105 protein-coding genes and 2 tRNA genes (2 of these 107 cut by a window edge) are annotated in these 115343 nt (G+C 49.8%); 66 read left to right on the forward strand and 41 right to left on the reverse strand.

The genetic code is table 11. The features are described from left to right. From SIC18_RS08495 to SIC18_RS08510, 4 genes are all read left to right on the forward strand, one after another. On the forward strand, positions 1-362 hold the final stretch of the coding sequence (locus tag SIC18_RS08495; protein ID WP_413429325.1) for a lytic transglycosylase domain-containing protein. It extends 631 nt beyond the left edge of the window; only the last 362 of its 993 coding nucleotides appear in the window; its start codon lies beyond the left edge, outside the window; its stop codon occupies positions 360-362. A 64-nt stretch (positions 363-426) separates the two neighbouring features. Continuing rightward, positions 427-1131: a hypothetical protein gene (locus tag SIC18_RS08500; protein WP_413429327.1), complete on the forward strand. Its 705-nt coding sequence runs from the start codon at positions 427-429 to the stop codon at positions 1129-1131. 24 nt (positions 1132-1155) lie between these two features. Next, entirely contained in the window at positions 1156-2478 is a 1323-nt protein-coding gene (locus SIC18_RS08505; RefSeq protein WP_413429328.1) for an O-acetylhomoserine aminocarboxypropyltransferase/cysteine synthase family protein, read from the forward strand. 213 nt (positions 2479-2691) lie between these two features. Further along, positions 2692-3585 carry a homoserine O-succinyltransferase gene (locus SIC18_RS08510; RefSeq protein ID WP_413429329.1) on the forward strand — a complete coding sequence of 298 codons (894 nt, stop codon included), beginning with the start codon at positions 2692-2694 and terminating at the stop codon, positions 3583-3585. Here SIC18_RS08510 and SIC18_RS08515 read toward each other — a convergent pair. After that, positions 3547-3879, reverse strand: coding sequence for a hypothetical protein (locus SIC18_RS08515; RefSeq protein ID WP_048346337.1), 333 nt, complete (start codon positions 3877-3879; stop codon positions 3547-3549). The two genes, SIC18_RS08510 and SIC18_RS08515, sit on opposite strands and share 39 nt — an antisense overlap. An 85-nt stretch (positions 3880-3964) precedes the next feature. On the opposite strand from SIC18_RS08515, the gene SIC18_RS08520 reads away from it, so the two are divergent. Beyond that, on the forward strand, positions 3965-4552 hold the full coding sequence (locus tag SIC18_RS08520; protein ID WP_250395237.1) for an alpha-ketoglutarate-dependent dioxygenase AlkB family protein: 588 nt from the start codon (positions 3965-3967) through the stop codon (positions 4550-4552). On the opposite strand, the gene SIC18_RS08525 is transcribed toward SIC18_RS08520, so the two are convergent. Then, positions 4494-5441, reverse strand: a complete 948-nt coding sequence (locus SIC18_RS08525) for an AEC family transporter (protein ID WP_413429330.1) — start codon at positions 5439-5441, stop codon at positions 4494-4496. The genes SIC18_RS08520 and SIC18_RS08525 overlap by 59 nt on opposite strands. 547 nt (positions 5442-5988) lie before the next feature. Between SIC18_RS08525 and SIC18_RS08530 the strand changes: the two genes are divergently transcribed. Further along, complete coding sequence (locus SIC18_RS08530; protein WP_048348105.1) at positions 5989-6204, forward strand: hypothetical protein; 216 nt, start codon at positions 5989-5991, stop codon at positions 6202-6204. Here the strand turns inward: SIC18_RS08530 and SIC18_RS08535 are convergent. Genes SIC18_RS08535 through SIC18_RS08555 form a run of 5 tightly spaced genes read right to left on the reverse strand, consistent with a single transcriptional unit; the run spans position 6189 to position 10463 of the window. Next, entirely contained in the window at positions 6189-6932 is a 744-nt protein-coding gene (locus SIC18_RS08535; RefSeq protein WP_413429331.1) for an amino acid ABC transporter ATP-binding protein, read from the reverse strand. The two genes, SIC18_RS08530 and SIC18_RS08535, sit on opposite strands and share 16 nt — an antisense overlap. Positions 6933-6957: 25 nt before the next feature. Further along, a complete protein-coding gene (locus tag SIC18_RS08540; protein WP_048346341.1) occupies positions 6958-7986 on the reverse strand; it encodes an amino acid ABC transporter permease in 1029 nt (342 codons plus the stop codon). Then, a complete protein-coding gene (locus SIC18_RS08545) occupies positions 7986-8489 on the reverse strand; it encodes an HdeD family acid-resistance protein (protein WP_048346342.1) in 504 nt (167 codons plus the stop codon). The genes SIC18_RS08540 and SIC18_RS08545 overlap by 1 nt, the downstream gene beginning before the upstream one ends. 25 nt (positions 8490-8514) lie before the next feature. Then, positions 8515-9414 (reverse strand): ABC transporter permease subunit, encoded by a 900-nt coding sequence (locus SIC18_RS08550; RefSeq protein ID WP_048346343.1) that lies wholly within the window; start codon positions 9412-9414, stop codon positions 8515-8517. Continuing rightward, positions 9411-10463 (reverse strand): amino acid ABC transporter substrate-binding protein, encoded by a 1053-nt coding sequence (locus tag SIC18_RS08555; protein ID WP_048346344.1) that lies wholly within the window; start codon positions 10461-10463, stop codon positions 9411-9413. The genes SIC18_RS08550 and SIC18_RS08555 overlap by 4 nt, the downstream gene beginning before the upstream one ends. On the opposite strand from SIC18_RS08555, the gene SIC18_RS08560 reads away from it, so the two are divergent. Further along, positions 10452-10898 carry a hypothetical protein gene (locus tag SIC18_RS08560; protein WP_245407292.1) on the forward strand — a complete coding sequence of 149 codons (447 nt, stop codon included), beginning with the start codon at positions 10452-10454 and terminating at the stop codon, positions 10896-10898. The two genes, SIC18_RS08555 and SIC18_RS08560, sit on opposite strands and share 12 nt — an antisense overlap. A 19-nt stretch (positions 10899-10917) precedes the next feature. On the opposite strand, the gene SIC18_RS08565 is transcribed toward SIC18_RS08560, so the two are convergent. From SIC18_RS08565 to SIC18_RS08580, 4 genes are all read right to left on the reverse strand, one after another. Further along, complete coding sequence (locus tag SIC18_RS08565; protein WP_413429333.1) at positions 10918-12489, reverse strand: SulP family inorganic anion transporter; 1572 nt, start codon at positions 12487-12489, stop codon at positions 10918-10920. A 373-nt stretch (positions 12490-12862) separates the two neighbouring features. Next, on the reverse strand, positions 12863-13354 hold the full coding sequence (locus SIC18_RS08570) for a hypothetical protein (RefSeq protein WP_245407293.1): 492 nt from the start codon (positions 13352-13354) through the stop codon (positions 12863-12865). A gap of 150 nt (positions 13355-13504) precedes the next feature. Beyond that, positions 13505-13765: a hypothetical protein gene (locus SIC18_RS08575; RefSeq protein ID WP_048346348.1), complete on the reverse strand. Its 261-nt coding sequence runs from the start codon at positions 13763-13765 to the stop codon at positions 13505-13507. 399 nt (positions 13766-14164) lie between these two features. Further along, positions 14165-15403 (reverse strand): FAD-binding protein, encoded by a 1239-nt coding sequence (locus tag SIC18_RS08580; protein ID WP_413429334.1) that lies wholly within the window; start codon positions 15401-15403, stop codon positions 14165-14167. A gap of 157 nt (positions 15404-15560) precedes the next feature. On the opposite strand from SIC18_RS08580, the gene SIC18_RS08585 reads away from it, so the two are divergent. Next, a complete protein-coding gene (locus SIC18_RS08585) occupies positions 15561-16688 on the forward strand; it encodes a sirohydrochlorin chelatase (RefSeq protein WP_413429335.1) in 1128 nt (375 codons plus the stop codon). A 392-nt stretch (positions 16689-17080) separates the two neighbouring features. Then, the gene (locus SIC18_RS08590) at positions 17081-17344 is read left to right on the forward strand and encodes a DUF2811 domain-containing protein (RefSeq protein WP_048348108.1); all 264 of its coding nucleotides are present in this window, start codon (positions 17081-17083) and stop codon (positions 17342-17344) included. Here the strand turns inward: SIC18_RS08590 and SIC18_RS08595 are convergent. The 6 genes from SIC18_RS08595 to SIC18_RS08620 all read right to left on the reverse strand — a co-directional run bounded on the left by SIC18_RS08595 (position 17325) and on the right by SIC18_RS08620 (position 22114). Beyond that, complete coding sequence (locus tag SIC18_RS08595; protein WP_048346351.1) at positions 17325-18983, reverse strand: GMC oxidoreductase; 1659 nt, start codon at positions 18981-18983, stop codon at positions 17325-17327. The two genes, SIC18_RS08590 and SIC18_RS08595, sit on opposite strands and share 20 nt — an antisense overlap. Before the next feature lie 493 nt (positions 18984-19476). Next, positions 19477-19553: transfer RNA gene (locus SIC18_RS08600), tRNA-Met, on the reverse strand. A gap of 53 nt (positions 19554-19606) precedes the next feature. Next, positions 19607-20578 (reverse strand): asparaginase, encoded by a 972-nt coding sequence (locus SIC18_RS08605; protein WP_048346352.1) that lies wholly within the window; start codon positions 20576-20578, stop codon positions 19607-19609. A gap of 33 nt (positions 20579-20611) precedes the next feature. Next, positions 20612-21106 carry a CGLD27 family protein gene (locus tag SIC18_RS08610; protein WP_048346353.1) on the reverse strand — a complete coding sequence of 165 codons (495 nt, stop codon included), beginning with the start codon at positions 21104-21106 and terminating at the stop codon, positions 20612-20614. An 11-nt stretch (positions 21107-21117) separates the two neighbouring features. Further along, entirely contained in the window at positions 21118-21486 is a 369-nt protein-coding gene (rsfS, locus tag SIC18_RS08615; RefSeq protein WP_048346354.1) for a ribosome silencing factor, read from the reverse strand. Further along, positions 21479-22114, reverse strand: coding sequence for a DUF3318 domain-containing protein (locus SIC18_RS08620; protein ID WP_048346355.1), 636 nt, complete (start codon positions 22112-22114; stop codon positions 21479-21481). Before SIC18_RS08620 ends, rsfS begins: the two co-directional genes overlap by 8 nt. Before the next feature lie 119 nt (positions 22115-22233). Here SIC18_RS08620 and carB point away from each other — a divergent pair, with 119 nt between their 5' ends. From carB to SIC18_RS08635, 3 genes are read left to right on the forward strand one after another with little or no spacing between them, the layout of a single operon-like run. Beyond that, positions 22234-25557: a carbamoyl-phosphate synthase large subunit gene (gene carB / locus SIC18_RS08625; protein ID WP_048346356.1), complete on the forward strand. Its 3324-nt coding sequence runs from the start codon at positions 22234-22236 to the stop codon at positions 25555-25557. Positions 25558-25583: 26 nt separating this feature from the next. Continuing rightward, the gene (locus SIC18_RS08630; RefSeq protein WP_413429337.1) at positions 25584-26258 is read left to right on the forward strand and encodes a DUF3386 domain-containing protein; all 675 of its coding nucleotides are present in this window, start codon (positions 25584-25586) and stop codon (positions 26256-26258) included. A gap of 43 nt (positions 26259-26301) precedes the next feature. After that, entirely contained in the window at positions 26302-27657 is a 1356-nt protein-coding gene (locus SIC18_RS08635; protein ID WP_048346358.1) for an alanine/glycine:cation symporter family protein, read from the forward strand. Positions 27658-27808: 151 nt separating this feature from the next. On the opposite strand, the gene SIC18_RS08640 is transcribed toward SIC18_RS08635, so the two are convergent. After that, the gene (locus SIC18_RS08640; RefSeq protein WP_157028564.1) at positions 27809-28048 is read right to left on the reverse strand and encodes a DUF6447 family protein; all 240 of its coding nucleotides are present in this window, start codon (positions 28046-28048) and stop codon (positions 27809-27811) included. 53 nt (positions 28049-28101) lie between these two features. After that, positions 28102-29841: an ABC transporter ATP-binding protein gene (locus SIC18_RS08645; protein WP_048346360.1), complete on the reverse strand. Its 1740-nt coding sequence runs from the start codon at positions 29839-29841 to the stop codon at positions 28102-28104. 15 nt (positions 29842-29856) lie between these two features. On the opposite strand from SIC18_RS08645, the gene SIC18_RS08650 reads away from it, so the two are divergent. From SIC18_RS08650 to SIC18_RS08665, 4 genes are read left to right on the forward strand one after another with little or no spacing between them, the layout of a single operon-like run. After that, positions 29857-30081: an RNA-binding S4 domain-containing protein gene (locus tag SIC18_RS08650; RefSeq protein ID WP_048346361.1), complete on the forward strand. Its 225-nt coding sequence runs from the start codon at positions 29857-29859 to the stop codon at positions 30079-30081. 33 nt (positions 30082-30114) lie between these two features. Further along, positions 30115-30846 (forward strand): triose-phosphate isomerase, encoded by a 732-nt coding sequence (gene tpiA / locus SIC18_RS08655; RefSeq protein WP_048346362.1) that lies wholly within the window; start codon positions 30115-30117, stop codon positions 30844-30846. 6 nt (positions 30847-30852) lie between these two features. Further along, positions 30853-31686, forward strand: a complete 834-nt coding sequence (folP, locus tag SIC18_RS08660) for a dihydropteroate synthase (protein WP_048346363.1) — start codon at positions 30853-30855, stop codon at positions 31684-31686. Positions 31687-31714: 28 nt separating this feature from the next. Then, complete coding sequence (locus tag SIC18_RS08665; RefSeq protein ID WP_413429339.1) at positions 31715-32113, forward strand: thiol-disulfide oxidoreductase DCC family protein; 399 nt, start codon at positions 31715-31717, stop codon at positions 32111-32113. A gap of 156 nt (positions 32114-32269) precedes the next feature. Here SIC18_RS08665 and SIC18_RS08670 read toward each other — a convergent pair whose 3' ends face one another. After that, positions 32270-32938 carry a hypothetical protein gene (locus SIC18_RS08670; protein ID WP_048346365.1) on the reverse strand — a complete coding sequence of 223 codons (669 nt, stop codon included), beginning with the start codon at positions 32936-32938 and terminating at the stop codon, positions 32270-32272. Positions 32939-33171: 233 nt separating this feature from the next. On the opposite strand from SIC18_RS08670, the gene SIC18_RS08675 reads away from it, so the two are divergent. From SIC18_RS08675 to SIC18_RS08700, 6 genes are all read left to right on the forward strand, one after another. Further along, positions 33172-34881: an ABC transporter transmembrane domain-containing protein gene (locus tag SIC18_RS08675; RefSeq protein ID WP_413429340.1), complete on the forward strand. Its 1710-nt coding sequence runs from the start codon at positions 33172-33174 to the stop codon at positions 34879-34881. Next, a complete protein-coding gene (locus SIC18_RS08680) occupies positions 34878-37037 on the forward strand; it encodes an ATP-binding cassette domain-containing protein (RefSeq protein WP_413429341.1) in 2160 nt (719 codons plus the stop codon). The genes SIC18_RS08675 and SIC18_RS08680 overlap by 4 nt, the downstream gene beginning before the upstream one ends. A gap of 49 nt (positions 37038-37086) precedes the next feature. Then, positions 37087-38469, forward strand: coding sequence for an HlyD family type I secretion periplasmic adaptor subunit (locus tag SIC18_RS08685; RefSeq protein WP_413429342.1), 1383 nt, complete (start codon positions 37087-37089; stop codon positions 38467-38469). A 169-nt stretch (positions 38470-38638) separates the two neighbouring features. Beyond that, positions 38639-45274 (forward strand): beta strand repeat-containing protein, encoded by a 6636-nt coding sequence (locus tag SIC18_RS08690; RefSeq protein WP_413429343.1) that lies wholly within the window; start codon positions 38639-38641, stop codon positions 45272-45274. Positions 45275-45276: 2 nt separating this feature from the next. Further along, positions 45277-45681 (forward strand): hypothetical protein, encoded by a 405-nt coding sequence (locus SIC18_RS08695; RefSeq protein ID WP_413429344.1) that lies wholly within the window; start codon positions 45277-45279, stop codon positions 45679-45681. 39 nt (positions 45682-45720) lie between these two features. Beyond that, positions 45721-46419, forward strand: a complete 699-nt coding sequence (locus SIC18_RS08700) for a winged helix-turn-helix domain-containing protein (protein WP_413429345.1) — start codon at positions 45721-45723, stop codon at positions 46417-46419. A 68-nt stretch (positions 46420-46487) separates the two neighbouring features. Here the strand turns inward: SIC18_RS08700 and SIC18_RS08705 are convergent, their stop codons facing one another. Beyond that, positions 46488-50498 (reverse strand): magnesium chelatase subunit H, encoded by a 4011-nt coding sequence (locus SIC18_RS08705; protein WP_413429346.1) that lies wholly within the window; start codon positions 50496-50498, stop codon positions 46488-46490. Positions 50499-50616: 118 nt separating this feature from the next. Here SIC18_RS08705 and dapB point away from each other — a divergent pair, with 118 nt between their 5' ends. Genes dapB through SIC18_RS08730 form a run of 5 tightly spaced genes read left to right on the forward strand, consistent with a single transcriptional unit; the run spans position 50617 to position 53833 of the window. Next, positions 50617-51468 carry a 4-hydroxy-tetrahydrodipicolinate reductase gene (gene dapB, locus SIC18_RS08710; RefSeq protein WP_250395771.1) on the forward strand — a complete coding sequence of 284 codons (852 nt, stop codon included), beginning with the start codon at positions 50617-50619 and terminating at the stop codon, positions 51466-51468. Positions 51469-51479: 11 nt separating this feature from the next. Then, positions 51480-52154, forward strand: a complete 675-nt coding sequence (locus tag SIC18_RS08715; protein WP_048346374.1) for a hypothetical protein — start codon at positions 51480-51482, stop codon at positions 52152-52154. A gap of 17 nt (positions 52155-52171) precedes the next feature. Beyond that, on the forward strand, positions 52172-52423 hold the full coding sequence (locus tag SIC18_RS08720; RefSeq protein ID WP_048346375.1) for a hypothetical protein: 252 nt from the start codon (positions 52172-52174) through the stop codon (positions 52421-52423). 8 nt (positions 52424-52431) lie between these two features. Then, entirely contained in the window at positions 52432-53601 is a 1170-nt protein-coding gene (locus tag SIC18_RS08725) for an FAD-dependent monooxygenase (RefSeq protein WP_413429347.1), read from the forward strand. A gap of 19 nt (positions 53602-53620) precedes the next feature. Continuing rightward, positions 53621-53833: a DUF2949 domain-containing protein gene (locus tag SIC18_RS08730; protein ID WP_048346377.1), complete on the forward strand. Its 213-nt coding sequence runs from the start codon at positions 53621-53623 to the stop codon at positions 53831-53833. Here SIC18_RS08730 and SIC18_RS08735 read toward each other — a convergent pair. Continuing rightward, positions 53824-54342 carry an adenine phosphoribosyltransferase gene (locus SIC18_RS08735; protein ID WP_413429348.1) on the reverse strand — a complete coding sequence of 173 codons (519 nt, stop codon included), beginning with the start codon at positions 54340-54342 and terminating at the stop codon, positions 53824-53826. The two genes, SIC18_RS08730 and SIC18_RS08735, sit on opposite strands and share 10 nt — an antisense overlap. A 572-nt stretch (positions 54343-54914) precedes the next feature. On the opposite strand from SIC18_RS08735, the gene SIC18_RS08740 reads away from it, so the two are divergent. Genes SIC18_RS08740 through SIC18_RS08755 form a run of 4 tightly spaced genes read left to right on the forward strand, consistent with a single transcriptional unit; the run spans position 54915 to position 56856 of the window. Next, positions 54915-55472 (forward strand): DUF3038 domain-containing protein, encoded by a 558-nt coding sequence (locus SIC18_RS08740; protein ID WP_048346380.1) that lies wholly within the window; start codon positions 54915-54917, stop codon positions 55470-55472. 8 nt (positions 55473-55480) lie between these two features. Continuing rightward, on the forward strand, positions 55481-56116 hold the full coding sequence (locus SIC18_RS08745; RefSeq protein WP_048348109.1) for a DUF4335 domain-containing protein: 636 nt from the start codon (positions 55481-55483) through the stop codon (positions 56114-56116). A 48-nt stretch (positions 56117-56164) separates the two neighbouring features. Then, entirely contained in the window at positions 56165-56410 is a 246-nt protein-coding gene (locus SIC18_RS08750; protein WP_048346381.1) for a hypothetical protein, read from the forward strand. Then, on the forward strand, positions 56407-56856 hold the full coding sequence (locus SIC18_RS08755; RefSeq protein WP_048346382.1) for a hypothetical protein: 450 nt from the start codon (positions 56407-56409) through the stop codon (positions 56854-56856). The genes SIC18_RS08750 and SIC18_RS08755 overlap by 4 nt, the downstream gene beginning before the upstream one ends. A 12-nt stretch (positions 56857-56868) precedes the next feature. Here SIC18_RS08755 and SIC18_RS08760 read toward each other — a convergent pair whose 3' ends face one another. Beyond that, entirely contained in the window at positions 56869-57324 is a 456-nt protein-coding gene (locus tag SIC18_RS08760) for a hypothetical protein (RefSeq protein WP_048346383.1), read from the reverse strand. A gap of 229 nt (positions 57325-57553) precedes the next feature. Here SIC18_RS08760 and SIC18_RS08765 point away from each other — a divergent pair, with 229 nt between their 5' ends. The 5 genes from SIC18_RS08765 to SIC18_RS08785 all read left to right on the forward strand — a co-directional run bounded on the left by SIC18_RS08765 (position 57554) and on the right by SIC18_RS08785 (position 62034). Further along, positions 57554-58264 carry a response regulator gene (locus SIC18_RS08765; protein WP_048348110.1) on the forward strand — a complete coding sequence of 237 codons (711 nt, stop codon included), beginning with the start codon at positions 57554-57556 and terminating at the stop codon, positions 58262-58264. 9 nt (positions 58265-58273) lie between these two features. Further along, positions 58274-59617 (forward strand): ATP-binding protein, encoded by a 1344-nt coding sequence (locus SIC18_RS08770; RefSeq protein WP_048346384.1) that lies wholly within the window; start codon positions 58274-58276, stop codon positions 59615-59617. A 152-nt stretch (positions 59618-59769) separates the two neighbouring features. Next, a complete protein-coding gene (ppk2, locus tag SIC18_RS08775; protein ID WP_371190322.1) occupies positions 59770-60642 on the forward strand; it encodes a polyphosphate kinase 2 in 873 nt (290 codons plus the stop codon). Between the two features lie 454 nt (positions 60643-61096). Next, on the forward strand, positions 61097-61681 hold the full coding sequence (locus tag SIC18_RS08780) for a hypothetical protein (RefSeq protein ID WP_413429350.1): 585 nt from the start codon (positions 61097-61099) through the stop codon (positions 61679-61681). Positions 61682-61878: 197 nt separating this feature from the next. Continuing rightward, positions 61879-62034 (forward strand): hypothetical protein, encoded by a 156-nt coding sequence (locus tag SIC18_RS08785; RefSeq protein WP_157028565.1) that lies wholly within the window; start codon positions 61879-61881, stop codon positions 62032-62034. Positions 62035-62496: 462 nt separating this feature from the next. Here SIC18_RS08785 and SIC18_RS08790 read toward each other — a convergent pair whose 3' ends face one another. The 4 genes from SIC18_RS08790 to SIC18_RS08805 all read right to left on the reverse strand — a co-directional run bounded on the left by SIC18_RS08790 (position 62497) and on the right by SIC18_RS08805 (position 66782). Beyond that, the gene (locus SIC18_RS08790; RefSeq protein WP_413429351.1) at positions 62497-63228 is read right to left on the reverse strand and encodes a phycobilisome rod-core linker polypeptide; all 732 of its coding nucleotides are present in this window, start codon (positions 63226-63228) and stop codon (positions 62497-62499) included. 524 nt (positions 63229-63752) lie between these two features. Continuing rightward, on the reverse strand, positions 63753-63980 hold the full coding sequence (locus SIC18_RS08795; RefSeq protein WP_048346387.1) for a hypothetical protein: 228 nt from the start codon (positions 63978-63980) through the stop codon (positions 63753-63755). Between the two features lie 79 nt (positions 63981-64059). After that, the gene (locus SIC18_RS08800) at positions 64060-64596 is read right to left on the reverse strand and encodes a thermonuclease family protein (RefSeq protein ID WP_048346388.1); all 537 of its coding nucleotides are present in this window, start codon (positions 64594-64596) and stop codon (positions 64060-64062) included. A gap of 14 nt (positions 64597-64610) precedes the next feature. Continuing rightward, complete coding sequence (locus tag SIC18_RS08805) at positions 64611-66782, reverse strand: glutamine synthetase III (RefSeq protein WP_413429353.1); 2172 nt, start codon at positions 66780-66782, stop codon at positions 64611-64613. 465 nt (positions 66783-67247) lie between these two features. Here SIC18_RS08805 and SIC18_RS08810 point away from each other — a divergent pair, with 465 nt between their 5' ends. Further along, positions 67248-67883, forward strand: a complete 636-nt coding sequence (locus tag SIC18_RS08810) for a DUF938 domain-containing protein (protein ID WP_048346390.1) — start codon at positions 67248-67250, stop codon at positions 67881-67883. 1386 nt (positions 67884-69269) lie between these two features. On the opposite strand, the gene SIC18_RS08815 is transcribed toward SIC18_RS08810, so the two are convergent. Both SIC18_RS08815 and SIC18_RS08820 read right to left on the reverse strand, forming a co-directional pair. Then, entirely contained in the window at positions 69270-69503 is a 234-nt protein-coding gene (locus tag SIC18_RS08815; protein WP_048346392.1) for a hypothetical protein, read from the reverse strand. A 518-nt stretch (positions 69504-70021) separates the two neighbouring features. After that, the gene (locus SIC18_RS08820; protein ID WP_048346394.1) at positions 70022-70228 is read right to left on the reverse strand and encodes a hypothetical protein; all 207 of its coding nucleotides are present in this window, start codon (positions 70226-70228) and stop codon (positions 70022-70024) included. A gap of 546 nt (positions 70229-70774) precedes the next feature. On the opposite strand from SIC18_RS08820, the gene SIC18_RS08825 reads away from it, so the two are divergent. Further along, positions 70775-71362: a thermonuclease family protein gene (locus SIC18_RS08825; RefSeq protein ID WP_413429354.1), complete on the forward strand. Its 588-nt coding sequence runs from the start codon at positions 70775-70777 to the stop codon at positions 71360-71362. A 465-nt stretch (positions 71363-71827) separates the two neighbouring features. Continuing rightward, positions 71828-72100 (forward strand): hypothetical protein, encoded by a 273-nt coding sequence (locus SIC18_RS08830; RefSeq protein ID WP_048346395.1) that lies wholly within the window; start codon positions 71828-71830, stop codon positions 72098-72100. A 218-nt stretch (positions 72101-72318) separates the two neighbouring features. Here SIC18_RS08830 and SIC18_RS08835 read toward each other — a convergent pair whose 3' ends face one another. Continuing rightward, positions 72319-72633 carry a hypothetical protein gene (locus SIC18_RS08835; protein ID WP_413429355.1) on the reverse strand — a complete coding sequence of 105 codons (315 nt, stop codon included), beginning with the start codon at positions 72631-72633 and terminating at the stop codon, positions 72319-72321. A gap of 35 nt (positions 72634-72668) precedes the next feature. On the opposite strand from SIC18_RS08835, the gene SIC18_RS08840 reads away from it, so the two are divergent. After that, positions 72669-73517: a sigma-70 family RNA polymerase sigma factor gene (locus SIC18_RS08840; RefSeq protein WP_048346397.1), complete on the forward strand. Its 849-nt coding sequence runs from the start codon at positions 72669-72671 to the stop codon at positions 73515-73517. A 346-nt stretch (positions 73518-73863) separates the two neighbouring features. Here SIC18_RS08840 and SIC18_RS08845 read toward each other — a convergent pair whose 3' ends face one another. After that, positions 73864-74136 (reverse strand): hypothetical protein, encoded by a 273-nt coding sequence (locus SIC18_RS08845; protein WP_413429357.1) that lies wholly within the window; start codon positions 74134-74136, stop codon positions 73864-73866. Positions 74137-74705: 569 nt separating this feature from the next. Here SIC18_RS08845 and SIC18_RS08850 point away from each other — a divergent pair. Next, on the forward strand, positions 74706-76001 hold the full coding sequence (locus tag SIC18_RS08850) for an esterase/lipase family protein (protein ID WP_413429358.1): 1296 nt from the start codon (positions 74706-74708) through the stop codon (positions 75999-76001). A 596-nt stretch (positions 76002-76597) separates the two neighbouring features. Here SIC18_RS08850 and SIC18_RS08855 read toward each other — a convergent pair. After that, a tRNA-Ser gene (locus tag SIC18_RS08855) sits at positions 76598-76684 on the reverse strand. A gap of 193 nt (positions 76685-76877) precedes the next feature. Beyond that, complete coding sequence (gene nrdJ / locus SIC18_RS08860; RefSeq protein ID WP_413429359.1) at positions 76878-79220, reverse strand: ribonucleoside-triphosphate reductase, adenosylcobalamin-dependent; 2343 nt, start codon at positions 79218-79220, stop codon at positions 76878-76880. 601 nt (positions 79221-79821) lie between these two features. On the opposite strand from nrdJ, the gene SIC18_RS08865 reads away from it, so the two are divergent. The 4 genes from SIC18_RS08865 (at position 79822) to SIC18_RS08880 (ending at position 83255) form a co-directional block, all read left to right on the forward strand. Further along, a complete protein-coding gene (locus SIC18_RS08865; protein ID WP_413429360.1) occupies positions 79822-80484 on the forward strand; it encodes a class I SAM-dependent methyltransferase in 663 nt (220 codons plus the stop codon). Between the two features lie 55 nt (positions 80485-80539). Then, positions 80540-82204, forward strand: coding sequence for a peptide chain release factor 3 (locus tag SIC18_RS08870; RefSeq protein ID WP_413429361.1), 1665 nt, complete (start codon positions 80540-80542; stop codon positions 82202-82204). A 60-nt stretch (positions 82205-82264) separates the two neighbouring features. Further along, positions 82265-82501, forward strand: a complete 237-nt coding sequence (locus tag SIC18_RS08875) for a hypothetical protein (protein ID WP_048346404.1) — start codon at positions 82265-82267, stop codon at positions 82499-82501. Positions 82502-82565: 64 nt separating this feature from the next. Then, positions 82566-83255, forward strand: a complete 690-nt coding sequence (locus SIC18_RS08880) for a CPP1-like family protein (protein WP_048346405.1) — start codon at positions 82566-82568, stop codon at positions 83253-83255. A 9-nt stretch (positions 83256-83264) separates the two neighbouring features. Here the strand turns inward: SIC18_RS08880 and hslO are convergent, their stop codons facing one another. Both hslO and SIC18_RS08890 read right to left on the reverse strand, forming a co-directional pair. Continuing rightward, a complete protein-coding gene (gene hslO, locus SIC18_RS08885; protein WP_048346406.1) occupies positions 83265-84170 on the reverse strand; it encodes an Hsp33 family molecular chaperone HslO in 906 nt (301 codons plus the stop codon). A 12-nt stretch (positions 84171-84182) separates the two neighbouring features. After that, entirely contained in the window at positions 84183-84824 is a 642-nt protein-coding gene (locus SIC18_RS08890; protein ID WP_048346407.1) for an ABC transporter ATP-binding protein, read from the reverse strand. A 107-nt stretch (positions 84825-84931) separates the two neighbouring features. On the opposite strand from SIC18_RS08890, the gene SIC18_RS08895 reads away from it, so the two are divergent. The 6 genes from SIC18_RS08895 to SIC18_RS08920 all read left to right on the forward strand — a co-directional run bounded on the left by SIC18_RS08895 (position 84932) and on the right by SIC18_RS08920 (position 91486). Further along, complete coding sequence (locus SIC18_RS08895) at positions 84932-85381, forward strand: DUF3531 family protein (protein ID WP_413429363.1); 450 nt, start codon at positions 84932-84934, stop codon at positions 85379-85381. A 134-nt stretch (positions 85382-85515) separates the two neighbouring features. Continuing rightward, complete coding sequence (gene rpsB / locus SIC18_RS08900) at positions 85516-86226, forward strand: 30S ribosomal protein S2 (RefSeq protein WP_048346409.1); 711 nt, start codon at positions 85516-85518, stop codon at positions 86224-86226. A gap of 99 nt (positions 86227-86325) precedes the next feature. Continuing rightward, positions 86326-86982, forward strand: a complete 657-nt coding sequence (tsf, locus tag SIC18_RS08905; protein WP_048346410.1) for a translation elongation factor Ts — start codon at positions 86326-86328, stop codon at positions 86980-86982. Positions 86983-86984: 2 nt separating this feature from the next. After that, positions 86985-88157 (forward strand): hypothetical protein, encoded by a 1173-nt coding sequence (locus SIC18_RS08910; protein WP_413429365.1) that lies wholly within the window; start codon positions 86985-86987, stop codon positions 88155-88157. Continuing rightward, positions 88121-90655 carry an ATP-dependent DNA helicase RecG gene (gene recG, locus SIC18_RS08915; RefSeq protein WP_048346411.1) on the forward strand — a complete coding sequence of 845 codons (2535 nt, stop codon included), beginning with the start codon at positions 88121-88123 and terminating at the stop codon, positions 90653-90655. The genes SIC18_RS08910 and recG overlap by 37 nt, the downstream gene beginning before the upstream one ends. Before the next feature lie 87 nt (positions 90656-90742). Next, positions 90743-91486 carry a M15 family metallopeptidase gene (locus SIC18_RS08920; RefSeq protein WP_048346412.1) on the forward strand — a complete coding sequence of 248 codons (744 nt, stop codon included), beginning with the start codon at positions 90743-90745 and terminating at the stop codon, positions 91484-91486. Here SIC18_RS08920 and SIC18_RS08925 read toward each other — a convergent pair. Beyond that, on the reverse strand, positions 91470-93194 hold the full coding sequence (locus SIC18_RS08925; RefSeq protein ID WP_048348115.1) for an NADPH-dependent assimilatory sulfite reductase hemoprotein subunit: 1725 nt from the start codon (positions 93192-93194) through the stop codon (positions 91470-91472). The genes SIC18_RS08920 and SIC18_RS08925 overlap by 17 nt on opposite strands. A 161-nt stretch (positions 93195-93355) precedes the next feature. Here SIC18_RS08925 and glyS point away from each other — a divergent pair, with 161 nt between their 5' ends. After that, positions 93356-95515 carry a glycine--tRNA ligase subunit beta gene (gene glyS, locus SIC18_RS08930; protein ID WP_048346413.1) on the forward strand — a complete coding sequence of 720 codons (2160 nt, stop codon included), beginning with the start codon at positions 93356-93358 and terminating at the stop codon, positions 95513-95515. 21 nt (positions 95516-95536) lie between these two features. On the opposite strand, the gene chlP is transcribed toward glyS, so the two are convergent. Beyond that, positions 95537-96925 (reverse strand): geranylgeranyl reductase, encoded by a 1389-nt coding sequence (gene chlP / locus SIC18_RS08935; RefSeq protein WP_413429366.1) that lies wholly within the window; start codon positions 96923-96925, stop codon positions 95537-95539. 100 nt (positions 96926-97025) lie between these two features. Between chlP and SIC18_RS08940 the strand changes: the two genes are divergently transcribed. From SIC18_RS08940 to SIC18_RS08985, 10 genes are all read left to right on the forward strand, one after another. Continuing rightward, the gene (locus SIC18_RS08940) at positions 97026-97793 is read left to right on the forward strand and encodes a M15 family metallopeptidase (RefSeq protein WP_048346415.1); all 768 of its coding nucleotides are present in this window, start codon (positions 97026-97028) and stop codon (positions 97791-97793) included. Next, positions 97790-100357, forward strand: a complete 2568-nt coding sequence (locus SIC18_RS08945) for a DUF3656 domain-containing U32 family peptidase (protein ID WP_413429368.1) — start codon at positions 97790-97792, stop codon at positions 100355-100357. Before SIC18_RS08940 ends, SIC18_RS08945 begins: the two co-directional genes overlap by 4 nt. Positions 100358-100421: 64 nt before the next feature. Continuing rightward, positions 100422-102224 carry a translational GTPase TypA gene (gene typA, locus SIC18_RS08950; RefSeq protein WP_048346417.1) on the forward strand — a complete coding sequence of 601 codons (1803 nt, stop codon included), beginning with the start codon at positions 100422-100424 and terminating at the stop codon, positions 102222-102224. Then, entirely contained in the window at positions 102221-102580 is a 360-nt protein-coding gene (locus SIC18_RS08955) for a DUF309 domain-containing protein (RefSeq protein WP_413429370.1), read from the forward strand. The genes typA and SIC18_RS08955 overlap by 4 nt, the downstream gene beginning before the upstream one ends. 39 nt (positions 102581-102619) lie before the next feature. After that, positions 102620-103072, forward strand: coding sequence for an LptA/OstA family protein (locus SIC18_RS08960; RefSeq protein WP_048346419.1), 453 nt, complete (start codon positions 102620-102622; stop codon positions 103070-103072). After that, positions 103069-103797 (forward strand): LPS export ABC transporter ATP-binding protein, encoded by a 729-nt coding sequence (lptB, locus tag SIC18_RS08965; RefSeq protein ID WP_048346420.1) that lies wholly within the window; start codon positions 103069-103071, stop codon positions 103795-103797. The genes SIC18_RS08960 and lptB overlap by 4 nt, the downstream gene beginning before the upstream one ends. Beyond that, the gene (locus SIC18_RS08970; RefSeq protein ID WP_250394883.1) at positions 103794-104972 is read left to right on the forward strand and encodes an LptF/LptG family permease; all 1179 of its coding nucleotides are present in this window, start codon (positions 103794-103796) and stop codon (positions 104970-104972) included. Before lptB ends, SIC18_RS08970 begins: the two co-directional genes overlap by 4 nt. 43 nt (positions 104973-105015) lie before the next feature. After that, on the forward strand, positions 105016-105948 hold the full coding sequence (gene ccsB / locus SIC18_RS08975) for a c-type cytochrome biogenesis protein CcsB (RefSeq protein ID WP_048346422.1): 933 nt from the start codon (positions 105016-105018) through the stop codon (positions 105946-105948). Positions 105949-106908: 960 nt separating this feature from the next. After that, the gene (locus SIC18_RS08980; RefSeq protein ID WP_048346423.1) at positions 106909-107103 is read left to right on the forward strand and encodes a hypothetical protein; all 195 of its coding nucleotides are present in this window, start codon (positions 106909-106911) and stop codon (positions 107101-107103) included. Positions 107104-107561: 458 nt separating this feature from the next. Then, complete coding sequence (locus SIC18_RS08985; RefSeq protein ID WP_413429371.1) at positions 107562-107858, forward strand: DUF3104 domain-containing protein; 297 nt, start codon at positions 107562-107564, stop codon at positions 107856-107858. Between the two features lie 579 nt (positions 107859-108437). On the opposite strand, the gene SIC18_RS08990 is transcribed toward SIC18_RS08985, so the two are convergent. The 3 genes from SIC18_RS08990 to SIC18_RS09000 all read right to left on the reverse strand — a co-directional run bounded on the left by SIC18_RS08990 (position 108438) and on the right by SIC18_RS09000 (position 111721). Further along, positions 108438-108641 (reverse strand): hypothetical protein, encoded by a 204-nt coding sequence (locus SIC18_RS08990; RefSeq protein ID WP_048348117.1) that lies wholly within the window; start codon positions 108639-108641, stop codon positions 108438-108440. Positions 108642-108853: 212 nt separating this feature from the next. Continuing rightward, the gene (dnaK, locus tag SIC18_RS08995; protein WP_413429372.1) at positions 108854-110734 is read right to left on the reverse strand and encodes a molecular chaperone DnaK; all 1881 of its coding nucleotides are present in this window, start codon (positions 110732-110734) and stop codon (positions 108854-108856) included. Between the two features lie 210 nt (positions 110735-110944). After that, positions 110945-111721 (reverse strand): hypothetical protein, encoded by a 777-nt coding sequence (locus SIC18_RS09000; RefSeq protein ID WP_413429373.1) that lies wholly within the window; start codon positions 111719-111721, stop codon positions 110945-110947. A gap of 37 nt (positions 111722-111758) precedes the next feature. Between SIC18_RS09000 and SIC18_RS09005 the strand changes: the two genes are divergently transcribed. The 4 genes from SIC18_RS09005 to SIC18_RS09020 all read left to right on the forward strand — a co-directional run bounded on the left by SIC18_RS09005 (position 111759) and on the right by SIC18_RS09020 (position 114972). Next, positions 111759-112481: a TerC family protein gene (locus tag SIC18_RS09005; RefSeq protein WP_413429374.1), complete on the forward strand. Its 723-nt coding sequence runs from the start codon at positions 111759-111761 to the stop codon at positions 112479-112481. 4 nt (positions 112482-112485) lie between these two features. Further along, on the forward strand, positions 112486-112827 hold the full coding sequence (locus tag SIC18_RS09010; protein WP_413429376.1) for a DUF6464 family protein: 342 nt from the start codon (positions 112486-112488) through the stop codon (positions 112825-112827). Positions 112828-113446: 619 nt separating this feature from the next. Next, a complete protein-coding gene (locus tag SIC18_RS09015; RefSeq protein ID WP_413429377.1) occupies positions 113447-113659 on the forward strand; it encodes a hypothetical protein in 213 nt (70 codons plus the stop codon). Between the two features lie 32 nt (positions 113660-113691). Further along, complete coding sequence (locus SIC18_RS09020; RefSeq protein ID WP_413429379.1) at positions 113692-114972, forward strand: DEAD/DEAH box helicase; 1281 nt, start codon at positions 113692-113694, stop codon at positions 114970-114972. A 10-nt stretch (positions 114973-114982) separates the two neighbouring features. Here SIC18_RS09020 and fmt read toward each other — a convergent pair whose 3' ends face one another. Further along, positions 114983-115343: the 3' portion of a methionyl-tRNA formyltransferase gene (gene fmt / locus SIC18_RS09025; protein ID WP_413429381.1), read on the reverse strand. It continues 668 nt past the right edge of the window; only the last 361 of its 1029 coding nucleotides appear in the window; the start codon falls outside the window, past its right edge; it ends in the stop codon at positions 114983-114985.

Raw genomic sequence — 115343 nt, forward strand, 5'->3', positions numbered from 1 at the left:
GTCCGATGCAATTTTTACCCACGACCTGGATGGAACCTGGAATTGGCCGTGGTGGTGACATTCGCGATCCTTGGGATGCCATCCATGCGGCAGCGCGTTACTTGGTTCGTCGTGGCGGCCTTCAGGACATCCGAAAAGGACTCTGGGGCTACAACAACAGCAATCACTACGGCAGGGCTGTTGTTCATTACGCCGACCTGCTGAAACGGGATCCTCTTGCTTATCGGGGTTTGTATCACTGGCAAATTCACTACGCCTCTTCGGCCGGGGATCTCTGGCTCCATGAGGGGTACAACCAGCAACGGCCCATCGATGTCTTGTTGTATTTGCGTCAGAATCCGCACAGCCGTCCTTCAGGTTGACGTTGAGTGACTGGCGTGATCGCCTTTGACCTCTACGATTCCAATGAGATGAAGGCTGAGCTCTTTGGCGAAGGAACTGACGCATCGGGCCGATGAGCTCAAGACCCTGGGTTGGTCTACGGATGAAGTGGCGAGATACGCCGAGCTTTGGGACTATCGCCAGCGTTGGGGAGCCATGAACCTCGAACGTGAAGATCGATTGTTTCTGCGTAAGGCTGAAGCTGCTCTCCCTGCGATTGTTTCGGGCAAGGCCGCAGCGAAAAAGGCGATTAACGAGAAGTCCTACTACCGCTGGCTCTGTTTTCACTTGGCGGCGATGGATGCGGCCGAAGCTGGGTATTCCTTACCCCAAGGATCCCGTGGCGCTTGGCCGATTGTGCTTGAGGAGGAACGACGTTTGCTCGATTACTACCAGCCAGTTCTTGGCCTTCCCGACACGATCAAAGCCAAAGCCTTTGATGCGGTTCGGGAGGAATTAGCAGCCCAGGCTGGTCCTCTCGCAGCTGCAGATGGCCAGACGAAGACGTACGACTTCATGTCGGCCTTAAAAGAGCTGAAGGCCCAAGAGAACAGCAAGTGGCGTCATCTGCGCGAGCAAGAGGGTGATCAGCCCTATCCAGTCCTCAGTGCGGAAGCGGCCAGTTCTTTCCGATCTGAAGTGCGCAGTCGCCTGGGTCCTCTGATGCGTGACACGCTTCCATCCCTTGCTGAGACTGAAAAACCGGCACCTGACCACAATTGGAACCCTGCAACGGAAGTTGCGAGCTAGAAAGGAGTTATCCGTATTTCGGCCTTGACATCACAACGTTTCGAGACCCTTCAGTTGCATGCTGGTCAGGTCCCTGACCCCACGACAAATTCTCGGGCGGTCCCGATCTACCAGACCAGTTCTTACGTTTTCAACAACGCTGAACACGGTGCAAATCTATTTGGGTTGAAGGAATTCGGGAACATCTACACCCGTTTGATGAACCCCACAACGGATGTTTTTGAAAAGCGCGTTGCAGCTTTGGAGGGAGGCGTGGCCGCCGTCGCGACAGCCTCCGGTCAGTCAGCTCAGTTTTTAGCGATTACAAACTGCATGCAGGCAGGAGACAACTTTGTTTCCACATCCTTTTTGTACGGCGGAACTTATAACCAGTTCAAGGTGCAATTTCCGCGCCTAGGGATTCAGGTCAAGTTTGCTGATGGCGACGATGTTGCCAGCTTCGCTGCACAGATTGATGACAACACCAAGGCGATCTATGTCGAAGCGATGGGTAACCCCCGTTTCAACATTCCCGACTTTGATGGCCTCTCCGCACTCGCTAAGGAACGTGGCATCCCTCTCATTGTCGATAACACACTCGGTGCCGCAGGAGCCTTGATTCGACCGATTGAGCATGGCGCTGATGTGGTGGTGGAGAGCGCTACGAAATGGATTGGTGGACACGGCACCAGTCTTGGTGGTGTGATCGTTGATGCCGGAACTTTCAACTGGGGCAATGGCAAGTTCCCGTTGATGAGTCAGCCGAGCGCTGCTTATCACGGCCTTGTTCACTGGGATGCCTTCGGTTTCGGAAGTGACGTTTGCAAAATGCTGGGGTTACCCGATGAACGTAATATCGCTTTTGCTCTTAGGGCAAGGGTGGAATGTCTTCGCGATTGGGGACCGGCTATCAGTCCCTTTAACAGCTTTTTGTTGCTTCAAGGCTTAGAAACATTGAGCTTGCGCGTGGAAAGGCATGCACAAAATGCGATGGCGTTGGCGACCTGGTTACAGCAGCATTCCAGTGTTGCGCATGTGAGCTATCCCGGATTACCCAGCGACCCTTATCACGCAACTGCCAAGCGCTATCTCACAAACCGTGGAATGGGCTGCATGCTGATGTTCTCCCTGAAGGGTGGCTACGACGATGCGGTGCGTTTCATCGACAGCCTCAAGCTGGCAAGCCATCTCGCCAATGTTGGCGACTCCAAGACGCTGGTGATTCATCCAGCCTCCACGACCCATCAGCAGCTCAGTGCCGATGAGCAAACCTCAGCCGGTGTCACTCCGACCATGGTGCGGGTGTCAGTGGGCTTGGAACACATCGACGACATCACGGCTGATTTTGAGCAGGCTCTGGCGACCTGATTTTGGGAGTGGCGGTTGGTCACTTGGAGTCCAAGTCCGAGGTGATCAATCGCTTTGAGGATGGTTAGAACTTCCCATCATTTGACGCACGCTGACTGAAGTCAGGGGCATGAGCCCTGGCTACGTTGAACAGAGACAACCTTGCATAAAAAAGGCCGCTCGTCATTGCATACATGATGAATCAAACTCAGTCATTGGAAGGGATCTGAGCTGATGGCACTGATACTTCCTCGGAACTATCACAAGATCACCGCTGTTGAACGGAACCGGATCTCTTGGATTGAACCGGAGCAAGCCGAGCGTCAGGACATACGACCTCTGCGCATTGGCATTCTCAACATCATGCCTTTAGGGAAGCAGTACGAATTCAACCTGCTGCATCCTCTGGGTCTTTCGGTTCTTCAGATTGAACCGATCTGGATTCGCCTTCAATCCCATGCTTACCGAAGCTGGGATCAAGCCCATCTCAACCAGCACTACGTGAGCTGGGATGAGGCACAGTCACAGCGCTCATTGGATGGATTAATCATCACCGGTGCTCCAGTGGAGCACTTGGCGTTTGAAGACGTCACCTACTGGCCAGAACTGGTTGAACTGATCAACGAGGCTCGTCAATCTTGTGCCAGCACCCTCGGACTTTGCTGGGCTGGATTTGCTCTGGCTTATCTCGCTGGAGTGAACAAGGTCACCTTTGATCGGAAATTGTTCGGGGTGTTTCCGATGCGCAGTCTGGTGCCTGGTCATCCCCTGATGGGGACCCAGGATGATCAATTTCTATGTCCCCAAAGCCGTCATGCGGGATTACAGGATGCGGCGATGGAATCGGCTCAACGCCAGGGTCGACTGAGGCTTCTCGCCTATGGAGAAAAGGTGGGCTACACCATCTTTGAAACGCCAGACCAGCGTCAGCTCATGCATCTCGGCCATCCCGAATACAACGTTGGGAGGCTGCAGGGGGAAATGGAACGCGATCGAGCCCGCGGCGATGTTCCTCCACCTGAAAATTTCAACTCCGACCACCCCAGAACCCTGTGGCGTTCCCATCGCAATTTGCTTTTCCAGCAATGGTTATGGTTCTGTTACCAACGCGTCAGCCTTCAGTCCTGAAGCGGATAGTGGCTTCTTTTTTGCTGTTGTTTTGATTGGCCGCTGAGCGGCATCGCGATTGAGTTCCCGCTCCAAGGCGGCAATTCGTCGCTCCCTCAAGCAGTGACGACAGCCTCCTGTGGTTTGGAGATGCTTCTCCGGAGTGATGCTGATGAGTTGTACCGGATGCTTGTTACAGCGGATTTTGACCGGGCTCTTGTAGCTGCGGTATTTGATCTCCGAATAATCGAAGTGATCACCGAAGCGCTCACGCGCCCGTTTCAGAAATTCCGCTTCCGTGATGCGAGCTGCCATGGGAAGAATGTATGGGGAGTTGCCTTGAAGTTTTCGTCTCTGTTATGGCTCGTTACTGGTTTATTTCAGGCAAGACCAACGATCGATGAGCTGGAACCATCGTGTGGGCTGGCTTGAACCGCAGGCGTCTGCTTACTGGTTTGGCCTTTGTCAAAAACAGATTGTCTGGGAGCAGCCCCTAGTTCGGGTCTACGGCAAATATCACCGTGTGCCGAGATTGTCCGCTTTTCTCGCCGATGCTTCGGTGTCTTACCGCTATAGCGGTGTGATTCATCAAGGCCAGGGCTGGCCTGACTGGTTTGCACCCTTGCTCAAGCAGGTGAATGAGAGTTGCTCTGCCCAATTCAATGGTTGTCTGTTCAATCTCTATCGGGATGGAGATGACCGCATGGGCTGGCATGCCGATGACGAACCGGAGATTGATGCCAGATGTCCAATCGCGTCCCTTTCTTTTGGTGCCACCAGGGCGTTGCAGTTTCGTCATCGTCAGAGTCGCAGTCGAGAGGAACTCGCACTTGCTGATGGCGACCTGCTGGTGATGGAACCTGACTGCCAACGGTTATGGATGCACGCTCTTCCGGTCCGCAAGAAGGTACGCACGGCAAGGTTGAACCTCACGTTCCGAGTCTTTCTCCCAATGTCTTCAGCAGCACAGCCCAAATTGGCACCGTGACGATCGCTAGGAGGGTGCTGCGCCAAATAAGTTGAGCGGCTGCCGAGCTGTCTGCCTCCTCGGTTTCTGCCATGAGGAGCACCGAAATGGCTGTGGGGGCTGCAGCTTGTAGGACAAGGGCCTGCCGCGCGAAAGCACCGAGAGGAAGGACCAGGCTGAGTCCCAAGACGAGTGCAGGAAACAGCAAAAGTTTGCACCCCAGAGCAGCATTCAATGCTTTGCTGGCCGCGCTCGGCGCTGCTGTGTTGTGAGTTGCTTCGGATCTTTCCTCTGAAAGGCCGGCAAGTCGCATGCCTACAACGATCAAGGCCAACACGATCACAACCCTTGAAGGCATCCAGAGTGCGGTCGTAATCGTTGTTTGCCATGGCGTTGCCATCACAAGCAAGGCGCCCAGTAGTCCTCGTGACGCAGGACTTGAACTGAGGTGGTGGATCAACACACGCCAACGGTGCGGATGAGCCTCCTGACCTGATCCAGCCAGCCAGATCGGGCCTAGCCCCCAAGACAGGAGGGTTGCACCGAAGTCGTAACCGATGCTCACCGATAGGGCTTCCGGGGGAAGCAAGGCCAGAGCCACCGGAATTCCGAAATAAGCCGTGTTGCCGACACAACTCCCCAGTTGCAGTGTCGGCGACAGCCGCTGATCGCTCTCTCGGCGCCAACGTCTAAGCACGAGCAGCATGCCCATGATGGCGGCCGCGGCTGTGGCCGCCGTGCTGAGGAGTGAGCTGTTTAATCCACCTTTCAACAGCAATCCCATCAGGCTGATCGGAACGCCGTAGCGCACGAGCGGCGTTGCTAGGGGCTTGACCCACCCTGGTTTGAAGCGTCCCAGCAGATATCCGCCAAGAAGGCCTGGAATGAGTTCAACCAGGAGGCGAAGCATGATTAACCCAGATCCAAGTCAGTGACAGCAAAGTGTCGTGGTTGGTGAAAAGACGCCAACCTGTATTTCTGTCGGCTCTATTGATGAGAGCGGTCTATCTGTAGGTGGTCCATTCGGTTCCTCTAACTCTTGTTCCACCTGTTCCCGTAGGGATGGTGCGGAATTGCCTAGAGCCTCTGGCTCTTCCTCTAACTGCCTGTAAGTAGCTCCACACCTCACCCATGCTTCTGCATGTTGAGTGGTCTTCTGAGACCAAAATGAGAGTGCTTTGCCAACTGCCTTGCGGTTTTTCTCTGGAACCCACAGACGGACGTACCAAGTAGCACCTCCATTGAGTTGTATTGGACCTTTACGTCTCCTGACCACGGATACCTAAAACGATAGCTAACACGATGCCGAAGGATTTTCAGTGATCACAAGCATTTTCGGCGAATCAATCGGTTCCAGCCAGGAGGCGAAGCATCGAGCTGCTTGCCAGATTTCAGTCAAGGTTAGGAACATTCGTGGCGATGTGCCAAAGTCTCATCTGTCCCACGACCGGTGTTCAGTGGCTGTTTCGGCTCCTTTCTGTTCCATTCCCCAGAGAGTTGTACGGCTCAGTGAAGCCTTGCAAGCGCGACGTGAGCGTTTACAGGAGCGTTTGGCTGAACAAATTAATAGCCTTCCCGTAGGCAATGAAAGCTGGCTGCAGACTGAAAGGGAGCTCGTGGCTGCAGAGCGCGCCCTGCACGAGTTGGATGGACGTTGTCAGTTAGTCATTTGATTGAGGAAGCGCCTGCTGCGCTCTTCTTTGGCATGACTGAAAAATGTCGTTGCATTTGACAGTTCCACCACTTTTCCTGCATCCATAAACAGCACCCTGTCAGCGACCTCACGGGCAAATCCCAGCTCATGCGTGACGACCACCATGGTCATTCCTGCTGAGGCAAGCGTGCGCATGGCATCGAGAACTTCTTTCACGCGTTCTGGATCGAGTGCACTGGTTGGTTCGTCGAAGAGCATGACCTCTGGATCCATCGCCAAGGCTCTGGCGATCGCCACGCGTTGTTGCTGCCCGCCACTGAGTTGGGCAGGGCGTTTCATGGCCTGATCAGCAATCCCCATTTGGGTCAGCAACGACATCGCCCGGAGTTCGGCCTCTTTCTTCTTTGCCTTTTTGACGCGGATTGGCGCCAGTGTGATGTTCTCCAGGATGGAGAGATGGGGAAATAAATTGAACTGTTGAAAAACCATTCCAACTCTGCGCCGGATGCGTTTGATCTGTCGCTCGTCATGGTTGGAATCCAGATGAATCCCTACGATTTCCAACTGGCCTTCATCAATGCTTTCCAAGCCATTGAAGGTGCGGATCAAGGTGCTTTTCCCTGAACCAGAGGGGCCCATGACAACGAGAACTTCGCCAAGGTTGACGCTGAGATTCACCTCATCAAGAGCTCGATGATCGTCGGAGTAAGACTTACTAATGGATTGCGCTTGGATAGCGATAGTCATAACTGTTGTGTGGGTACGAGCGGTTTTAAGAGCCAGTTGATAAGTGGCCTTGACGTTCAATTCGCTTCGCTAAGAGGGCCATCCCTGAACAGAGCAACCAATACACACCGGCAAGCCAGATATAAGCTTCAAGATGACGTCCGATGTAGTCAGGATTTGCGAGCAAGCTTCGACTAATGCCTAGCAGCTCTATCAATCCGAGAATGGCCATCAAGCTGGTGTTTTGCAGCAATCCGATCGCTTGGTTGGTTAGAGCCGGAACAGCGATCCTTAATGCCTGGGGAAGAATGATCACTCTCATGGTGAGAGACCCATTGAGACCGAGTGCCGCTGCCGCTTCCGCTTGCGTGGGTGGGATGGATTGGAGTCCTCCGCGGACATCTTCTGCGACATAAGCAGCTGCAAACAGTGCAAAAGCCATCACAGCTCTCAACACTCTGTTGATTTCGATCTCAACTGGGAGGAACAGAGGTAGGAGCAGTTGTCCGAAAAACAGCACCGCAATGAGAGGAACGGCACGCATGAGGTCGATATAGATCCGGCAGAGCATCGCGACCAAACCCAAATTGGACGTTCTGCCAATCGCAAGTCCTATGCCTAAGGGCAGAGCTAAAAACCCACTTGCTGTTGTCAACAGCAATGTGAGGGTGAGACCTCCCCAAGCGCGAGATGGCACTTCTTGAAGGTTTGCGGATCCAGCAAGCAGAACGACTCCCGTGGGCACCATCAGGATCCATGCCCAGGGAAGGAACGGTTGGAAGCGTTGTAGGGGTTTGGGTAAGTGATCACTGCCCAAGGTGGTGATCGTTAGCAACAGGAGAATGGCCATCCAAACCAAAGGCCTCCAGCGTTGATCAGCGGGGTAGCTGCCAAAAGCAAACAGCGGAAGGTTGTGAGTGACCACACGCCAATCAGCACCTGTGATCAGCCACGACCCCGTTGACCAAAGAGCCCAAACAATTAAGCCGAGAATGAGGAGGCTGAATGCGGCCTCAATCGGTTTTTGGCGCCAACGCCGAAAGCGCTGCTGCCGAGGTTGGAATTTGCTCGCCATTAGCTGGCGGCTGGTGGCGCATCCGTGGGCTTGAGCAAGTTCAAGGCGGATAGGAAAAGCGACACTCCAAAGATGGTTCCCAAAGCCCAGAGACTGTCAGAGGGCCATTCGATCACCAGCAGCAATCCGAGCACGGCGGTGACAATTCCATCCACTACCACAAGACCGCTTGCTGGTGCATGGGAACTGGCTCCCGTTGCTAATTCCATCAACCCTTCAACAAGCAAAAGGACGCCTGCAAATAGCGTGAGGCTGATTTCACTATCGATAGGGTCGATCAAAATGAAGACAGAACCGCCGATGTACAGCAGACCTGACAACGCTTTAAAAAGTTTCCCTTGATTGCTTGGAATATCTCCAATCCGAAGCAGTTGATTCAGACCAGCCACGAACACAATCCCTCCCAATCCAATGGTTAGAAGGGTTGCTGAAGCAAAGGGCAGCAAAATCGCTGCAACAGACGCCACAATTAAAAGGACTGCAGCGATACGGCGAGTATTCATGAAAGTGGGCTGTTACAACTTCAGTTTAGTGATGGTGTTGGCTTTTTAAAACAGCTCGGTTCAGCAGCTGCATTCCTCCATTGATCAGCAAGTTCAGCAGTAGAAAACTCAGCAAAAGCAGCAAAAATCCTTCGATCGCTCGACCCGTTTGCGTGATGGTGGTGTCACTCACTGCGTAGAGATCGGCGTAGCCAACGGCAATTGCCAGGGTGCTGTTTTTGGCCAGATTCAAATATTGACTGCTGAGTGCCGGCAGAATTGCAGGAAGGGCCTGGGGAAGGACAATGCGGCGTAACCCAAGCCCCTCAGTCATGCCAAGACTGCGGAAGGCTTCCCACTGGCCGCGTGGGACGGCATCAAGACCTCCGCGAACCACTTCTGCAATCGATGCTCCCGTAAACACGCTGAGTCCGATCAGGACAGCTGCAAACTCCACACTGAGAGTCACTCCAAGCAAGCTGATGCCTTGATTGGACAGGTGGATCACGGCGCCAAGGGGGGCGAATGGCTCTGATGGAAGTCCCAGAAAGGCAACGAAGTACCAGAACAGAAGCTGCAATAGGAGAGGAATCTGACGAATGGATCCCACATAGAGAGCTGCTAACTGCCTTAACAACGGATTCAGGCTGCGGCGAGCAGCACCCGTGCTGACGCCAAGCAGGGTTGCTAACACAATTCCTGCCGCGATCACTCTCAAGCTGTTCAGCCATCCCATGAGCAGTGCCCATGCTGTGCTGTCTGAAGGTTGATAAGGAAGTGGGTGCTCACTCAGTGCGAAACCTGCGGGACGCCATAACCAATCAAAACTGAGCCCTAGCCCTGTTCTTATCAGATTGACGGCGAGGTTGTTGATCAGAATCCCCATCACTGTGAGGAGAACAAGCACGATGACGAGTTGCCACCACAAGCGTTTTGAACGATTCATTGGAATGGGGGTGAGGTCAAGACTCCTCCATTCCTGTACAGATTATTGAGGCCCCTTGGAATAGGAACGGCACTCTCCGGGCCGAGATGTCGATTATAGATTTCACCGTAATTACCTACTGCTTGAATCACCTTCACAATAAAATCGTTGTTTAAACCTAGCTTTTCGCCTAAATCACCTTCAACGCCAAGAAAGCGCCTCAATTGTGTGAGTTCAGGTCGACGTTCGGCTTCTTCAAGTTTGTCTCCGATGTTTTGTTGTGTAATGCCTAACTCTTCTGCAGCGATCAACGCATAGATCACCCAGCGCATGGCGTCCGTCAGGCGCTGATCACCACCTGCTGCAAGGGGTGCGAGGGGTTCTTTGCTCAAAACTTCAGGGAGAATGACGTGTTGCTCAGGGTTGTTGAATCCGGATCGGGCCGCGGCGAGCTGAGAGCGATCGGACGTCATTGCACTGCAGCGACCTTGGAGGTAGCCAGCAATCACTTGGTTGAGATCCTGATACTTGATGGGCTTGTAGTCGATCCCTCTGGCCTGAAAAGCATCGTTGAGGTTTTGTTCTGTCGTGGTTCCTGAGCCCACGCAGATGGTTTTGCCTTTGAGGTTGTTGAGATTGGAGACCCCACTGCTGCGCTTCACTAAGAGGCCTTGCCCGTCATGGAAGACAACAGGAGCGAAGCTGACACCATTGCCTCCAGCGGCATCTCTGCTGAGGTTGAACGTGGTGTTACGCGATAGGAGATCAATTTCCCCAGTTCTAAGCGCTGTGAATCGCTCGGGAGCGGTTAGGGACCTGTATTGCACCTGATCAGGGCTGCCAGTAATTGCCGCAGCAAAGGCACGACAGATGTCGACATCAAGTCCAGCGAAGGAACCATCCCTTTGCAGAAAACTAAAACCGGGGATCTTGCCGCTCACTCCACACCGAAGCTCAGTTCTTCGTTTGATGAGATCGAGTCTTGACGCACCGCCTTCTCCAAGCGTGGCACATCCATTCAAAATGAATAGGAAAGAAACCAGCGGCAGCGCAAGAAGATGGATTCTCATCTGTTTGTTTCTGGTAGAGAACAAGTGTGTCAGAGCTCGTTCATCTGGACTGATCGTTCTTGCCAATCAAAAGAACTGGTTTATTTTTCGGCAATGTCCGTTAGCAGTTCGATGTTGCGAACCCTTGCGGGATCCGCCCTGTTTTCGGCAATGTTTTTATTTGGGATAGTTTCCCCATCGATGGCTTGGGAGGAGACTGATCAACAAGCTTATTACAATAAAATGTCTCTTTTAAAAGTCATGCTTGAAGGGGCTCGGATGAGGGCTGTTGAAACAAATGATTTGGAAACACTGTGTCTCATTATGAGCATCGGCAATGACGTGACTGTTCGCTATGTCGAGTTAAATCCGAATGATGTTGAGATCAGTAAACGTCTTGATGGCATGCGGAATGATATGACGGCTTGTTTGGCACTCCTCTATAACAAGAAATAGTCATCAAGTTGCTTCTTGATCATCCATGACTTCCCTCGGGTTGGCTGCCAATCCTTTCAAACAGATTCAAGCTTTCTTTGTTTAACCCCTCAACGTTTACGACGGATCCACCAAGTCTGAGCTTACGGATGAGTTGGTTAAGTGCTCCCACGCCGCTTTGGTCCCAAATATGTGCCTGGCTCATATCAATGGTGATTCGTGCTGGATGTTCGTGAACATCAAATCCCTGCAGAAAATAAACTTTACTCACAAAGAACAATTGACCCCTTACGACATAGCGACATTCATCGTTGTTGATTTTAATCGCTTCAACGCGAATGACTTTTGCGACTTTGCGACTGAATAAAATACCTGCAAGGGCAACGCCGGCAAGGACGCCAAGTGCAAGATTGTGGGGAGTCGTGAGCATGGTGACTCCAAAAGTCATCACCATCACGGCAGTATCACTTTTAGGGATATTTCGGATATTCCGCAAGCCAGCCATGTCAGCGGTACTCACCGCAATCCCAATCATGACAGCGACCAGAGCTGCCATGGGGATCTGCTTAAGCCAAGTACTAGCCAGTAAAATCATTGCCAAAAGGCTGATCCCAGACGACAGGGTGGAGAGGCGGGTGCGCCCACCGTTATCGATGTTCATAACTGATTGGCCCACTAACGCGCAGCCAGCCATCCCTCCAAAAAGCGAGGACACGATGTTTGCAATTCCCTGGCCCTTTGCTTCAGTATTTTTATTTGAATTGGAATCAGTTTTCTCGTCAAGAATGTCTTGAGTGAGGAATGTCTCCATCAAGCCAACCAGTGAGATCGATAACGCTGTTGGTAAGACAATCCCAAACGTTTCTAAACTAAAGGGAACTCTTTGATTGCTGACATCGCCAAAGGGAAGATTGAAAAAAGGTAGACCATTAGGAAGTTCTCCAAGGTCCATAACCTTAGGAATGTCTAGTTTTAGCCCCATACTGATAGCTGTAATCACAATGATTGCTACCAGCTGGGAAGGAAGAACGCGTGTAATGCGTGGTAGGCCATAAATAATGAGAAGTCCAAGCAAGACGAGTGCCCACACAACGGGGATTTGACTTCCGCTTAGGGCGTGCATGGCATGGTCATTTCCAGCTTCCCCAAAGTGAAGATTGATCCCCAATTGAGGAAGTTGAGCCTGAAAGATCAATAAAGCAAGAGCATTCACAAACCCGCTTAAGACGCCCAGAGGCACGAATCTCATCTGATAGGCCAGACGTAAGTAACCCCAGAGAATTTGCAAGACACCGGTGAGAATGCCTGCCGCCATCAAGTAGGCCAGCCCTAGTCCTTCTCCTCTTGCATTCCCTGTCGCCACCAAACCAGTCATCAACAGGGCTGTTGATCCTGTGGCGGAGGTGATCATCGCTGTTCGTCCACCGACGAAGGCAATCGTTATGGAGAGACAAAAGGCCCCAAACAGTCCAACCCTGGGATCCACGCCTGCAATCCCAGAGAATGCGATCGCTTCTGGAATCATCGCAAAGGCCACCACTAGGCCTGAGAGAACATCACGTCTCGGATTGCTGAACCAGTTCTGAAGTCCCATTGCGGGAGAGGAAGCCATGGGCGTCTGTGCCACTTTCTTGTCAAGGAACGCGTTAATGCTGAATATCCTGGTCAGAGGACATGCAGGCGCCGAAGGTTACCGCGGCTCTGCCTGGGTCATGCCAGACATGGCTCTGAGGCCATGGGAACGCACCAGTTGCGTTTCGACCCAAATGTCTGCTTCGCACTCTGAGCGTCGCGTTGGCTTCCCCAGGGGGCTTGAAGCGCGAATCAGTGATCAATGGGTCGCCATCACTACTGGGAGTTTTTGCCTGATCGCGTGGCTGAGACGAAAGAGCTTTTGCGGGCAGAAACGGATGACGCCGCAAAAGAGGATGCAGACGAGGAGAGATGGAAGACAAGGGCACCCTCTTAAGCCCATTGCAATACTTTCAGCCCAGCCACCTCAAGAGCACTTGCCTCAATGACGGCATGCTCCATTCTTGAAGTTCTTCATCAGCTGCCCACTGAATAGCTCGAACGCGTTCCGCTGGGCACTGAACTGCATCAGTGATTGTTTGAAAAAGATCGAGCTCCTTGGCATTCATGTCTGTTAAATCATCACGTTCTCGTGAAACCATGGCGGTGAGATACGCAAGTTTGACTGCAAGATCACGTTCTTCATTTGACTTAAGCGCGCTCAAGCGGTTTAAAAGCTCGCTCCGCTCAACTCTGTTGGCGCTTCCTCTTGCCACACTCGTATTAGTTGACAGTGACGAATAACCTTCAACCAGCCTGTTTTTCAAGGCATTACGATCTTCTTGAAGACCATAGCTATCAATAAGTGACATGATCAAATCCTCTTCTTCCTGCGACATTGAGCCATCGCAGTAGGCAACCTCCTGGATAAGTTGAAGCAGGGTTATGGAGCTGCTTTCGTTCATACTCCTGTCAGCTTCTTCTGGGCTGTATAGCATCTATTTGCCCTAGGCATCACGCAGCCGCTTATTCATTGTTACTCAGACGAGGTCCATCTGTTCTTGGTTGAGGGCAATGCTGTCAGAAGGTTTTCAGCTATTACCACTCCTCCTGTTTCAGACGTTTGTCATCTTCTTAAGAGACCGATACGTGAGCGGTTTTTCAATCTTCACGACTCCATAACCGAGAGAAACAAGCTCCTGAACGGCCTCAGCAAACCTCTTAGATCCCATTCCTCTGATGGCTCTTGTCCCCTGCTGTTTTGCCACTTGCCATGTACAGCCATCAGCTTGGAAGCCGTGCTGATGCACATGGCGCATCAGCAGCATTCTCTCTGTGGCTTCCCCCCAAAGCTCGTCAGTCTTGACTTGAGTCATCTGTCCTCCTGTTCGTTATAGATAAGCATTTCGTCCTTGTTTTCTAAGTCTATTTCCATGGTGTAGCCATTTCAGGAGCGACCTAAGGCACTCTGTGCGCATGTCGTTGATGGCTACAAAGCTAGGCTAGCGGCTGGCATAAATGTGCTCATCAGGGATCTACCTCTTGTTCAGTCAGAAGTACTTGCATTTAATCTCCGGCGCTGCAGCGGTTTCGGTTTTGGATCCATGTAAGCAAAATCACAGCACTTTTGATGGTGGTCATCACCTCATCCATTGATTCGGGAGAGACTGTGTTCATCAAGGGGGGGGTAAGCCTTGCTTCTCACTTACACATTGACAATTAATGACTACTTTATTGATGACTCAAATAATTGACTAAGAGCTGCAATTTATTGATTATGCAATGGTGAGCGGTGGAAGTAATCCAAGGGGGTCCTGGTGGGACTTCAATTGAGTGAGGCCTGGAAGCCAGTCTTGAAAGGCGTCATTGAGTTCTTTTTGGTGGCAAGACAGATGTGGATGGATCTGAGCGAGGTGAACGCCAGGGCAATAGTCGGAGAGCAGGTTGTTGGTGCGCATCAACCATTCGAGTGCACGTTCTCGCCCCTTTGCATCACCAGCAGTCCAGGCTGCGCTGATCCATGGTTTCCAGATGGCATCGCGATGGATGAAAGATGTGCGTGAAACGGGAATCTGAGCACTCACTCCACCAAGTTGTTGAGCATTGATTTGGCATCCGAGATGGGGACGGTGGCGCATGAGTTCATTGAGGTCTGCGATGAGTGATGGCAATCGCTGACTCCAGGCAGGCCCGAGCCTGCTGATCACTTCGTGATGGAGGTGTCCTTGTGCAGTAGTCGACCTTGCCAACGTTCCAAATGGGGGCTGAGCATGTTGCCCGGCAACGATCGTCATGCTGGATTCAGCGCAGAAGCCGAGACGCGTTTTCAGCGACTCCACCGCTTGCATCGCGGCAGAATCGTCAGCGCAGTAAGTGATGAATAGCTCAATGTTTTCGTTCCAGGCCCATTGCAAGCTGCCACTGTGGTGCCATTGTTCTGCCTCCTCGATGGCGACGGCGAGTTGCTGAATGCTGCCTACGCTTCGCCAAATCACTAATGGTGTGATCTCCTGAGTGCGTAGTCGAATCGCAGTGACAACCGCCAGGAATGGAGCGGCACCGAGCAGTCCTCTCCACTGCTGATGCACTTCGTTGTCACTCTCTGTTTCAACGCTTGCTCGGTTGGCCGGGGCTGAAAGGTCGAAGGTGTCTCCGTTTCCCCAGACACCTCGCAGTCCCACGATGTGATCCATGGCAAGGCCTTGGGACCGGGTTAGGGGACCGATGCCCCCCGTTAAAACAAAGCCGCACCCTGGAATGGTGGATAGGCCAACCGGGATGGAGCGTCCACGGGTTTGAAGACCTTCTAAAACCTCAGCCATGCTGAGCCCGGTGCCAATCTCCACCTCATCTGTTTCTTCGCTGATGATCAGCTGGCGATGGCCCGCTCTTAAGTCGAGTGTCCAGAGCCCATCGGCAGCACAGCGACTGCTGGTGCCCCCTGCGCAAACCAACAAGGGGGTTGGCTGGATTCCTTGGCGTATCAGGTTGGACAGGGTGATTGCATCAGACATGATCCAACCAGTTGGATGTGAATCCTCCGCCAATGGATTCCAAAGCGCAGCATGCTTTGTCACCTTGTGGATCCCCTGCAAGCCCTTGGTCGTGGCAAGACCATCAAGCGCGATTCAACAACGCCGAGGATAGTGTCGTGGGAGTGGAACGAACCGCGTGAGTTCAGAGCCGATTGCGTCGCAACCATCGCCCTACGGCGTTTTGATTTGTGGTCATGGGAGCAGGAATCGCTTAGCGGTTGAGGAATTTGAACGTCTTGCGATCGGCCTGCGCAGGCGCATGAGTCCTATTTCTGTTGAACACGGGTTTTTGGAATTCGCCAATCCAATCCTTAGGGATGGTTTGGATCGCTTAAGAGAGCAAGGGGTGGAGCGGGTCTTGGCGATTCCGGCCATGTTGTTTGCAGCAGGCCACGCCAAAAATGACATCCCTTCTGTGCTGAACACCTATAGCGCTGAAACGGGATTGGAGATCGAGTACGGAAGAGAACTAGGTGTTGATCGATTGATGATTGCAGCCGCAGGAGCTCGGATCCAAGAGGCGTTGGATGCCAATCCAGACGTTCCTTTGTCCGACACCATGTTGGTGGTTGTAGGACGAGGGTCATCGGACCCCGATGCCAATTCCAACGTCGCCAAGGTCGCGCGGATGTTGGTGGAAGGGTTTGGCTTTGGCTGGGGCGAAACCTTGTACTCCGGAGTGACGTTCCCGTTGGTGGAACCAGGGCTGCGACATGTGGTGCGCCTTGGTTTTAAGCGCATCATCGTGTTTCCCTATTTCCTGTTTTCTGGTGTTCTTGTGACCAGGATCCGCCAGCACAGTGAACGCGTCGCTAACGATCACCCCGAGGTGGAATTTGTGCATGCCTCCTATCTCGGAGACCACGCAAGGGTGCAAGACACGTTTGTAGAGCGTGTCGATGAGGTTCTTGGTGGTGAGACAGCGATGAATTGCTCACTCTGTAAATACAGAGCACAAGTGCTGGGTTTTGAGACTGAGGTGGGCCTAGCGCAGGCCAGCCACCATCACCACGTGGAGGGATTGACCGATGGCTGCGATCTGTGTGAGCTCGAGTGCACCGGTGCTTGTCAGCCCGATGGTGTCCCGATTCCGCTGGGGGGTGGGCATCACTCTCATACGCATGGAGACCACTCCAATGACCATGACCATGACCACTCCCATGACCATGGGCATCACCCCTACCCCCATGCAGAGCATCCCTTAGGTCCCAACACCCTTCGTGGTCGCCTTGCGGATTCAAAGACGGACGCCTCTGAACCATGAAGATCTGCTCAGATCACCCTCTTTTTGACGAATTCGTCTCAGGCAAGTCCAATGAGACTTGTGAATATAAGCGAGGCTAATCAATCAAGTTTTGAGCTTATTGTTCCTCTTTTTTCCACAGATATTGCTTCGTTTTCCACCGGCTTTTGACTTGAACGTGGCTCGTTGCTGAGGGCCTGTGGGTTTTCCAATTTTGATTCAATTGAACTTGACACGAACTTGGAAGGCAGTTTGCGGTTTGAAAAACTGCTCCATGATTGTCGAAAACCATTGGGCTGGAACGATTCTCAGAAGTGCCTCTCATGAGACCACTTGATTGCTTCGACTTTGACGGTTACCCACATCGTGTGTCTTCCTAGGTGGAGTTCACCGCTGAGGATTTCCCCCACTCCATGGATCGATATCACCTTGAGCATTGCGATACCTCTTTGGCTGAATCACTCAGTGACGTAGGACTTTCATTGGTGAGCATGGAAGCAGAAATCCCCGAAGTGCTTTATCGCGGAATGAAAGATTTCATTGGGTTAAATCCCCGTTGGGATCAATATCGTCTGCTTAGTTCTGCAATTGCTCAATTTTTAGTTCAAAACGGTTGTACTGATCGTGCAGTCACAGAACGCTATCTCGACGATCTTTTCATGCGTTCTCAGGTCTGAGCGCCTGCTGGCAAGCTCTTCTCGTAATGGCCATCATCGTCAATGTTGGGCTTTGCCACGCTGAAGTGGTCCAACACGAGCCATCAACCACTAAGACGTTCGGACAGCGCCACAGGCGATTCCAGGCATCCACAACACTGTGATTTTCATCATTGCCCATCGGAGCTCCCCCGAGCTCATGCACGTAATAACCAGGTGGAGGAGCGCCTGCTTTCATGGCTTCCATGTTGCCGACTATGGGTTCGATCAGCGGCATCATGACCAGATCGGTTAGGGGTTGAATCTCCCCTCCCCCGAGGGCAACAGCCTCATTCATCAAGGCGTGCATATGAGCCACCATTGCTGTCTCGTTCGTTCCCCATCGGCAGCTGATATGTGGGATGGGAACTCCCCAGCGATCTACTGTTTCCGACAACGTGACCCTGTTCTGATCGGAAGGAAGCACTTCCCCATGACCAATCAGAAAACCCAAACGGCAGTCAGGATTTCTTTTTAACCACGAGGGTGGATCGAAGCGATTGATCGCTCCCCAAAGTCCATACCCCCTGGAAAATGGCAGTAAGCCATCGCGTTGTGGTGGAAGACTTCCAAAGGGAAGGAAAAAACTTCCGGCCCCCGACAACTGGCTTGAGGGATCAAGCTCTTGAAGGGATTGACGGCCACTCCTGCTTGGAACTTGAAAGAAGCGGCACGTTGAGACGTGATCCATTAAGTGCCGCCCCAGGCTTGCTGAGGGATCTTGAAAGCCTCCATGCGTCGTTGAGTGTTCTGAGAGCAATAGAAACCGCAGTGAGGCAATGGTGGAAGCACAGAGAACGACTAAAGGTGCCTCCAGCTCAATGCGCTCCCCGTTGCTTTGATCGATGACAACCACTCCGCGGGCACGATTTTGATCCCTATTCATCACGAGGCGTTCTGCCAGGTGCCCTGACAGCATCTCTACGCGTCCAGTGGAAAGGGCCGCTTTGAGGCTGCTGCCAGGACTGCTTGATGGCGGCCATGGGCACTCTGCCGATGGTTGATGGGCGGAAAAACCGCGTGAGTGAATCATCTGGATATCAGCCGAGTTCTGGAGGGCAGCAGCCAGCTGTTGTTCTTCTGGGGTGAAACTCAGGGGTGGTGTGGTGCAACCATCTGGGAGCTGCGTCAGTCCGTCTCTGTTGCCATGCACAGCAAATTGCTTCTCCAGAGCGGAATAGTGCGGATCTAGATCTTGATGGGAAATAGGCCAGGAGTGCCCATAGCCATCCCGATCTGCAGCCTTGAATTCCAGATCCGAAAGTCGCAGGGTGATTCCACCCCAGGTCAAACTTCTCCCGCCAACTTGGCGCCCTTGGGTCCAGAGAAACGGTTGCCCTTTTGGGGTGGAGTAGGGGTAGCGCCGTTCATCGGCATAAAGAAGTGGATTGTGTTTCCAGTAGCCGGGATGTTGTGCTTGTTGTCGATGCTGACCGCTGAGAAGACCACGGACGCGCCTCAGGCTGTTGGTCGGTTCGCCCCCCAGGGCTTCTTGGGCGCTCAGGTCGGGGCCTGTTTCCACCACCAAGACGCGAACCCCAGCTTCCGCCAGCGTTTGTGCTGCCACACCTCCTGTCGCACCTGAACCGATCACAATGGCTTCGAAGGGTTTCAGTGGCACAGCTCAAGCGATGACCTGTTCTTAGTGTCCCTCTTCGTCAGCTGATCGTTTGAGCGGCGTGGATGTCAATAGTTCGATGATTTAATCAGCTGATTGAATTGACATGGTTTGAGGGCCCTGATATGCCTAAGTAGCTATAAGTCTGATGAGTCAGGAGTGGTTCAAACTGTTAGTCATGATGGGGTTCTTGATGTAATAGATGAAGGCTTTCTCGGTCTTGATTGCTGATGATCATTGAGGATTTAAGAGAAATTTTTGTTGGATTAATTGGATTATTTGGGATTAAGTATTGAGTAAATGATAGTCTGACCCCAATGTTTTTAGTCTGCTTTGTTTTGTGGCTGTGTTTGTCAAATGAACTTTTGTTCGGAATTCCTTTTAGGTTTTGTGAAATCCTCTTTCTAAGGATGCCAGTTTTGGCACGATTCTTTAATTCTAAAAGTATTGAGAGATTCAGGCATCAAAAAACCCCTCATAAAGAGGGGTTTTGATTTGGTGGCGGGGGGGAGATTTGAACTCCCGACCTTCGGGTTATGAGCCCGACGAGCTACCAGACTGCTCTACCCCGCGTTGACTCCAAAACTATACAACTTGGGGTTCGCAACTCCAGCGATTGTGGTGGTTTACGCGCGTAGTTCTCCCTTCACTTCAAGTCTCACTCCTGGACCCATGATCAACATCTTGTCCTCCAGATCGTCCAGGCTCCCCTGCGTGATCCAATCAAGTTGGCGCAGGAGGTGGAGTGCTACAGCCTGTTTGGCACGGCGAGAGCCGTCTTCCACTTTGATCGCCACTCCTAGGCCATCGCCTGTTCTGCTCAGACACTGAACGCCTTCAGCGCCTCCTTTGCTGATCACTTGCTGATGCGAGCGAGACATGAGCTCAGTGTCGAAGCGGCCTTCTCCGGCAACAAGCTTGGGGTTCGCGAGCATGGCTCGGCTGATTTGCTCAAGCTCGGCATGGCTTGAAGCGCCGAGATGGGCATAGAGCAAGGCCATTTGCGAAAGTTGCAACAGCAGGGTGGGAGCACCGCAGTCGTCGCGCTCTGCGACGAGTTCCTCTGCAGGCAGTCCAAGGAATTCCCCAACGCGTCGATTGATCTCTTGTTGCAGAGGATGGTCACCTTGCAGATAACTCTCCAATGGCCAGCCCATTTTTCTCGATGTGGCAAGGAATGCAGCATGCTTCCCTGAGCAGTTGTGCTCCAAGGGACTATGACCCCATCCAGGTATGGGGCACTGGAGAGAGTCTGTTTCTAATTGGGCGTTCCAAAGCAGTCGGAACGCTTCCCTGGCATGTTCAGCAGTTCCGGCATGAGAGGCGCAACTAATCGCCAAGCCTCGATCGCCAAAGTCATAGTGTCCAGAGGCCCCGCTGCTGATAGCAGGCAAGGCTTGAAAGGGTTTAAGGGCTGATCTCACGAAGGTTTCATGATCAGCGTGTCCAGCTTTCATCAGGATTCTTCCCTTTGAATCACAGACAACGGCATGAACTCGATGGACAGATTCCACCGATGAACCTCTTTTCAGCACGACCTCAAAAGCAGGACAGCCTGAATGTCTGGAGGATCTGCCGTAGCCAGGAGGAAGTGTCATACAGGGAGTTTTAGAGAAGGAAGGTCAGCAAAGTCACAGGACCTGACAGAGGCTGGCTCCACCAAGAATGAGCCCCGTTGTTGTGGCCATGGCTCTGCCTAGCCGTCCTAGGATTGGGCGAACTTCATGTTGAGCAAGCAGCAGATCTCGCTCGCGCCAAGACAAGGGTTTTTCCCAAACTTGACCGTCATACCAACCCGATTCTTCGTATTCAACGCGTTCAGAAAGAAGCCGCTTGTGGACGTAACTCCAACCCAACCATTGGCGTACCAATAACAACATTGGCAAAACGAGCCCAGAAACAGCACCTGCGAGGACGAGACGGATTGGATCGTGTCTCAAACTCAAACTACCGCTTGCAATCAGAACCGTGAGAGGAACGACCAGGAGCCAACTGAAGAGCAAAGCTTTGTCTAAATCAATTTGTCGATGACGCGGCCAGCCAAAAAACCACGATTGGCTCAACTGGGTGAACTCTTCCTGAGGACGTTGGTCGGGAGGTACAGGACAGGAGATAGTCGCAGCCATACGAACAGGTCTCAGTGGCCTACCGATGTTTCAGGCGCTAGATGGGGACGGCGTTCACCGTGACTCCAGAACGCTTCCAAGTCGTAGTAGCTGCGTTCGTGTGATTGCAGGATGTGCACAATCAATTCGCCGTAATCGAGCAGTGCCCAGCGGCCTTCGTTCATCCCTTCTTTGCGTAAAGGGAGTCGTTTGGCTTCTTCTTCAAGACGGTCTTCCACGGATCGGGCCATTGCCTTGACTTGAACGTCGCTCTGACCGCCTGCAATCACCAGCCAATCGGCAAGGCTCGAAACCTCATCAACCCGAATGAGCTGGATATCGACACCCTTGCGATCGTCGCAAGCATCAGCTGCAAGCTCTGCCAGCTGTTCACTATCCATAGACGTTCTCGCTGGTCACAGATTGTTTGGAGCCCTGTTGCTGAGCCATTTCTGCCCTGGCTTTGCCTGCACTTTTGCGAAGTGCCTCAAGACGATCCTCGTAAAAGCTCCTCTTTTTCTTTTTGCGTGTTTGTTCCACCAAATCCTTCAGTGCTCCACCCAAGCTTTTGTAGGCATTCGGAACGCTGTAGCCGAATCGGCAAGCCAGATCAATCGCCCGCTCGTCTGCCGAGATCGCATCACGAAGGCGTTTTTCGGCATTATTTTTTAAATAAAGGCGATAGCCAGCAAACCCAGACAAGCCAAGGGCCATCAACAACAGCAGACCGTCTTGGACCCAAAGCTCACCAATCGCACCGCCAAGGCCGATGGCTAGAGCAGCCATTTCCCAACCATCTCTAGGAATGGTGTCGTTTTGGATCCGACCCACCTCGTGCCAAAACAGCAGGTTTCTGTGATCAAGCGCAAAGCTGTCCCAAAGATCAAGATCCACCTGAATCTCGACCTCATCTCTGCCGATCTCTTCAAGAGTGATCAAAGCAGGTTCCACTGCAGCAGCAGCTTCCACGAACACCCAGCTCTGCATCTCTGGTGGCAGCAACCCTTTCAGTCGCTGGAGCTCACTCATGGTGGATTAAGCACTCCTTTCCCCCAACGCTAGCGACCAACCGACCCAAAAGGTTGCTGATGAAATCTTTCAAGGGCGCCACATGGGAGTATTGGCTGGTTTGGCTGTATTGAAGGCCCATGCCCCGGCGGAACGATCTTCGTCGCATCCTCCTGTTGGGTTCCGGACCGATTGTGATCGGACAGGCCTGCGAGTTCGACTATTCAGGAACTCAGGCTTGTAAAGCCCTGAGGGCAGAAGGCTATGAGGTGATCTTGATCAACTCAAATCCGGCCTCGATCATGACGGATCCGGAAATGGCGGACCGCACCTACGTCGAGCCGCTCACCCCGGACGTTGTCACTCGTGTGATTGAACTCGAGCGTCCCGATGCGTTGCTCCCCACAATGGGAGGGCAGACCGCCCTCAATTTGGCGGTAACGCTTTCCAAAAATGGAACTCTGGATCGGTTTGGTGTTGAACTGATTGGTGCTGATCTCAAAGCGATTCAAAAAGCGGAAGACCGGCAGCTGTTCAAGCAGGCGATGGAGCGCATCGGTGTAAACGTTTGCCCCTCAGGAATCGCATCTAATTTGGAAGAAGCGGAAGCGGTTGGTGCTTCGATTAGCAGCTATCCGCGCATTATTCGACCTGCCTTTACGCTCGGCGGAAGCGGCGGAGGAATCGCTTACAACCCCGAGGAATTCAGCGCTATTTGCAAGACCGGTCTTGATGCCAGTCCTGTTTCTCAGATCTTGATTGAGAAATCTCTGCTCGGTTGGAAGGAGTTCGAGCTTGAGGTGATGCGTGATCTGGCAGACAACGTTGTGATTGTTTGCAGCATTGAGAATTTGGATCCAATGGGGGTCCATACCGGTGATTCGATCACCGTTGCACCGGCCCAAACGCTCACTGATCGCGAATATCAAAGGCTAAGAGATCAATCGATCGCGATTATTCGTGAGATTGGTGTGGCCACTGGGGGAAGCAATATCCAGTTCGCCATCAATCCTGCTGACGGCGAAGTGGTGGTGATTGAAATGAATCCAAGGGTGAGTCGCTCTTCTGCGCTAGCGAGTAAGGCCACTGGATTTCCGATTGCCAAGATCGCTGCAAGGTTGGCAGTGGGGTACACCCTTGATGAGATTCTCAACGACATCACTGGTAAGACACCAGCCTGTTTCGAGCCCACCATTGACTACGTGGTCACGAAAGTTCCGCGTTTTGCATTCGAAAAGTTCCGTGGATCTCCCGCTGTTCTTACAACAGCGATGAAGTCGGTTGGTGAGGCGATGGCCATTGGTCGTTGTTTCGAAGAGTCGTTCCAGAAAGCCTTGCGATCACTTGAGACTGGCCTGTCCGGATGGGGAGGTGACCGACCTGAGCCAGTGTGCTCTAAAACGGATCTTGAACGCTCATTAAGGACACCATCCCCCGATCGGATTTTGGCTGTCCGTAGCGCAATGTTGTCAGGTATGACCGATGTTCACATTCATGAACTAAGCCATATTGATCCTTGGTTTCTTGCAAAATTAAGAGGATTGATTGTTGCTGAGTCTGATCTGTTGATGGGTAAAAGCCTTGAAGATCTTGATGAGACAGCGTTGTTTAAGCTCAAGGTGTTGGGGTATTCCGATCGGCAAATTGCCTGGTTTGTTGATAGTAAAGAGCTGGATGTGCGCGAACGTAGGGATCAGTTGGGTGTGACGCCTGTGTTTAAAACAGTCGATACCTGTGCCGCTGAATTTTCGTCTTCCACTCCTTATCACTACTCAACCTATGAACGTCCCCTTCTTCGTTTGAAGCCAGATGGACAACTACAGCCTATGGCTCCATCCACTGAGGTTGTTCCTGAAACGAGACCCAAATTGATGATTTTGGGTGGTGGGCCTAATCGAATTGGGCAGGGTATTGAATTCGATTATTGTTGTTGTCATGCTTCTTTTTCTGCTCAGGATCAGAATTTTGCGACGGTGATGTTAAACAGTAATCCCGAGACGGTCTCGACGGATTACGACAGTAGTGACCGTCTTTATTTTGAGCCTCTAACGCTCGAAGACGTCTTGAATGTGATCGAGGCAGAGCGGCCCAATGGAGTGATTGTTCAATTCGGTGGGCAGACACCTCTCAAGCTCGCGTTGCCTCTCTTGAATTGGCTCACCACGCAGAAGGGGCTGTCGACCGGTACCCAGATTTGGGGAACCTCGCCAGAATCCATCGATCTTGCGGAAGATCGGGAGCAGTTTGAGGCCATTCTTCGGACACTTGAGATCCGTCAACCCCGCAATGGACTAGCCCGAAGCGAAGTGGAGGCACGGTCGATTGCTGAGAACGTTGGCTATCCCGTTGTCGTTCGCCCTTCTTATGTCTTGGGTGGGCGCGCTATGGAGGTCGTGTACGACGAGGCCGAGCTCAATCGCTACATGAAGGAAGCTGTTCAAGTTGAGCCAGATCATCCTGTGCTCATTGATCAGTACTTAGAAAATGCGGTTGAAGTTGATGTTGATGCCCTTTGCGATAAGGAGGGAACGGTTGTGATCGGTGGGTTGATGGAACACATCGAGCCTGCAGGAATTCACTCCGGAGATTCAGCGTGTTGCTTGCCTGCCATCTCCCTTAGTGAAGAGGCCTTATCTCTGATTCGCCGTTGGAGTGAGGCATTGGCGGTCACATTGAAAGTTCAAGGACTGATTAACTTGCAATTTGCGGTTCAAAGAGCTGCAGATGGGGGCGAAAAAGTATTCATTATCGAAGCTAATCCTCGTGCCTCTCGCACTGTTCCCTTTGTGGCCAAAGCCACAGGTGTGCCTTTGGCACGCCTTGCAACACGTTTGATGGCTGGTGAAACGTTGAGCCAGGTTGGTTTGCTGAAGGAGCCTGCCCCTCCTTTGCAGACCGTGAAGGAAGCGGTGCTTCCTTTTCGACGTTTTCCTGGGTCTGATTCTCTTCTTGGCCCCGAGATGCGTTCGACTGGAGAAGTGATGGGTTCTGCCTCCGATTTCGGTATGGCTTTCGCCAAGGCAGAACTAGCGGCAGGTGAAGCGCTTCCAACAACGGGAACTGTGTTTCTTTCTACCCACGATCGCGATAAGCCAGCTTTGGTGCCTGTGGCGCGCCAGCTCATCGGATTGGGTTTCCAATTGATCGCAACCTCTGGAACCGCTCAAGCGCTTCGTAAGGAAGGGTTGCAGGTGGAGTCCGTTCTCAAAGTGCATGAGGGACGGCCCAATATTGAGGACCTCATTCGTTCTGGCGGTGTGCAGTTGGTGATCAATACACCCATTGGACGCCAGGCTGCGCACGATGATCGCTACTTACGCAGGGCTGCTCTCGATTATTCCGTTCCGACCCTCACTACCTTGGCTGGTGCGCGTGCTGCTGTAGAGGCCATTGAGGCCTTACAAACTCGAACAATCGTGATTCATGCTTTGCAAGACGTGCACGCATCGCTTTCTGGCCAGTAGGGTTTTAAAAGCTTGCTGTTGATCCCTTGACTACGACCTCCGCGACAGTGATTGCTCCAGGCAGCGATTGCCGGGATGCTTTTCGTGCTGCTTATCAAAACCGTTACACCTGGGATTCAGGATTTTCTGGATATTCAGGTCGCTGCATTTGGCTACAGGGCGATCGATCTGTTGAAGGAACCTTCCGTGTTGGCGCTGATTTAAAAGCCAAGGTTGAGGGGGTCTCTGACCCTGAAGTTGAAAAGGCGTTTGCCTCGCAATTGTGGGAAGTTTGTATTCATCGTGTGCGTCGTACATTTGAACAGACCCATTCTGAAAATACATTTACCGCTGGCGATTGCACCGATGAAGGTCTCGAAGTCATCATTGGCGGAAAAGGTCAAGGTGATAAATATCGAATTAAAGATGATGTTGTGACGATGGTTCACCGTCACATTCATGGAACCGTGGTCACGATCCACACCATGAGTACAACTGATACTGGGGAGGGTTATCTAAGCCATACCTACACCAGCGAATATGCAGATCCCAAAACGGGTGAGCCAAAAGGTGGAAAAAGCACGTTCGAGGATCAGTTCGCTCCCCTTCCAGGAAATGGGCCTTGGACCCTTGCCTCACGTCGCATCACTACGGCTGCCGGCGCTGGCTCAGAGGCCTCTGAGCAGATGTTTTTGTTTGAAGACTTGCAGCCTCTGGCGTAACACGCCAAAAGCTGGGCATACTGCCCATAGCTTTTGATATTTAGTGAATTCTCTGCTTTCTGCAATTAATGGCTTCGTTTGGGGGCCGTTTACCCTTTGGTTAATCGGCCTCACTGGCTTGTATTTAATGTTGGGGCTGAAATTTCAGCCCCTACTCCGTATTGGATTTGGTTTTCGCGAAGCGATCGCATCCATCCGCAGTAGCAGTGGTGATGGTGATGTCAGTGCCTTTAAAAGTCTGACGACTGCGTTAGCTGCGACGATTGGCACGGGAAATGTTGCAGGCGTTGCAGGAGCAATTGCGGTTGGTGGTCCTGGGGCAGTGTTCTGGATGTGGCTGATCGCCCTTGTGGGTATGGCTACGAAATATGCGGAATCACTGTTGGCAGTTCATTACCGCGAAGTGGATGAGCTTGGTGAGCATGTAGGTGGTCCGATGTATTTCATACGCAATGGACTTGGTAAAAACTGGGCATGGATGGGTTGGTTGTTTGCCTTCTTTGGTGCCCTTGCTGGATTTGGGATCGGTAATGGGGTTCAAGCCAATGCGATGGCTGAAGCCTTGCAAGTGTCGTTTGGGATCCCACCGTTGTTGACCGGCATCGTCGTCGCTTCGATCACCCTGGCGGTTCTGATTGGAGGAATTGAGAGGATTGGTCAGGTCACTCAGATTGTTGTACCTGTGATGGCAGCTGTGTATGTCATTGGAGCGCTAGTCATTCTCGTCGCCAATCTGGATCAGATTCCTGGAGCCTTTGGTCTTATTTTTTCCAATGCCTTCAATGGAGAGGCAGCTGCTGGTGGTTCACTCGGCGTGGTGATTCAGCGCGGTATTGCGCGTGGTGTGTTCTCGAATGAGTCAGGTTTGGGCACAGCGCCGATTGCTCAGGCTGCGGCAAAGCCAGGTGATCCTGTTCTTCAAGGCTCTGTGGCGATGATTGGAACGTTCATCGACACCATCGTGATCTGTTCGATGACAGCTCTTGTGATCATTATTAGCGGTTTGTACTCCCAGGCGGATTATGTTTCAGGGGCTCAAAATGTATCTCTCACAATCAATGCTTTTGGAGCTGCACTTCCTGGTTTTGATTGGATTGTTGTTTTCGGCACAATTTTCTTCACGTTGACAACAATCTTGGGATGGGGTTACTACAGCGAGAAGTGTCTTGAATATATGGCTGGGGTGAAGGCAATTCGCCCTTTCAGGTTTGTATGGGTTGCTGTTGTTGTCTTTGGTGCTGTGGCTTCAGGAGGTGTGATCTGGACGATTGCCGAGATTCTTAATGGTCTGATGGCTATCCCCAACCTGATCGGATTGCTGTTGCTTTCCCCAGTCGTATTCCGATTGACACGTTCCTACGACTTCAAGACTCGTCAACAATCAACCACAATCAGTTGAGGGTTTTGCTGGTATCGCAATGTCATTCAGATTGTTGATTCCTTAGCAATTTGTCTGGAACCAACACCAGTTTTCTTTCTAATAAAACAGCCTCCCGGCAAGACCAGGAGGCTGTTTTTGTGTGAAGAGACAGACTCAGACAGTTGAAAGATCAGGCTGCGTTCTCTAGAGGCGTGACGTCCTTGAGTCGTTCGTTGAGCTGCATGGCCATTGACTGGCGTCCAACGGCGAGCACTTTGAGGGTGTCCTCATGCATACGGAGTTGGGCATCAGCAACCTGCATTCCTCTAACGAGCTCTTTGAGATCATCTGGGAGCTTATTGAGGTCGTAGCGTTTGCCTTCAAAAGTCAGAATTGGATTCTGGTCTTGGGAAACGGAAGAGCTGGTCATCAATGGCAAGCAAATGCCAAGATCCTATTGGCTGGTGCGTTGGTTGAAACCATTCATTCGTTGATGCGGATGAATTGTCGTTCGCACAGTTCTCGATATCTGCCGCCCTGACTCATCAGATCGTCATGGCTGCCCTGTTGGCTAATTCGACCATGTTCAAGAACAACAATGAGATCGGCTTCTTGAACCGTTGCCAAACGATGGGCAATCACAATCACGGTTCGACCCAGCATGGCTTGCTTGAGCCCAAGTTGAACAGCGGCCTCCGCCTCTGCATCAAGGGCACTGGTCGCTTCGTCCAATAGCATCACAGCTGGATTTCCAAGCACTGCCCTCGCAATGGCAATGCGCTGTAGTTGTCCGCCTGAAACGTTGGTGCCTCGCTCTTGAAGACGGGTGTTGTAGCCGTCTGGAAGACGGATGATGAAGTCATGGGCGTTGGCAAGCTTTGCAGCTTGATGGAGCTGTTCCTGCGTGGCCTCTCGGCCAAATCGTATGGCTTCCGCGATCGTTCCAGAAAACACGCTGCTGCGTTGGGGAACAAGAGCCACTTGTTGTCTCAGGTCGCGCGCGCAGACCTGGCTGAGATCTTTGTCGTCAAAAAGAAGCTGACCTTGATTAACGCGATTAAACCGCAGGAGTAGAGAAAAAAGCGTCGTTTTTCCAGCGCCTGAAGGTCCAACGAGGGCCACCACCTGTCCGGCCTTAATGGAGAGGTTGAAGTCTTGAAGAACGGGTTGGCCTGGTATGTAAGAGAACTCGACTTGATCGAAGGTCAAATTTCCCTGCAGGCGACCAATAGGAATCGACGGGACAGGATCTGCCGGTTCCGAGGGTTCCTTTTCGATTTCACGCAAACGGCGCAGTGAGGATTGTCCCTGCTGAAATTCGTTGTAATTCGCAGTGACATGGGCGATTGGATCGATCAGCAGCACCAAGCCAGTGAGGTAGCTGATCAGTTCAGGGACTGAAAGATCACCGCTACTGATTCTGATCGCTGCTAAGACCAGGACTGTGGCGAAACCCAGGACCTCAATGATCCCGACTACGGGATGTTGGAGGGCAACAAGGCGATAGGTGTTGTAGCGAGCTTGCCGGTGCTGATCGATTTCTTCTTCAAAACGGCGTTCCAACCAGGGCTCTGCGGCAAAGGCACGGACGAGAGGTAGCCCTTCAATGGCCTCTCCCAGCAGACCTGCCAGTTCACTGACCTTTTTTTGACTTCGTTCAGTAGCGATCATCACCCTTGCCCCAAACAGGCTGATCAGCCACGCAACAAATGGGGCGAGGAGCAGGATCGCAAGCGTTAATTTCCAGTCAAGCCAAAGCATGTAGCCAAGTACAGCCACCAATTGCAGAGCACTTGGGATGCTGTCGTGGAGAGTTTTGTAAATCACCTCGCTCACACGATCAGCATCTTCTGTGAGCCGGTAGGTGAGATCCCCGGACGACATTTTCTCCAAGGCACCGAGCTGCACCTTCTGAAGCCTTTGAAAGAGGTCTCTTCTCAGTGACTGGCTGACTTGTAAAGCGGGTCCTGCAAGCAGAGAGTCTTGGCCAAATTGTGCCAGTTTTTGGATCGCGAAGACCAACAGAACGAGTCCGATGACCGGGAGGATTCGCTTGAGATCACCCGATCCCACATCGGGCAACAGCCTGCCCATCAGTCGCATCAACACCAGTTGGCTGCTGACAAAAACCAGCATGCAGAGAGTGCCGATCGTCAGCAGTCGCCTGTGAGGTCGCAGCAGTGGAATCAACCTGCGGAATCCCGCTTCTGATGGCTTCAGCATCAGGTCAGACTATCAATGGCGATTGGACCGATTGGTGCAGGAATGAGACTTGATCAATTCCTTAAATGGATGGGCTGGGTCGCGACGGGTGGAGAAGCCAAGTTGAGGATTCAGGGGGGTGACGTGTCCGTGAATGGCGAGCTTGAGCAACGGCGTGGCCGACAACTGAAAGCTGGTGATCGGGTCCAAATGGGTGTCGACTCTGCCGAAGTTTCGGATTCTTTTCAGGCTGGGCACTAAGTTGTCAGCTGCTGAGCTGCAGAGGAAGGAAGCGTGCGCAAACCGGTGATTGCTGGCAACTGGAAAATGCACATGACCTGTGCGCAAGCCAAGGCCTGGATTGGCACGTTTCTTCCCCTGATTGAAGAGCTGCCCAATGACCGACATCTGGTGGTGGCGCCCCCGTTTACGGCGATCAGCACGCTTGCTGAGCTGAGCCAAGGAACCCGCCTTGAACTGTCCAGCCAGAACGTGCACTGGGAGGGAGAGGGCGCTTACACCGCTGAGATATCCCCGAGCATGCTCAAGGAGCACAACGTCCAATATGCAATCGTTGGCCACAGTGAGCCTCGCAAGTATTTCAGCGAGAGTGATGAACAGATCAATCACCGGGCTCGATCAGCTCAAACCAATGGCTTAATCCCGATTGTTTGTGTCGGTGAAAGCGACGAACAGCGCAATCGGGGTGAAGCGGAGCGGGTCATCCGTCGTCAGGTTGAGCAGGGCTTAGAAGGTCTGGACCCCAGCCAGCTTGTTGTGGCCTATGAGCCGATCTGGGCGATTGGTACCGGTAAAACGTGTGAAGCCAGTGAAGCCAATCGCATCTGTGGATTGATTCGTAGCTGGGTTGGCTCACCAGATTTGATCATTCAGTACGGGGGGTCGGTGAAACCAGGCAACATTGATCAGTTGATGGGCATGAGTGATATCGATGGGGTCTTGGTTGGCGGTGCCTCCCTGGATCCTGAAGGTTTCGGGCGGATCGCGAATTACATCAAGAGCTGACGGTCGATGCGCTGGCCGAAGGATTGGGGCACGCGCACTGCCGTGATGGGAGTGATCAACCTCACTCCTGATTCCTTTAGCGATGGTGGTCAATTCAATCAATTAGAGAAGGCATTGGCTCAGGCATCGCGACAGATCGCTTGCGGGGCTGATTGTTTGGATCTGGGAGCTCAAAGCACCAGGCCTAATGCCATGGAAGTGGGAGCGGATGAGGAACTCAAGCGTCTCTTGCCAACGCTGAGGGCGATTCGTGCAGCTCACCCCAAGGTTTTGATTTCGGTTGATACCTTTCTTGCGAGAGTCGCCAACAAGGCTCTTGAGGCTGGTGCTGATTGGATTAACGATGTCAGTGGTGGACGACGTGATTCAGAGATGTTGTCTCTGATTGCCGATGCTGGCTGTCCATTTGTTCTGATGCATAGTCGCGGAACCAGCCAAACGATGGATCACTGCACGGATTACGGAGACCAAGGCGTTGTGCAAGGTGTGTTAGGCGAATTACGAGCAGCAACAAATTGTGCATTGAAGGCCGGCGTGCATTGTGACCAGTTGCTCTGGGATCCAGGTCTTGGCTTTGCCAAAACAACGGCACAAAACCTCACCCTGCTCCAACAGCTCGACACACTCGTGGCTGAGGGCATTCCTCTCTTAATAGGACCCTCGCGAAAACGTTTTATCGGGGCTGTCCTGGATGAACCAAGAGCCCGTGCCCGACTTTGGGGAACGGCAGCGGTCTGTGCCCGGGCTGTGGATGCTGGTGTGGCGGTCTTGCGTGTGCACGACGTAGGACCTATTCACCAAGTGGTGACCATGGCCTCAGCGATTGCATCGGATCGCTAGAACAGTGGACTATTGACATGTGTTGACCATGAGTGAACCAAGTCTCACTCTTTTGTACGACGGTGCTTGTCCGCTGTGTCTTCGTGAAGTCAGGTTTTTGAAACGCCGAGATCTACACGGAAAACTTGCGTTTGTCGATATCGATCAGTCTGCATATGATCCTGACCAATGGCAGGGAATTAGTTATCGAAGTGCGATGGCTCGCATTCATGCCATTCGCTCTGATGGAGAGATTCTTAAGGATGTGGCAGTGTTTCGAGAGGCATATCGCTGCGTTGGCCTTGGTTGGATCTATGCACCAACCCAATGGCCCCTAATTGGAACTTTGATTGATCAAATCTATGCACTATGGGCTGCACAACGTTTACGACTAACTGGGCGTGCAAGTCTCAATGAATTATGTCAATGCAAACGAAACGAACCATAAGACCCTCTTCATACGCAAGAAATCAAACCACATCAACAAACAGTTTTGAGGGTCAACTGATAAACAAAGCATTTTCTAAGGATTCTTGAATCTGCTTAAACATTTAGCATGCGATTGATTATCAATTTGGTAAAATTTTATAGTCAAAGGACTTATTTAAATAACAAACTGACCGTATTCATTTAGCTGTAATCTGGCAAAAAAATCTGTTAACTGACGATTGATGGCATTTTGAGCGACAAGTATATCACCAATACGACCACCATTAATACGTTGATGTTCAAGAGCTCGTTCTACAGATGATTGGGAGACTAAACCGAGATTTGAAAGTCTTTCGCCAAGCTTTAAAGAATTAAAATCTAGACTTGCAAGGCTTTTTGTCAGAAAAAAATCAAGTATTTGGAAAGGGATATTCAAATTAAGTCGAAGAAATTCACCAAATCTTTGTGTATTTGAATATGGCTGAAATTTGTCGAGTAGTTCTTCAAGGTCTTCTTCAGAAAGCAAACCACAAAGAACTAACTTTTCCCCTAAAGCCTGAGAATTAAAATTACTTGATTGGTTTTCCTTATGATCATCAGAAAGGCTTCCTGAGACCAATTCAGGCCCTTCAAACTTACTTTGAACCAACGAATCATTAGATAAGAAAGAATATAATCGATTAGGGTCTAAGCGTGTCGTTCCAAACTCCTGAATAATGAGCTCTTCAATAAATGAAGACTCCGTGTAGGGGGCTACAATAGAAAAATTGAGGGGAAATGAATGACCATAACCTATAACCTCTACGCGAGTCACATCACTTTTTAGAAGAAGTTTAACGGACACGTATTTTTATTTTAAAATCATAATATAACGATAAGCCCGTTCTTGTTTGGTGAAAAAACACTGAGAAGAGCATGAGTGATGCCTAAGTGACTCATAAATTTAGAATTATAGTATAATGAAAATTCAAAAAAATCCTTCAAAATGTAAGCAATTCGCACTTTTGGGGTCAACTTAGTAGTGACAGCGTAAAAAAAGTCACTAAAATAAATTTCAGATGCATCCAATGGTTATCTGTGAAGCAATTTATTTCTAATCTAAAAAGATATTTAAAAAATAAACAACAAAAATACAAGAATTTGTTGTATGAGTTGTATCATCATCAATACTTTCAGTCTTTAAAGCAATTCAGTTGGAATAAGTATCGAATTGGTCAAATAGTTATAGCTTCTATCTTGATCAATCTATTAGAGCTCTCAGCGCCTATTTATATTAATATTGTTTATTCAGTAATCCTTCCTAGACGAGCAACTGAAAGCTTGATCGTTCTGACAATTTTAGTTGTTGTTTTAATGACAATATCAGTTTGGTTAAAGATAATGAGACTTGATTTAGTCGGTGAAGACAGTGCAAGAGTTACCCATGAGAAACGAGTCAATGCAATTCGTCACTTTGTATCGATTCCGATTCGAAACTTTTTAGAATCATCTCCTTCAGAACATATATCGAGATTAAACAGCATTAATTTATTGAAAGATAATTCAGCGTTGCAATCATTGACAACAGTCATTGATTTGATTTTTTCAATTCTATTTATTCTGATTTTATTTGCAATCGGTGGAATACTTGTTTTGCCTGTTGTGTTTGGTATTACTGTATTCTTTTTCAAGTCCTTATCGTTTGCTAATGACTTTGAAGTTGTTAGTAAAGAGCAGGATCAACTAGAAATCAATCGATTAAATACTCAGATTGATACTGTTGATTCTGCCGACCTCATTAAAGCCAATGGATTGAATACCCAGTATTTAACCTCTCTAGAGCCCTTACAGGAACGTCTGTCTTGGCGAAGAATGAAAAACAATCAATATCTTTTAAAACATCAAGCCTTCGGAAACCTAGTGAGTCAAGCAACGCTTGCAGCAGTCGCCACTCTCGGTGCAATTTTAGTGATCAACGATCGTTTGTTGGTTGGTGCTTTAGCTTCAGCAATTTTACTCATCGGTAAAATTTTCAACCCTTGGCAAAGACTTTCCACGTTATGGAGCAGTTACAGAAGCTTAGTGCATTCACAGGATGAATACCAAGCACTCATGAGTACACCCATTATCGAGATCAACAATATGAAATCTACGAATACCATCTCACCAACGGACTCGGGCAGTTTCACCATTACAACATCAGAACTTGGCAGGCTAGATATCTATCAAAATGAAAGCAATTGGATTAATTCTAAGTCTAATGCTATTGAGATAACAAAGATGTTTGAAAACATTGTTCTGGCAGACAACGATCAAATAATTCGATTGAATGATATTCCTCTAAGTGAATACTCTGGAACTGAAGTTATCAATCAAATAGCGTATGTAAATCCGTCTTTTAGATCTTTTGATGGTTCTTTAATGCAAAATTTAAGTTGCTTTCAGCCTTCAAAGTACAAACGAAGTGCTCTTTTCTGGTCATATTTACTCGGGATTGATGAAAAGATAAAAACTCTTCCCCTGGGGTACGAAACTATCATTGGAAATCAGATGGGTTCAGGCTTAACTGCGGATGATGAAAAATTACTCCACATTATTTCTGGCTTGTCTAAAAATCCGCTGCTTCTTTTTATTGATTTAAATGGATGTACGTTTGGAAAGTCTTTCATAGAAGGCTTGCAGACGATCATAAACTGTTGCAAAGGCCGTACAACATTAGTGATCTCAGGTGCAAGTCCGGTTCTGGGAAAAATATGCAATCAAACGATTCAACCATTATTAGCCACTAAAGTTGGAGGTGTCCAATGAAAACTTCAATTGAAAATTCCAAAACACTGGGACATTCAGAAAACAAACCACTGATACGAGATCTATCTCTTAGTCCTGATTTACCCCTTGTCTTTTGTATCAGGCTCCTTTTACAAGAAATTGAATGGACAGGTTCAATTAACGAGATCGCGAATCTCATTGGAAGAAATCCAGAGGAAATGGATCTTGTAGATGCAAGAAATTTATTTTTACGACTTGGTTATAATTCTCAACTTAAAAACCTTACAGATTTTAAATCAATCAATATCCATACATTACCAGCTTTATATATTGACCCTAGCAATCAACCCTTTGTTCTATTTACAGAAAATCAAGGTTTAATTGTCGCAGGAAATGCAAAAGGTCGATTTGACATTAACAATATTGAGCCTGGTGGATTACTTTTAATTCTGGATGAAATAAATTTCAATGACGAAGTATCATTTATCAAAAATATAGCCTATCGATTCTCCAATAAAATTACTTTGCTTTATTGGATTAGTCTTGGGATATCATTGCTTGCTTTATCATTGCCACTTTATTTGCGTGCAATTTACAATATTGCCATTCCAGGCGAAGCATTGGTCTCATCATTATTGTTATTCTTTGGAATTGGGGCTTTATTTATCCTCGAATTCAATATGCGTCAGTGGCGCTCAAATTTAATCAGTCAGATGGCTGGAAAGCTTGATTCATTATTTGGAATGAAAGTCACTCAGAAATTTTTAGGCCTTGATTACTCTCAAATCAAGAGTATCAATCTAAGTAACTACAACACGAGGATAAGAAATTTAGATGCAATGCTAAATTACCTAAAAGGACCGTTGGCTCTAGCATTACTTGATTTCCCTTTTATCATCATTTATTTAATTGCAATCGGGCTTATTGCTGGAAATCTTGTTTTTGTTCCAATTGTTATTATGCTGATAAGTGGTTCGATAATTGTAGTTTTATCGAAGTATTATAGCGGTGCCGAAGAATTAAATATTAAAACAAGTGTTGGTATCTTGCAGGCTCAGTTGGAAATTGTTAGACGATTTAAGGAAATAAAACTTTCGCATCTTGAATTGATCTGGATACAACGTATCCGAGCTTTATCTGGTGAAAGTACTAAAAGTGGCTTGGTTCTTAATAAACAAGCAGGTGTTCTACAGATATTAACTTCAACCTCGTCTCAAATGGCTGGTACTCTTACTCTTGCTGTTGGGGCTTGGATAATGTTTACTAGTCCAGCAGGTAATAATGTACTTGGCAACTTAATTGCTGCCATGTTTATTGTGTGGCGTGTTTTTACTCCTTTTCAATATTTAATGAATGCATTGCTTCGTTTTGATACCATTAGTAAGCAATATGGTCAGCTTGATCGCTTCCTAAAACTAAGAAACTATTCTCCTGTTGCAAGACCAACTGTCAATACAAAATCAAGTTTATACGGTTCAATTCAATTGGATTCAATATCTTGTCGTATTCCTACCACTTCACGGCTATTATTGGCCAAAATTGATCTTAGATTTGTTCCTAGTACCATTTATGCAATAACTGGTAAATCAGGATGTGGGAAATCAACATTGCTTAACGTCATTGCTCAACTGTATCCAATTGCAAATGGTAATCTTTCGTTTGACGGTAAAGATTATCGTCAGTTTACGAATGAAGATATACAGAGTAATATTTCATATGTAATGAATAATAGTCAATTTCTCAAAGGAAGCCTATGGCAAAATTTAACAGCAATGAATCCTGATGCATCCATAGATGCTGTTAAAGAAATATGTGAAATGATAGGCATTTATGATTATATTGAGAATCTTCCAGAGGGTTTTGATACTTATTTGGATAATGACATGAGTTATTATTTTCCTGTCGGAGTACAAAAGTTGATGAGTTTGGCTCAGGCTTTGATTAAGGACTCACCCATTCTACTGATTGATGATATTAGTCAAGGTTTGACCCCTATTCAATTTGAGGCAGTTGTTAATGCGCTACCTCGGATAAAGCAATGCAGGTTTTCAAGAAAAGAGCGATGTATCATCATGACAACATCTAATAATAAAATGCTTGGATTAGCTGATAATATTTGCATTATTGATAAGGGTGTTTCTACATTCCAGGGTACACAAAAAGAACTTGAAATGATGGTTCATTCTAAAACCTAGCCTTTTAATTAATTCTCTGACACTACTTCACTCGCTTGCAACCTTTTTCATGGCAAACTCTACTTCAAATGGATTCACCCCAGAATCGAGTTCAAAGGTTTCCAATTCAGCTTCACTTTTTAGCAAACTTCCTGGTTTGTCAGCATCAGACTCTAATGCATTGATAGGTAGAAATAGATTGGCTCAGGCCTTAGAGCTTGAAGATCCGCAGGATAATTTATTCGTTAAAAGAAGCCTTTATGTGTTAGGCGCAGCAGCTCTTATTTTCTTCCCATGGGCTGCACTAACGCCCATCACCCAGGTTATCGAAGCTTCTGGTGAAGTCATACCTCAAGGTTCCGTTAATATCATTCAACATTTAGAAGGTGGTATTGTTTCGTCTGTTAACGTTAAAAATGGTCAGTCAGTCAGAAAGGGAGATGCTTTACTTCAATTAAACCCACAAATGGTAGGTAGTGAATTTTCTGCTACAAAATCTAAGTTGGATGCTCTCATTATTCAGCAACAACAGCTTCAAGCTGCAATTCGTGGAGACGATGTATTGCCCAGACAAAACAATATTGATGGTTTTAATGAAAGTAAGGTAAGTGTTGCGCAACAGAATCTTCTTACTAGCCGATTAGAGAATGCATCGGATCAATTGAAGTCTGCTAACGCTGTTGTTGCTGAGAAATCTGCGGAAATCAATGGTCTAAATAAACAGTTGAAACTACTAATTGAAGAAAGAGATATGTGGGCCTCACTGACAAAAGATGGTGCAAGCTCAAGGCTTCAACTTGTCAATGCTCAAGCAAAAGTTGAGGAAATTCGTGGTGCACGTAATGAGGCGACAAAAGCATTTGCTCAAGCAAAAGCTAACCTTCAAAGCCTTCAATCAGGCTTAGCACTCGAACAAAATTCAGAAATAGCATCCTTGGTCAATGAGGAATCAGTTGTTGCAGAAAACATCAAGAAAGTCCGTTTTCAACTTTCACGAATGGTTGTCAAAGCACCAGTATCAGGAACAGTGAGTGACCTTCGTTTTTCTGCTCCCGGAGCTGTCGTAGCACCTGGAGCGGTGGTTGCGTCGGTTGTACCAGCTGGCACCACAAAATTAGTTGAAGCTCGAATCCCATCACAGGATATTGGTTTTGTTCATATCGGACAAGATGTCGAGGTTAATCTTCAGCCTTTTGATTCATCCATTTACGGCACTATTCCTGGACGTTTGACGTCCATTTCTGGGGATACTGTTCAAAATCCTGATGACCGTCAATTTTATTACAATGCAATGATTGAGCTTGATCGGCAATACCTTGATTCCTCTAATCAAAAATACCCTGTACAGGTTGGAATGCCCGTCGTTGCAGATATCAAAGGGCAGCGAAGCAATGTTCTCCAATACTTATTCCATCCTTTTGTTCGGACGATCAATGGAGCGATGCGTGAATAGGTCAATCCTGAAATTCTCAGTTTACTTTCAGCTCTTTAGATCCATTGCTGTACAACGACTTTCGGCTTATCGCTGGTCTTCCCGCTGACAGTTCAAGGTCGCATGCTTTCTGAAGATGATCTGCGATCTAAATAGCTAATTACTATTTGATTAGTCGCACTCGGTTCGATTGGATAGTTATTCTCCTGTTGTTGATAATTCGGCTGACGAAGCGTCTGTTGCTGAGGAAAACAAAAATAATTTTGTGCCCAATAGTCAGCCCCATCAGGGTGCTGGAGTCGCAGACAATCCCGAAGGTGCCACAAAATATAATAACGTCGATATTGAGACTCCCGTTGTTGAAGTCGCTGAGCCGTCACCTCTCGGCCAGCAAGTCACTAGTGATATAGACAATATTTCCTTAGATAATGGTGGTGGTTTAGGTACCAGCATTGATCCGTTTTCTGCAGATTTAGCAGAAGCATTCACGATTGCTGATCTTTCTCCTGCAAATTTATTCACAGCGCCCCTTGCAGAATCGTCAGACGAAGACATTCCTCAATTGCAGGCGTTTGCTCCCGATGATGAACCAGTTGCAGAAACTGAAATAGAACCAGAACCAGAACCAGAACCAGAACCAGAACCAACTCCAACTCCAGATCCCATTGTTTTTCCGGACCAAGAGGAAATTCTCTTTGAGGCCAACCTCAATCCGGATGGCACCTTTTCTTTTGCCTTCGATACTCCGGTTTCGGTTTCCGGTGATTTTGCTAATCAATCCGACCGCTTCGGCGTTGTCACAGGCATCCAAATTAATGGTGTTGATTTCAACGTCGGCGACACCATCTTCCTCTCGCAGGACCAGACCGGTGGGACGGTCGATGGACCCATTTCCGCTTTGACAGTCTCCAGCGCCGACGATCGCGCTGAACTCCTCATCAATGCTAACGGCACCTATACCTACACCCTCACCGATAACTTTCTTCTCTCCAATCCTGCTAGCGATCCCACCAATCCCAATTCTCAAACCAATGTCATCTCCGACAACATCTCTGGCTTCCTCGGTGGCATCACGGTTTTTGCAGAAGATACTGATGGTGTCCAGGTCAATGGCGGCAATGGCATCTCCCTGACGCTCAACGTTGTTGACGACATCCCAGTCAGCACCGTTGCACCAGCAGTCTCCGCCGCTGCTTTGGATGAGGCCAACCTCGCCGAGGGCACGGACCCAGACAGCTTTCTGCTCGCCACAACAGGCGATCTCTCCTCCATTACGGGCACCAATTACGGAGCCGATGGCTTTGGCGGCGTCACTGGCATCGACATCAACGGAGCTTCCTTCGTTGCTGGCACCACCATTTATCTCTCGCAGGCGGCCACCGTCGATTCAGCCATCGCGGCTTCGACCACATCCGCCGCCGACGATCGCGCTGAACTCGTCATCAATGCCGATGGCAGCTATACCTTCACGCTTAACGATAACTTCCTTCTCTCCGACCCCAGCGACCCCACCGCTCAGACCGAGGATATTTCCTCGCTCCTCGGTGTCATCACCGTCTTTGCAGTAGATGGCGATGGCGACCAGGTCAATAACGGCAATGGCATCGCTCTGATCCTCCAGGTCATTGATGACGGCCCTGGCAATCCCACCTTGGTGGTCTCGGGCACGGAACCGATCGCCTTGACCTTCGACGGTGGACTCACCGACGGCAATTTCCCCGGCCCGGAACTCACGGGTGACACCAACACCTCTCCTGTCATTGCGGCAGTTGATTTCTCAAGCGCCTTCACCGCAGGCAATCTTGCTGATTTCGGCGCCGATGGCGCTGGCACCGCAAGCACCGTCTCCTATTCACTCGGCTTGGCCACTGGCGTCAGCAATGGTGATGCCTCTGGTCTCTTCAGTGGCGGCACCGCCATCACCCTCTCCGAATCCAACGGTGTGATCACAGGGACCGCGGGCGCCGCTACCGCCTTCACCCTCGCCGTTGATTCCACCACTGGCGTGGTCACCTTGACCCAATCCCTCGCGATTGATCACTCACAGAGCGACACCTACAACGGCGCCTACATCGACGACCTCGCTTCGCTCGCCAACGGCCTGATCCAACTCAACGCCTCCGCCTCCGCCACCACCGATTCCGACGGCGATTCCTCGTCCACCGCCTCCGCCTCTCTCGATCTCGGCGGCAACATCCAATTCGGCGATGACGGCCCTGGCAATCCCACCTTGGTGGTCTCGGGCACGGAACCGATCGCCTTGACCTTCGACGGTGGACTCACCGACGGCAATTTCCCCGGCCCGGAACTCACGGGTGACACCAACACCTCTCCTGTCATTGCGGCAGTTGATTTCTCAAGCGCCTTCACCGCAGGCAATCTTGCTGATTTCGGCGCCGATGGCGCTGGCACCGCAAGCACCGTCTCCTATTCACTCGGCTTGGCCACTGGCGTCAGCAATGGTGATGCCTCTGGTCTCTTCAGTGGCGGCACCGCCATCACCCTCTCCGAATCCAACGGTGTGATCACAGGGACCGCGGGCGCCGCTACCGCCTTCACCCTCGCCGTTGATTCCACCACTGGCGTGGTCACCTTGACCCAATCCCTCGCGATTGATCACTCACAGAGCGACACCTACAACGGCGCCTACATCGACGACCTCGCTTCGCTCGCCAACGGCCTGATCCAACTCAACGCCTCCGCCTCCGCCACCACCGATTCCGACGGCGATTCCTCGTCCACCGCCTCCGCCTCTCTCGATCTCGGCGGCAACATCCAATTCGGCGATGACGGCCCTGGCAATCCCACCTTGGTGGTCTCGGGCACGGAACCGATCGCCTTGACCTTCGACGGTGGACTCACCGACGGCAATTTCCCCGGCCCGGAACTCACGGGTGACACCAACACCTCTCCTGTCATTGCGGCAGTTGATTTCTCAAGCGCCTTCACCGCAGGCAATCTTGCTGATTTCGGCGCCGATGGCGCTGGCACCGCAAGCACCGTCTCCTATTCACTCGGCTTGGCCACTGGCGTCAGCAATGGTGATGCCTCTGGTCTCTTCAGTGGCGGCACCGCCATCACCCTCTCCGAATCCAACGGTGTGATCACAGGGACCGCGGGCGCCGCTACCGCCTTCACCCTCGCCGTTGATTCCACCACTGGCGTGGTCACCTTGACCCAATCCCTCGCGATTGATCACTCACAGAGCGACACCTACAACGGCGCCTACATCGACGACCTCGCTTCGCTCGCCAACGGCCTGATCCAACTCAACGCCTCCGCCTCCGCCACCACCGATTCCGACGGCGATTCCTCGTCCACCGCCTCCGCCTCTCTCGATCTCGGCGGCAACATCCAATTCGGCGATGACGGCCCTGGCAATCCCACCTTGGTGGTCTCGGGCACGGAACCGATCGCCTTGACCTTCGACGGTGGACTCACCGACGGCAATTTCCCCGGCCCGGAACTCACGGGTGACACCAACACCTCTCCTGTCATTGCGGCAGTTGATTTCTCAAGCGCCTTCACCGCAGGCAATCTTGCTGATTTCGGCGCCGATGGCGCTGGCACCGCAAGCACCGTCTCCTATTCACTCGGCTTGGCCACTGGCGTCAGCAATGGTGATGCCTCTGGTCTCTTCAGTGGCGGCACCGCCATCACCCTCTCCGAATCCAACGGTGTGATCACAGGGACCGCGGGCGCCGCTACCGCCTTCACCCTCGCCGTTGATTCCACCACTGGCGTGGTCACCTTGACCCAATCCCTCGCGATTGATCACTCACAGAGCGACACCTACAACGGCGCCTACATCGACGACCTCGCTTCGCTCGCCAACGGCCTGATCCAACTCAACGCCTCCGCCTCCGCCACCACCGATTCCGACGGCGATTCCTCGTCCACCGCCTCCGCCTCTCTCGATCTCGGCGGCAACATCCAATTCGGCGATGACGGCCCTGGCAATCCCACCTTGGTGGTCTCGGGCACGGAACCGATCGCCTTGACCTTCGACGGTGGACTCACCGACGGCAATTTCCCCGGCCCGGAACTCACGGGTGACACCAACACCTCTCCTGTCATTGCGGCAGTTGATTTCTCAAGCGCCTTCACCGCAGGCAATCTTGCTGATTTCGGCGCCGATGGCGCTGGCACCGCAAGCACCGTCTCCTATTCACTCGGCTTGGCCACTGGCGTCAGCAATGGTGATGCCTCTGGTCTCTTCAGTGGCGGCACCGCCATCACCCTCTCCGAATCCAACGGTGTGATCACAGGGACCGCGGGCGCCGCTACCGCCTTCACCCTCGCCGTTGATTCCACCACTGGCGTGGTCACCTTGACCCAATCCCTCGCGATTGATCACTCACAGAGCGACACCTACAACGGCGCCTACATCGACGACCTCGCTTCGCTCGCCAACGGCCTGATCCAACTCAACGCCTCCGCCTCCGCCACCACCGATTCCGACGGCGATTCCTCGTCCACCGCCTCCGCCTCTCTCGATCTCGGCGGCAACATCCAATTCGGCGATGACGGTCCAGAGATCGATCCAGGGATTTTTACAGCAAGCCAGTCACTGCAATTCAATGTTGTTGTTGGAGACAACAGAGGAGATAATCAAATCAACGGGACAACCAATTTCAACTACAGCGACTTCAGCAGAATTGCACTCGACTTTGATCCCATATATGCAAACCAAACAATTACAATTGACCTCGATGTAGAGATCAGCGGATCATGGAATTATGATGGTGTTGGATTTAACAACTTCTTCGATGACAATTGGTCCGTTTTTATACCAGATAACCCAGCTCAGGAAGCTGATTGGCGTTTAAATGGTGGCCCGGGATCCAGTGCAACAGCAGATGAGATCTTCTTTTATAACGCTGATGCAGGAGCCTCAGGCTACCCTCAACAAGAACCATTTTACAATAATTTATCAACCGAGGGAATTACTTATGCTCCCCCAAGTTCGATCAACGCGAATTTCACCTTTAACCATACAGCACAAGTAACAGGAACATTGAATGCAGATGGAAACTTTGAATTCTGGGTTGGCGGCGAAACGACTCAAAAAACTGAAATTGCGACGATCCAAGGAATAAGCAATGTGCAACTTACTGGGCCAGCACTTCCCGGAGAAGTGCTGATCCAAGTTGAAAATACAGACGCAACATACGCCAATCAAAACCTGGCTTCATGGGATTTTGGTGCAGATGGCATCAATAACCTTGATGGCTATGCAATTGACAATCTAACGCAAGGATATACAGGCGTGATATCCCAAGCTAATCAGACGGACGTTGAATTGATAATTTCAAAAGCGGGAAGTGCAGTTGCTGTACTGAATCTAAATTCAGATACAACCGCGACTGATTCTCTACAAATCATAGCGACAGGTCAACAAGAAGATATTGAGTTTGATCTAAAAGTGAAGGATGGCGACGAAGATATCGACTCTATAGAGTTCGACATAGAAATAGGTGCTGCAAATGTCAGCACAATCCCTGCAAATACCCAACTGTATCGAGACGAGTTCGAGGGCAGGAGTAATAACAGTCTTTGGTCAACAGCAGGCAGCTTTGCATCTGATATTGATGACGCGCTCGAAATACGACGTGGGGAAAACAACAGAGCAACCAAAACGTTTGAATTTGGATCAGAGAATGCAGGTAAAGATGTTAATGTTAGCTTCGACGCGCAAACTGTGAGCAATTGGGAACTGAGTGATAGGTTCACAGTCTCCGCTAACGGATCAACAGTTATTGATGAAAGTGACGACACAAACAACAGCACATTAAATTTTACGAGTACTCTTAATGCAAGCGGGCAACTCCTAGTAGAAATTCGTGTCTTTACTAACAGCGGGTCCGAAAAATTAGCGATTGATAATTTTACAATTGTTTCGGCCGAAGAATTTATTGAAACCAGCTTTTTAGCTGTTTTGCCAAATATAAACCCGATTAGTATAGATCTGGATCGTGATGGAAAGGTTGATTACCTATCTCGATCTGAAGGGCAAGTTTTCCAAGATGCAGAAACTAATATACTCAGCAATCTCGCCTGGGTTGCCCCAAACGATGGCTTACTGGTGATTGATGCAGATCAATCTGGCTCGATCAACGAGACACAGGAATTTGCTTTCACCGAGTGGAGCAATAATGCAGAAACTGATCTTCAAGCTGTAGCAGAAGTTTTCGACACGAATCAAGATGGCATCCTAGATGCTAGGGATGAAAGATTTGACGAGTTTGCAGTATGGCAGGATCTTAACTCTGACGCCATTACCGATGAAGGCGAGCTTTCTTCCTTGTCTGAACTTGGTATTGACAGCATCAACCTGACCTATCGCGATGACAGTGAAAGCCGTGTTGAAGTAGGCGGGGACGTGACGGTCTTCGGTCAAGCCACTGTGAGCTATGAAGACGGCAGTACAGCTCTAGCCGAAGACACATCATTCGCTCGATCCATCGTGTCTGACCAGTCTTCAACAGCCGATCCAATCGCTAGCGACACTGGTGACCAAGCAGCGACAACCCAGCTTGCTTCTCAAGATCTATCCACTGAAGTTTCAATCGACGCCTTGGTGAATCAGTTCATGGAATCTAATCCTGCTGAAGACGATCTCATTGCTCAGGTGCATCAAGAGCTGATGGACAATGGGGGGCCCGATTCAAACCCCATGAATCTCGAGACTCTTGATGATGAGTCCTATGGTAATGAAGAGAACGAAAACGATCTAGACATCGATGTAGATTTAGATTTAATGGTAGATGATTCCCTTTGCGAGATTCCACTCGAAATTGCTGACGATTCTCCTGTTTTTGCCTAACCATGATTGACATCACTTCTGCAGGCGCTGAAATTGAAGCATCGATCACTGATGTGGTCAGCCAGTTTTTGGATATGGCGCGTGGTGCTGAGATTGATTCGCCTGGTACGAGCACCCGTCAAGCTGGTTTGATGTATGAGCTGGATAGCTTGGTCAGTGATTTTCTTGATCAGAATCAGATTTCTTCCGAAGAATACAATTCTCTCGAACAGCAGGTTCTCAATTCAGTAGCTGAAGAGCTCATTCTCGACTCCGACCATCATGATTCGCTTGATCTTCGTGCCGATGATCAAGGAAATTACGATGCCGAGTCTGTTATGGCAGCCATTGATCTAGACCTTGGTTCGCTTGATGACCTCAACCTTCCATCTATGATGTCAGATGGGTTTGACGGACTCGATGTCTAAGCTCATTCAGTTAATGCCAAGGGATCTCGAGACGACTCAATGCTCAATTCAGATCGGCGAATTCTCTTGTTCTCTGATCAGCCCCCATCTACTTCTGTTGTTTTTAAACATCTAAAGTCTTGTCAGTTCTATGTTCTTTTTATTGATGAATTGACAGATCAACGGTTGTCTTCCAGTCTTGACGATCAGCCTGATTTAATCCTTTTCGATAGTGACCGTTTTCAATTTCAAGCCTCGCTTCAGTTGATTCGGTTCATTCGCTCTAAGAAGATATCTGTACCTGTGATTCATTTGGTTAGGGATGATCACTTTTTGGCACGTGTTCAATCTCTACAGGCTGGTGCTGATGATGTGTTGTCATTCCCTTTTGCTTACGAAGAGCTTGATGCCCGCTTGGATTCGCTCTTCCGCCGTGCATCGATGGGGACCAACCATCTCGATGGCGCAGTGCTTCGCCATACAGATCTAGAACTCAATACTGATACGCGAGAAGTCAGCCGTGACGGCATCTCCGCCAAACTTACGGTCAAAGAGTATGACCTATTGGTTTATTTCCTCCAGAACTCAGGCATAGTCTTGCTCCGCAAGACAATCTTGCATAATGTTTGGGGCCAAAGTTGGACTGGAGATGACAATCTTCTTGACGTTTATATCCGTTATTTGCGAAAGAAAATTGAGCGCCCGAAACTTGAAAAACTGATACACACTGTACGAGGTGTTGGCTATATCTTGAAGTAACGAAGCTACTAGTATCAGTCGGAGGTGGTCTGATCTCATCTCATTGTGTCGATTGGAGATCGAGTTGATTATGAGTCTGTAACTCCCTCAATCCGATCCTCAACCTCTTGATAGAGCTCCTGCAGTTGCTGAATGTTTTCGTCGGAGGTTTCCCAATATCCACGTCCATTCACCTCAAGCAAGGTTCCAACAATCCGCCTGAAACTATGGGGATTAAGCTCCAGCAAGCGTTTGCGCATTTCTGGATCATTGATGAATGTTTCATTGGCTTCTTCGTACACAAAGTTGTCTACAGAACCGCTTGTAGCACTCCATCCAAGCGTGAAGTTCAACCGCTTTGCGACTTCTCGAACCCCTTCATAACCAGAATCGAGCATGCCTTCATACCACTTTGGATTGAGCAGTTTGGTTCGTGAGTCCAGGCGAATCGTTTCACTTAAGGAGCGAACCTGAGCATTTGCCGTCGTTGTGTCTGCGATGTAGCTTGTTGGCGATTTTCCGTCATCGCGAAGTCCCTGAATCAACTTGGTGGGGTCGCTGTCGAAATAATGGCTCACATCGGTGAGTGAAATCTCAGCGGAGTCGAGATTTTGGAAGGTTACGTCTGCTGTCTTCATCACTGATTCGAAGACTTCACGCTTTTGATCCATTTCGCCTGGATTATCGGCATTAAAGGCAAAAGTTTTGCGAGAGAGGTACATCTCCTGAAGCTCTCCCTCTTCTTCCCAGGTGCTGTTTTCTACAGCCAGGTTCACATTGGAGCTGTAGCTACCGCTTGCGTTGGAAAAGACACGGCAAGCAGCATCACGAAGACTTGTTCCTTCTTTCTCGGCTTGTTCCAGAGCATGTTTTCGAACAAAGTTCTGATCAATAGATTCCTCCGATTCGGCAGCCATTTTCACGCCTTGATCAATCAGGGCCATCTGATTGATAAACAAGTCTCGGAACACACCCGAACAATTCACCACAACATCGATCCTTGGTCGCCCTAGTTCTTCCAGGGGAATGAGTTCTAGTTTGTTGACCCTTCCTAGGGAGTCGGGAACCGGGCGAACTCCGATAAACCAAAGGATTTGTGCGAGTGATTCTCCGTAGGTTTTGATGTTGTCTGTTCCCCAGAGCACGCAAGCGATCGTTTCAGGCCATTCACCCTGTTCTTCTCTCTGTCGTTCGATCAGTTTGTCCACCACAACCTTGGCTGCAGCCACTGCTGCTCTGGTAGGAATTGCTTGAGGATCGAGAGCGTGAATGTTTTTGCCACTCGGTAGTACGCCTGGATTCCTGATTGGGTCTCCTCCGGGGCCAGGCAGAACGTATTCCCCATCGAGAGCTCTTAACAGGCTCTCCATTTCCATATCTGCGCAGATTTGCTGGAGGCAGAAACGCAAATAGGTAAACAGGCTGTCAAGCGCCGTGCTGTCAACGTTGGTAAAACCACCAGCCGAACAGGCTCTGAACCAAGGTGTTGGCCGTTTGAATCCAAACCGAGAGATCAGATCAAGGAACCAAGCAAACTTTTCGCGCATATTGACGCGACCGTCGCTCCCTGTCAGAGACCGCACCATGGATCCCACCGCAGCACGGGAAACTTCTGTGATTGTGCGATTGAGTTCCACGTCTTCAAGAACGCCATCATCATTGCCTCGATAGATGTCATCGATTTGGCGGCCAAGGGATTCAGCCAGTAGTCCCGGTAAGGAACGAAGGCCGTCTTCTTCTCGCTCCAAGGCGGCAATACTCACCAGCGTTGCAATCGCTTCTTCTGCCGTAGGCGGCTTACCGATGGTATGAAGGCCGCAGGGAAGCAGGCGACTTTCAATTTCCATCAACTGGCGGTAGATCGCCCCAACAATCGCGTCTCGATTTTCGAGAGTTAGATCAGATGAATCATCGTCGGGCAGAGCAACATCTTTATCAAGATTGCACAGGCGTGCGGTTTCTACGATCGCATTCACGATTTGAACTCCCCGAGCACTTTCTCTCAGTTGTTGATAGGAACCCACCAACTCACCAAGCTCTTTGAGTCCTTTGTAAAGGCCAGCATTTTCGGCTGGTGGTGTGAGGTAACTAATTGTGGATGCATAACCTCGACGTTTTGCGATTGTTGCTTCCGATGGATTATTGGCTGCGTAGTAATAGAGGTTGGGTAAGGCTCCGATCAGGGAGTCTGGGTAACAGGTTTCACTCATGCCCATTTGCTTGCCGGGCATAAATTCAAGTGATCCATGTGTGCCGAAGTGGAGCACGGCATCGGCCCCCCAAATCTTTTCTAAGTACGTGTAATAGGCTGCAAAACCATGATGAGGACTTGCGCTGCGTGAATAGAGAAGGCGCATAGGATCACCTTCATAACCAAAAGTTGGTTGAACCCCTACAAAGATATTTCCAAAATGACGTCCATAGATCAATAAATTTTGTCCGTCGCTATTCAAATTACCTGGTGGTTTCCCCCAGTTTTCTTCTAAACGTTCTGAATAAGGAGTTAGCCTTTCATACTCTTCAACGCTCATTCGATGCGCGATCGAGAGTTCTGGTGATCCTTGAAGGGCTTCTGGATCGTTGATCACTGTCTCCATGAGTGCCTTGGCATCCCGTGGCATGTCCTGAACGTCGTATCCCTTGGCCTTCATCTCCTGAAGAACCCTGTGAATCGAATCGAACACATTGAGATAGGCCGCCGTTCCTACATTTCCCTTGTCTGGGGGAAAGCTAAAAACGGTAATGGCTAGCTTTTTGTCTTTACGTGGTTTCAGGCCTAATGATGACCATCGGATTGCTCTTTCAGCAATCGCATCCACGCGATCTTGCAGGGTATGAGCTTTACCCGTGGCGTCATCACGACCAGACAAAACAATGGGTTCGATTGCGCCGTCTAACTCTGGAATCGCGATTTGCAGTGCTACCTGTACTGGGTGAAGGCCTAAATCACTTTTTTCCCATTCTTGCGTGGTTTGAAAGACCAAGGGCAGGGCAACCATGTATGGCCTATTGAGCTTTTTCAGCGATTCAACGGCCTTGGGATGGTCCTGACGCGCTGGACCTCCAACTAAGGCAAAACCTGTAAGAGACACAATGCTGTCCACTAAAGGCTGCTCTGAATTGAGCGGGTCGTAGAAAAAAGCATTGACAGGTTTTGAAAAATCAAGACCTCCGCAGAAGATCGGAATAACGCGTGCACCTCGGAACTCAAGTTCTTGGATGGTTGCCACGTAGTGGGCATCGTCTCCAGTCACGATGTGACTGCGCTGGAGCACGAGACCAATCACTGGTCCCTTGCGGGCTTTGTCGCTGAGATCTGGGCGACTCGCCATCCAATTCAAATATTCCTTTAAATCCTCAAACATTTGAGGTGCTAGCGGGTGCCAAATCCCGAGATCAGGAAAGACTTCTGGATCTGCAACTGCTACTTCAGGACGCCCATCACCATCTGATGCTGGAAATACATATTTATCAGCCAGCATCAACAGAAAATTTCGGAGATTATCTGGTGTGCCACCCAACCAATATTGGAAACTAAGCATGAAGCTGCGAGCATCTTGCGCTTTCTCGACGGGCAAATACTTGAGCACCGTTGGAAGCGTATTCAAGAGCTTGAGCATGGCGTCTTGAAAACCTGCACCTCCAGCTTCTTTTCGCTTTTTCATGAAGCCGGCGATCGCGCTTTTGCTCTGCCCGAGTTGAGCCATCGAGAAGCTGCCTAACTTGTTGAGGCGCATGACCTCGGGCATCGAGGGGAAGACGACCGCGGCTTTCAGGCGATCGCGGTGAGGACTGACTGCATCAACAACTTTTTGGGCGAGATCTTCAATGAAAATGAGCGATCCAATAAAGACGTCGGTCTCAGCAACATCTTTTTGAAAATCTGCATAATTATGTTCATCACGAAGTTCCTCAATCAGATAGCCGCAGAGTTCAATCCCAATGGGACCATCTTGCGCATTGAGACTGATCGCTGCTTGTGTTAATGCACTTTGATATTGCGGTTCAAGAACGACGTAGACGGCCTTCATGACCGATTGATGATTGTTGTTCTCAGCAGGAATAATCCGACGATCAGCGGAACGGACCTGCGTAAACATCAGCTCAATTGAGGAATGTAAAGAAGCTTACGTGTGTCTGTGTCGCTCTGCTCGAGATCTGCATTTCGTGTTACATCCGCGCTTGGCCCCATAGGCTGAGTCCATCTGCAACACGTTCATGAGCGACATCCAGACCGGTTCGATACCCGTTGTGGTGACCGGTGCGCTGGGTCGAATGGGTGCTGAGGTGATTCGAGCAGTTCAAATGGCTCCCGATTGCCATCTGGTGGGTGCAGTGGACAACACACCCGGCAAAGAGGGACAGGACGTGGGCGAATTATTGGGGCTTCAGTCCCTGGAGGTGGCTGTTACTGCGGATCTCGAAGGCTGCTTGTGTTCTGCGAGTCAGGCCGTCCGAGATGCCGGGCCTGGGAAAGGAGCCGTCATGGTGGATTTCACCCACCCCTCTGTGGTGTATGCCAACACCAGGGCTGCGATCGCCTATGGCGTGCATCCTGTGATCGGGACCACGGGGTTGTCACCCGCCCAACTTGATGATCTCCAATCGTTTTCCGATAAGGCATCCATTGGTGGAGCTGTGATTCCTAACTTCTCTGTGGGAATGGTGTTGCTTCAGCAGGCTGCTGCCGCTGCTGCCCGGTTTTATGACCATGCCGAATTGACTGAGCTCCATCACAACCGCAAGGCTGATGCTCCAAGCGGAACCTGCATCAAAACAGCCGAACTCATGGAAGAGCTAGGCAAACAATTTAATGAACCAGAAGTGGATGAGCATGAATCTCTGGCTGGGAGCCGCGGTGGGCAGCGTCCGAGTGGATTGCGGTTGCATTCTTTGCGTTTGCCTGGACTAGTGGCTCATCAAGAAGTGATGTTTGGCTCTCCAGGTGAGACCTACACCCTGCGGCACGACACTATTGATCGGGCCGCATACATGCCAGGTGTCTTGCTTTGCATCCGTAAAGTGCGACAACTACAGGCGCTGGTTTACGGCCTCGAGCGTCTTCTTTAGGGGTTGGCAGGATGTTGATTCCGCTTCGTCCCGGTGAGTTGCATCGGTTGATACCCGCTGTTGCCACTGGTCAACAATTCAAAGCTGCCCTTGGCAATCCCCGAAAAGTTCTCCAGCGTGTGCTGATTGCCACGATTGGGGGAGTGATCACTCTGTTAATCAGTCAGAGCCAGTTATCCAGTCGATGGGGCTCGATCTTGTTAATGATCGGCGTTGTGTTTTTGCTCTATGTCCTTTGGGGGCCGATCTTAGAAGCCGGTCGAAAAAATGCCGTTTTACGCCGCTATCCCTCGGCTGCTCTTTTTGAGGGGGAGATTGTTAAGGCCTATCGGCAGGAGCGAGTCGAAAATCAACGGGAGCAGGCTGATGCTCGCGGCCAGCTCGAATTGATTGAAAACCGAAGGACGTGGATGGTGTTGGAGCTCGCCGATGAGGACGGTTATCTCGGAAGAATCTCCTTTCCAATGACGAAACAGCATGCATCGATTCGCTCCGGAGTGTTGATCCGTTGTGTGGTGCTGAGTGACCGCAACGACTTTTCAAGATTGGGCGCTCTTACGGATGCTTGGCTTCCTGGTCTGCGGATGTGGATCGGTGAGTACCCCTATCTGCTTCGACCTGCGTTCGAAGACCTCTGCCGCATGCGCTTGCGCAACGTTTCTTCACAAATGGGTTACACTTCTTAACGAACGGCAGAACTCCGATGACTCAGGCCTCTACAAACGCAGCAACCATCCGCGGTGCAACCGTAACCACAGAAGATGGTGGTCGTCTCAACGCATTTGCCACAGAGCCACGGATGCAGGTTGTGGATGTTGAGAGCGGTTGGGGCTTTCACGACCGTGCAGAAAAGCTAAACGGCCGCATGGCCATGCTTGGTTTCATTGCTTTGCTTGCAACTGAATTGGCCATGGGTGGTGAAGCCTTCACCCGTGGACTTCTCGGCATCGGCTGATCTAAGTGATGACCGGCTCCCTAGCTCCGATTCGGATCAATGGAGCCGGTCCAACAGGCAGTTTGCTTGCCATTGGGCTTGCAAATGTTGGTTATTCCATTCATCTCTTTGATCCCCTGAGCGCAGATCAAATCTGTTCTCGAAGTAGGGCTTATGCTTTAACTCATTCCTCAAGACGTTTCCTGACGCGATTAGGCCTTTGGAATGAGTTGGCCCCATTTTTGTCACCCTTTAAGACCTTGAGTCTTGAAGATCGTGCTATTAACCGAACTGTAGATTTTACAGAATCTGATCTCCATTCCTCGAATAGATCATCCCGTGCTGTTGGATGGATTTTGGATCACACGTCCTTGATGAAGCTCTTGATGAGCAGACTTGAGAGATCCACCCATGTGAAGCTTTACCTCGGCGAAGCTTCCTCTCAACCACTTCATTCCATTCATGATTTTGGATTGGTGATTGCAGCCGATGGTCCTCGCTCACCAACAAGATCCCAACTCAAGTTTTCTTGGTGGTCTCACGCCTACTCGCAGGGTTGCTTAACTGCAAAAGTACGTTTTCGCAATATTGATTCTGAAACAGCTTTCGAATGCTTTAGGCCCGAAGGCCCTCTGGCCATTTTGCCACTTGGAAATTCAGACTTTCAAGTTGTTTGGAGTGCCCCTCTTGATCGATGTCGTCAGTTGGCTGCTCTTCAGGCATCGGCCTTTTTAGATGATCTTTCTACGATCCTTCCCCGTGGTCTTGAGCCAGATGCATTGCTCGATTCCCCCGCAGCATTCCCATTAGAGATTAGTTTGGCGCCAAAACTGCATCAAGATAATGTTGTCCTTGTAGGTGAATCTGGACATCGCTGTCATCCTGTGGGAGGTCAGGGTCTCAATCTTTGTTGGCGCGATGCTGAAACTCTTCTTCGGCTGATGACATCTGCTTCCTCCATTCGGCGGGGTCTAAAAGCAGTTCCTACTCGTTACACTAGACGACGTTATCTTGATGTGTTATCTGTTGGCTTTGCGACCGATCTTCTCGTTCGTTTGTTCTCCAACCGTCAGTCAGCACTTCTTCTTGTTCGTCGTTTTGGGCTCTTCATGCTCAAGCACTCTCCATGGATGCGCCGTGTTTCGCTTCAGGCGATGTCTGACGGACCGTGCACTCTGCTGCATCACTTGCCAAAGTGAGAGCAATTGATTGGTTTTGATGGTCATTAGCAGTGACCCACAACCCCAGCCATCGGCGGCATTGCTCTCCTACTTGCAGGGAAAGCTTGGATTGAGTGCCAGTGCCATCAACCTTGGTCTGCGCCAAGCCGAATTGGAACAGGCCCCCCTACCTGTGGTGCTCTGGAGTTTTGGTCTCCTGAGTTTGCAGGGATACCAAGACGTTTTGGACTGGCAGCAATCTCAGGAGTAGTGAATTAGAGATTCAACCTGGATGTAGTCGGGAAGGCGTCCTCGTCCTTTTAAATCTGTGAGTTCCACGATGAAGGCGCAACCAACGAGTTGACCGCCAGCCTGTTTGATCAAGTCTGCCGTGGCTGCGGCAGTCCCTCCTGTTGCTAAGAGATCATCAACCACCAAAATCCTTGGCTGGTCTCTCATGGCGTCGGCATGAATTTCGAGACGATCAGTTCCGTATTCAAGGGCGTAATCAATTCCATACACCTTGCCGGGTAGTTTCCCTGGTTTGCGAACTGGAACGAACCCAAGTTTCTTATGCGTTGCCAAGCCCATTCCCACGATGAAACCCCTGGCTTCAATTCCCACAATCAGGTCTGGCTTCAACGAATCGCACAGCACACCTAGGCGATCCATCACCTCGGCCCAGCCCAGGGGATCACGCAACATCGGGGAGATGTCCCGGAAGAGAATTCCTGGTTTTGGAAAGTCTGGAATATCTTGAACGTAGTGACGAAGATCCAAGGATGCATGCTTGTAAGACTTGGTCCTCATCATCGCAGATATGGCTAGGGATCATCTTGAGTTGTGTTGTCCCCTCCGCAGCGTGTGGTTGCTGATCTGCTCTGATTCATGCCTCAGACTCATGAAACGATTTGAATTCGAGTTTAGATTTAAGTTTTTTAGCTTCTCTAAACCATCTTGTGGCTCGACTATCAGTGGAAAGTTTGTTGGCATAGTTTGCCTATGACATTCATTTTTTTCTGATTGATGGGTGGTGATATTCCACGTTTTTAATTGTTTATCTGTGCCTCAATCCGGCAATGCATGCTTCGTCTTATGCGTCACAATCCCCTGCTGTTGTCTCCCTCAGTTCTTGTTTGGCCCAGATCTTGTGTCAATTTCAGCTGTAGCCACCTTTCCCTTGAAAGAATTGTTTAAAGCCTTAGGGTTAGTTGTCTAGATAAGGTCAATCATTGTTGGTTGCTAACGAGCAGGCTGCTTTCCGCCTTCCATGCTCGTGTGTTAGCACTGCAGCCATCCTTGTTTTGATTGAAGTCGAAGCGGTATGACTCGAGTCGGTACGCCACCAAGCCATGACTGAAGCAACGGTCACTCCTCCCCAAGACGCGTCTTTGCCAACTGTTGTGTTGGGTCGTCGTGGGATGGAGCGCCTCGATCTCCTTTTGCTCACTGTGGAGTCCTTGGATTTCAATGGTGGTGAGGCGATGCTTTGGGCTACCCAACAACTCGGCTTCGAAACTCTTTTCCCTAATCGAGTGGAGCTTTGGAAGCGTCGATGCCATAACCCGCTTCGACGCTCCACCCGTCGTGGAAGACTTGGATCGGCAGAAACAGAGGCTCTAATCAGGCTGCTCTGCGCTATGGCTGATCGGCTTTATCCGATGCTTCACCAACTTCTGTCGAGTCGTGAACCCGCTGACCTCAGTAAACAGCGCTGGGCCTTGGTTGACCAACGCTTGAGTGAGTTGATTGCTGAGCGTTTCAATCTTCGGAGGGGTGCAGTGCAACGCTTGCTCAGTACTGATCATTCTGCGTCGATACAACGGCAACTTGTTTTGACCCTGGCTCTGGCTGCAGGTCCCGGTGGGGTTGATCGCCTTCGCGCCAGTCTTCTCGACCCAACACCCTGATGACTTCGATGCTCAAACTCTCCTATCGCTACGACCAAACGGCGGCCAGATTAGAGGTGGATGGACTTCCTGACTTTTCGTCTGGGCATGGCGAAGGCGTGATTGGGATTCTGTCTGCTTGGCGTCTTCAATTGGTCGGTGCTCCTGAACTTGAGGGGAAACGCGATCACCTCGAAGCCTTGATGGCTGTTGTGTTCCCCTATTCACGTCATCAAATCTCAGGGGTTTCGAGGCCCGAAGGCTGGTCTCACCACCCAGTGAGCATTCGTCCTGTGGATGGTAGGCATCAGTTGGAACTGACGAGCAGTCAGCCCGACGTTCCACCTTTGACAATCCAATTGGATGATGCTGATCTCGCCGATCTTTTGCGCTGCCTCGATGCCCTTCGTTCCGACAATCGCGTCTCCATCTCCTGGCCTGAGATCATCAATCACCCCTTGAGTCGTCGTGAATTGGTCGAGCGGGTTCCCTTGGTTCATCGTTTAGCTGCGCCTGTGTTTGGTGGTGTTGCACTGGTCGTGGTGGGACTCATGGCCATGGTGGTTCCATTGCCTACCCAGGAGACCAAGGCTCCGATTGATTCCGTAGAGGCCCCTAGCCCAGACCCGGTTAGCGATTCTTCACAAGCTGATCCATCGCGTTGAGCTTCTCGCGGTTGTCGCCCATATATTGGCTTCGATTGCCTGACTTCAATGACCTCTAGTTGGTCCGATCTGAGACGTCGTGTCGCAAGGATTGGAGCCTCCTTGGATGTTGTTGTACGCAGTGATCCAGAGGTTTGTGGCTTGAGTGGCTCTGATTATCAACTCACTCTTCATCACAGCGGTTATGGAGATTGCACGGTTGGCGATCTCAGTTTGATCGACTGCCCCAATGAGCTGGTTCTGATTGAATTTGAACGCTGGATGCGTCGCGCGAATCTTTCGTTAGTGACATGACTTCGAAAAACATTCCCCGTTTGCCTCGTACTCAGAGAGAACGTCGCGTGTTTAGCCAACGCAAACGACCGTCGAAGCGTTTGCCCGTTTGGAGGATGTTGCTTGAGTCAGTCCTTCTGTTACTGCTTGGGAGCGGCCTGCTCGCTGGCTTGAGTTGGTTACCGACACAGGTCGATGCACTCGTTGTTGTGAGTGAAGCGATTGCTGATTTAATTCGCGGCCTCAGTCAATTATTGGAAGCGTTTCTTGGTTTGTCGGCAGTGATCCTGATTGCGGCACTACTGCTTTTGGGTCTGCTGGCGTTGATTTCAGGGTTGATTCGATTCGTAAGAACGCTTGTTGTCGTTTTCAAATCATCAGCCCGTCGACAAGCGCTTCAATCGCCCAATGCTCCGACACGAAGCTCTCGTTCGGCTCGCCGCCGCCGGCTGAGAAGATCCCGCTAATTCAGGCGTTGTTCAACGTGATCTTGTTCGTGGAGCGAGTGAACGCTGCATCATCCAAAGTTCATTCAAGGTCAGGCCGCCGTCCCCATTGCGGTCCAAGCTTTCGAAATTGCGCTGAAGCCAAGGAAGGGATCCCACCTCTTTGCGATCTAATCGGCCATCCACATTCCGATCGGCTTGTTGAAAGCGTTTTTGTAATCGCAGCCCGCTTGGGTGGGTTGCTGACGGTCTGATGTCTTCGATTAACAAATAGGTTCGGGTTGGATGGCGTTGCAGTCGTCGTTTGAGGTAAGGCTGGTCACTAACTTCTTTGATCTCTAAACGTCCATCACGATTGGAATCCATCCGAACAAATAACGCTTCCATCCTGGTGCCGTAATGGCGCACAGGATTCGCTTGCACACTTTGGTCTGGCAGCAGGAGACCAGCTCCCAGTGCAATGAGTGTGAAAGTGACCCATTTCTCCATCACAGAAGACTATGGAGTGTGATCGGTCAAGAGATGTCTGAGTGATGACAGATCGTCAATTAACTGTGACATGGTCCGCCTCAGCGAGACAGTTGGCTGGATGCTCCATACGATCGGAGCATTCAACTGATGTGGCGACAGTGGTGATCAGTTCTCTGATGATTTGGTTGGTATGGCGATGACCCAGCCTTCCTCCACGGCTTCGACCTCCCCCGCAAAAAAAGTCTCGATGATTTGGGTCGTGGACGACGACCCGGAGCTCCGTCAAATGGTGGGCACCTACTTGATTGATCAGGGGTATGACGTTCGTTGTCTGAGTGATGTCAAGCAGCTTGAGGCAAGGCTTGAATTTCAACGCCCCGACTTGATCGTGCTCGACCTGATGATGCCTGGCGATGATGGTTTAACAGCCTTACGGCGCTTGCGAGATGCCGGAGATGATCTACCCGTGGTCATGTTGACGGCTAGAGGAGATGGAGTTGACCGGATTATTGGCTTAGAGCAAGGAGCGGATGACTATCTCGCGAAGCCGTTTCTTCCCCGAGAGTTGTCAGCACGCATCGAAGCAGTGCTGAGAAGACGTAGCTCGATTCCTGCGGGCACTCCCCTTGCTGAAGGGGGTGATGTGACTTTTGGAGAGAATCAATTCGATCTGTCTGCCAGAACTCTGTTTCGCAACGGGACGCCTGTTGTTATTACGAGTGGTGAGTTCAGCTTGTTAGCAGCCTTCGTGCAGCACCCCCATCGGCCTCTATCAAGAGAAAGACTCATCGAGCTGGCTCGTGGACCAGGGTCTGATACGGACAGTCGCAGCATGGACGTGCAAGTTTCGCGGGTGCGCAAACTGGTCGAACCGGATCCTGCGCGTCCTCGCTACATCCAAACGGTCTGGGGATATGGCTATGTCTTTGTTCCTGATGGACAACCTCGTTCGCGTTGAGGGTCTGGAATGACCCCAAGGGTGTGGCAAGTTCGACTGAGATCCCTATTCGGTTGGAGTGGCCTTGCTCTTGGCAGTTGGGCGTTTTGCTTACTGGTTTTACAGGTCTTGTTTGGACAGCAGCTCGAGCAATTACAGACGGTGCAGCTCGGCCGTGATCTGGCGCTCAATGTCAGGCTCACGGAGTTGGCGCTAGAGCGCTACCCCCCCCATCTCGTCACTGAACTCACCGGTCTAGATCTCACTGTTGCGATTCACCCCAAGCAAGATCAAAAGGGTCCTTCAGCAGGATTTCAACGCCAGGCGAACGCCCTTCAGACCCAGCTTTGTGAACGGCTCTCCCATTGTCCGATGGTGGTAGCGGATCGCGATCAGGAGGGCGAACGCGGAATTTGGATTGAGCTGATTTCGCCGCTAGAACCGATTTGGTTGCGCGTAAATGTTCGTGCACCGATGAGCTGGCCGCCCGAACCCACCCTGTTGGGGTTATCCCTGGTGGGGGCGGGCATGATTTGTGGCGGCCTGTTTCTGCTTGTGGAGGTTGAGGCCCCTTTACGTGGATTGGAAAAAGCCTTGTCCAGGGTTGGGGATGGAATCGATCCTGACGCTGTTCCTGCTCGTGGTGCTCCGGAGGTTCAGCGCCTGACACGCCGTTTCAATGCCATGGTGCAACGTTTGGCGGCCAATCGGAACGAGAGAGCCACCATGCTCGCTGGAATCGCCCATGACTTACGGGCACCTATCACGCGGCTGCAGTTTCGTTTGTCCATGCCTCAACTCAGCGCAAAAGAACGCGAGCGTTGCGCCAATGATTTGCAGTCTCTGGAACGCATCACAGGTCAGTTTTTGCTGTTCGCCGGTGGTGGTGATGAAGAACTCTCTGTGCCCGTGCCCTTGGATCAGTTGCTGGCTGAGGTGGCGAGCAGTCATCCAGCTGATCAATTGCAGCTTGAGTTGGACAACGTTGAGGTCATGGTGAAGCCCGTTGCCCTGAGTCGTGCTGTTGCCAACTTGATTGACAACGCGTTCACCTATGGACAGGCCCCTGTGGTGTTGCGTTTGCTGCGCACTGCCGATCAATGTTCGATAGAAGTTTGGGATCAGGGTGAAGGCATGCCCCAGCGTCAGTGGGAGCAGGCTCTGCAACCATTTCACCGCCTCGACTCATCGCGAGGAGGAGAGGGCCACTGTGGATTGGGATTGGCCATTGTGGTGCATGTGGCGCGTCTCCACGGTGGCCATCTCAATTGCTGTTATGCCGAGGGTTTGAGTGATCTGAAGGGTCCAGGTCGCTTTGCTATTCGGTTGTCATTGCCGATGGAGCTCTTGGTGGAGAACGTTGCGAAAAGCTGATGTTCTGCCCTTTTTTTGGATTTGCGAGGCACCAATGGAATGTTGCTGATCCCTTTGTCATGGGCCACAAGGAGAACAAAAAATCAAAACACAGCGGCAAAAGCAAAGAATCAGACCTACCCACTTCGTCGAAACCCGTACCTGATGCACTGATGCATGAGCTTGATGGCAGCCATCCCAACAGCGTGGCCTGGGCTGAACAGGATGGGGATGGACTTGAGCGGCCAAGTCACCATGGTGAACGACTCAAGAAAAAGATCTATGAGTCAGAACTGGAAAAGCTCCAGTCTCAACTCGTCAAAATGCAGTATTGGATCAAAGAAACGGGCTTTCGCATGATCATCCTGTTTGAGGGACGGGATGCAGCTGGCAAAGGTGGCACGATTAAACGCTTGACGGAGCCTTTAAATCCTCGCGGGGCAAGAGTTGTTGCTTTGGGGACCCCTTCTGATCGTCAAAAAACGCAGTGGTATTTCCAGCGTTATGTGGAACATTTCCCTGCTGCAGGCGAAATTGTTGTATTTGACCGTAGCTGGTATAACCGTGCTGGTGTGGAGAGAGTGATGGGGTTTTGTACCCCTCATGAGGTTGAGTCTTTCCTCGAGGATTGCCCTCAGTTCGAGCGAATGTTGGTTCGTAGTGGCGTGTTGTTATTGAAGTATTGGTTCTCAGTTAGTGATACAGAACAAGAAACCCGTTTTCAATCACGCATCGATGACCCCACCCGCCGCTGGAAGCTCAGTCCAATGGATCTTGAAGCACGCAATCGTTGGGTTGAGTTTTCTGAGGCAAAGGATGTGATGTTCGCAAGCACGAATATTCCTGAAGCACCATGGTTCTCGGTAGAAGCCGATGATAAGAGGCGAGCTCGTCTTAATTGTTTAAGGCATGTACTCAGCAAAGTGCCATGGGAAGATATGACTCCTCCAGCCATTGACCTACCACCTAGGCCAAAACAGGGCTCTTACAAGAGGCCCCCCATGAATGAACAGTTTTTTGTTCCCAATCACTATCCATACGAATAATCAACTGACGCTATTGTTTTAGTTCTCATAAGTCCTGACGACTCTCCCTCGCTAGGACTCCTTGAGTTCGTGATGGTTTCTCTTTTGAAAGGCCCTCTGTAAGACCTGACTATTCTTTTATACGTGAGAGGAACGATCTCCTTCTGACTCCTTCGCACGTCTCCTGGTAGCCATCAGCGCACGACCCGGAAGGCACTTTTGAGCAGGATTAGCTGATTACGATCTCATTTCTAATGCCATCTTTGTTCAGCACCAAACGATGACAATCCGCAGCATTGGCTCCACTGACTATAAAAATGAGAATATGCTGAGAATCAATTAATACAAGCATGCTTTGCTTTTGCTACTCCCGGCGATCACGATGGCCCTCGGCGGCATTTTGGGGAGCCGCTTTCGACCTGGCCTACGTCTACGGGGTTTGATTGCCCACCTAGTTGGAGGTCTGGTGTTTGGCATGGCCGCAGCAGATCTGATGCCAGCAGCAAGTAGTGATAATCATCCTTTGGGATTAGTCATAGGCTTCTGTCTCGGTTTTTCATTGTTAATTGTAGTCAATAATGTTTTAGATGATCCTCACGAAATTGCTGAAAAAAATAAATCTCGTCCAATAATTCCATTGTTAATCCCTTTCTTAGTTGATAGCCTCATTGATGGACTAGTGGTAGGTATTAGCCCCGATGTTGGTTCACAGGGATGGGTGATTCCCCTTGCTGTTGCCCTAGAAATGGGCCTTGCATCGCTTGGCCTTGCGACTCTGTTGCGCCGAGGGGGTCAGCGCTGGCGAAGTAGCCTTGGTGGTGGACTGATGGCATTGACCTACCTAGTTGGTCTCATCAGCAGCACAATCTTGGCTAAATATCTAACAGGCCCTTACTTAACAGGATTGCTGGCCTTCGGGACTGCTGCTTTGATCTACTTGGTTGTCGAAGAAGTGATGAAGGAAGCCCATGCCATGGGAGAAGATGATTCAAGTTGGGTCAATTTGGCTTTCTTTTTTGGAATACTTATGGTTTGGTTGAGGGTCATTCTCTCGACATGATTAAATGCATGCTTATCTATATTGAAGATTTATTGGCCTCTTAAGGGAAGCCCAATTTGAGCTCTCTTCAATGCAATATCCTGCTCTGTGGCTAGGATACATTGCTTGTTTTCATATATCACTGTCGATTGTGATTATTTGTTCCATGTGCCTCGTTATTTTATATAAAATTCAATGATTAAATCTAAGATGAATAAATGGATCTTCGTCTTGTTGAATTACTTGGTAAGTACCAGGAAGAAGAGCTTGAAGCGATTGAGCGATGGTTTAATCATACGCAGCCTTTGGCCCTGGAAATGATGGGAAGCATGAAAATTGCAAGAGGAACCATCAAAAGGGAGGAAAAATATTGAGTGTTATTGTATTGCTATAGTATAATCATCGTATTTTCGTCAGTTGTTTTTGATACCTGTTATTGCTTTTGAGTTTCCCTCAGCTTGGCTTCTTATTGTTGTGACAGAGTCTTAGTGTATTTGAGTTCTTTATTGTATATTGATGAATTTGACTTTTTCTTTAGCTATTTGATGCACCATCTTTGGTTCATTGATTACTTCCCCTGTTCGGATAGTAATCTATAAATGGGTTGATCTTGAGTAACCAGTATGAACAGCTACGTATTAATAGCTATCTTCTTTATTTTGTTGCCTTGTGGCTTTTTAAGTGCCTCATTGGCAGAATCGAAAAAACAGAAATATTGGATATGGTTGATTGCAGGGTTAGTTTTTGGTCCTATTGGGTTAATTGGCTCTTCTTGCCTTAAGGACAAAAGTTCCTGATCAAACCTCAATTAATCAATTCCCGAATAGAGTTCGCTTTTAATTGATGGTGAATGTAGATCTAAATATTGCTAATATGATCCAGATCGCAATGCCTGTTGTTGTAGCGAGTGCAAGTATCCATAATTTTAAAGTCCTTCCGGTTGGCTTTTCATACAGTAGCTTTTCTAATGATGTCTTATTGCTGTAAAGTAAATGATCATTGATTGACATCATGAATCGATTTGATATCAGATTTTTCTGCCAATCAATCCCATATCTTGGATATTGTTGATATAGAGGTACTGAGCCTTTTGCTTGCCCCGGCAGAACACGAGACACTTCGCTAGGTGGAATATCGTAACCAAACCTTTCCATGTACTCGTTACTATCTAGTACATAGTCTATAAAATAGTTAAATCCTTTTTCTGCAATTATTATTGATAGTGATTGCTTTTCTTCTGCATTATATACTTTTCTTCCAAGCGCTCTTGCAACGACTTGTTCTGCTAATCGATAGTTGTTGTTGCATTCGACATAGCCTCTACGAAACCGCTCAGACAAAAAAAGTCCTCTCATAAAGTCGCGTACGGTGATTGAATTGTTCCGTAATTGTGATTCGAGATATGATTCCCTGTCATTCTCTAAGAGGTGAAAAAATACTTGTTGATAGCAATTCTTGATTAGTTTTTCTTTTTCGTTGTCTGCATTTGATTCTATGTTTTGATTGCTGACTGCTTCAACCCTTGAGTTTTGGGTTGAAACTGTGGAACTTTTTGGAGGAATTGCCATATTGTTTTAATAATAGTTTCATGCTATGCATTGGCCTCTCTCTCAAGCTTTTTATTGGTTACAACTCTGCGTATCAATAGAGGCTTTGTGTTGCCTCCGCTTTATCCGGCTTATGGATTATGTAATACTCAATGCTTTTGTTGATGTGATAGCTATCTGTCAATCGAGACTTTTGTTTTCTGAATAGAATGTTAGATATTCCAATTGATTTGATTGGTTTTGCTTTGCAATAATCTCATGAATTGTTCTTGGCGTTTTCTTCTGATGATTATATTCAGGCTTGATTGCGCTAATGATTTTAATAACTCATCACGTGAAGGCCGAAGTGTCGGCTTCATCCATGCAGTTGCTCAAACCAAAAGCCGGCCAGTTGCCACGAGCTCCACAGAAAAATCGCAAGAAATAACCAGTTCATCCAGGCGGGGCGATCGCGATTTTCAAACATGAAGTGAGTGATGCAACCCTTTAATTGTGGCGGATCAATCGCTGTAAATCATGAATTCTTTTGAATGCTTGCTGTTGCGTTACGACTGAACGGTTGCCGACGCCCAATCCGCAGTCTGAAGCGACACCTGAGATCCACCTGCCCTTTTGAGATCGTGCATTCCTTCTAGCTGTCGATACACCGCTTTCAATTGTCTTTGGATGTGATCGGTGTGTGGCATCGCATCTAAGGTCAACAACGCTTCCTCGAGATGGTGTTTGGCATCAATCAAGAGTCGGCAATCAGTACTTCCAGGTTCGTAGCTCATGAAATCTTTTCAAGGATCAAACCATTCAGCTTGATTGCGACGCCCAAGTTTGTGGCCATTTTTACAAAGTGGCAAAGATCTAGGGTTCTTCTTGTTTTCCACTTGCTTCGATTAAGTCCCATGGTCTTGCAATTCCTCCTTCTACGGACCATATGCCTTCTTTCCGGCTTTGAGCTGCACGCTCCAACGCTTGATAGTTCAAGTCGTCGCATCGTCCCAGGTAACCGTCATAGGCAAACACTTGCCCTTTGCTGACGAGCGGGGCCGCAATGTCAATTTTCTCGTTCAGCAGTCTGGCTACAACACGCCCATACACGTCTCGAGCCCGTAGTTCCATTTGGACAACGGACCCCTGAGGTAGTGCTTTGCTCAATGTTGTTTTCGCTTGCTGCGACCAGGGTTGTTGCTGGCGTAACGGAGCTTGTATGCAGGCCAGTCGAACCGCCCTTCCCTCTCCATTGATGTCGACTAGCACCTCCTGACCATTGTTGACCTTGAGTACGGTCACGATCTGGGTGGGGTGGGTTTGTTCAGCGGCCACCACGTTGGGTAAGGCTGTACCTGCCAGTAGGCCAACAAGAAAGCTCAGACTTACTGCCTTCGTGGTTGATGCCATGAGAGTCTCCTTGCTCAACTGACGAACAGCATCTCTCGATACGAAGGAAGCGGCCAACGGTCGTCATCCACCAGGCCTTCTAAGTCATCTACAACATCTCGCAGCTGAAGAAGTCGTGGAAGGAGAACGTTGGCTGCATGGTTCATCGATGTTGTGGTGTCGCCATGATGAAGCTGATGCAATTCATCGTCGAGAGCATTGATTTGATCCTGCATCCTTTGATGTAGCTCTGCTTCATAGTGCAGAGTTCGTTGGTCAGGATTCAGGCCTACGGCTTGTTGTTGGCTGATGCTTCGTGCCAGGGAGCCGAGATGTTTCTGAACAGCTGGGCTGATTTGAGTCCGAACAATCGAGAGTGCAACCTTGGCTTCTACTTCCACTGCCAGCGTGTATTGCTCGCTGTAAACCTCGTAGCGGCTCTCCAATTCCACAGATGAGATCACAGCCTGACGCTGGAACAGCGTCTTCACTTCCTCTCGTCGTAGGACTGGCAGGGCGTTTGCGGTGTTGCGTAGGTTTTCTAATCCCCTTTGTTCGGTGGCCTCTTGATGCCACGCATCGGAATACCCATCACCCCCAAACACGGCTGCACCGTGTTGGTCCATCACTTGTTTTAAGACGTCTGCTGCACCCTGCTCCAAGGATTGGCCCGAGGCCAAATTGGCCTCGATTTGATCGCTAATCCACTCGAGTGAATCTGCGAGAACGGTGTTCATCGCCACCAGTGGACCAGCCACTGACTGGCCCGAACCCACGGCTCTGAATTCGAATCTGTTGCCCGTGAACGCAAACGGTGATGTGCGGTTGCGATCACCAGCGTCCTTTTTGAACTCAGGGAGACTGTCAACACCCAGGCGCATGACATCGCCTGTGCTGCTTCCGGTGACTTCGCCACGCTGGAATTGCTGGAAAACTTCCTCTAGCTGTCTACCCAGATACACGGAGATGATCGCGGGTGGAGCTTCATTGGCTCCAAGGCGATGGTCATTTCCCGCTGTCGCCACCACTGCTCGTAAAAGGGCGCCGAATCGATGCACTCCTCGGATCACAGCGGCGCAGAACAGTAGAAATTGCAGATTGTCGTGAGGCGTTGAACCTGGGTCCAGAAGATTGCCTTGCGTGCTGTTACCCACAGACCAGTTCACATGTTTGCCAGACCCATTGATTCCAGCAAAGGGCTTTTCATGCATAAGGCATGTGAATCCATGCCGTTTTGCCGTGCTACGAAGCACAGTCATGATCATTTGTTGATGATCTGTTGCCACGTTGGCGGCTTCATGAACAGGTGCGATTTCGAACTGCCCAGGCGCCACCTCGTTGTGTCGAGTTTTTGCAGGAATTCCGAGCCTATATAGCTGGTGTTCAACGTCCTGCATGTAAACCTGAACCCGTTCAGGAATGGCACCGAAGTAATGATCGTCAAATTGTTGCCCTTTAGGAGAGGGAGCTCCGAATAGGGTTCTTCCTGCAAGCTGTAGGTCGGGGCGAAGCGTTGCAAATTGACTGTCAATTAAAAAATATTCCTGTTCAGCTCCGCAGGAACTATTCACTGCCGCAACGTCCTTGTTGCCAAGCAAGCGAAGCAAGCGTTGCGCTTGGCGATTCATGGCTGCGTTCGAGCGCAGGAGTGGGGTCTTTTTATCGAGAGCTTCGCCGGTCCAGCTCACGAACACGGTTGGGATGCATAGGGTGACGCCATTGGGCGTACGCATTAAATAAGCAGGGCTGGTGATGTCCCAGGCTGTATATCCACGGGCCTCGAATGTTGAGCGGATGCCGCCATTGGGGAACGAGCTGCCATCTGGCTCTCCCTGAATCAGGAGTTTGCCTGAAAATTCATGGATGGCTTGGCCATCCTTTAGCGGACTGATAAAACCGTCGTGCTTTTCTGCCGTTGAGTTTGTGAGGGGATAGAAGACGTGCGCGTAATAATGTGCTCCGTTGCTGACGGCCCAATCCATCATTGCCTGAGCAACCGCGTCAGCCACCTCTAAATTTAATTTGCCTCCGTCCCGGATCACGCGACGAACAACCTTGAATGCTTCCTTCGGCAGAGCATTTTTCATGCGCGCCAGGGTGAAGACATCACTGGCCCATATCTCCTCCAAGGACCCACTTTTGTCGCAAGCCACTGGTTTGCGCTGTTGAATGGCTTGTAGGGCAGCCAGACGAGATGGATGGGGCATCGTTTATGGGCCTCAGGTGCGTATTTTTCCAACCAAACTAGGCCCTCATACGTGTTTCAACCCCTTGCTGCTTGAGTTCCATGACATCTGCTTTTGATGTGCCATGTGTCGTTACGGAATTTTGGAATGGTAGGAACCCTCTTTTTAGATCTTTTTGATTTCAATCCTTAGAGCTCAGCCGATGTGATCCATGCTTCGTTGCAACCCATTTCAATTTCAATCACTCTGTTTAGTGAACTGATAAACAACAGTTTTCCCGGTGATGGCTGACTCCGTGGTTGTCACTGATGCTGCGCTATGTAGTGAATGTTAAAGACTCAAATTAATATTCGATCCATGACTGGCTTTGTTGTGTTAATTGCGCGTGATGAAAGGTTAAAATCGAATAACTGTTTTGCTTTAGTATCTTTTTCTCTGCTTAAGCTGACCATTAATTGCTTATTGAAATGATTTGCGTGCTTAAGGATGTATCCACCTTCTAATCAAGATCGTCTCTACTTCCCGGCAACAGTGCGCAATCGTGCTCCCATCGCAGCTGCTCTTTCAGAGCTGCTGCCTGACCAAGGTGCTGTCCTTGAAATTGCCAGTGGAAGTGGTGAACACGCTGTGACCTTTCAGCGCCAGTTTCCTGGAGTGGTATGGCAGGCCAGTGACCCTGATCCGAGCCATTGCAAAAGTATCAATGCTTGGATTGCCTATGAGTGTCTAAGTGATGTTATGCCGCCAGCATTACAACTTGATGTTCTCGACCGGCCTTGGCTCATTCCTAAAAGAACTTGTGTTGAATTAAAAGTTGTTGTTGCGATCAATTTGATTCACATTGCTCCTTGGAGCTGTTGCCAATCATTAGTAGAGCAGGCATCTGAGCACCTTCCGATTGGAGGTCGTTTCATTCTTTATGGACCTTTTCGTCGAAACGGACTTCATACGAGTTTAAGCAATGAAGCTTTTGATCAGTCGCTGCGGGAGCGCAATCCCTCCTGGGGAGTACGTGATCTTGAATCTGTGGAGACACTCTGCAGCAAGGTAGGATTCAATAACATGCAGTTCATAGAATTGCCTGCGAATAATCTTATTTTTACCGCCTTGAAAACTGTATAATTTTATTCGTTGAGTACATTTTTGCCCTAAAATTTTATCAAGATTCGACTAAATAACACGGTTGCTGTGGCATGTGCAAAGGTGATTTGTGTGAATGAGGCCTTGCAGGGGTATTATTGTTTCACTCTAATCGCAATTAAGAGAGGTTGATTCCCTATTGGAAAGTTAGTGATAGGAATGAAGTTTATGGTTGATTTTCTAAAAGTTGTGGTGAGCTTGTGGCTTCCTAATAATTGAGCTCCATTCTCTGCCTGTTTTTATTGCGAGTCCTTTGTCTATTAACCACAGAGGTCGATGGCACCGCTGCAGCACGACTATAAAAAATCCCCTCGCTTTCGGGGGAATGTTCACTGGAATGATCCCCATCACCCAGCCCATTGAAGGATAGGTCGATACCAAGGGTGTAGATCAGCCGTTCTCCACGAATTTCAGCTAGCGCTCCACAGATTGCCTAAACCTACCGGCGTTTTCCCCACATGCTGTGGAGAATGATGGTGACAGGGTTCTGAATAGCTGATTTTGTGGAAAAAGAGCCAAAGTGTGTCATGCTTGTGGTTCCCCATCACCCGCCCCGCCTAGCTCAGCTAAGCGGGGATTTTTGTTGTGAGTCATGCAAAAATGCAGCCAAGTTACTAGTGCGCATGACCTACTGGTACTGTAATGGGGCTGCTTTTAGCAACTGGTTTTATCGAAATAAAGAATAAAGGAAGTTATGATGCCAATATTCTTTCCTTTTGCGATTACATTTTTAGTCATATGGCTCTTAAAGTTATTGATGTTGACCAGTAAAGGTTTTTGAGATCGTTTATTTGAGCATTCAAGAGAATCGTTGATTCGATGGAGTTGGCAGGTAGATTGATCTCGATCATTTTATTGGCTGAGTACAATTAATTCAATTGATTGATTACTCTTTTGCCCACCTCTGGCTACAGCGACTGCTGCATTGCATCTCTCCATCTGGATAGTCAAATCCAGCTTTTTTTGCATTTTTCTCAACTTCTCCTGGATTTGATCCACTGAAGCTGCGGGTGGACTTGGCTAGTGCTGGGTTGATGGAATGCAATCCAAGCGTGCATGCCAGAAAAATCAAAGTTACAAGTTGAGTTCTTTGCATGCCAGATAGGGATAAATCCAACTTAGCTTACCTGCCCATATGAACAATGGCCGCTTAGTTGATACTTTGGAATAATTCAGTCTTAAGCTAATTAAACAGAGAAATAATCTTTCTATTGATGATGAAATTTGAGAGTTGGTGGTTTACTTTGCGCGTTCTCTTGAGAGCTTTCTGTCTGGTCTTGTTGTGTCAAACGTGTCATTTGAATCTCTTCTCAGTTGCTGTTTGATCCACAAACAGATTGCCTTCGTGAGATTTTTGAGCAGTTGTCATCATACCGAGACGATTTTCTCAAATTCGGTTTCTCCCATCACTTCTGAGTTGGCATTGATCCAGATTATGCCCTGCTGCCGCACTAGACAGACCAATTCGTCGTTGAGAAGAATCCTGTATGTGGAAGGTTCTTCCATGCAAAGCTCTTCCGCGTAGTTGATTGCTGCGTGAATATCTGCCTGACTGGCAATTGGCTTCCATCCATCTGGAGTGAGCCGTTCAACGTCAAGCATGAGTAAATTTACTTATTAAGCGTAGCTTCTCGCATTGTGGTTCCGATTGGCAAGCAAAGTGTTCACATCAAAACCGATTGGTGAGCAATGATGAAGGATGTTTCTATCCAGTGTTTTGAGTTGTTCTCTCAATATGAGTCTGAATCTGCTTTTGTAATTCATTTTTCTGATACAACTGTCTTCTCTTGACTCCCTAGCTGTAATCGGATTTTGATCCGAGTTTGTTCTCTGTCTTTTTCCCTCGATGAAGGGTTTTTGGTTGGATTCTGGTGAAATACTCAGGATGGAGAGTTTTTCTGGATGCTTGTTGAAAACCTTTCAGCCTATTGTTTAGTCAGCTCCATGGATACTTTCGATGGTACGGATGGGGCCTGTTCTGATCACTCTTCCATTTTGAACAAGATCCACATCTTTTCTTCGCGTAACACCCTTTAAAGTCAAGATTTTGCCAATGAAGGCCTTTACTTCAATGAAGTAAGTAATACATGACTCACAGGGTTCTTCATGCTCAATCACTTTTATTCAAGATCCGTGGCAATGTAGCAGCGTCTACGCAGCTGATCAACAAAAGCCCTGGCTTCTGTACTTCTGTATTTTTCTTTGAGCTGATCAACGATTCCGCCTTGATCAAGGCTCTTGCCGTAAGCATCAACCACTAGATCTAGTGCAAAGTCAATCAGTTCAGCCTCCTCTGTGCTGAGTCGTACATCCACAAATTTTTCCATTTGATCCAGGTTCCTTCTAGTGGTTTCTAGAGAATTCTGGAGCACAGCCCCTCGTTTATGCGTTTGGTGTGAAGTTATTCCCTGTTGGCTTGTCGTTTTGTTCTTCTAGGATCTCCAGCTAAGAATCGAAGCATCTTTGTTGGATTGATTGAGCAGGCCCTTGGATTGTCTAGATTCTTAATGTCAGATTTGTTGGTGTCATCGAAAATGTAGTGCTTCCTGTCTTTTTTGGGGATCAATCTATCCTTCTTGGCTGATGCACTCAAAGATTATGGTTCGGAAGTGAAGCATTCAGTCATGTTTTTAATCATTTGAAAATTTGCTTGCCCCCTATGGCTCCCTTTCGAATCTTATAAATTTCTAATGCCTGCTCGTTTGTGTCAATGAATACATGTGTACGTCAATCGTCATAGCTAACAATGAATTAGTGAAAATCCAAACCTTGCTATGGCTGTCCTTTTTGCACTTCCTAAAACGCAATCAATTTACCGTCGATACTGGGCTTCAACTGCTAAGTAGATCCCAGCGAGATTTCTGTAACCCTTGATGCTCAGTCACCCTGTCATGCAATGGTGTCTGCACAGAGACCCCAGCATCAAGTTTCGGGACTTCCGTTGCATCGCTGCGCGCAAGGCAGATGTTTTCCCAAGACTATGGGGTGAAGCCAATGTTCTTGGCGAGAATCATGGCATGGGCAACTTCCTTCCTTTCGTCACCGTTCTGTTCTCGCTTCAGGTCAGCGCTAGCGCTGCTACACCTATTGGCCAAAACCTGCCACTTGTTCGTTTTCAGGGCTGTTACGACGGGAACACGTGTACGACCACTGATGGTGAAACAGTCAGGTTGGCTTGTATTGATGCTCCCGAAATCAAAAAACCTCCTCGCTTTAGGTCCACCAGGATGCGTCCCACTGCTTATGACAACAGCTCCTCCGAACAATCCGCCGATGCTTTGAGAACTTTGGTTTTAGGTCGATCAGTTGGTATTCGCCGCATCACGACTGATCGCTATGGACGCACGATTGCAGAGCTTTTCACTGACAACAGGAACGTTGGTCAGCAGCAGGTTCGCAACGGGCATGCCGTGATTTCTCATAGATCCGCTTCGCAATGCCCTTGGGCTAAGCGTTTCTGACGAATCACCCTGCCTTGATTCAAGCGGAACAAACCGTTCTTGCTTGCAGGTCGTCGATTCTTGATTTGGATTCTGCTTGCCATCCGTGATTCAACAAATCTTGTGCCAGTCAGCCAAGTGTTGACGATCTCTGGCACGCTTCGATTGAACAACCATAATTCAGGAGTGAGGAAGACTTCTTCACGGAGTGGAAACTAGGCAACACGCCCTAAAAAGAAGTCAAGAAACCCCGCCTTTGGCGGGTTTTCTTTTGTTTGAGCGTATAGGCCTCTTCATCGAACTCCTTCGTCCGTTGCAGAGCTATAGCTTTTTTTTGGGGGGTGTGGGCGTAAAGACAGCCACGCAGAGACGGGATAGTGTCGCTTTGACTCTCTATTCACTGTTTGGAAGCATGTTGGTCACTCACCTGATTTGGGTTAGACATCAGCCGTGTGGTGATAATGGTCGTAACCGAACCATCGACCCATGTCCCAAGCGCGCGAGATGATTAACGCTCATTTGTTTCCTGTTTTGGCTGTTGTTGCAACTGTGAGCTCAGTTTCAGTTGCGATTTCACTTCGACCCATCGCTCAGCATTCGGAACGTTGGAACACGTGTTATACAGATAGCATTGCCTGGTATAAAGCCAACAAACCCGACTGGACGATTCAAGACAAAGAAGTTTTTGCTTCTAACTTCTGCAATGGTGGTACTCCTGTTTCTCCAGGTCCTGGCTTTAAACCTGCCACCGGATCCTGAACAGCTAATTTTAGTTTTATCCAGAGATTTTGATCAGTTTTAAGGGTTAGAGCAGAAACCATACAATTTTCTTGGGTTTGATCAACGCCACGGACGACCCAGGGTACGGACGCGGAGGCATTAAAAAGAGGGCTAAACGCCTTCTTCGCTGGGTCTAAGGAGACAAACCTTGTGAGGAATTGGCCAATTCAATGATGAACATCGTTCTGCAGATCCATCTAGGCACTGATCTGCACGCTTTTGTTGGTGAAACGAGTCATCACGGCCAACCCATAGCGGAGACACTTGCCTTTGGTGGTGCTTTCTTCTGTTTGCTCCCTTTTTTGCTGGTGCGAAGGCTGACCTCTCTGCTTCGTTGAACTGGTATGAATGACGTCCTTGCCGTCTTGATCTCGAACCTTCAGACTTTTGATGTGACCCGCCAGACCCAGTCGCTGAACTCCGATCGAATTGATATCAATGCCGGTATCGATCTGACCTGCGTTTTCGTATCCAAGCTCGCGGCAATACTCGTCTGCATGGGCAAAACTCAAAGCGAACCAATGGACGGTCTAGTTCTTTTCATTAGATGTTTTTCCCTGATAACGGCAACATCGATCAGTTCTTGGATGAGATGGGCCGAACTCCATTGCTCACAGCCGCCGAGGAGATCACGCTTGGAATTGCTGTGAAGACAAGCCAATCACCAGCAGCAACGCCTGGCGAAAAAAGAGCTGGCAAACGAGCCAAAGACCGAATGATCAAGGCTAATCTGCGATTAGTTGTCACCGTTAGCCGCAAGTACCTCCATCGTCAGCTGGGGCAATTGGAGTTTGGCGATCTGGTTCAAGAGGGTTGCATTGGCTTGAACCGTGCCGTTGAGAAGTTTGATCCCGAGTTGGGATACAAATTCAGCACCTATGCGTATTGGTGGATCCGTCAATCAATCAGTAGGGCAATTGATCAGACAGCCACAACGATCAGGGTGCCAACTTCTATGAATCTTGCTCTAACAAAGCTGAATCAACTTCCGTCGGGATTAAACGATGAGCAGATTTGCAGGCTACTAGAGGTCAGCGATACTCAGCTAAAGAACCTTCGCCACGCTTTTGCTGCCAAAAGCACTGCATCGCTAGATATGAACCTTGGCAGCGATAGGGATAGTTCAACCCTCTCTGATATTCTTTGCGATGAGCAATCAATACCTAATTTCGATAAGTTCCAATGGGATGAAGTGAAGAAATGTCTTCGAGACCATGCAAAATTAGCCATGAATAATGACCAAGAGTTACTACGTCGCAATGTTGTTGAAGAGCAGAGTCTTCAATCAATTGCTACTGAAATTGGAATCAGCCGCGAACGAGTCCGTCAGAAGGTAGATCGAGCCAAAAGATACTTAGCTGCCGTATTGATCGAGCATCGTGATCTCGTGGCATAACATCTCCTGCAGTTCATCGGGATGGCTAGGGATACAAGCAGATCAGATTCCCATTCTCTGAGGGGTGTCTCACTGGTTGATGTTGTCCATTAATAAGCAGCACTGTCAAAGGATTCAGCTGCCCACAGCGGCTCATTGGCTGGCCTTGAGATATTTGCAGCTAGAATTGCCTGCTTTCCTTTAAAACCATTCAACGGCGAAACTTTTAACCGAACAGGTTGTTTTACCCGAGTTACTTTGGTTTGTGAATCCACCTTTATGTCGGCCAAAATCAAACCTTGAAGGCTTTCATTAATTGTATCGGTGATTCTCTTCGTGTTAATCAGTATATCTTTGCCATTACACTTTATGAGATTGATACTGTTTTGTCTAGTGATGCCATACCGGTTTTAGCTTCTTCTTTGATGGATACAATGCTTGCGATCGCTACAGTTGCAATAAAGAAGCTGAGAAATATTTTCGTATAGTTTTTGCAGCTGTGTCTATGTTGAATGATTTGTCGCCGTTGACTTTTCTCCAGCTGATGCCACGGCGTATGTGCTTTTTCCTTGTTTGAATGCGTAAACTCAGAGATTTGTTGGTGTATGGTTGCGTGCTCTTTCCAGATTGATTTGTTCATCAGTTCAATCAAAGTCAAATAAGAAGAAAAAAGTGAATTCCGGGATTTGGACTTTTGCCTTCAAGGTCTAATTCCCATCCTATTCACTTTGTTGGCAATGCGCCACAAAACCTCAAGAGTCTCAGCACGCATTGCGTTTCTTTTCTTGCCTAGGCTCCGTCAGTCCTAGGCATAGGTAGTCCACTATCGTTCTCTATTGCTTCTGAACACTGCTTAATTTGCTCTCGCCCAGAGGCTCGGTTGGCTTGATGCTGTAGATCCGCTCCTACTGATGCACGCACGAAACTTTAAACTGTTTTTTAAAAAGAACTTTAATGGATCATATATCCAGTTTTCATAGACTAATGCCTCTATTAGCATTCACAATTCATCATGATTCCCAGAGCTTTGGATTTATTTGTTTGATTCTGGCTATGATTAATTAACAACAGATTAAGGACTTCAGTTGTTTGCTCGTGAATCTTCTGAAAAAAACTGCTTTCATTACTCTGTTAGCAGCCCTTGTATCTTCCTGCACCAGAAGCAGTGTCATTTATGGACCGACGCACGGGCCATTCATGGACGTAGTGATGGATCGCTCTAAAGACGCAAATCCAATCATTTTAATTCCAGGGCTCGGAGGAACCAAGTTGGTCGATGCCAGAAATGGAAAAACTGCATGGGGATCATATGGCCATAGTAGTTACTGGCCATCTACGGATAAGGATAATCAATTACTTGCTTTGCCATTAACGAATCGGCAGGCTTTCGTTAAGCGCAAGCAAAATAACGTCAAAGCTGTATCTGTAGTTGAAACTTTGAAGATAAGCCTTCTTCCATTTTCATCTTTTAATCTGGCAATCTACGCAACTATCATGAAGTCGCTGAAGAAGGCAGGTTATCAGCCTAATCCTCAGGACAAGCCGATCCCTAATAACGACTCAGGCATGGCCACTCCTGTGTTTGAATTTGCTTATGATTGGCGTCAATCTAATGCTGATAGTGCAATTCAGCTCAATAACTTTATAGACGAAAAATCAAAATATTATAAAACTAACAAGAGATCTAAAAAGGGGCAAAAATTTGATATTATTTGCCATTCGATGGGATGTCTAGTAGCAAGATACTATTTGCGATATGGAGATCAAGGATTAGGGACTAGTGAATCAACTCCTGAGCTTGACTGGAGAGGTGGCGATCAAATTGAAAACATCATCATGGTTGCTCCACCGAATAAAGGGTCGATTGAAGCGTTAAGTAATCTTCTTAATGGTTATGAGTTTAATCACATTAAATGGCTTAAATATCCTGCTGCAGTTCTTGGTACCATGCCATCAATGTATGAACTTCTTCCGCGTCCTGATATATCTCTAGCTGTTGATCAAACTGGTCAAGACATAGATCTGATGGATCCTAAATTATGGCAGTCAATGAATTGGGGGATACTCAATCCAAACCAGGCTAACATTCTTGCTCAAATTGCCCCTTCAGGCAGTACAAATCAGGAGGCTAATTCCCTCGCTGTGGAAATTCAGGAGACATTATTGCGTAAAGCAAAATTATTTTATTCCAGATTGGATCTAAAAAGCAAATCACCTGAGCATCTTAGATTTTATTTGTTTGCAGGCGTTGGAACACCGACCGAATCAAATGTTCGCGTTAATCGAAATGAAAAATCAATTTCATTCTTGAATGCTAATTCTGGAGATGGTAAAGTCTTAAGAGCTAGTGCGTATGCGATTGAAGATGCAATGATGCCTGATATGGGTCCGATTGTTGAATGGAATAATGCAACTTTCTTCCTATCGAATCATTTGAATCTTGTGAAGAATAATGATTTCTTCGTGAATTTGTACGATATTCTCATGTGGAGAGAGCTGCTTTAATTTAAAGGCTAATCCTTGATAATGATTCCTCATTTCGATTCGCTTCGGACTTCTAATTAAAACCGAAGGTGTAAAAATATTTTTAATCTACAATTAATTTCCGATGTCTTCTTCTCGCTTGGTCGGATTTTGCTGTTTCTCTTGGCTTGAACGGTTCACTCCTTGTCAACATACAGAGTTATCGCTATCAAAGAAACCAGCAATAACCAACTTCCTGCCGATCCTTTTTGCTATTTCGTCTTGAGTGTGAATTGATGTCAATTGTCGCCAATACGTTGCGCTATCAACATCGAGGACAAAGGACTTTGCAGCGAAGATCAGCATCGGCCCATTTTGGGCTTTCGATCTTGTTAGGCTCAGGCAGGACCTAGTGATCAGCGGCCACCCGAACCATCCCCTCGTTCATGTCGATCCATTATGTCTCGGTATTGAAGGCCAGCCACTTCGCCCTGATGTTGTCGGTCGGATCAGGCAAGCTGCCTCCGATCACTCGTGGTCAAGATCTTCGATGATCGTGCCAAGAGAAGCGCCAAGGCCCGCCTGATTTCAGTCATTAAAAAACCCAGTCAGTGACTGGGCTTTTCGGTAATAGAGAACGGAGAGGGTCGGATTCGAACCGACGGTGCCCTTGCAGACACGCTGGTTTTCAAGACCAGAGCCATAAACCACTCGACCACCTCTCCAAGAGGTCTTCATAGCTTATCATCCCACCAGGTTTAAGGCCTCTGTCGCAACTTTATCTATAAGGGTACTTTAAAAGTATTTTCTTCCTGCGGAGGGATCACTTTTTGACTTGTATTTAAAGTTTAATATATGTCTGATTTGTATTGTTTTCGGTTAAGGGCTTAATCGCATGACTTAAGCCCTGCTGGATTTTTAGCTATTAGGTTTTGCTAAAGGTAAGAGGCACTTATCTGAATCGCAACCAGCTGGACCTGCTTCCGTTAGCTCTCCGCTGTCATATTTTTGCAATGCGTCGAAAAAGTCATTATTGACTCGTCGTTCAATGACTTCTTTCTGCAAGCGCGCATAGGTTTGTGCATCGATTGGTTCGAATGGCAAGCGTGGGAAGGTTGCATTCGCATCGAATCGAGCGAGAAGAGCTGCAGAAATGTATCCGCCACCCTGTTCGATGGTCTGGTGAAGAGCATCGGTTAACGGTTCAATCTCATGCTCACGAAATTCGATCGTTGCCGATGTGTTGTGGGCGGTGTAGTGCAATTGAACTTGCATGTAAAAGTCAAATTGTGCCAATGCCGAGAATGCATTGATATCCACAGTGTCTGCACCAGGCAGATTGGCCCAACTGACCTCGGTTGGAATTTCTACTAACCATTCCGTGCAGCGTGAATCGAATGGATCGTTCAAAAGACGACCTTCATCATCCTTATCGGACTGGGAAGGAACCACTGTGTAGCCATAATCCATGCAGGCCATCGCCACAGGATCGTTTTTGCGGAAAGTAATCCTGCGGATAAAGCGCTGAGCTTTGGGCGGATGCCAACCAGGTGCAGCACCTGTAAGCAAGCTTTTTGTTCCAGCGGGCTGAACTGTGGTGCAGCGGTTTGGACGCCTCAGTCCATGACGATCGCAATAATCCCAAACGGTTTCATTCACGATCGATTTCCACCGCTTCAAGTAATCAGCTTCTTGTTTTTTGTAATTCAGACCTTCTTCGGTTTCAGGCCGTCCTGCTTCCCACCACTGCAGCCATGGTGTACCAAAAGCATGAACGAAGAAATCAAATAACCCAGTAAAGCTCACACCTACGATTGGATCCCAGGCTCGACTCTGGCGGTACCTCTCGACTTCGAATTTGTGATTGAGCAGACAGGCAACGGAGAGTGCACCGGCTCGGAAGGCGTCGCGTTGCGATGCTTCATCTTTGGGGTCAATTTGGTTGAGATGTACCTCGGCAAGGTTGCAATGAAAATCTGCACCGAGGATTTCACCGCACGGATTTAATCCGTAGCGACTCAGCCGATGCTCAAGTTCTTCTTTTGAAATTGCACCATGATTTTGTTCGAGCCAGCGCCCTGCTTCTTCACGGCCTTGGTCGCAATAAATCTCGATAAATTCACTTCTTAATTCCTTGGTGGTTAGTAAATCGGCGTTCGAGCGAGCGAGCGCTTCAGGAGCGAATTGAATGGCGCCTTCACCACTGTGGAATTGACGTGTGACTGCTTCTAGCAGCACTTCCCTGCTTGGTCGGGTGTGATAAACACGGGTGTGATTCGCCATCCTCAGCGCATCGCGCTCAGGATCAATTCTCCAGTTGCCTTCAGAATCCTGTTGCCACAAATTTTCCTTGGCACCAGCAGCTGACATGTCGTCGGAAGCGAATTGACGCATACCGGCACTACGCCGGATATTACCCGCCACAATCGTGACGGCTGCTTCATCAATAAGGAGACAGCATTCGATGGATGTGAGCTGTCTACCGATCGCTTTGCCCAGCAATTTTGCGACGCGACCGTAGAGATCTTTCAGTTTGACGGGGTTCGCCATACCACCGAAACCCTTGAGGGTTTCGCCGACAGGACGCACATCAGAAAGGTCAATATCGACCTCAACTTTTCGGCCTTCGAAGCGAGGATCACTACTCAATTCTAAGAGCAGTTGGTAGCTATCAACCCAACCACGTCTGGTGTCCCCCACCTTGATTGAAACATTGTGATCGCTGATGTTGAAGGACGTGGTTTCCTGGCGGTTGTCTGCCGGTGTAATGCCGATGTTTGAAACGCTTCGTACTTCAATCGGATTAATGACAACTGGAAGCTGATCAATGAAGTGGGGCTCGATGATTGCGCCTGTTCCACACCCCATCATCGCTAAATCCATCATCAGACCGAACGCTTCCCAATCCACAAGATTTGTGGAGGTGCAGTTGTAGGCCCCTGAGAAATTTTCCGGCTTCTCGATCCATGGAGTGCCACCAATCCATTGCCAGCGTCCGGATGGCAGTGCTTTTTTCTCAGACTGCATCCTGGCCAGTAGGTCCATTTCCTCTGCATTGAGGGAACCAAGCTTGAGAAGTCCTGATCGGTTACGTTCGCCTACTTCACTCCAACTTTCTCTTCCTTTAGGCAATCGTCGACTGTAGGTGCGATAAAACACCGGGTTGGCTGCGGGCGCAGTTGCTGGGAAATCGCCGTTGATAGATCCAAGCTCAGTGGTTTGTGTCTCTGGCTTTTCTGTGCGGCTTGGTGTCAGAGTCACTTGCTGTTCTCGGCTTGTCCTTCGGGTATCCTAACGCCACCAATGGGGTTTGCACGTCTTTCTAAGCACTATCAGCGGTGTTTTGCCTCTGGTCGAGGCCTGATCGTTCTCTGAGCTTCGCCTCACTGGCAAGAGATCGAACTCCCTGACCACCGATCAAAGGTCATTGTTAAGTACCGTCAGCTCATGCATCCATGGACAAGGAGTGCTTTGGTTTTCGTGGTTTCCAGTGCGGCTTGAGGAACTGCTTGCAAAGATTGATAGGGATGAAACGACGTTTGGTGTCTGTTCCCCCGCAACCTCAGGGCCACTGGCGAGTGTTCCAGATTTGCTCAGTTTTGCTGTGAATGCCGATCCCCATCTCCATTGGGTTGCTTGTCGGATGCTGAAGATCTTCGTCTTTGGTGATGATGATGTGTTGCTTAAATCTTTTTCGAATCGTACGCGGAACGGTTTTTGTGGTTAGTGTTCCAGAGGCTTGGTCGGCGCTTCATTAAAGTGATTGGAGAGAACAAGATTGATATCATCTATCCTTCTCAAACACTTTTGTTGAGTCTCTTTATTCCGAAGGCTGATGCAACGTTGTCCCGAACCAGAGTTGATGAATGCGCCTCATCAGGTTGTTGCCTATGCAGAGGCGGACTTTAGTTCCGGTGATCATTCAGTCATCGAACGTTTGTCGGAGCTGATTGATCATTCTCGCACTGTTCTCCCCGCAGCTCATTTGATCCTGGATCTAGGTTGTGGTCCGGGGAATATTTCCGAACGGCTTGCTGCTCGCTGGCCCCTATCGGCAGTGATTGGTCTTGATGGGGCTCCTTCCATGATCGCGATTGCCAATCAAAGACTTTCCTGTTTAAGTCCTGCTATTCATAATTTAACCTATTTACTCTTTGATTTAAGCCATTCCTGTCTTGATGATATTCCTCAAATAAAAGGTGCTTCTGTGATTGTTAGTAATAGTCTGTTGCATCATCTCCATAATCCTCAAAGGCTATGGGCGTCAATGAAGCAGCTTGCTGTGCCTAATGCATTCATGTTGCATCGTGATCTTCGTCGCCCCTCGAATGAGCAGGAGGTTGATGCGCTTTGCGATCGGTATGTGAGCAATTCCCCTTCCGTGTTGCAACGCGACTTTCGAGCATCCTTGATCGCTGCCTTCACTGTAGATGAAGTCCGCGAACAACTTGACGAGGCTGGAATGGGTCAGTTCACCGTGATGGAGCTCGACGACCGATACCTTGAAGTTTCGGGGCAGTGGTGATTTTGATGCTGCATCGACCATTGACTGTCAGGCTGGTGGTGTCAACAGCGAGATCATGAGCACGCGTTTGGGTACCGATAGCAGCGAGTCGTTGGACGTCTTAAGCGGTGAGGACGGTCTCGCTGAAGCCGTGGCTCGACGTCGCAATTTTGCGATTATTTCCCATCCCGATGCAGGAAAAACCACACTCACCGAGAAGCTTTTGCTGTATGGAGGTGCGATTCAACAAGCTGGTGCTGTGAAGGCTCGAGGTGAGCAACGCAAGGTCACGTCCGATTGGATGGAGCTGGAAAAACAGCGCGGTATTTCGATTACGTCGACCGTTCTGCAATTCGACTACTCAGGCAGCACGATTAATTTGCTGGATACGCCTGGTCACCAGGATTTTTCTGAGGATACTTATCGCACTCTCGCTGCCGCTGATAACGCGGTGATGCTTGAGGATGCTGCGAAGGGTCTGGAACCTCAAACACGCAAGCTGTTTGAGGTTTGCAGGATGCGTGAAATTCCTATTTTTACGTTCATCAACAAGATGGACCGTCCAGGAAGAGAGCCTTTAGCTCTTCTGGATGAAATCGAGGCTGAATTAGGTCTCACTCCCTGGGCGGTGAATTGGCCGATTGGCAGCGGTGAACTCTTTCGCGGAGTCATCGATCGCCGCACGCGTCAGGTTGTCCTGTTCAGCCGTGCTGAACGCGGTCGCCAATCTGAAGAAAAGCTCTTGGATTTGGATGATCCAGAATTAAAAGATTTAGTGGAGCCAGAGTTGCTTGCTCAGGCCGTTGAAGATCTTGATCTTTTGGAAGCAGCCGGCGCAGTGCTGGACCTTGAATTGGTTCATGCTGGGGAACTTACCCCGGTCTTTTTTGGTTCGGCTATGACTAATTTCGGGGTGCGTCCGTTCCTTGATGCGTTCATGGATATGGCACAAAAGCCTGTTGCAAGAGTTGGTACGGACGGCCCTGTTGATCCCTTACGTCCTGATTTCAGCGGGTTTGTGTTCAAGCTTCAAGCCAATATGGATCCACGTCATCGAGATCGTGTTGCTTTTGTTCGTGTTTGTAGTGGCCGTTTTGAAAAAGATATGTCTGTGCGTCATGCCCGCACTGGCCGCACCATTCGTCTTTCGCGTCCTCAGAAATTATTTGGGCAAGATAGGGCTGTTGTTGAAGATGCTTATCCCGGTGATGTGATTGGCTTGAATAATCCTGGAATGTTCTCTATTGGAGATACTCTTTACACTGGTACAAAGGTCGAATACGAGGGTATTCCTTGCTTTAGTCCCGAAATCTTTAGTTGGTTGCGCAATCCCAATCCTTCTGTATTCAAAAACTTTCGCAAAGGAGTGAACGAGCTTCGTGAGGAGGGTGCAGTTCAAATTCTCTATGACACAGACGAAAGTAAGCGTGATCCCATCCTTGCCGCGGTTGGACAGTTGCAGTTGGAAGTTGTGCAGCACCGCTTAGAAAATGAGTATGGCGTTGATACGCGTCTGGAGCCCCTTGGTTTTCAGGTCGCACGCTGGGTGACTGGTGGTTGGTCTGCCCTGGAAGATGTGGGTCGTATTTTTAATTGCAAGACAGTGCGCGATGCATGGAATCGCCCCGTTTTGTTGTTCAAAAACGAATGGAATTTGAACCAACTGATGGAGGAGCATCCTGCGCTTGTTCTCAGTAACGTCGCGCCTGTTGTGAGCGGTGTGGAGCCGATCAGTCTTTGAGTTGCGATTGCAACCCTTCGTTCACTCGCAACATTGCTTCACGTTCGCCAGACTGGATCCATGGATCTGTTTGCGCTGAGTCACGTCTGGCTGTTACGTCCATGTTCGGACGGCGGCACGGAGTATGTGTGCTTTCGTCCCGCTCAAGATCGTGTTGAGGTGGTTGAGGGATACCACCTTCCGCCCCAAATGCCTTTGATCAAACGCAGAAAATGGCTTCACAGCGCTGAAGTGCCCCATTGCAAACGGCAACTTGAAAAGCTTCAAGGCTTTAAGCACGGGCAACCTCTGTTTTGATTCAATTCAGCTCACCCGATTGTGCGCTCAGCTCGATACGCTCAATACAGATTGAACTGAATGAATGGCGTCAGGGGTTGATCTCGGCTCGAGCTCAGAGTCCCAGGATCCTTATGAAATGCTTGGAATTTCTGCTGATGCAGGGTTTGAGGAGGTTCAACAGGCGCGTGAAACCTCTCTGAAGGCAGCTGGCGACGATCCAATGGCGAGGGCTCGCATCGAAACTGCCTATGACGCAGTGCTGATGGGACGCTTGCGAGAACGGCAGTCAGGAACCATTAGTTCTGCTGCCGTGACCGCTTCCCGCCTTGAAAGCCAAAGTGCATCAACGTCTTCAGGTACTCCTGCCAATACGTCTGCTCTTTTAACCAGAATTCGCAACCTCTCTCTTCCCAGTCCCAGGTTGAGCTCTGCCGGTTTTCTTCCAAGTCTGAGTTTGGTGGAAGGCCAGGGATTGCTGGTGAGACTGATCGCTGGAGGCATTGGTCTGTTGCTGCTTCTTGCGGCTCCAACAGCGGTCGATTTAGTGCTGGCTCTCTCCACAATTGGCTTGTTCATCTCTCAGGTCAAACGGGGTCGAAGACCATTGGGTGCCTTGGGCTGGAGTTTGGCTCTCGTCGCCTTAGGGCTGGTTCTGGGCGCGGTGATCGGTGCCTTGGTCTCGACCCAAGCAGGATTGTCTGTGAATCCGATTCTCTTTGAAGCATTGCCAGCCTATTTAGTTCTGGTTGCTGGCATATTGCTTCTGCTCTGAGTGATGGATTCATAGGCTATCGATGAGATCTGATAATTCTTTTTCATCAAGTTTGTAAACCTCACTGCAGAAGTGGCAGGTGAGTTCAGCCCCTTTGTCTTCTTTGAGCATCGTGTTGAGCTCCTTTTTGCCAAATAATCTCAGGGCGTTGATGCTTCGTTCTCTGCTGCAGGGGCATGAGAATTGGATCGGTTGTAACGGTTCTCCAGCGGGAATTGGTTGAGGATCTAAATCTGGAAAAACATCTTTGAGCAGATTCTCAAGATGATCCTGATTATCAAGTAGATGTTTGCTGAAGTTGTGGATTTCGCGACAACGCTCCTCTAGTAAAGCAACCAGAGCTGGTTCTTCTGCTGCTTTGGGCAGCACCTGTACTAATAGTCCACCACTACATTCAAGGCCTTCTTGACTGATCGTTTCGCCTACAAATACGCCTGAGGGTGTTTGTTCAGAATGCAGTAAATACGATGCAACATCCTCTCCAATTCCTCCACGAACCAATTCAACAGTGCTGCTGAATGGCTCTCCCTTTCCTTCGTCCCTCACAACATGAAGGTAGCCCGTACCTGCAGCGGCATTGAAATCAAAGCTGTAGTGACCTGCGTCATCTTCGATTGGATCTAATTCCAGTTTTGGGTTCCCTACATACCCGCGTACGCGACCATCTCTGCCTGCATCGACAAACAAACCACCGATAGGTCCATCGGAGCCAATGCGTAAGTTCACACGGCCGTGACGCACCTTCATTGAGCTGGCTAGCAACAGCCCAGCGCTCATGGCACGCCCGAGCATCACCGTTGTCAAATAGGACAGGCGATGCCTCCGTCTCGCTTCGCGTGCGGCCTCGGTGGTGATCACCGCTACAAGCCTGATGCCTCCGCCAGCTGCCGTGGCCCGGACAAGGCAGTCACCCATGGCATTTGCGCATCACAGCGGCAATGGTGACAGAGCGTGGAGACGTCCCTCTCTCAGGTTCCAATGGTGTCCGCTCCACCCCTCAAAGAGATCCGGTTCATGGGTTACAACAATGAGCAGTCGATCCTTGGAGAGATCTTGAAGCAGTTCGAGCACTTCGGAGCGAACGGACCAATCAAGACCAGCGGTTGGTTCATCCAATAGCAGCACTTCAGGGCGGCGCAATAGCTGCACGGCTAGGGCAAGGCGTCGTTGTTGTCCTCCGCTTAAACGTTCTGGTGCCTGTCGCAGATCCACATCACCGAGGCCGACTCGCCTAAGCACAGTGCTTCGCTGCTCACTCGTGAGCCTTTTGTGGCCAAGTTTTAACTCCTGAGATACATTCAATCCCAGAAAATGACGTTCAGGAAACTGAAACACCACGCCACATAGCCATCGCCTTTGACGTCTCGTGAGTGCTTCTTGATTCCAGAGAATCGAGCCTTTCTGTTCTCCTGCTAAGCCACTGATCACTTCAAGCAGGCTTGTTTTTCCACTCCCGCTATTGCCTGAGATCAGCACCGGTATGCCTGGCGAGGCTTTGAGGTTGATCTCGTCCAGGACCACGCGTTCTGACGTCGCCGGCCGGAATCGAATGTTGTTGAGTTCCAGCATGCGACTCAGTTGCTTCTGTTGATGGCAGTGGTGTGATCAGCATGATTGATCATGATCGTGGCCGATCTCTTTTGAGATAGCGATGATGCGAGGGTCTCCAATAGGCCATGCACGTTCGTTTCCGAGAGGTTGATCCGTTTAATTGCTGGGTGTGGCTTCGATTTAGTGAAATTCCCAGTCAAGGGGAGCGAAATTACGTGGATGGCATCTTTGACAGCTGGTATGTCATTGGTCGGCTCGGTGGCTTCAATGCCGAGAACCTTCAGGTGCATGAAGAAGCAGAGGACCTGAGCTTCATGAGTTACGACAATGACGAGGCCTCCTCATCGATGCCGGCCTTGATGCACAACATGGGGCAGCTCGAATATCACGAGGAGTGGGCCCGTTGCTGGTTGGACTTGGGCACCAGTGATGGGATTGGTCTCGACGTCTTAATTAATGCTTTGAAGCAACTCAACTCTGATGTTGTGAAGCTGGATCAATTGCTGATCGGTGGAGTCAATGAGGACTGGCCCGTTGAGGATCATCCCGATCGCGTGTTCCCAAACATGAACTGACTCTTTGTTAAATTAAGGCGTCCTACTCATTCCGCACACCTGTCCGTTTCGGGTGCTGGACGTTGTGCTCTGAGTTCTCGCTCATCACACGCCATACCTGACAGGTGGAGGCGAACCCGAAACCCTCAACAATCATGGCTGTCGTCACTCTCGCCGAGATGATGGAGGCTGGTGCCCACTTTGGCCACCAGACCCGTCGTTGGAACCCCAAGATGTCGCGCTACATCTATTGCGCGCGCAACGGAGTTCACATTATTGATTTGGTGCAGACAGCTGTCTGCATGAATAACGCCTACAAGTGGGTGCGTTCAGCTGCTAGGAGCGGCAAGCGTTTCCTCTTCGTTGGCACCAAAAAGCAAGCGTCTGAGGTTGTGGCTCAAGAAGCCCTTCGCTGCGGATCGTCTTACGTGAACCAGCGCTGGCTTGGCGGAATGCTGACCAACTGGACCACGATGAAAGCCAGGATTGATCGTCTTAAAGATCTTGAGAGGATGGAATCGAGTGGCGCTATTGCCATGCGTCCCAAGAAGGAAGGTGCTGTTTTACGTCGTGAACTCGAGCGTTTACAGAAGTACTTAGGTGGTCTCAAGAACATGCGTCGTATTCCCGACGTCGTGGTGCTTGTGGATCAGCGTCGTGAAACCAATGCCGTGCTGGAGGCTCGCAAGCTTGACATCTCTTTGGTGTCGATGTTGGACACCAATTGCGATCCTGACCTTTGTGAGGTTCCTATCCCTTGCAACGATGACGCGGTCCGTTCGATTCAGTTGGTTTTGAGTCGTTTGGCTGATGCGATTAACGAAGGTCGTCACGGCGGCCAGGATGGGCGTGGTGATGATGGCTAGGGCTGATCATCAGCTTTTGCTTTTGCACGCTTAGTTTTCGCCGCTGCGTCCTCCTTGCCGTAGCGGCATTCCCATAGACCCCCCCACTTAATTCACCTCATGGCGGCCGTATCAGCCAAGCTAGTTAAAGAACTGCGCGACAAAACTGGCGCAGGGATGATGGATTGCAAGAAAGCCCTGGCAGAAACCAGTGGTGATACAACGAAAGCCGTGGAATGGCTTCGTCAGAAAGGCATTGCTAGTGCCGAAAAGAAATCAAGTCGTGCCGCTGCAGAAGGTGCGATTGGTAGTTACATCCACACCGGTGCGCGCGTGGGAGTGTTGCTAGAGCTCAACTGTGAGACTGATTTCGTCGCCCGTGGAGATCTGTTCCAAGGATTGCTTCGCGACGTGTCGATGCAAGTTGCAGCTTGCCCCAACGTGGAATACGTGAGCACGGACGACATTCCTCAAGACATCATCGATCGTGAGAAGTCAATCGAGATGGGTCGCGATGATCTGGATGGCAAACCAGATCAGATGAAGGTCAAGATTGTCGAAGGACGAATTGGCAAACGTTTGAAGGAAATGTCCTTGCTGGACCAACCCTTTATTCGTGACAGCTCCATGTCCGTGGCTGATTTGGTCAAGGAGGTTGCAGGAAAGATCGGTGAAAACGTCAAGGTTCGCCGCTTCACCCGTTACACCCTTGGTGAAGGGATTGAAATTGAGCAGGTCGACTTTGCAACGGAAGTTGCATCGATGACTAACAGCTGATTTTGACGGCTGAGACGCACTCCACGAGCGGTTACGACCCTAAGGAACAGCTGCGCCGGCTTCAACAACGAAGCCGGCGTCTTGCACCATTGCTGTATCGAGAGCAAGCGCTTTATTTGCAACTTCTGCGCAACCTCTTGTTGCCGAGCGTCCGCACTGCCGTGGGACATCTCTTGTGTGAACGGGGTCAACGACTGTCGCGACTATCCGCGGAGCAACAGTCTGAACTTCAGCAGACCTTTGATGGACTAGTCCAACGCTGCTCCAGTCTGCTGACTGTTGAGCAGCTCATGGATCTGTCCAGGCGCCTTCAGAAAGAAGCATTGGAGTATCGCCAACAGGCCCAGCTCGAGGTGAGCCAGTCTCTTCAGGCTGATGTTGAGAGTGCCCAACCAGAGACCAGCCATAGCGGGATTGAGTTAAGCCTTAGCCCACCCATTGAGCATCCTGATCTTCTGGAGGGATTGCTTCCTCGCTTGGAAGGGGACGTTGATCCGCCATCCACTGAGCCTATTGATGAACTCCAGCAGCCTGTTCAGGATCCGATCGATTCTGAGGCTGCTGCTGAAGGCACGTCGGCTGACTTTGATCTCTTGCGCTCCCTGTTTTTGATGGCTGGTGAGGCGATACAGCAGGCTGACCCGGCTGGCGAGCCAGCCCGTCTTGAATCCGATGCTTCTGCCTTGGGTGCCTCCGTTGTGCCAGAGGATCAGTCTGATGCTGAATTGCTCCCCTCGATGCCAGTGGAGTTGGTGAACTGGTTCGATGGACAGGAGGCCGCCTTGAGCCGCAGGATTCGAAATTTGTCCCACGCTCTCAATGTTGAGCTGTTGCGAGCAGGTCTGGTTAGCAGCCTGCTCCCCACCACGCTTCTTGATGCTGCGATCGCTGGACAGTTGCAGGCGCTTCCCTCTCCCTCGAATCTTTTGCGGCTGAAGCTTCCGTTGCCTCTTCCCTCTCAAGACCAGCCGTTGGAAATCCTCAGCATTTTGGTGAGGCCTGCTGATCTTGAATACGACAACGGTTCACTGCGGCATAGCCGGTACCGATTGCGCCAACATCGCAGCAATTTGCTCACAATGGTGCAGCAGCAGCGGCATTGGCAGAGCCGTCTTACCAGTCAGGAGGTGCACAGTCAGTGGTGGCCCAATCCGCCGATGACAGGTCAGGACTGACCCCGGCACTGGATCGTCAGGGCTTGGAGTGTTTTCTTGCCTGGCTTCGCCCGTTGCAGCAGTCCCTCTCCTTAGAGGCTGATAGGGGATTTCTCGATCTTCAAGGTCGCCATGAACGTTTTCATGCCTTTTTGAGCCGCCAATTGGCAACGCCGCCCCCGGTGACTTTGCCGAAGGACAGCTTGGTCCGTCTTCAGTCTTTAGCCACTGATTTTGCTTCGTATCCCGAACTTGGTGATGCTGGTCGACGTCGTCTCGTCACTGGCACCCGGCAGTGGCTCCATGGTTTACGCGCTCGCCTGGAACCATCGGCACCAATCGCGCCACCACGGATCAAGGTGTCGTCGTCGCATGGCACTCCCGGTCGGTCAGGTTCCTCAGCTTTAACGTTCGATTTGGAGTCACCGCTTGCCAGGGTTCGCGGCATTGGTCCCAAGTTGGCAGAACGTCTGGCAAGCCTGGGTTTGCTTGTCGTTCGGGATCTGATCCAGCACTATCCGAGGGACTACGTCGACTACTCCGCCTTACGCAGAATTGAAGCCTTGGAGGCTGGAGAAACCGCAACGATTGTGGCCACTGTGCGTCGATCTCATGGTTTTACCAGTCCTCGAAACCCCAATCTTTCGATTATTGAATTGCAGCTGCAAGACCCCACCGGTCGCATCAAGGTGACTCGCTTTTTAGCAGGAAAACGATTTAGCAATCCTTCCTACCTCCATGGTCAGACCCGTCAGTATCCCGTGGGTGCCACCGTGGCTGTGAGTGGTTTGGTCAAAAGCGGGCCCTATGGCGTCAGCTTTCAAGATCCCTTGATTGAGGTGATGGAGAGCGCCAATGCCCCCTTACGTTCTCGCCAAATTGGCCGGTTGTTGCCGGTGTACCCCCTCACCGAAGGACTCACGGCCGATCGTTTTCGAAGCTTGGTAGAAACGGTTTTGCCTGCTGTTCGCTTTTGGCCTGACCCCCTGCCTCCGCCTCGCCGGGACGCGCGTGGCTTGTTGTCGCGCGATCAAGCGCTGGTTGCGATTCATCGACCGGACACTAGTGAGCAACTGCAGCAAGCGCGTCATCGCTTGGTGTTTGACGAATTCCTGCTTTTGCAGCTCAGTTTGATGCAACGTAGAGCTGCCTTACGTCAGCGTTCAGCACCCGTGCTCCTTAGGGGGGTGGAGCGTGAAGGATTGGTCGGTCGTTTTCTGTCTCTTCTTCCGTTTGAACTCACGGGTGCTCAGAAGCGGGTGTTGTCTGAGATTGAACAGGATCTCGAGCGCCCTGAACCGATGGCGCGGCTCGTGCAAGGGGATGTGGGAAGCGGCAAAACCGTTGTGGCAATTGCCGCACTGCTGAAGGCCGTGGAAGCTGGCTGGCAAGGAGCCTTGATGGCGCCAACAGAGGTTTTGGCGGCGCAGCACTATCGCAGTCTCTGTTGTTGGTTGCCTCCACTGAACGTCAACGTAGAACTGCTCACTGGGTCAACTCCGCGTCGCAGCCGACGGCAAATCTTGAGTGATCTCTCTGGTGGTACTTTGCGCATTCTTGTGGGAACACACGCCCTCTTGGAGGATCCAGTCGCGTTTGATCGTCTGGGCCTCGTGGTGGTCGATGAGCAACATCGTTTTGGAGTGCGTCAACGCAACCGTCTTCTCGACAAAGGCTTGCAACCCCATTTGCTCACGATGACGGCCACTCCGATTCCCCGAACCTTGGCCCTTTCGCTCCATGGTGATTTGGATGTCAGTCAAATCGATGAGCTGCCTCCGGGGCGCACTCCGATTCGTACGAGGGTTGTGAAGAGCTCTGAGCGTGAGGAGGCCTATGAACTTATCCGTGAACAGGTGCTTCAGGGGCAGCGCAGTTATGTGGTGCTTCCCCTGGTGGAGGAATCAGAAAAAGTCGACCTGCGCTCGGCGGTTGATGTGCATCGTCAGCTCTCGGAGGAGGTGTTTCCAGAGTTCAGCGTGGGCCTGCTCCATGGCCGATTAGCTAGTCCTGAGAAGCAGGCCGTGATTGCTGATTTTGCCGGCGGAGCCACTCAGATTTTGGTGTCTACAACCGTGGTGGAAGTTGGGGTGGATGTTCCTGAAGCCAGTGTGATGGTGATTGATCATGCCGATCGTTTTGGTTTGGCTCAGTTGCACCAGTTACGGGGAAGGGTGGGCCGAGGAGCCGCCGCTTCTTACTGCTTACTTGTGAATGACAGCCGTAATCCCTTAGCCAGACAACGCCTTGAAGTTTTAGTCCGATCCAATGATGGATTTGAGATTGCTGAGATGGACCTTCGCTTTCGAGGTCCTGGTCAGGTCCTTGGTACCCGGCAATCGGGTTTGCCCGATTTGGCACTCGCCAGCCTGGCGGACGATGGCTCTGTTTTGGAGGAAGCCCGTGATGAAGCGGCGAGCATCCTGAAGGAGGATCCCGACCTCAAGTCTTTCGAGCACATTCGTGTGTTGTTGGAACAGCAACGCAAGCGGGCTGCCGCAGCTGTGCAACTCAATTAGCCATTCAACGCATTGACATCGCATCTGGGATGCGTCGTTCCCTAGAAACTGGCAATCTGCTGTCAGCGTTTTCACTGTTGTTTCAGCATGCAGCGTCCATGGCATTCCGTCACGATTGACGATTGCGGGGAATCTTTGCGACCGCTGCGTTCCCTTTTGACCTGCATGGAGCCGCACCCCTATGTGTCCTTAGGTGCTCCTTACGGAAACGGAGCAGACCCCTTTTGTCTTCGCCAAGGAGTGAGGAGCCGTTTGCTCGCTGCTCAAGTTCATCTCCAGGGCCTCTCGACGGAGGCTGGACTTCAACCACTTCGGCTAGGCATTTTCGATGCCTGGCGCCCAGTGACTGTTCAAGCGTTCATGGTGAACCACGCCATTGAGCAGGAGTGTGCTCGCCAAGGCATTGATGCTGATGATTCAGACCAGCTGCATCGCTTGGAAAATATTCGCTCAGAGGTGGCTCGTTTTTGGGCTCCACCCAGTACTGATTTGTTAAAACCGCCGCCCCACAGCACTGGTGCTGCTGTGGATCTCACTCTCATTGATGCACAGGGGAGGCCCTTGGATATGGGGGGGGAGATCGATGCGATTGGACCCGAGTCTCTCCCGCTTCACCATGCTGATGCAGCGGTGGATGATCCTGATGGGCCTGCTGCTTTATTTCATAGCCGTCGATGTTTGCTGCATCGTGTGATGACTCAAGCGGGATTTGTCCGTCACCCGAATGAGTGGTGGCACTTCAGTTTTGGCGATCAGCTTTGGGCTTGGACCGTTCATCAGGATCGTGCCATTTATGGGCGTGATCCAAATGTATTCAGCTTGGAACCTTGAGCATCTCTTGAACGGTGGCATCACCAAGTTTGGTGATGTGTTCGCCAAAGCCACGCCGGCCTCCAGCATCTTTCCAGCTCAGAAGTAAGGGTTCGAGGGTTGTTTCAAGGTCTTCCAGAGGCATTTTCTGTAGGAACGGACGAGCAAGTCGCTGCAAATTGGCGCTGCCCCCAAGCCAGAGCTGATATTGGTTGACTCCGCTTCCGACAAGACCAAGCTCGGCCATGTAAGGACGAGCGCAACCATTCGGACATCCCGTCATACGGACCAAGATGGATTTCTTGATCTCTAAATGATTGAGCTGGGAATTAAGTCTTTCAAGAACATCTGGAAGCACGCGTTCCGATTCTGTAACGGCCAGTCCGCAGGTGGGTAAGGCTGGGCAAGCGAGGGCATGACGGGCAAGAGGATCAACCTCTGCTGGGAGTTCAAAACCTAATTCGGCAAGCTCCCTTTTGATAGATGATTTTTGACTGGAGCCGATGTTGCAAAGCAGTAAATCTTGATTTGGAGTGAGTCGAATTTCTAATTGGTATCTTTCAACAATGGAGCGAATTCCTGCTTTCACAGATCCTTCGAGTCGGCCACACATGAAAGGGAGGCCCACAAACCATAGGCCTGGCTTTTGACGATTCCATCCCAGGTAGTCCATTAATTTAGTAGGTGATTCTTTGATCAAGCTTTTAATATCTCTTTTGAAGTAATCCTTGATCAAGGTTTCGCGAAACCACTGAATTCCACGATTATGAAGCAGGTATTTCATGCGAGCATGCTTTCTAACCTCACGGTCCCCATGGTCTCGCTGTAGGGCCATTATTGATTGCAGGAGGTCGAAAATATTTTCAGCGTCGACATAACCTAAAGGATCAGCGATACGTGCAAAAGTATCGTCTTGGTTATGTGTTCTTCCTAAGCCCCCGCCAACGTAAACATTGCATCCACGCATGGCTCCATTTTTGTTTGTGAATAGAACGAGTCCTATGTCTTGTGTCAGAAGGTCAACTGAGTTGTCTCCAGGAACTGTGACGGCGACTTTAAATTTTCTTGGGAGGTACGTATCGCCATAAATCGGTTCATCCTGGCTTCCGGAAAAGACCCCTTGCTCAAACTGTCGTTCGCGAGCTTGCTTGACAGGTTTCGCAGGTTTAAATCGATAACTAAGGTCACCATCAACCCACATGTCTAAGTAAGATCCTTCAGCTGCTTTTGGGCTTAGTAAGTCAGCTATTTTGTCAGCAAGTTGTCTGGCAGCCGGGTATCCATTGTTTTCAAAGGGTGCAGCTGGTGCCATCACATTCCTATTGATATCGCCACAGGCAGCTAATGTAGATCCAAGGTTTTTTATGATTGTTCCAATAACTGTTTTAAGGTCTGCTTTCGGAATGCCATGCATTTGAAAGGCTTGGCGTGTTGTGATGCGTAGGGTGCCGTTTCCGTATTGGTTGGAAAGGTCGTCGAGAGCCGCAAAAAGTTGTGCAGGAACTCGTCCTCCTGGATTGCGCAGACGAAGCATCATCTGCCAGCACTTAATCTTGTCGGTTTTTCTTAATTCTCTATGATTCTGTTGATAGCTCCCATGAAACTTCAGTAACTGAACTGCGTCCTCACTAAAGCGAATTTCTTCGTTGTTGAGCTCTGTTAATAAAGGTTCTCTAAGATGACCGCTATAGAGCTTTCGCTTTTCAGCCTTCGACAGAGCTGTGTCAATCGATTCTGTAGGTGTAGAAGGGCCATCAAGCGTCCGATCGAGACCTGCATCTTGCGTCCCTGAGGTCGTCGTCAAACCTTCGTTCACGGATTCAAGGGATAGGTCTTTTGAAACTAGCGAAGCGGCTTCCAATACAGTCAATTCCTACATATCCAAACGGCGTGTCCTCAACATTCCTCCTTGAAATCGGTACCGAGGAACTGCCAGCAGAGTTTGTGCTCTCGGCGCTGAAGCAGCTTGAGCAAATGGTGGTGTCCGATCTGAAGGACCTTCGTTTAAGTCATGGCCAAGTCAGGGTGTCGGGGACGCCTAGACGTCTTGCTGTGGTGGTGGAGTCGTTGATTGAACGACAGCCAGATTTAGAAGAAGAACGCAAGGGACCTCCCGTGAAGCAGGCTCTGGTGGATGGCAAGCCCGGTCCCGCTGCTTTGGGTTTTGCTAAACGATGCGGAGTGGATCCTGCTGAACTCCAATCGCGTGACACTCCAAAGGGGGCTTGTTTGTTCGCCAGGGTTTGCACCCCAGGTGACGCCACCACAACCCTTTTGATTGAGCGCATTCCTGCCTGGATCAATGGGTTGCAAGGCAGGCGATTCATGCGCTGGGGCGATGGTGATCAGCGTTTCAGTCGTCCTGTGCGTTGGCTGGTTTCGCTGTATGGGTCTGAGCTCATTCCAGTGACTCTTTCAGCTGCGAAACCACAGGTTCAAAGCGGTCGTTTGAGTCGATCCCATCGTCTCCGCGACAGCACAGTGGAAATCCAGCATGCAGATGATTATTGCGATGCCTTAGCGAAGGCTGGTGTGATGGTGGATCGATCCCAGCGTGAGCACTTGATTCGCTCAGCTTTGGACTCCGAGGCTCAGGCTTGTTCTGCCTCTGTTGATTGTCCTGAAGCTCTCTTTGAAGAATTGGTTGATCTTGTGGAAGCCCCCAGGGTTCTGAGTGGGGAGATTGCCGATTGTTATCTCGAGTTGCCACCAGAAGTGATTATCACTGTGATGCAGTCCCACCAGCGTTATGTCCCGTTGAAACGGGAGAACGCACACCACGATCCCTTGGCCCTTCAGGCTCGCGACGGACTGCTCTCAAAATTCTTGCTGGTGAGCAATGGCCTCGATCGTGCGGATGCAACCATCGTGCGTGGCAACGAACGGGTGTTAGGGGCCCGCCTTGCTGATGCTGAATTTTTTCTGAATGTCGATCGAAAAAGTGCGAGCGAAGCACGCCGAGAGTCCCTAGATCGCGTCACTTTCGCGAAGGGGCTCGGCAGCCTGCGTGATCGCTGTGAGCGGATGTCTTGGATGACGGAGCGTTTGATCGAATCGCTTTCCATCACTTCAGAGATTGCGATCCATGCCAAGCGAGCCGCTCACCTCTGCAAACATGATTTGGTGAGCCAGATGGTGGGCGAGTTCCCTGAGCTGCAGGGGTTGATCGGCGGAAAATACTTGTTAGAGGAGGGTGAAGATCGCCAGGTTGCCCTGGCAGTGGCTGAGCACTATCAACCTCGTGGTGCTGGAGATGCTCTTCCTTCCAGTGATGCAGGAGCACTTTTGGCCCTTGCGGAACGCTTGGAATTGCTATTAAGCATCTACGCCAAGGGCGATCGCCCCAGTGGCTCATCCGATCCGTATGCCTTGCGACGGGCTGGAAATGGCATTGTTCAGATCCTTTGGGATCGTGGTTGGCGTCTTTCTTTGCCAAGCCTGTTGTTGAAAGCAGCACGGTATTGGGCAGAACTCTTTCCCTCTTTTGCAGTGAAACCGGAGGCCTTAGTGGCAGATCTGTCGCTTTTACTGCGACAGCGAATGGTGTCTCAGTTTGAGGAGGATGGTTTCCCGGCCGATTTGGTTCAAGCCGTGGCTGGCGAGGCCGTTGGCGATGCGCGTCTGCTCGGTGATCCAGTGGATGCTCGGGAACGTCTTGCCTTGCTCCAACAGCTGCGTCGCGATCAACGCCTACAGGCAGTGCAAGCGGTCGTTCAACGTGCAGCCAAACTGGCCGAAAAGGGAGACCTCGGAAGCGATCAGCTCACAGCTTCGGGGGTTGTTCAACCCGATTTATTTGAATCAGCGAGTGAAGCCTCGCTGTTGCAATCTCTGGACGACCTGTCGCCTCTCGCACAATCAGGCAATTACATCCAGCTTGCAGAAGGTTTACAGGGTGCTGCTAAGGCTCTTGAGGCCTTTTTTGATGGCCCGGACAGCGTGATGGTGATGGCGGACAACCTCGATGTCCGCCGTAATCGCCTTAATCTTCTTGGTGTTTTGAAAAATCAGGCATCAGTACTGGCGCAATTTGATTGCATTCAGTCCTGATGCCTCGTAGAGAGGCTTGCTTCAGCCTGCAGTGACCTTGGAACGCTCTTCCTCGATCTCCGCCTCACTTTTTTGAGGAGCATGGCTTGAGCTCTGCGCTTTGATCGCTTGGGCGGCTTCGTCCGCTAGGAAATCTCCATCCGATCGTCCTACGGCTGAGGGAACGGAGTGGTACGACGAGGGGGCTAGGGCTTGACCACGCAGAAGACTGGCAAGAGTGCGAGCGGTGAGCTTCACCTGTTGCCAGGGATTCATCATCACCACCTTTTTGTACAGATAGCTGTCGAAGGTGAGCTTCTGGACGTCTTGGTCATCGCACATTTCAACGAACGCTTCTCGAGCTGCATCGGTGCGATAGAAGATGCGTTGAAGAATATCGAGCACGATGTACGTTGCTCCGTACTTACGATCCCAACGTTTCAAGTAAGTGTTCTTGATCTCTTTTTCAGTGGGCATCTGGGTGCCATTTTTGGAGATTTCAACGATCGCTTCTGCACACATCCGACCGCTTTTTGCGGCGAAGTAGATCCCTTCTCCAGAACTTTTGGTGACGTATCCAGCGGCATCTCCCACAAGCGCCATACGGCCTACCACTCTGCGAGGGCGAGGATGTTCGGGAATTGGGTGAGCTTCAACTTTGATCACTTCGCCCTTGAACAAGCGTTTACGGGCGCGTTCGCGGATTCCTCTCTGAAGACCCTTAATTAGGGATTGATTTTGTTGCATGGTTCCAGTCCCCACGGCAACGTGGTCGTACTTAGGAAAGACCCAGGCATAGAAGTCGGGTGAGACATCTGTTCCTACGTACATCTCGGCGAGATCTTCGTAGTACACCATCTCTTCTGCTGGCAGCTTGATGCGCTCTTGGAACGCGATCGCCACCTTGTAGTCACCAGCGTCCATCGCTTTGGCGACGCGGGAGTTGGCCCCATCGGCGCCGATGATGAGATCCACTTCCAGGCTTTTCATTTCGCCAGTAGGACCGCCTGCGCTGTAATCGGCGTAATGGAGGGTGTAAGGACCTTGGCGTTTGTCGCCGGTGTCGATCTTTTGCACCAACCCATTAATCAGAGTGGTGCCTAAATCTGCAGCTCGGTTGCGAAGGAAGGAGTCGAACACCTCGCGCCGACACATGCCGATGTAGGCGTTGTCGTCGTAACCGAGGGGATCCAACTTGATATCCACCTCCCGATTGGAGGGTGAAATCATCTTCATGTTCCGAACTTTTCGGTCGATGATCGAATCGGGAAGATCGAATTCCTCAACCATGCAAAGCGGAATCGCTCCCCCGCAAGGCTTGGCGTTATCAAGTTTTCTCTCGAATAACCAAGTCTTGATGCCGGCCCGTGCAAGCACTTCTGCGGCACAGGATCCGCTCGGTCCACCACCGACAACGGCAACTCTCAGCATCTCAGCAAACTCCGCCGGGTCTTTGATTTCAAACTAATCACGCATCCAGAAAAGTGGTAGTGGGCCCTGGCGGACCCCTTTACGATTGAAACAACACTGCATGAATCCTCTGGGAAGGGCCGTCGCCACTCGCCGAAGCACCCGGGATGACATTCCTGTCGCCCGTCGCTCGAAGCCTGCTTCTCGTCAGCGCCCCAGCGGGTTTGGTGTTTTTTTGGCGTGTCTTCTTGTTGGTGGAGGCAGTTTGGCTGCTGTTTGGCTAGGCCCCGGTTTGCTGGCAGGTCGTTCCTTTTTGTTTTCCTCGGATCCGATTCCAGTGGTGGAAGGGATTGAAGCGCCGCCGGATCAAGACGGTCGTCTGCTTGGACATTTCCCTTATGACGAAGCGATTGCCAACCAACTTGTGCCTGTTGAGGCTGGAATTGAGTTGCATCAGGATGCAGCACTTGCGTTGGATTCAATGCGTCGTGCTGCTGCCTCCGATGGAATCGATCTCAGGTTGATCAGTGGCTATCGCTCTCATGATTTGCAGCAGGGGATTTTCTTTGATGTGAAATCAGAACGCAATCAAACCGCCGAAGAACGGGCAAAGGTTTCGGCTCCACCGGGTTATTCCGAACACAGCACTGGCTATGCGATTGACCTTGGTGATGGCAGCCGACCCGATACGAATCTTTCGGTTTCGTTTGAGACGACTCCTGCATTTCGTTGGTTGCAGGATTACGCCGCTAGTTATCACTTCACGCTGTCCTTTCCCAAGCTGAATCCTCAGGGTGTGAGTTATGAGCCTTGGCATTGGCGTTTTGAGGGGTCTGCCGAGGCTTTGCGTCAATTTGAACCTGCACGTCAGCTGGCTCTTGGGCGTTGAACACAGCATCTTTCCCAGAATTGCTTTCCCCAGCTGGGGATTGGAAGGCCTTGATAGCTGCTGTCTCCAACGGTGCTGATGCTGTTTATTTCGGCGTGGAGGCCTTTAATGCTCGACTTCGCGCAGACAATTTTCAGCTTGTTGAGCTGCCCGAGATCATGGCTTGGCTTCACGCCCGTGGAGTGAAGGGATTTCTCACAGTGAATGTTCTGATCTTTGCTGATGAGTTAGATCAGGCTTCCCAGCTGCTTTTGGCTGCAGACCAGGCTGGTGTTGATGCTCTGATCGTGCAGGACTTAGGGCTTTGCCTTCTCGCGAAAGCTCTTGTGCCCTCTTTATCCCTGCATGCATCCACTCAGATGTCGATTACGAGTGCCGCTGGTGTGGCACAGGCAGCGGCTGCGGGTTGTGAGCGGGTTGTGCTGGCGAGGGAATTAGCCCTACGCGACCTTGAGCGTCTGCAAAATCAACTGCGGGAGAGATCCCTTTCCATGCCCCTAGAGGTGTTTGTGCATGGAGCCTTATGCGTGGCCTATTCCGGTCAGTGCCTTACTAGTGAATCCCTGGGCCAGCGCAGTGCCAATCGTGGTGAATGTGCACAGGCTTGTCGTCTTCCCTATGAATTGTTGGTGGATGGTGAATCCCTCGATCTCGGGGATCAAAGGTATTTACTGTCTCCCCAGGATCTCTCCGCGTGGCCGCTCCTGGCTGATTTGGTGAAGCTCGGAATCAGTAGTTTCAAGATCGAAGGACGGCTCAAGGACCCCACCTACGTGGCGTCGGTAACGGATGCCTATCGCCGCAGTCTCGATGGCTTGGATTGTGATGCTGTGGAGATTCAACGCCAGCTTGAGCTTGGTTTCTCCAGGGGGTTGTCCACAGGTTGGCTCCAGGGAATTGATCACCGTTCTCTCGTGCATGGTCGCTGGAGCAAGAAGCGTGGACCGGTGATTGGTGCTCTGGTTCGAGTGGAGCCCAAAGGTTGGTTGGTGTTGCGTTGCACAGAAAGCCTGCGCAATGGTCAGGGTTTGGTTCTTGAAGCGAACGATCGTGAGCACGACCCTCTGGCCCCTCCTCGTGAGATCGGAGGACGGGTGATGGAGGTTCAGACGATGCCGAAGGGACTCATACGCTTGCGGCTTGGTCCGGGCCGTGTTGAGGTGTCGGGCTTGCGATCAGGCTCTCCGGTTTGGCTCACCAGTGATCCGCAATGGCAAAGCACCTGGCAGCGTCGATCGGAACGCGTGATGTCTCCGCTTGAACGAGGTCTTCGGGTTCGTGTGACCGGGCAGGAGGGGCAACCCCTGGTTCTTGAGCTGGTTGCCCCTGTTTTGCCGAATGGAGTGTGCTGCAGCGTGACCAGTCAGGCCGTTTTGGAGAAAGCCCGTGATCACGGTTTGGATCGTGAGCGTTTGCTCGCTCAGCTTGGGCGTTTGGGAGGCACGGGCTGGCGTCTTGAGCATCTGGAAACCGACCTCGGCTCAGCCTTATTTCTTCCCGTTGCTGAGCTGAACAGGATGCGACGCTCGCTGTTGCAACAGATGGCCGATGGAGGACTAACCGCGGTCTCCCAACCGCCTGCAATGCATTCGGTTTTAGAACCATTGGAGTCTCAGCCCATCGTTGCGGCCACCCTTGAGCGCTTGGCTGATTGGCGGGACTCAGCAGTGCAGCAATCCGATTCGCCATCGTTGGTTGTGCTTGTTCGGAGCCTCGAGCAGTTGCGTGCTCTTCAGGACATTGGCGAGGGACCGATTACCTCGGTTGTTGCCGATTTAGAGCATCCGAAGGAGCTCAAGGAAGCTGTGGCCATAGGCCGGGGCTGCTGGCCAGAGGGGATTTGGTTAGCAGGGCCTCGTATCACCAGACCTGGAGAACGCTGGATGTTGGAACCACTTCTCAAAGCGAAAGCGGATGGTTATCTCGTGCGAAACGCAGATCAGCTGGAATTACTTACGGGCCAGGCCCCCTGCGCTGGCGACTTCACCTTGAATGTTGCCAACCCCCTCAGTTTGCTTTGGTTCCTTGAGACCTGGGGGCTGAATCGGGTCACAGCCAGTTGTGATTTGAACCTCAGCCAATTGCTTGATTTAGTCCAGGCTTCTCCGCCGGAACGGATGGAAGTGGTCCTGCATCAACACATGCCGCTCTTCCACATGGAGCACTGTTTGTTTTGTTCGTTTCTTTCGGAAGGCCACGATCACACCGATTGCGGAAGGCCCTGTGAGCATCACACCGTGATGCTGAGAGATCGAAGTGGGGTGGAGCATCCACTGAAAGCGGATCTTGGCTGTCGCAATACCCTCTTTAATGGCAAGCCTCAGACAGGGGTCGAGGCCCTAGACGAGCTGCGTCAAGCAGGTATTCGACGTTATCGCTTGGATCTCCTTGATGAAGAGGCCGAGGCAACACGTCGGCGGATTCAGCTCTACAGCGATGCACTTTTGGGACGCACGTTGTCAGCCGACGTTTGGAAGCGAGAGCAAATCGATCACAGACTCGGAGTGACGCGTGGCAGTTTGCGCATCGGGCGCGAAAATCAATCGTTACCAGTCTCACTTTGAGATAGCATGTCGCGGCTGCGCCTGCGGGCGTTCCCAAGTTTCCCTTAATAACGTTACGGACCTCATGAGCGCCTCGAATAAGGCGATTCGCAATATTGCGATCATCGCCCACGTGGATCACGGCAAAACCACTCTTGTGGATGCCCTGCTCAGCCAGTCCGGAATCTTTCGCGACAACGAGGCCGTCCCAACATGCGTCCTTGACTCCAATGATTTGGAGCGTGAGCGCGGAATTACCATTCTTTCGAAGAACACTGCAGTTACCTATAACGACACGAGAATCAATATTGTTGACACCCCTGGGCACGCTGATTTCGGTGGTGAAGTTGAGCGTGTGCTTGGCATGGTCGATGGATGTTTGCTCATCGTTGATGCCAATGAGGGGCCCATGCCCCAAACCCGTTTTGTGCTCAAAAAAGCCCTCGAACAGGGTTTGAGACCGATTGTTTTTGTTAACAAAATTGACCGTGCGCGCGTTGATCCAGAAACCGCTGTCGATAAGGTACTTGACCTTTTTCTAGAGTTAGGTGCTGATGACGATCAGTGTGATTTTCCCTATTTATTTGGCAGTGGATTAGGAGGCTTCGCAAAGCCCGACATGAAAACAGAGAGCGACAACATGCGTCCTCTCTTTGATGCCATCTTGCGTCATGTACCACCTCCAGTTGGTGATCCTGAGAAGCCACTACAGCTTCAAATTACTACCCTCGATTATTCAGACTTCCTCGGTCGAATTATTATTGGACGGGTCCATAATGGTGTTATTAGACAGGGGCAAAGAGCGACACTCATTAAGGATGATGGAAGTGAAAAGAAAGGTCGTATAAGCAAGCTTTTAGGCTTTGAAGGCTTACAAAGAGTAGATATTGCAGAAGCGTCTGCCGGAGACCTTATTGCTGTCGCTGGTTTCGACGATGTCAACATTGGCGAGACGATTGCCTGCCCTGACGAACCAAAAGCGTTACCCCTTATCAAGGTTGATGAGCCCACGCTTCAAATGACCTTTGTGGTCAATGATTCTCCTTTTGCAGGAAAAGAGGGCAAGTTTGTAACGAGCCGCCAGCTGCGAGATCGTTTGCAGCGCGAACTGCTCACGAATGTTGCCTTACGCGTTGAAGATACCGATTCTCCGGATCGTTTCTCTGTTTGTGGTCGCGGTGAGCTTCATCTCGGCATCTTGATCGAAACGATGCGGCGTGAAGGCTTTGAATTTCAGGTCTCTCAACCACAGGTGATTTTCCGCACGATCGACGGCACGCCTTGTGAGCCTGTTGAAACACTGGTGATGGACGTTCCTGAAGCAGCAGTTGGTAGCTGCATTGAAAAGCTTGGAACTCGAAAAGGGGAAATGCAAAATATGGAAACCGGCGCTGACAACCGCACGCAACTTGAATTCGTTGTTCCTTCCAGGGGACTGATTGGTTTCCGTGGTGAATTCATTCGCGCCACTCGCGGAGAAGGAATTATGAGCCATTCGTTTTTTGAATATCGTCCGATGGTGGGGGATTTTGAGACTCGAAGGAATGGCGTTTTGATTGCATTTGAAGAAGGCACAGCTACTTTCTATGCTCTAAAGGGAGCAGAGGATCGTGGACAATTCTTTATCACTCCGGGCACTAAAGTCTATAAAGGAATGATTATTGGTGAGAATACTCGTCAACAAGATATGGAAATTAATATCTGTAAGGCTAAGCAGGTCACTAACATTCGTTCCGCTGGCGCAGATGTTTTGGATACGCTCCAGTCTCCGATTCAGATGACGTTAGAGCGTGCCTTGGAATATATCGGACCTGATGAAATGCTTGAAGTCACACCTGAATCCATGCGGTTGAGAAAATTACCAGCTAAAAAAATGGCTAAGCGTTGAGCGTTCAAGTCGATCCCCGATTCCAGCAGGCCGTCGATCTATTCAATCGACGTGCCTGGTATGAAGCCCATGATGCGTTTGAGGAGATCTGGCATGAAACGGCCGGTCCCGAACGTCGATTACTTCAAGGAATTCTGCAAATTGCAGTTGCTCATGTTCACTTAGAACGGGGCAATCTCAGAGGCGCAACAATTTTATTAGGTGAAGGTGTAGGACGCCTTTCCTCGGCTATTCCAGGAGATCTTGGTCTCGATCTGCCTTTGGTTCGAGATCAGGCCCGTTTGAGATTGGAAGCACTTCAACAGGAGACCGATCCTGTCGCACTTCCAGTTCCTGAGTTGCGTGACCACTCTTAGGTTCTTCTGTACATTGGCTGGGATCATGAGGGTGTCCTGATGTTTTTTCCTTCCCTCACCCCTGTAATGACCACTTGGACTGCCAAACTCTCATCACTCGCTGCCTTGTTGGTTTTTTCTGGTGCTGTTCTTCCTGTGAGTGCGCAGACAGCAGCAGGTGAAGACAGCTTGATCACGATCGAATCGGATACACAAAGTGCTGACAACATCACGGGTGTCGTCACCGCTGTTGGCAATGTTCGGATCGTTTATCCCTCTCGTGGGATGGTGGCAACCTCCCGTCAGGCGCAGTACTTCAGCAGGGAATCGATGCTTGTATTAAGCGGAGATGTGGATGTGGTTCAGGACGATGGAAACAGTATTCGTGCTGAACGGGTCACCTACAACCTTGATGATGAACGTGCTCTGGCGAAGCCCATCCCAGGTCAGCAAGTTCAGTCGACCCTGCTGTTAAAGCAGAGCCCTGACTCGCAGACTCCCCTAACGCCATGAGTTTGAGTCTCGATCAGGTCACATTGACTCTTGGTGGCCGGACATTGGTTCGCTCTCTTTCACTCACCTTGAAGCCTGGTGAGGTGATTGGCCTGCTTGGGCCTAATGGGGCAGGCAAAACCACCAGCTTCAATTTAGTGATTGGGCTGTTGCGTCCTGATCGTGGTCAAGTTCTGCTGGACGGACATCCCGTTGCGGATCTTTCGATGCCCCAAAGGGCTCGTCTTGGAATTGGCTACTTGCCTCAGGAACCCAGTGTGTTTCGCCAATTGACCGTTCAAGAAAATCTTGAATTGGTGTTGGCTCAAAGCGGACTTTCCAAAGTTGATAGTCATCATCGACTCCAACAATTAATCGAGGATTTTCATCTCGAACCGTTCATCCACCGTTGCGGCTATCAGCTTTCAGGTGGTGAACGAAGGCGCTGCGAAGTGGCCCGTGCCCTCGCTGTTGGTTTGGAGGGTCCTCGCTATTTACTCCTTGATGAACCCTTCGCTGGGGTTGATCCGTTGGCGGTGGCGGATCTTCAGCAAATGATCCATGGATTACGCCAGCGAGGAATGGGCATTCTCATCACTGACCATAACGTCCGCGAAACCCTTGCAATTACTGATCGGGCCTACATTTTGACGGATGGCAGCATCCTCGCTTCAGGTCGTTCCGATGAAGTCGCCCATGACCCACTGGTACGTCGTCACTATCTCGGGGAGGGTTTTCAGCTTTGAACCATGATCTTTGGATTTCAGCTCAACGTCAGCTCCGCAGGCTTGTTCATCGAATTCCTTTAATTGATCGTTGGCTCCTTGGAGAATTAATCGGGCCCTTGTTGTTTGCTCTTACAGCATTCACGGTGGTGTCTCTCTCTGTCGGGGTGATGTTTGACCTGGTTCGCAAGATTGTTGAATCGAACCTCCCTTGGACGATCGCTGTTCAAGTGCTGTTGCTGAAATTGCCAAGCTTTTTGGTGATTTCCTTCCCAATGGCCACGTTGATGGCATCCCTGCTTGCTTATAGCCGTCTTTCTGCCAATAGCGAGCTGACTGCTCTTCGAAGCGTTGGTGTCACAGCAAGTCGAATGGTTGCTCCTGCAATCGCCTTGGCTCTTTTGATGACAAGCCTGTCATTTCTTTTCAATGATGTGATCGTGCCACGAACAAACCGGTCTGCTGAATTCACATTACAACGAGCCCTTGGTAAAGCCATTGCTGCTGAGAAGGGTGATAATATTGTTTATTCTCGGTTTGGGCGAGTCGCTAAATCTGATGGTCAATCTAGTAAGGGATTAACACAATTATTCTATGCAAGGGAATTCGAAGACGGAACAATGATTGGTGTTACCGTCTTGGATTTTTCTCGATTTGGTTTCACTCAGATGCTTGTCGCAGATAAGGCCAACTGGAATGAGTCTCAGGCTAAGTGGGAATTTAATGATGGAAAAATTCTTACCCTCACTCCATCAGGAAGCACTACATCAGCTGATTTTGATCGATACCTCTACCCACTAAGTCCTGCGCCACTACGGATCGCGAAATTGCCAAAAGACGCTAACAACATGACTGTATCCGAAGCTGTAGAGGCTGAACAACTTCTGTCTGATGCTGGGGACCGAAAAGAAGCTCGCAGGCTCAGAGTTCGAATCCAAGAGAAATTCACCGTCCCAATGGCTTGTTTGGTATTTGGTTTGATCGGCTCAAGTCTTGGTGCAAAGCCCAACAGCAGAACGAGTCGGAGTCAAGGTTTTGGGATCAGTGTGGTCCTAATTTTTGTTTACTATGTTTTGAGCTTTAGTTTTAGTTCACTCGGCGTCAAAGGGACATTGGCTCCCTTTCTGGCCGCTTGGGGGCCAGTATTGATTTCTCTTGCAGCTGGCGGAGTGTTGTTGCGCCAGGCAAGCCGGTGACCAAAACACGTCAGAATCAAGTTGTTTAATGGTCAAGAGATTCATGGAGTTGGCTGGGATGGATCCGGTTCTTGGGCTCGGGTTGCTTGCTTTTTCCCTTTTGCTGTTGGCCTTGCCACTTGCCTTCTGGAAAGTCAGCTCAGAAAAGACCTCTGGCCTTGTGACGCTGTTGATTGCAACAGCGAACCTCGCCTTGACGGCTCAACTTGTTCTCCGTTGGTGGCAGTCGGGCCATTTTCCGATCAGCAACCTCTATGAGTCGCTCTGCTTCCTGGCTTGGGCCTGCACCCTCACCCAATTGTTAGTGGAGAGATCATGGCCAACACCAATTGTCGCGGCAGCAGCAACTCCGATGGGCTTGGGATGTATTGCGTTCGCAAGCTTTGCGCTGCCTGACCAGCTGCAAGAAGCCTCGCCACTTGTTCCAGCGTTGCGCTCCAGTTGGCTTGTGATGCACGTCAGTGTCATCATGGTGAGTTATGCCGCTCTTTTGGTTGGATCTCTGTTGTCAGTGGCTGTTCTGGTGACTGATCGCAGTCATGCTTTGGAACTGCGTAGCAGCTCGATTGGCAGTGGAGGCTATCGACGTGCAACGCTTGCGACCCCAATCGGCAATGTGGGTGAGTCTGAGGTTCACTTGTCTTCTGTGCAGTTCTCTCGCAATGAGCTGTTGGACAGCCTTAGCTATCGCACCATTACGGTTGGCTTTTTATTGCTCACAGTTGGGATTATTAGCGGTGCTGTTTGGGCCAATGAGGCCTGGGGCAGCTACTGGAGCTGGGATCCAAAAGAAACTTGGGCACTGATTTGCTGGTTGGTCTACGCAGCTTATTTGCATACACGGTTGAGCAGAGGATGGCAGGGTCGGCGTCCTGCTTTAGTGGCTAGCGCAGGATTGGTTGTGATTGGTGTTTGCTACATCGGTGTGAATCTTCTTGGTATTGGCCTACATAGCTATGGCTGGTTCTTTGGATAACCATAGTTTTAGTTGGGTGCCAAATTCATGCTCTTTATAGGAGAATTATGGCAATGGAAGGAATGTATTAAGGGCTAATTTTGACCTGATCTCTTAATGGGTTTCCCTTGAATGAAGACTAGGTCAATTCCAATATGATTGCAATCATATTGGCGTTAAGAGCAACAAGAAACATGATTTATTGTCGATGATTGACAAGTAAATGAGAATAGATCGTTCAACGAGATCAGAATTTGGTAGATTCCATCAGTATTCACCTAGCTGGCATTGGTGATCAAGAACCTCCAGCACAATAACGAACACTCCCCATGATTTCTGAGGGATTAATAACTTCCGTTGTTCTTGAGGACTTTTTCGCATGATGAGAAATGCATGTGTTCTGAGACGATGCCTGCTTGGCAATTGGGATGAGCAAGACAAAGCCTCCAATGATCGCCAAACCGATCAGGCATTTTTCGGGAAGTCCAGCCAAAGCGAATTTAAAAATTATCTATCAGGCTACACCACAAGCGATGTCTCTGAGCTAAGAATAATTAAATCTCAGGAGCTCTGAAAATAGGTTATTATTCTTGGTTGAAAGCTTACTATTTAAGCTTTCCTGGTTGGACAAGTCGTTGACTTGAAGAGCTTTAGATTCATGTCTTTTTCCCTTGCTGGAATTTATTGCCAAGGAGTTTGGGGTGTTTTGTTCGGATTTTTTATTGAATCATTTTTCGTATTGTCTTGGTAAAAAAAATTTCTAAATGACACTTTGTATTGTATGTTTCATTTTCACTGTGCAACGTCATGTGTGAAAGGGTTCAGAGAATGATGTCAAGCTTATTCGATGAAATACACACAACTGCACTCCCGTTGCCCTGCCAATGGTGAGAAGTTATACCAGCAGGCTTGATTGACATATTCATTTAATCAATTGGACGGAATGACTTGTTACGATGAATTTGTACCGGTTTACTCATCATGACAGACATCACCGATAAGTACGAACAGTTCAAGGTCCCGTACAGCACCAATGAAAAGCACACTGCTGACGAGTTTGACCCTAAGGAGAACGGTGGTCTAGACAATCCAGCCAATCGCCATAAAGACAAAGTGTTGGATGATATCTGTGATACTCATCCTGGTTCTCCCATGTGCAAGGTATTTGATTGTTGATATCGGTAAATTAATGAACCGTCGCTAGAGAAGGAGCTGAGAGTGAAGTATTGAAGGAACCCTTCTTTCTCTCAGTCTTTCTCTTTTTTTCAATCTTTGTTTTTTTAGGCTCTTTGAATCAATTCGGATTGTAATTAATCAATCATATTCTTGTTTTGCGGTAAAAGTAAAAGATTAATAATAAATTTGACGTCTCACGGGTGACTGAAATGAGCTATTGCCTCCTAACCTACCCCTCCTTAGTTTCATCTTCTGAAGTATTCCAGCTGTTTTGAGTGTTTTCCTTGACGATTTAGGCGGACATTCCTTTTGTTGGTTTGCGTTCTCGAAAGCTTGCCTTTAGATGCCCAGCCAGGCCTGAGAACGGCTGCCTCCTTTAGATTGCTTTTACATTTCGCCATCCAAAGTGGCATTTCTTTTTTTCATGGGTTAGAGCTAGGGAAGAAAGGATTGAAGTCATGAGTTATGCAGCTAAGGAGCGCACGCCATTTCCCTATGGACAGGTTGCTTATCCAGACTTTCTCAGTCTGAAGCCCGGTGATTACATTATTGTGAAAGGTGAAAATCAAGTCGAACTGAAGAAGGATCACAGCTGGTGGATGGGACAGGTTATGTCCTGCAATCAAGAAGCCAGAGATCCCAGTGGGCATCACGTGATTCAGGTCGTTGATGTTGATGATGAAAAGATCAGTTGGATCAACGTCGATGAAATATCACATGTACTCTACGGGCTCGATGGTTTATCAAACGATTGACTATTGAATGGCTTAAGTGGTTGTCTTGGCTTCCTATTAACTGTTAAAGATTGATTTTTGTCTATCGTCATGGATGCTTATACATAGCGTTCCATAAATTCGGATATTGAGATGCCTTCTTTCTTTGCAGAATTACAGCAATCTCTGTATAGCTCATCGTCGGTTTCAGTTCTCGCTAGATCCCGAAATTGTTCGGAATTGAGCTGATCATTCTCAATGCTGTTGTCGCACATTGAATTCCATTTTGCACATAGTGAATCCACCATCTCTTTCCGTGAATAGGGAAGATTGATTTTTTTCTGCTTTGCCAAATTGATGCGACTCCAGTTTGTGTCCAAACTTTAGAGACTCAATGGTTTTTTGACAATCAGAATTCGATAATAGTGTTTTTGTCTGTTTGATGATCTGTCTCGATGATTGCTGTCTCCATTGATGAATAAGTCTCATACTCTTGTGTCTTGAAATACAAGCGATCGCTTGCTGCATTTCAACTGGTATAGCAATTCATGACTGCTGCCTATGAGTGTTCTTTGCAATCTAGATCGACGATTACAGGACCACTCGCGAAAGAATCATTCATTAGCTGGCCAGCGTTTGAGAAGGCTGCGTGTCACCGTTGACTCGAGATCGCCACCGACGAAGTTCATGGTGATCAAGCATGGCACGACGTGATCGTTCTGCACTGGCCAAGCGTTTGATCAATGCATGGGTGTCATGGAATGAAAGCTCACCATCCGAATCCCACTTCATGCAGACAACAGCTTTCTTTGGAGTGCTGTGCATTGATTCCACCTTCTTCTGTTTTGTCACGGTATGCCCACACAACGCCTTTGCTATAGAGAAAACCTTAAGAAGTCTCGATTGCGACTGCTGCGACTGGGTCGTTTTCTCGGTGTTGGGGCTCTCCATCCCCTAGGCCCGGACGATCAAAAGGGGCAAGTTTTATTGTGCTTGCCCCTCTCAGTTAGTTGTGTCTCTAACTTGACTGAGGATGTTTAGTTGGGAGAATCGACGAATTCAGCATCGATGACATCATCGTTGTCATTGCTTTGCTCTGAGCGTTGAGGCCTCTCTTCCTCTTGAGAATAAAGCATGGAACCCATTTCCATTAATGCCGTTTTCACTCCTTCAAGACGTTCTTTGATTTGTTGTGTGTTATCCGTTTGAAGGCTTTCTTTGAGTTCACAAAGAACTAATTCCACTTTGGTTCTCGACTCAGGAGTGACCTTGTTGTCTAGTTCCCGTAGTTGCTTCTCAGCCTGATAAATCAGCGATTCCGCTTGGTTTTTGGTGTCGATTGCTTCACGCTTTTTCTGATCTAAGTCAGCGTTTGCTTCTGCATCCTTCACCATTCGATCCACTTCCGTTGAACTAAGGGTTGAGGCACCAGTGATCGTGATTGATTGTTCCTTGCCTGATCCTGTGTCCTTAGCTGTGACACTCAGGATTCCATTGGCATCAATATCAAAGGCCACTTCCACTTGAGGGACACCACGGGGTGCAGCAGGGATCCCATCTAATCGGAAGGTTCCAAGGCTCTTGTTGTCTGAGACCATCTGGCGCTCTCCTTGGAGAACGTGAATTTCTACCGTGGTTTGACCATCCATCGCTGTGGAATAGATCTCAGTTTTGTGCGTTGGAATGGTTGTGTTTCGCGGAACCATCACATTCACCACGCTGCCCATCGTTTCCACACCTAGTGAGAGAGGTGTGACGTCCAGTAAAAGAATGTCTTTGACCTCTCCTGAGAGCACACCTCCCTGAACAGCAGCGCCAATGGCCACAACCTCATCAGGATTGACGGTTTGATTTGGATCTTGGCCTGTTGCCACTTTCACGACTTCTAAGACTGCGGGAATCCGTGAACTACCCCCAACCATGATCACTTCGTTTAGGTCGCTTTTTGAGAGTTTGGCGTCTTTCATCGCCTGTTGAATTGGTTTCTTGCAACGGTCAATCAGGTTTGAAGCCAACTCCTCGAATGTCCCTCGGGTGACTGTCATCGTTAGATGTTTGGGCCCATCAGCTGTTGCTGTGATGAACGGTAGATTGATGTCGCTCTGTGTTGACGATGAGAGTTCAATCTTTGCTTTCTCGGCAGCCTCAGTGAGACGTTGTAAAGCTTGTGCATCTTTTCTGAGATCAATTCCTTCCTCTTTCTGGAAGGTTTCAGCCATGTGATCCACAAGCACTTTGTCGAAGTTATCTCCTCCAAGGTGGGCGTCTCCGCAGGTGCTGATCACTTCGAAGACCCCCTCTCCTACTTCCAGGATGGAGACATCAAAAGTTCCACCCCCTAAGTCAAAGACGAGGATTTTCTCTGCATCCTTCTTGTCCAACCCGTATGCAAGAGCGGCAGCAGTGGGTTCGTTGATGATTCTTAGAACGTCTAAGCCAGCGATTTTGCCAGCATCTTTTGTGGCCTGGCGCTGTGAGTCATTGAAGTAAGCGGGAACAGTGACTACCGCCTGAGTCACTGTTTGACCTAGATACTTCGAAGCATCATCAGCAAGTTTTCTAAGTACACTGGCGCTGATCTCCTCAGGTGAAAATGACTTCTTCATCCATGCAGAGTTGATTTTGACCTTGGTTCCGACAGATTCCACGGTGTAGGGAACATCTTTGGTTTCCTTTGCTATTTCATCCGTTTGCCTTCCGATAAAGCGTTTGACTGATCCAAAGGTATTCTCTGGATTCATTACAGCTTGACGTTTAGCGATCTGGCCGACCAATTGGTCTTTGCTCTTGGTGTAGGCCACCACAGAAGGTGTTGTTCTAAAGCCTTCTGCATTTGCGATCACGGTGGGGTTTCCACCTTCCATCACAGATACACAACTGTTGGTTGTGCCCAAGTCAATGCCAATTACTTTTGTCATTTGTTTGATTCAAGTTCGCTCATTCTTATGGCCTGATCTCGTAGTTAAGGAGTGGGTAAACCCAACCCTTGAGGTGGGTTTACCCTCTGATTGAATTCGTTGGTTCGGTTAAAGTTCGGTTTTTACGACTACTTTGTTTGCTTTTATCTATGGATTGCTGTTCGCTGAGATCTCCTTTGCCTGTTGAAAAAAGTTGGTTTGGTGTTGATTCTATTTCGGCATATCGCCGATCAGCTGCTCCTCTAGAAGCATATTAAATTCAAACAGTTGTTCGTCGCTGAGCTGTTGTCTTGATGTTGCTCCAAGTTGTTGTTGAAGGAAATGTTTTGCGGTTTCTTGTTCCCATTGCAGTGTCGTCAGCATTTCATCGCCTTGAGTGATTAAGTCGCTTCTCCGTAGAGGAGTCTGTGCTGACCCGGCTTCAGCTCCTTCATCGAAGTTTTTTAGCTTATTGAGGTAAGACACAAGGTCGCTATACCTCGTTAGCTTGTGCCTGCTCCCATGGCCATACGCTCGCTCTAGATATCTGGACTCATGTTCACGGGTCCAGCCAATGCGCTTGAGTTGTAGATCGATGGCTGTGAGCTCTTCGCTCCAATCCTCTGGGTCTGTGGGTGCTTCGCTCGGCTCCGGATTGGATACGGTGGGCTGCTCGTTGGTTTGTATGGGTATTGGTAAGGCTGGCTTCATCGGCTTGGGTTCACTCTGTACAACATCCTTGCTGTCAAATCTCCGAGCCGGTTTTGGTTGTTGAGCCTCAGGTTCTGGCTGTTTTTCATTGGTGGTTTGCAAGTGCTGTTTTGGCTCTGTGCTCTGCTTTTGTTTGAGCAGACGTTCCTCCAATCGTTCTCTCGCCCGGTCTTCTGCTTCCTCAGCATCGGCAGCTTCTCCTAGCGAGCTCCCAAGGCATCGTTCGCCATCAAAGCCGCTGACACGCACCACACATCGGTTGCTATCGATGTGGCAGATCTCCACATTTGTTTTCATGCCTCTGGAGGGGGGTAACCATTTCTAAGCTGTTGGGATGGATTCAGCTGCACTACCGTCACTGACGCCTCTTCTTGATGGTGTTGATCAATGGGCTGAGCTGCTGCCCCTCCTCCCAGTGCTTGTGGTCTTGGAACTGCTGCTTTCCGCTGACAATGCGATTGCTTTAGCGGCTGTAGCTCGAAAGCAAAACGATCCAATCAAAGAAAAAAAAGCACTCGACCTTGGAATTGCGATTGCTTTTTTTCTCAGGGTTGCTCTGATTTTATTGGCTCAGTGGGTGCTGGCGTTCAAGCCATTGCAATTCCTTGCTGGTGTTTATTTGCTGTGGCTTTTCCTGTCCCATCTTTGGGTGAAGCCATCAGGCTCCCAGGATCCGTCTGGATCCTCTGGGCATCCACCAGCAATCTCATTCACACGAACGATCGTGGCCTTAGCCCTAACGGATCTAGCTTTTTCCGTTGATAGTGTTGCGGCTGCTGTGGCGATTAGTGACCAACTTATTCTTGTGATTACAGGTGCTTTTATTGGCGTTGTTGCCTTACGTTTTACTTCGGGATTATTTATTCGATGGCTTGAAATTTATACCCACTTGGAATCGGCTGGATATCTTGCGGTCGCTTTGGTAGGGCTTAAACTTATTTTAAGCTTGTTTTTCTCTGGCTTCCAACCACCCGAATGGTGGAGCCTGTTAACAGTTGCTTTGCTCATGATTTGGGGCTTTTCCGACAGGAAAGAACCCTTGGGACACGAAGTTTGATCCAATGCTTGTTGAAATGCGTCATTCCGTGACTCAGGTTCTGTTCGACCGCTTTGAGTTGACTGATCCTCCTATGCCTGGTCAATGGTTTTTTCATCAACAAACCAGTTATCTGGTCATGCAAAGGAAGCATCGCTACAAGTTGCATTCAGGTCACTATGAACTCGCATCGATTGTTTTGCTTCTAAAGCCACAAAAACAGCCTGCTGATGCCCAATTTGTTGGTCATGGTTGGGTGATTGGAGATGCTGATTGCCGATTCAATGCATTGACCCCTTTGCTTCGTTGTGCCGTTTTGCCTGATGGTCCATGTGATCGTTGTGTTCACCGGGAAGAGCGCCTATGACCAGCCTTCGTTGGCATCCGGGCGTTCTTTTTAAGGGGCACGGAGTCGCCTCAGGTCAAGCCTTGAGCTCTGGTGCTTCAGGGATCTCTCCCTACCCCAAGGGGACTATTGCGATGCAATCGCCCTTTTTTGCAGCCTTAGGACTTGATCTGTCTCCTTATTGGCCTGGAACCTTAAATCTTTCATTCTCTCCTTCTGAGCTACGTCTGAGGCATCCAGATTATCTATTTCGTGATCTGGAATGGACCCACTTGCATCCCCCTGAAACCTTTTCGTTTTGGAGGATTCGCTTACGTTCAGTTGGCACATTTCATTTGGACGTTCCAGGTTTGGTTTATTGGCCACACCCAGAAACGAAGGTGAGGCATTGGCAAAGTCGATCTACCCTTGAAATCTTGGCTCCTTATGTTGACCACGTCTCGTTGGGGCAACCGTTTGAGCTTGGGGTGAATCCAGCATCAATTCAGATTTTAAGTCCTTAATGTGATTCTAGATTTGTGGTTAACTGCTTACCTTTTTGGCTCTCTCATCCGTAGCGGCTTCCTTCATCGTTGCTTGAGCTTTCTTGCCATGCGCCATACTTTTTTGTCTGCTTCTACTTCTTGTTGGGGTCAACACGATGACTCATGCTGAACGCATTAAAACTCGTTCTATACTTCTTGAATTCCTAAAATTCAGGGTGCTAGCGGCGGGGCAACAGTTTTTTGACGGCACCGGCATCGATCAGCGGCGTCAGTGGTTGGCCTCTGTCCACCCCCAGGCGCTTTCCCTTTCAGATGAAGACCTAGAGCAGATTTGGAATCAAGCTCGTACGCTTTACATGGAATGTTGAAGGTGTGGATTTAGGCTGAATCTTTCGCATTGTTGGCCATTTCCGCTTCCCCTGCCGCGTCAGAGTCCGCAGCCTCTGGTTTCGATTCCCTTGGTTTGAGTCACCCGCTGCTGAAGGCTTTGCAGGAGAAGGGATACACCGCTCCGTCGCCGATTCAATTGCAGGCTATACCAGCTGTGATCTCTGGGCGGGATGTGATGGCTGCTGCTCAAACAGGAACAGGTAAAACAGCAGGTTTCACGCTCCCGATGTTGGAACGCCTCAACCATGGAGCACGTCCAGGGCGTTCACAGATACGAGCTTTGGTCTTGACCCCGACTCGAGAGCTAGCCGCCCAGGTGCTGGCCAGTGTTCTTGAGTACAGCAAGCATCTCCAGCTCACTAGTGACGTTGTGTTTGGTGGTGTGAAGATCAACCCTCAAATTCAGCGTCTGCAGAAAGGCGTTGATGTGTTGGTTGCGACTCCAGGTCGCTTACTAGATCTGCTTCAGCAGGGCGCTGTGCGCTTCGATCGGGTTGAGTTTTTGGTACTAGATGAAGCCGATCGAATGTTGGATATGGGCTTTATTCATGACATCCGGCGAGTGATTTCACGTCTTCCTGATCGTCGTCAGACCTTGATGTTTTCGGCCACATTTAGTGCGCCAATTCGGAAATTAGCGACGGGTTTGCTTGACCATCCTGTGCAAATTCAGGTCGCCCCTGCCAACCAAACGGTTCGATCTGTTGAGCAGGTTGTTCATCCCTGCGATATGCGTCGCAAAATTGATCTTTTAATCCATCTTATTCGCAGCGGTGAGTGGCTTCAGGTTTTGGTGTTCTCCCGGACAAAACACGGTGCGAATCGCGTCGTGGAACGTCTCAGCCAGCAAGGTCTGTTGGCGGCAGCGATCCATGGAAATAAAAGCCAAGGTGCGCGAACACGGGCTTTGCAAGGATTTAAGGATGGCTCAGTGCGCGTTCTTGTTGCCACAGATATTGCTGCGCGGGGGATTGATATCCAACAGCTCCCACATGTGGTGAATCTCGATCTCCCGAATGTTGCCGAAGACTATGTGCATCGCATAGGACGTACGGGTCGTGCAGGGGAAACCGGCCATGCCATCTCTCTTGTTGCTGCTGAAGAGGCATTGCTTTTGAAGGCGATTGAGCGCCTGACGGGTGAGACCTTGCGTCGGGAGAATGTTCCTGGCTTTGAGCCCACCATTCTTAGTGCTCCTCCCCTCGACCTGAGCGGCGGACGAGGTCGCCGCTCGGGAGGCTCCTCGCGCCGCCGCCAAGTCACGCGTAGCACGAGGGCGTATCGCCGGTAACGCTCAACCGTTACGTAAATGTGCCGAATTGCTGATTGGGGGCAGCGTTGAGTTGTTGAAGAAGGGAGTCGCCATCGCTCCGCCCTTTCCCCTCGAGCTGTGCGGCTCGAACGAGGATCGGACAGCCACTCGTGCTCACGACGACCCCGATTCCCTTCACAGACTCCAACACTGTCCCAGGAGGATGACCTCCTGTGGGCCAGCGTCCGATCAGGTGATGTACATCGGCGCTGAGTTCCTCTTTCAGTCGATCGATGAGGGGTTCGCAATGGAGGAGTTTGAGGCGTTTGTTGTTCCAAAGCGTTACGGCATTTGGATAGAGCGCCATCACTTTTCGATGAATGGTGAGTGCCGAGGCGGACCAGTCGATC

The organism is Synechococcus sp. Cu2B8-bc1011, from assembly GCF_047302735.1.
In the GTDB taxonomy this organism is placed as follows: domain Bacteria; phylum Cyanobacteriota; class Cyanobacteriia; order PCC-6307; family Cyanobiaceae; genus Synechococcus_C.

Bases quoted from the DNA above. Each gene is read 5' to 3' on its own strand.
- SIC18_RS08920 (WP_048346412.1), top strand. From the start codon at position 90,743: ATGCAGCGTCCATGGCATTCCGTCACGATTGACGATTGCGGGGAATCT.
- SIC18_RS08650 (WP_048346361.1), top strand. From the start codon at position 29,857: ATGGCGATTGGACCGATTGGTGCAGGAATGAGACTTGATCAATTCCTT.
- SIC18_RS08890 (WP_048346407.1), bottom strand. From the start codon at position 84,824: ATGCTGGAACTCAACAACATTCGATTCCGGCCGGCGACGTCAGAACGC.
- lptB (WP_048346420.1), top strand. From the start codon at position 103,069: ATGAGTTTGAGTCTCGATCAGGTCACATTGACTCTTGGTGGCCGGACA.
- SIC18_RS08680 (WP_413429341.1), top strand. From the start codon at position 34,878: ATGAAAACTTCAATTGAAAATTCCAAAACACTGGGACATTCAGAAAAC.
- SIC18_RS08850 (WP_413429358.1), top strand. From the start codon at position 74,706: ATGGATCGCTCTAAAGACGCAAATCCAATCATTTTAATTCCAGGGCTC.
- SIC18_RS08770 (WP_048346384.1), top strand. From the start codon at position 58,274: ATGACCCCAAGGGTGTGGCAAGTTCGACTGAGATCCCTATTCGGTTGG.
- SIC18_RS08730 (WP_048346377.1), top strand. From the start codon at position 53,621: ATGGTCATTAGCAGTGACCCACAACCCCAGCCATCGGCGGCATTGCTC.
- SIC18_RS08790 (WP_413429351.1), bottom strand. From the start codon at position 63,228: ATGGCAATTCCTCCAAAAAGTTCCACAGTTTCAACCCAAAACTCAAGG.
- rpsB (WP_048346409.1), top strand. From the start codon at position 85,516: ATGGCTGTCGTCACTCTCGCCGAGATGATGGAGGCTGGTGCCCACTTT.
- SIC18_RS08580 (WP_413429334.1), bottom strand. From the start codon at position 15,403: ATGTCTGATGCAATCACCCTGTCCAACCTGATACGCCAAGGAATCCAG.
- SIC18_RS08590 (WP_048348108.1), top strand. From the start codon at position 17,081: ATGGATCGATATCACCTTGAGCATTGCGATACCTCTTTGGCTGAATCA.
- SIC18_RS08640 (WP_157028564.1), bottom strand. From the start codon at position 28,048: ATGACCAGCTCTTCCGTTTCCCAAGACCAGAATCCAATTCTGACTTTT.
- SIC18_RS08795 (WP_048346387.1), bottom strand. From the start codon at position 63,980: ATGAGCTACGAACCTGGAAGTACTGATTGCCGACTCTTGATTGATGCC.
- typA (WP_048346417.1), top strand. From the start codon at position 100,422: ATGAGCGCCTCGAATAAGGCGATTCGCAATATTGCGATCATCGCCCAC.
- SIC18_RS08720 (WP_048346375.1), top strand. From the start codon at position 52,172: ATGACTCAGGCCTCTACAAACGCAGCAACCATCCGCGGTGCAACCGTA.
- tsf (WP_048346410.1), top strand. From the start codon at position 86,326: ATGGCGGCCGTATCAGCCAAGCTAGTTAAAGAACTGCGCGACAAAACT.
- SIC18_RS08800 (WP_048346388.1), bottom strand. From the start codon at position 64,596: ATGGCATCAACCACGAAGGCAGTAAGTCTGAGCTTTCTTGTTGGCCTA.
- SIC18_RS08560 (WP_245407292.1), top strand. From the start codon at position 10,452: ATGGATTCTCATCTGTTTGTTTCTGGTAGAGAACAAGTGTGTCAGAGC.
- SIC18_RS08705 (WP_413429346.1), bottom strand. From the start codon at position 50,498: ATGTTTACGCAGGTCCGTTCCGCTGATCGTCGGATTATTCCTGCTGAG.
- SIC18_RS08745 (WP_048348109.1), top strand. From the start codon at position 55,481: ATGCTCAAACTCTCCTATCGCTACGACCAAACGGCGGCCAGATTAGAG.
- SIC18_RS08645 (WP_048346360.1), bottom strand. From the start codon at position 29,841: ATGCTGAAGCCATCAGAAGCGGGATTCCGCAGGTTGATTCCACTGCTG.
- carB (WP_048346356.1), top strand. From the start codon at position 22,234: ATGCCCCGGCGGAACGATCTTCGTCGCATCCTCCTGTTGGGTTCCGGA.
- SIC18_RS08960 (WP_048346419.1), top strand. From the start codon at position 102,620: ATGTTTTTTCCTTCCCTCACCCCTGTAATGACCACTTGGACTGCCAAA.
- SIC18_RS08830 (WP_048346395.1), top strand. From the start codon at position 71,828: ATGTCCCAAGCGCGCGAGATGATTAACGCTCATTTGTTTCCTGTTTTG.
- dnaK (WP_413429372.1), bottom strand. From the start codon at position 110,734: ATGACAAAAGTAATTGGCATTGACTTGGGCACAACCAACAGTTGTGTA.
- SIC18_RS08825 (WP_413429354.1), top strand. From the start codon at position 70,775: ATGCTCAGTCACCCTGTCATGCAATGGTGTCTGCACAGAGACCCCAGC.
- SIC18_RS08845 (WP_413429357.1), bottom strand. From the start codon at position 74,136: ATGAACAAATCAATCTGGAAAGAGCACGCAACCATACACCAACAAATC.
- SIC18_RS08570 (WP_245407293.1), bottom strand. From the start codon at position 13,354: ATGAACGAAAGCAGCTCCATAACCCTGCTTCAACTTATCCAGGAGGTT.
- SIC18_RS08515 (WP_048346337.1), bottom strand. From the start codon at position 3,879: ATGGCAGCTCGCATCACGGAAGCGGAATTTCTGAAACGGGCGCGTGAG.
- SIC18_RS08810 (WP_048346390.1), top strand. From the start codon at position 67,248: ATGTATCCACCTTCTAATCAAGATCGTCTCTACTTCCCGGCAACAGTG.
- SIC18_RS08555 (WP_048346344.1), bottom strand. From the start codon at position 10,463: ATGAGAATCCATCTTCTTGCGCTGCCGCTGGTTTCTTTCCTATTCATT.
- SIC18_RS08840 (WP_048346397.1), top strand. From the start codon at position 72,669: ATGTTTTTCCCTGATAACGGCAACATCGATCAGTTCTTGGATGAGATG.
- SIC18_RS09000 (WP_413429373.1), bottom strand. From the start codon at position 111,721: ATGAAAACAAATGTGGAGATCTGCCACATCGATAGCAACCGATGTGTG.
- SIC18_RS08940 (WP_048346415.1), top strand. From the start codon at position 97,026: ATGAATCCTCTGGGAAGGGCCGTCGCCACTCGCCGAAGCACCCGGGAT.
- SIC18_RS08715 (WP_048346374.1), top strand. From the start codon at position 51,480: ATGTTGATTCCGCTTCGTCCCGGTGAGTTGCATCGGTTGATACCCGCT.
- SIC18_RS08985 (WP_413429371.1), top strand. From the start codon at position 107,562: ATGAGTTATGCAGCTAAGGAGCGCACGCCATTTCCCTATGGACAGGTT.
- SIC18_RS08765 (WP_048348110.1), top strand. From the start codon at position 57,554: ATGATTTGGGTCGTGGACGACGACCCGGAGCTCCGTCAAATGGTGGGC.
- SIC18_RS08865 (WP_413429360.1), top strand. From the start codon at position 79,822: ATGAATGCGCCTCATCAGGTTGTTGCCTATGCAGAGGCGGACTTTAGT.
- SIC18_RS08815 (WP_048346392.1), bottom strand. From the start codon at position 69,503: ATGCTTGACGTTGAACGGCTCACTCCAGATGGATGGAAGCCAATTGCC.
- SIC18_RS08880 (WP_048346405.1), top strand. From the start codon at position 82,566: ATGGCGTCAGGGGTTGATCTCGGCTCGAGCTCAGAGTCCCAGGATCCT.
- SIC18_RS08870 (WP_413429361.1), top strand. From the start codon at position 80,540: ATGAGCACGCGTTTGGGTACCGATAGCAGCGAGTCGTTGGACGTCTTA.
- SIC18_RS08605 (WP_048346352.1), bottom strand. From the start codon at position 20,578: ATGACACTTCCTCCTGGCTACGGCAGATCCTCCAGACATTCAGGCTGT.
- SIC18_RS08620 (WP_048346355.1), bottom strand. From the start codon at position 22,114: ATGAGTGAGCTCCAGCGACTGAAAGGGTTGCTGCCACCAGAGATGCAG.
- SIC18_RS09005 (WP_413429374.1), top strand. From the start codon at position 111,759: ATGGATTCAGCTGCACTACCGTCACTGACGCCTCTTCTTGATGGTGTT.
- SIC18_RS08695 (WP_413429344.1), top strand. From the start codon at position 45,277: ATGATTGACATCACTTCTGCAGGCGCTGAAATTGAAGCATCGATCACT.
- SIC18_RS08875 (WP_048346404.1), top strand. From the start codon at position 82,265: ATGGATCTGTTTGCGCTGAGTCACGTCTGGCTGTTACGTCCATGTTCG.
- SIC18_RS08895 (WP_413429363.1), top strand. From the start codon at position 84,932: ATGCACGTTCGTTTCCGAGAGGTTGATCCGTTTAATTGCTGGGTGTGG.
- SIC18_RS08540 (WP_048346341.1), bottom strand. From the start codon at position 7,986: ATGGCGAGCAAATTCCAACCTCGGCAGCAGCGCTTTCGGCGTTGGCGC.
- SIC18_RS08525 (WP_413429330.1), bottom strand. From the start codon at position 5,441: ATGCTTCGCCTCCTGGTTGAACTCATTCCAGGCCTTCTTGGCGGATAT.
- SIC18_RS08550 (WP_048346343.1), bottom strand. From the start codon at position 9,414: ATGAATCGTTCAAAACGCTTGTGGTGGCAACTCGTCATCGTGCTTGTT.
- SIC18_RS08535 (WP_413429331.1), bottom strand. From the start codon at position 6,932: ATGACTATCGCTATCCAAGCGCAATCCATTAGTAAGTCTTACTCCGAC.
- SIC18_RS08610 (WP_048346353.1), bottom strand. From the start codon at position 21,106: ATGGCTGCGACTATCTCCTGTCCTGTACCTCCCGACCAACGTCCTCAG.
- SIC18_RS08520 (WP_250395237.1), top strand. From the start codon at position 3,965: ATGAGCTGGAACCATCGTGTGGGCTGGCTTGAACCGCAGGCGTCTGCT.
- SIC18_RS08740 (WP_048346380.1), top strand. From the start codon at position 54,915: ATGACTGAAGCAACGGTCACTCCTCCCCAAGACGCGTCTTTGCCAACT.
- SIC18_RS08685 (WP_413429342.1), top strand. From the start codon at position 37,087: ATGGCAAACTCTACTTCAAATGGATTCACCCCAGAATCGAGTTCAAAG.
- SIC18_RS08820 (WP_048346394.1), bottom strand. From the start codon at position 70,228: ATGGAAAAATTTGTGGATGTACGACTCAGCACAGAGGAGGCTGAACTG.
- hslO (WP_048346406.1), bottom strand. From the start codon at position 84,170: ATGGGTGACTGCCTTGTCCGGGCCACGGCAGCTGGCGGAGGCATCAGG.
- SIC18_RS08750 (WP_048346381.1), top strand. From the start codon at position 56,165: ATGACCTCTAGTTGGTCCGATCTGAGACGTCGTGTCGCAAGGATTGGA.
- SIC18_RS08980 (WP_048346423.1), top strand. From the start codon at position 106,909: ATGACAGACATCACCGATAAGTACGAACAGTTCAAGGTCCCGTACAGC.
- SIC18_RS08575 (WP_048346348.1), bottom strand. From the start codon at position 13,765: ATGACTCAAGTCAAGACTGACGAGCTTTGGGGGGAAGCCACAGAGAGA.
- SIC18_RS08725 (WP_413429347.1), top strand. From the start codon at position 52,432: ATGACCGGCTCCCTAGCTCCGATTCGGATCAATGGAGCCGGTCCAACA.
- SIC18_RS08700 (WP_413429345.1), top strand. From the start codon at position 45,721: ATGCTCAATTCAGATCGGCGAATTCTCTTGTTCTCTGATCAGCCCCCA.
- SIC18_RS08990 (WP_048348117.1), bottom strand. From the start codon at position 108,641: ATGCACAGCACTCCAAAGAAAGCTGTTGTCTGCATGAAGTGGGATTCG.
- dapB (WP_250395771.1), top strand. From the start codon at position 50,617: ATGAGCGACATCCAGACCGGTTCGATACCCGTTGTGGTGACCGGTGCG.
- SIC18_RS08665 (WP_413429339.1), top strand. From the start codon at position 31,715: ATGAGTGAACCAAGTCTCACTCTTTTGTACGACGGTGCTTGTCCGCTG.
- rsfS (WP_048346354.1), bottom strand. From the start codon at position 21,486: ATGGATAGTGAACAGCTGGCAGAGCTTGCAGCTGATGCTTGCGACGAT.
- SIC18_RS08805 (WP_413429353.1), bottom strand. From the start codon at position 66,782: ATGCCCCATCCATCTCGTCTGGCTGCCCTACAAGCCATTCAACAGCGC.
- ppk2 (WP_371190322.1), top strand. From the start codon at position 59,770: ATGCATGAGCTTGATGGCAGCCATCCCAACAGCGTGGCCTGGGCTGAA.
- chlP (WP_413429366.1), bottom strand. From the start codon at position 96,925: ATGCTGAGAGTTGCCGTTGTCGGTGGTGGACCGAGCGGATCCTGTGCC.
- SIC18_RS09010 (WP_413429376.1), top strand. From the start codon at position 112,486: ATGCTTGTTGAAATGCGTCATTCCGTGACTCAGGTTCTGTTCGACCGC.
- ccsB (WP_048346422.1), top strand. From the start codon at position 105,016: ATGGAGTTGGCTGGGATGGATCCGGTTCTTGGGCTCGGGTTGCTTGCT.
- folP (WP_048346363.1), top strand. From the start codon at position 30,853: ATGCGCTGGCCGAAGGATTGGGGCACGCGCACTGCCGTGATGGGAGTG.
- SIC18_RS09015 (WP_413429377.1), top strand. From the start codon at position 113,447: ATGACTCATGCTGAACGCATTAAAACTCGTTCTATACTTCTTGAATTC.
- SIC18_RS08545 (WP_048346342.1), bottom strand. From the start codon at position 8,489: ATGAATACTCGCCGTATCGCTGCAGTCCTTTTAATTGTGGCGTCTGTT.
- SIC18_RS08785 (WP_157028565.1), top strand. From the start codon at position 61,879: ATGGATCTTCGTCTTGTTGAATTACTTGGTAAGTACCAGGAAGAAGAG.
- SIC18_RS08565 (WP_413429333.1), bottom strand. From the start codon at position 12,489: ATGGCTTCCTCTCCCGCAATGGGACTTCAGAACTGGTTCAGCAATCCG.
- SIC18_RS08780 (WP_413429350.1), top strand. From the start codon at position 61,097: ATGGCCGCAGCAGATCTGATGCCAGCAGCAAGTAGTGATAATCATCCT.
- SIC18_RS08760 (WP_048346383.1), bottom strand. From the start codon at position 57,324: ATGGAGAAATGGGTCACTTTCACACTCATTGCACTGGGAGCTGGTCTC.
- SIC18_RS08755 (WP_048346382.1), top strand. From the start codon at position 56,407: ATGACTTCGAAAAACATTCCCCGTTTGCCTCGTACTCAGAGAGAACGT.
- SIC18_RS08510 (WP_413429329.1), top strand. From the start codon at position 2,692: ATGGCACTGATACTTCCTCGGAACTATCACAAGATCACCGCTGTTGAA.